Annotated in this window: 110 protein-coding genes and 1 pseudogene (1 of these 111 running past the window's edge); 96 read left to right on the top strand and 15 right to left on the bottom strand. The window is 58.3% G+C overall.

Annotated features, from left to right (window positions below):
* The 48 genes and pseudogenes from msbA to NITLEN_RS17895 form a co-directional block, all read left to right on the top strand.
* Positions 1-1,386: the 3' portion of a lipid A export permease/ATP-binding protein MsbA gene (msbA, locus tag NITLEN_RS12250; protein WP_121989908.1), read on the top strand. 360 nt of this gene lie to the left of the window's left edge; only the last 1,386 of its 1,746 coding nucleotides appear in the window; the start codon falls outside the window, past its left edge; it ends in the stop codon at positions 1,384-1,386.
* 190 nt (positions 1,387-1,576) lie between these two features.
* A complete protein-coding gene (locus NITLEN_RS12245) occupies positions 1,577-2,227 on the top strand; it encodes a lysophospholipid acyltransferase family protein (protein ID WP_121989907.1) in 651 nt (216 codons plus the stop codon).
* A gap of 48 nt (positions 2,228-2,275) precedes the next feature.
* A complete protein-coding gene (locus NITLEN_RS12240) occupies positions 2,276-3,616 on the top strand; it encodes a 3-deoxy-D-manno-octulosonic acid transferase (protein WP_121989906.1) in 1,341 nt (446 codons plus the stop codon).
* A gap of 2 nt (positions 3,617-3,618) precedes the next feature.
* On the top strand, positions 3,619-4,710 hold the full coding sequence (lpxK, locus tag NITLEN_RS12235; RefSeq protein WP_181416841.1) for a tetraacyldisaccharide 4'-kinase: 1,092 nt from the start codon (positions 3,619-3,621) through the stop codon (positions 4,708-4,710).
* A complete protein-coding gene (gene waaF / locus NITLEN_RS12230) occupies positions 4,703-6,394 on the top strand; it encodes a lipopolysaccharide heptosyltransferase II (protein WP_219999445.1) in 1,692 nt (563 codons plus the stop codon). Before lpxK ends, waaF begins: the two co-directional genes overlap by 8 nt.
* A 9-nt stretch (positions 6,395-6,403) precedes the next feature.
* Positions 6,404-7,438: a glycosyltransferase family 9 protein gene (locus NITLEN_RS12225; protein ID WP_181416840.1), complete on the top strand. Its 1,035-nt coding sequence runs from the start codon at positions 6,404-6,406 to the stop codon at positions 7,436-7,438.
* Positions 7,435-8,454 carry a glycosyltransferase family 9 protein gene (locus NITLEN_RS12220; RefSeq protein ID WP_181416839.1) on the top strand — a complete coding sequence of 340 codons (1,020 nt, stop codon included), beginning with the start codon at positions 7,435-7,437 and terminating at the stop codon, positions 8,452-8,454. The genes NITLEN_RS12225 and NITLEN_RS12220 overlap by 4 nt, the downstream gene beginning before the upstream one ends.
* A 131-nt stretch (positions 8,455-8,585) precedes the next feature.
* Entirely contained in the window at positions 8,586-9,173 is a 588-nt protein-coding gene (locus NITLEN_RS12215) for a winged helix-turn-helix transcriptional regulator (protein WP_121989901.1), read from the top strand.
* A gap of 56 nt (positions 9,174-9,229) precedes the next feature.
* Positions 9,230-9,736 carry a UpxY family transcription antiterminator gene (locus tag NITLEN_RS12210; protein WP_121989900.1) on the top strand — a complete coding sequence of 169 codons (507 nt, stop codon included), beginning with the start codon at positions 9,230-9,232 and terminating at the stop codon, positions 9,734-9,736.
* A 95-nt stretch (positions 9,737-9,831) separates the two neighbouring features.
* Entirely contained in the window at positions 9,832-10,740 is a 909-nt protein-coding gene (locus NITLEN_RS12205) for a glycosyltransferase family protein (RefSeq protein WP_146216176.1), read from the top strand.
* Positions 10,737-11,501 (top strand): glycosyltransferase family 2 protein, encoded by a 765-nt coding sequence (locus NITLEN_RS12200; protein WP_121989898.1) that lies wholly within the window; start codon positions 10,737-10,739, stop codon positions 11,499-11,501. The genes NITLEN_RS12205 and NITLEN_RS12200 overlap by 4 nt, the downstream gene beginning before the upstream one ends.
* On the top strand, positions 11,491-12,111 hold the full coding sequence (locus NITLEN_RS12195; RefSeq protein WP_121989897.1) for a methyltransferase domain-containing protein: 621 nt from the start codon (positions 11,491-11,493) through the stop codon (positions 12,109-12,111). Before NITLEN_RS12200 ends, NITLEN_RS12195 begins: the two co-directional genes overlap by 11 nt.
* Complete coding sequence (locus NITLEN_RS12190; RefSeq protein ID WP_181416838.1) at positions 12,108-12,770, top strand: class I SAM-dependent methyltransferase; 663 nt, start codon at positions 12,108-12,110, stop codon at positions 12,768-12,770. The genes NITLEN_RS12195 and NITLEN_RS12190 overlap by 4 nt, the downstream gene beginning before the upstream one ends.
* Positions 12,767-13,930 (top strand): CgeB family protein, encoded by a 1,164-nt coding sequence (locus NITLEN_RS12185; protein WP_121989895.1) that lies wholly within the window; start codon positions 12,767-12,769, stop codon positions 13,928-13,930. Before NITLEN_RS12190 ends, NITLEN_RS12185 begins: the two co-directional genes overlap by 4 nt.
* A 4-nt stretch (positions 13,931-13,934) precedes the next feature.
* Positions 13,935-15,284: a B12-binding domain-containing radical SAM protein gene (locus NITLEN_RS12180; protein ID WP_121989894.1), complete on the top strand. Its 1,350-nt coding sequence runs from the start codon at positions 13,935-13,937 to the stop codon at positions 15,282-15,284.
* A complete protein-coding gene (locus tag NITLEN_RS12175) occupies positions 15,285-16,721 on the top strand; it encodes an oligosaccharide flippase family protein (protein WP_121989893.1) in 1,437 nt (478 codons plus the stop codon).
* A complete protein-coding gene (locus NITLEN_RS12170; protein ID WP_121989892.1) occupies positions 16,711-17,586 on the top strand; it encodes a glycosyltransferase family 2 protein in 876 nt (291 codons plus the stop codon). Before NITLEN_RS12175 ends, NITLEN_RS12170 begins: the two co-directional genes overlap by 11 nt.
* A complete protein-coding gene (locus NITLEN_RS12165; protein ID WP_121989891.1) occupies positions 17,583-18,257 on the top strand; it encodes a class I SAM-dependent methyltransferase in 675 nt (224 codons plus the stop codon). Before NITLEN_RS12170 ends, NITLEN_RS12165 begins: the two co-directional genes overlap by 4 nt.
* On the top strand, positions 18,248-19,315 hold the full coding sequence (locus tag NITLEN_RS12160; protein ID WP_181416837.1) for an NAD-dependent epimerase/dehydratase family protein: 1,068 nt from the start codon (positions 18,248-18,250) through the stop codon (positions 19,313-19,315). Before NITLEN_RS12165 ends, NITLEN_RS12160 begins: the two co-directional genes overlap by 10 nt.
* 17 nt (positions 19,316-19,332) lie before the next feature.
* Positions 19,333-20,397, top strand: a complete 1,065-nt coding sequence (locus NITLEN_RS12155; RefSeq protein ID WP_121989890.1) for an NAD-dependent epimerase/dehydratase family protein — start codon at positions 19,333-19,335, stop codon at positions 20,395-20,397.
* An 83-nt stretch (positions 20,398-20,480) separates the two neighbouring features.
* Complete coding sequence (locus NITLEN_RS12150) at positions 20,481-21,602, top strand: glycosyltransferase family 4 protein (protein WP_121989889.1); 1,122 nt, start codon at positions 20,481-20,483, stop codon at positions 21,600-21,602.
* Positions 21,595-22,407, top strand: coding sequence for a glycosyltransferase family 2 protein (locus tag NITLEN_RS12145; protein WP_121989888.1), 813 nt, complete (start codon positions 21,595-21,597; stop codon positions 22,405-22,407). The genes NITLEN_RS12150 and NITLEN_RS12145 overlap by 8 nt, the downstream gene beginning before the upstream one ends.
* 20 nt (positions 22,408-22,427) lie before the next feature.
* Entirely contained in the window at positions 22,428-24,398 is a 1,971-nt protein-coding gene (gene asnB / locus NITLEN_RS12140; protein ID WP_121989887.1) for an asparagine synthase (glutamine-hydrolyzing), read from the top strand.
* Positions 24,399-24,402: 4 nt separating this feature from the next.
* Positions 24,403-25,569, top strand: a complete 1,167-nt coding sequence (locus NITLEN_RS12135) for a glycosyltransferase family 4 protein (protein ID WP_121989886.1) — start codon at positions 24,403-24,405, stop codon at positions 25,567-25,569.
* Positions 25,566-26,126: a sugar transferase gene (locus NITLEN_RS12130; RefSeq protein ID WP_121989885.1), complete on the top strand. Its 561-nt coding sequence runs from the start codon at positions 25,566-25,568 to the stop codon at positions 26,124-26,126. The genes NITLEN_RS12135 and NITLEN_RS12130 overlap by 4 nt, the downstream gene beginning before the upstream one ends.
* Positions 26,127-26,179: 53 nt before the next feature.
* Complete coding sequence (locus NITLEN_RS12125; RefSeq protein ID WP_121989884.1) at positions 26,180-26,884, top strand: glycosyltransferase family 25 protein; 705 nt, start codon at positions 26,180-26,182, stop codon at positions 26,882-26,884.
* Between the two features lie 35 nt (positions 26,885-26,919).
* Positions 26,920-28,152 (top strand): O-antigen ligase family protein, encoded by a 1,233-nt coding sequence (locus tag NITLEN_RS12120; protein WP_146216175.1) that lies wholly within the window; start codon positions 26,920-26,922, stop codon positions 28,150-28,152.
* Positions 28,153-28,161: 9 nt separating this feature from the next.
* The gene (locus tag NITLEN_RS12115; RefSeq protein WP_121989882.1) at positions 28,162-28,965 is read left to right on the top strand and encodes a glycosyltransferase family 2 protein; all 804 of its coding nucleotides are present in this window, start codon (positions 28,162-28,164) and stop codon (positions 28,963-28,965) included.
* Positions 28,962-29,783, top strand: coding sequence for a glycosyltransferase family 2 protein (locus NITLEN_RS12110; protein WP_121989881.1), 822 nt, complete (start codon positions 28,962-28,964; stop codon positions 29,781-29,783). The genes NITLEN_RS12115 and NITLEN_RS12110 overlap by 4 nt, the downstream gene beginning before the upstream one ends.
* Complete coding sequence (locus NITLEN_RS12105; protein ID WP_121989880.1) at positions 29,780-30,676, top strand: class I SAM-dependent methyltransferase; 897 nt, start codon at positions 29,780-29,782, stop codon at positions 30,674-30,676. Before NITLEN_RS12110 ends, NITLEN_RS12105 begins: the two co-directional genes overlap by 4 nt.
* A gap of 9 nt (positions 30,677-30,685) precedes the next feature.
* Entirely contained in the window at positions 30,686-31,909 is a 1,224-nt protein-coding gene (locus tag NITLEN_RS12100) for a glycosyltransferase family 4 protein (protein WP_146216174.1), read from the top strand.
* Positions 31,910-31,918: 9 nt separating this feature from the next.
* The gene (gene rfaQ / locus NITLEN_RS12095) at positions 31,919-33,046 is read left to right on the top strand and encodes a putative lipopolysaccharide heptosyltransferase III (protein WP_181416836.1); all 1,128 of its coding nucleotides are present in this window, start codon (positions 31,919-31,921) and stop codon (positions 33,044-33,046) included.
* An 8-nt stretch (positions 33,047-33,054) separates the two neighbouring features.
* Positions 33,055-34,947 carry a polysaccharide biosynthesis protein gene (locus tag NITLEN_RS12090; protein ID WP_121989877.1) on the top strand — a complete coding sequence of 631 codons (1,893 nt, stop codon included), beginning with the start codon at positions 33,055-33,057 and terminating at the stop codon, positions 34,945-34,947.
* A gap of 140 nt (positions 34,948-35,087) precedes the next feature.
* The gene (locus tag NITLEN_RS12085; RefSeq protein WP_121989876.1) at positions 35,088-35,822 is read left to right on the top strand and encodes a sugar phosphate nucleotidyltransferase; all 735 of its coding nucleotides are present in this window, start codon (positions 35,088-35,090) and stop codon (positions 35,820-35,822) included.
* The gene (rfbB, locus tag NITLEN_RS12080; RefSeq protein ID WP_121989875.1) at positions 35,823-36,851 is read left to right on the top strand and encodes a dTDP-glucose 4,6-dehydratase; all 1,029 of its coding nucleotides are present in this window, start codon (positions 35,823-35,825) and stop codon (positions 36,849-36,851) included.
* A complete protein-coding gene (gene rfbD, locus NITLEN_RS12075; protein ID WP_121989874.1) occupies positions 36,839-37,690 on the top strand; it encodes a dTDP-4-dehydrorhamnose reductase in 852 nt (283 codons plus the stop codon). Before rfbB ends, rfbD begins: the two co-directional genes overlap by 13 nt.
* A gap of 144 nt (positions 37,691-37,834) precedes the next feature.
* Complete coding sequence (locus tag NITLEN_RS12070) at positions 37,835-38,344, top strand: KdsC family phosphatase (protein ID WP_245924450.1); 510 nt, start codon at positions 37,835-37,837, stop codon at positions 38,342-38,344.
* A 31-nt stretch (positions 38,345-38,375) separates the two neighbouring features.
* On the top strand, positions 38,376-39,830 hold the full coding sequence (locus NITLEN_RS12065; protein WP_121989873.1) for a mannose-1-phosphate guanylyltransferase/mannose-6-phosphate isomerase: 1,455 nt from the start codon (positions 38,376-38,378) through the stop codon (positions 39,828-39,830).
* Between the two features lie 17 nt (positions 39,831-39,847).
* The gene (locus tag NITLEN_RS12060; protein WP_121989872.1) at positions 39,848-41,248 is read left to right on the top strand and encodes a phosphomannomutase/phosphoglucomutase; all 1,401 of its coding nucleotides are present in this window, start codon (positions 39,848-39,850) and stop codon (positions 41,246-41,248) included.
* Positions 41,249-41,322: 74 nt separating this feature from the next.
* On the top strand, positions 41,323-42,069 hold the full coding sequence (locus NITLEN_RS12055; protein ID WP_181416835.1) for a DUF3108 domain-containing protein: 747 nt from the start codon (positions 41,323-41,325) through the stop codon (positions 42,067-42,069).
* 53 nt (positions 42,070-42,122) lie between these two features.
* On the top strand, positions 42,123-43,127 hold the full coding sequence (fbp, locus tag NITLEN_RS12050; protein ID WP_121989870.1) for a class 1 fructose-bisphosphatase: 1,005 nt from the start codon (positions 42,123-42,125) through the stop codon (positions 43,125-43,127).
* Between the two features lie 38 nt (positions 43,128-43,165).
* Positions 43,166-44,088: pseudogene (locus tag NITLEN_RS12045) on the top strand (class I fructose-bisphosphate aldolase).
* A gap of 40 nt (positions 44,089-44,128) precedes the next feature.
* On the top strand, positions 44,129-45,667 hold the full coding sequence (locus NITLEN_RS12040; RefSeq protein ID WP_121989869.1) for a DegQ family serine endoprotease: 1,539 nt from the start codon (positions 44,129-44,131) through the stop codon (positions 45,665-45,667).
* A gap of 142 nt (positions 45,668-45,809) precedes the next feature.
* A complete protein-coding gene (locus NITLEN_RS12035; RefSeq protein WP_121989868.1) occupies positions 45,810-46,841 on the top strand; it encodes a PIN/TRAM domain-containing protein in 1,032 nt (343 codons plus the stop codon).
* Positions 46,834-47,550, top strand: a complete 717-nt coding sequence (ispD, locus tag NITLEN_RS12030) for a 2-C-methyl-D-erythritol 4-phosphate cytidylyltransferase (RefSeq protein ID WP_146216173.1) — start codon at positions 46,834-46,836, stop codon at positions 47,548-47,550. Before NITLEN_RS12035 ends, ispD begins: the two co-directional genes overlap by 8 nt.
* Entirely contained in the window at positions 47,550-48,035 is a 486-nt protein-coding gene (gene ispF / locus NITLEN_RS12025; protein WP_121989866.1) for a 2-C-methyl-D-erythritol 2,4-cyclodiphosphate synthase, read from the top strand. Before ispD ends, ispF begins: the two co-directional genes overlap by 1 nt.
* A gap of 20 nt (positions 48,036-48,055) precedes the next feature.
* Positions 48,056-48,706: a serine O-acetyltransferase gene (cysE, locus tag NITLEN_RS12020; protein WP_121989865.1), complete on the top strand. Its 651-nt coding sequence runs from the start codon at positions 48,056-48,058 to the stop codon at positions 48,704-48,706.
* A 241-nt stretch (positions 48,707-48,947) separates the two neighbouring features.
* A complete protein-coding gene (locus NITLEN_RS17895) occupies positions 48,948-49,262 on the top strand; it encodes a hypothetical protein (protein WP_146216172.1) in 315 nt (104 codons plus the stop codon).
* A 121-nt stretch (positions 49,263-49,383) separates the two neighbouring features.
* On the opposite strand, the gene NITLEN_RS12015 is transcribed toward NITLEN_RS17895, so the two are convergent.
* From NITLEN_RS12015 to NITLEN_RS12005, 3 genes are all read right to left on the bottom strand, one after another.
* Positions 49,384-49,695 carry a PsiF family protein gene (locus tag NITLEN_RS12015; protein WP_121989864.1) on the bottom strand — a complete coding sequence of 104 codons (312 nt, stop codon included), beginning with the start codon at positions 49,693-49,695 and terminating at the stop codon, positions 49,384-49,386.
* Between the two features lie 89 nt (positions 49,696-49,784).
* A complete protein-coding gene (gene truA, locus NITLEN_RS12010) occupies positions 49,785-50,519 on the bottom strand; it encodes a tRNA pseudouridine(38-40) synthase TruA (protein ID WP_121989863.1) in 735 nt (244 codons plus the stop codon).
* Positions 50,520-50,544: 25 nt separating this feature from the next.
* A complete protein-coding gene (locus NITLEN_RS12005; protein WP_121989862.1) occupies positions 50,545-51,825 on the bottom strand; it encodes an N-acetylmuramoyl-L-alanine amidase in 1,281 nt (426 codons plus the stop codon).
* A gap of 121 nt (positions 51,826-51,946) precedes the next feature.
* Between NITLEN_RS12005 and NITLEN_RS12000 the strand changes: the two genes are divergently transcribed.
* The 4 genes from NITLEN_RS12000 (at position 51,947) to NITLEN_RS11985 (ending at position 56,265) form a co-directional block, all read left to right on the top strand.
* Positions 51,947-52,462 (top strand): NYN domain-containing protein, encoded by a 516-nt coding sequence (locus NITLEN_RS12000; RefSeq protein WP_121989861.1) that lies wholly within the window; start codon positions 51,947-51,949, stop codon positions 52,460-52,462.
* Between the two features lie 344 nt (positions 52,463-52,806).
* Entirely contained in the window at positions 52,807-55,161 is a 2,355-nt protein-coding gene (locus tag NITLEN_RS11995) for a molybdopterin oxidoreductase family protein (protein WP_121989860.1), read from the top strand.
* Between the two features lie 4 nt (positions 55,162-55,165).
* A complete protein-coding gene (locus NITLEN_RS11990) occupies positions 55,166-55,639 on the top strand; it encodes a hypothetical protein (protein WP_121989859.1) in 474 nt (157 codons plus the stop codon).
* Positions 55,636-56,265, top strand: a complete 630-nt coding sequence (locus tag NITLEN_RS11985) for an HPP family protein (RefSeq protein ID WP_121989858.1) — start codon at positions 55,636-55,638, stop codon at positions 56,263-56,265. The genes NITLEN_RS11990 and NITLEN_RS11985 overlap by 4 nt, the downstream gene beginning before the upstream one ends.
* 189 nt (positions 56,266-56,454) lie before the next feature.
* On the opposite strand, the gene NITLEN_RS11980 is transcribed toward NITLEN_RS11985, so the two are convergent.
* Positions 56,455-57,234, bottom strand: a complete 780-nt coding sequence (locus tag NITLEN_RS11980; protein ID WP_121989857.1) for a TatD family hydrolase — start codon at positions 57,232-57,234, stop codon at positions 56,455-56,457.
* 322 nt (positions 57,235-57,556) lie between these two features.
* On the opposite strand from NITLEN_RS11980, the gene NITLEN_RS11975 reads away from it, so the two are divergent.
* The 22 genes from NITLEN_RS11975 to NITLEN_RS11875 all read left to right on the top strand — a co-directional run bounded on the left by NITLEN_RS11975 (position 57,557) and on the right by NITLEN_RS11875 (position 80,834).
* Positions 57,557-58,606 carry an energy transducer TonB gene (locus tag NITLEN_RS11975; protein WP_181416834.1) on the top strand — a complete coding sequence of 350 codons (1,050 nt, stop codon included), beginning with the start codon at positions 57,557-57,559 and terminating at the stop codon, positions 58,604-58,606.
* Positions 58,607-58,610: 4 nt separating this feature from the next.
* Positions 58,611-59,147, top strand: coding sequence for a sigma-70 family RNA polymerase sigma factor (locus NITLEN_RS11970; protein ID WP_121989855.1), 537 nt, complete (start codon positions 58,611-58,613; stop codon positions 59,145-59,147).
* A 104-nt stretch (positions 59,148-59,251) separates the two neighbouring features.
* Positions 59,252-60,298: a FecR family protein gene (locus NITLEN_RS11965; protein WP_121989854.1), complete on the top strand. Its 1,047-nt coding sequence runs from the start codon at positions 59,252-59,254 to the stop codon at positions 60,296-60,298.
* Between the two features lie 84 nt (positions 60,299-60,382).
* On the top strand, positions 60,383-60,808 hold the full coding sequence (gene exbB / locus NITLEN_RS11960) for a TonB-system energizer ExbB (protein WP_121989853.1): 426 nt from the start codon (positions 60,383-60,385) through the stop codon (positions 60,806-60,808).
* Positions 60,798-61,172, top strand: coding sequence for an ExbD/TolR family protein (locus NITLEN_RS11955; protein ID WP_121989852.1), 375 nt, complete (start codon positions 60,798-60,800; stop codon positions 61,170-61,172). The genes exbB and NITLEN_RS11955 overlap by 11 nt, the downstream gene beginning before the upstream one ends.
* Positions 61,169-62,095: an energy transducer TonB gene (locus NITLEN_RS11950; RefSeq protein WP_121989851.1), complete on the top strand. Its 927-nt coding sequence runs from the start codon at positions 61,169-61,171 to the stop codon at positions 62,093-62,095. The genes NITLEN_RS11955 and NITLEN_RS11950 overlap by 4 nt, the downstream gene beginning before the upstream one ends.
* A gap of 23 nt (positions 62,096-62,118) precedes the next feature.
* On the top strand, positions 62,119-62,577 hold the full coding sequence (locus NITLEN_RS11945; RefSeq protein WP_121989850.1) for a hypothetical protein: 459 nt from the start codon (positions 62,119-62,121) through the stop codon (positions 62,575-62,577).
* A gap of 132 nt (positions 62,578-62,709) precedes the next feature.
* The gene (locus NITLEN_RS17890) at positions 62,710-62,898 is read left to right on the top strand and encodes a hypothetical protein (protein WP_146216171.1); all 189 of its coding nucleotides are present in this window, start codon (positions 62,710-62,712) and stop codon (positions 62,896-62,898) included.
* 815 nt (positions 62,899-63,713) lie between these two features.
* Positions 63,714-66,209 carry a TonB-dependent siderophore receptor gene (locus NITLEN_RS11940; RefSeq protein WP_121989849.1) on the top strand — a complete coding sequence of 832 codons (2,496 nt, stop codon included), beginning with the start codon at positions 63,714-63,716 and terminating at the stop codon, positions 66,207-66,209.
* A 111-nt stretch (positions 66,210-66,320) separates the two neighbouring features.
* Positions 66,321-66,581 (top strand): hypothetical protein, encoded by a 261-nt coding sequence (locus NITLEN_RS11935; RefSeq protein ID WP_121989848.1) that lies wholly within the window; start codon positions 66,321-66,323, stop codon positions 66,579-66,581.
* 33 nt (positions 66,582-66,614) lie between these two features.
* Positions 66,615-67,802, top strand: a complete 1,188-nt coding sequence (locus NITLEN_RS11930) for a PepSY-associated TM helix domain-containing protein (RefSeq protein ID WP_219999444.1) — start codon at positions 66,615-66,617, stop codon at positions 67,800-67,802.
* Between the two features lie 301 nt (positions 67,803-68,103).
* Positions 68,104-68,856 carry a ZIP family metal transporter gene (locus NITLEN_RS11920; RefSeq protein ID WP_121989846.1) on the top strand — a complete coding sequence of 251 codons (753 nt, stop codon included), beginning with the start codon at positions 68,104-68,106 and terminating at the stop codon, positions 68,854-68,856.
* A gap of 647 nt (positions 68,857-69,503) precedes the next feature.
* Positions 69,504-70,016: a redoxin domain-containing protein gene (locus NITLEN_RS11910; protein WP_121989844.1), complete on the top strand. Its 513-nt coding sequence runs from the start codon at positions 69,504-69,506 to the stop codon at positions 70,014-70,016.
* A gap of 60 nt (positions 70,017-70,076) precedes the next feature.
* Positions 70,077-70,295 carry a hypothetical protein gene (locus NITLEN_RS11905; RefSeq protein ID WP_121989843.1) on the top strand — a complete coding sequence of 73 codons (219 nt, stop codon included), beginning with the start codon at positions 70,077-70,079 and terminating at the stop codon, positions 70,293-70,295.
* Between the two features lie 14 nt (positions 70,296-70,309).
* Entirely contained in the window at positions 70,310-70,474 is a 165-nt protein-coding gene (locus NITLEN_RS18160) for a hypothetical protein (protein ID WP_181416833.1), read from the top strand.
* Positions 70,475-70,497: 23 nt separating this feature from the next.
* Positions 70,498-70,644, top strand: coding sequence for a hypothetical protein (locus NITLEN_RS18155; RefSeq protein WP_181416832.1), 147 nt, complete (start codon positions 70,498-70,500; stop codon positions 70,642-70,644).
* Positions 70,645-70,982: 338 nt separating this feature from the next.
* Positions 70,983-71,501: an RNA polymerase sigma factor gene (locus tag NITLEN_RS11900; RefSeq protein WP_121989842.1), complete on the top strand. Its 519-nt coding sequence runs from the start codon at positions 70,983-70,985 to the stop codon at positions 71,499-71,501.
* Positions 71,502-71,608: 107 nt separating this feature from the next.
* On the top strand, positions 71,609-72,571 hold the full coding sequence (locus NITLEN_RS11895; RefSeq protein ID WP_121989841.1) for a FecR family protein: 963 nt from the start codon (positions 71,609-71,611) through the stop codon (positions 72,569-72,571).
* Between the two features lie 196 nt (positions 72,572-72,767).
* Entirely contained in the window at positions 72,768-75,257 is a 2,490-nt protein-coding gene (locus NITLEN_RS11890) for a TonB-dependent siderophore receptor (RefSeq protein WP_181416831.1), read from the top strand.
* A gap of 45 nt (positions 75,258-75,302) precedes the next feature.
* Positions 75,303-76,469 carry a PepSY-associated TM helix domain-containing protein gene (locus NITLEN_RS11885; RefSeq protein WP_121989839.1) on the top strand — a complete coding sequence of 389 codons (1,167 nt, stop codon included), beginning with the start codon at positions 75,303-75,305 and terminating at the stop codon, positions 76,467-76,469.
* A gap of 165 nt (positions 76,470-76,634) precedes the next feature.
* A complete protein-coding gene (locus tag NITLEN_RS11880; RefSeq protein ID WP_181416830.1) occupies positions 76,635-77,693 on the top strand; it encodes an efflux RND transporter periplasmic adaptor subunit in 1,059 nt (352 codons plus the stop codon).
* A gap of 72 nt (positions 77,694-77,765) precedes the next feature.
* On the top strand, positions 77,766-80,834 hold the full coding sequence (locus NITLEN_RS11875; protein ID WP_121989837.1) for an efflux RND transporter permease subunit: 3,069 nt from the start codon (positions 77,766-77,768) through the stop codon (positions 80,832-80,834).
* Between the two features lie 24 nt (positions 80,835-80,858).
* Here the strand turns inward: NITLEN_RS11875 and NITLEN_RS11870 are convergent, their stop codons facing one another.
* The gene (locus NITLEN_RS11870) at positions 80,859-81,917 is read right to left on the bottom strand and encodes a 3-deoxy-7-phosphoheptulonate synthase (RefSeq protein WP_121990164.1); all 1,059 of its coding nucleotides are present in this window, start codon (positions 81,915-81,917) and stop codon (positions 80,859-80,861) included.
* A 193-nt stretch (positions 81,918-82,110) separates the two neighbouring features.
* Between NITLEN_RS11870 and NITLEN_RS18150 the strand changes: the two genes are divergently transcribed.
* From NITLEN_RS18150 to NITLEN_RS11855, 4 genes are all read left to right on the top strand, one after another.
* On the top strand, positions 82,111-82,437 hold the full coding sequence (locus NITLEN_RS18150) for a hypothetical protein (RefSeq protein WP_181416829.1): 327 nt from the start codon (positions 82,111-82,113) through the stop codon (positions 82,435-82,437).
* 91 nt (positions 82,438-82,528) lie between these two features.
* A complete protein-coding gene (locus NITLEN_RS11865; protein ID WP_181416828.1) occupies positions 82,529-84,946 on the top strand; it encodes a TonB-dependent receptor in 2,418 nt (805 codons plus the stop codon).
* Between the two features lie 154 nt (positions 84,947-85,100).
* Positions 85,101-85,529, top strand: a complete 429-nt coding sequence (locus NITLEN_RS11860) for an energy transducer TonB family protein (RefSeq protein ID WP_245924448.1) — start codon at positions 85,101-85,103, stop codon at positions 85,527-85,529.
* Positions 85,530-85,573: 44 nt separating this feature from the next.
* Positions 85,574-86,140: a phosphatase PAP2 family protein gene (locus NITLEN_RS11855; protein ID WP_121989834.1), complete on the top strand. Its 567-nt coding sequence runs from the start codon at positions 85,574-85,576 to the stop codon at positions 86,138-86,140.
* Positions 86,141-86,166: 26 nt separating this feature from the next.
* On the opposite strand, the gene NITLEN_RS11850 is transcribed toward NITLEN_RS11855, so the two are convergent.
* The 3 genes from NITLEN_RS11850 to NITLEN_RS11835 all read right to left on the bottom strand — a co-directional run bounded on the left by NITLEN_RS11850 (position 86,167) and on the right by NITLEN_RS11835 (position 91,145).
* Positions 86,167-87,120: a CobW family GTP-binding protein gene (locus NITLEN_RS11850; RefSeq protein ID WP_121989833.1), complete on the bottom strand. Its 954-nt coding sequence runs from the start codon at positions 87,118-87,120 to the stop codon at positions 86,167-86,169.
* A gap of 595 nt (positions 87,121-87,715) precedes the next feature.
* Entirely contained in the window at positions 87,716-88,660 is a 945-nt protein-coding gene (locus tag NITLEN_RS11840) for a cation diffusion facilitator family transporter (RefSeq protein ID WP_121989831.1), read from the bottom strand.
* Between the two features lie 121 nt (positions 88,661-88,781).
* Positions 88,782-91,145, bottom strand: a complete 2,364-nt coding sequence (locus tag NITLEN_RS11835; RefSeq protein ID WP_121989830.1) for a fatty acid cis/trans isomerase — start codon at positions 91,143-91,145, stop codon at positions 88,782-88,784.
* A gap of 195 nt (positions 91,146-91,340) precedes the next feature.
* On the opposite strand from NITLEN_RS11835, the gene NITLEN_RS11830 reads away from it, so the two are divergent.
* Positions 91,341-92,216 (top strand): alkaline phosphatase family protein, encoded by an 876-nt coding sequence (locus NITLEN_RS11830; RefSeq protein WP_121989829.1) that lies wholly within the window; start codon positions 91,341-91,343, stop codon positions 92,214-92,216.
* 242 nt (positions 92,217-92,458) lie between these two features.
* On the opposite strand, the gene NITLEN_RS11825 is transcribed toward NITLEN_RS11830, so the two are convergent.
* From NITLEN_RS11825 to tmk, 6 genes are all read right to left on the bottom strand, one after another.
* Positions 92,459-93,082, bottom strand: a complete 624-nt coding sequence (locus NITLEN_RS11825) for a hypothetical protein (RefSeq protein ID WP_121989828.1) — start codon at positions 93,080-93,082, stop codon at positions 92,459-92,461.
* A 208-nt stretch (positions 93,083-93,290) separates the two neighbouring features.
* Positions 93,291-93,953 carry a class I SAM-dependent methyltransferase gene (locus NITLEN_RS11820; protein ID WP_121989827.1) on the bottom strand — a complete coding sequence of 221 codons (663 nt, stop codon included), beginning with the start codon at positions 93,951-93,953 and terminating at the stop codon, positions 93,291-93,293.
* Positions 93,950-94,816 carry a hypothetical protein gene (locus NITLEN_RS11815; RefSeq protein ID WP_121989826.1) on the bottom strand — a complete coding sequence of 289 codons (867 nt, stop codon included), beginning with the start codon at positions 94,814-94,816 and terminating at the stop codon, positions 93,950-93,952. Before NITLEN_RS11815 ends, NITLEN_RS11820 begins: the two co-directional genes overlap by 4 nt.
* The gene (metG, locus tag NITLEN_RS11810) at positions 94,813-96,882 is read right to left on the bottom strand and encodes a methionine--tRNA ligase (protein WP_121989825.1); all 2,070 of its coding nucleotides are present in this window, start codon (positions 96,880-96,882) and stop codon (positions 94,813-94,815) included. The genes NITLEN_RS11815 and metG overlap by 4 nt, the downstream gene beginning before the upstream one ends.
* A 37-nt stretch (positions 96,883-96,919) precedes the next feature.
* Positions 96,920-97,948: a DNA polymerase III subunit delta' gene (gene holB, locus NITLEN_RS11805; protein ID WP_181416826.1), complete on the bottom strand. Its 1,029-nt coding sequence runs from the start codon at positions 97,946-97,948 to the stop codon at positions 96,920-96,922.
* A 2-nt stretch (positions 97,949-97,950) separates the two neighbouring features.
* Complete coding sequence (gene tmk / locus NITLEN_RS11800; protein ID WP_121989823.1) at positions 97,951-98,625, bottom strand: dTMP kinase; 675 nt, start codon at positions 98,623-98,625, stop codon at positions 97,951-97,953.
* Between the two features lie 246 nt (positions 98,626-98,871).
* On the opposite strand from tmk, the gene NITLEN_RS11795 reads away from it, so the two are divergent.
* The 17 genes from NITLEN_RS11795 (at position 98,872) to glgA (ending at position 114,704) form a co-directional block, all read left to right on the top strand.
* Entirely contained in the window at positions 98,872-99,540 is a 669-nt protein-coding gene (locus NITLEN_RS11795) for a DUF502 domain-containing protein (protein ID WP_121989822.1), read from the top strand.
* Positions 99,541-99,563: 23 nt separating this feature from the next.
* Positions 99,564-101,090, top strand: coding sequence for a bifunctional UDP-N-acetylglucosamine diphosphorylase/glucosamine-1-phosphate N-acetyltransferase GlmU (gene glmU / locus NITLEN_RS11790; RefSeq protein ID WP_121989821.1), 1,527 nt, complete (start codon positions 99,564-99,566; stop codon positions 101,088-101,090).
* 7 nt (positions 101,091-101,097) lie between these two features.
* The gene (glmS, locus tag NITLEN_RS11785; protein WP_121989820.1) at positions 101,098-102,927 is read left to right on the top strand and encodes a glutamine--fructose-6-phosphate transaminase (isomerizing); all 1,830 of its coding nucleotides are present in this window, start codon (positions 101,098-101,100) and stop codon (positions 102,925-102,927) included.
* A gap of 155 nt (positions 102,928-103,082) precedes the next feature.
* The gene (gene gatC / locus NITLEN_RS11780; protein WP_121990163.1) at positions 103,083-103,370 is read left to right on the top strand and encodes an Asp-tRNA(Asn)/Glu-tRNA(Gln) amidotransferase subunit GatC; all 288 of its coding nucleotides are present in this window, start codon (positions 103,083-103,085) and stop codon (positions 103,368-103,370) included.
* 40 nt (positions 103,371-103,410) lie between these two features.
* Positions 103,411-103,779: an aspartate 1-decarboxylase gene (gene panD / locus NITLEN_RS11775; RefSeq protein ID WP_121989819.1), complete on the top strand. Its 369-nt coding sequence runs from the start codon at positions 103,411-103,413 to the stop codon at positions 103,777-103,779.
* Positions 103,776-105,242 carry an Asp-tRNA(Asn)/Glu-tRNA(Gln) amidotransferase subunit GatA gene (gatA, locus tag NITLEN_RS11770; protein ID WP_121989818.1) on the top strand — a complete coding sequence of 489 codons (1,467 nt, stop codon included), beginning with the start codon at positions 103,776-103,778 and terminating at the stop codon, positions 105,240-105,242. The genes panD and gatA overlap by 4 nt, the downstream gene beginning before the upstream one ends.
* Before the next feature lie 33 nt (positions 105,243-105,275).
* Positions 105,276-105,683, top strand: coding sequence for a DUF948 domain-containing protein (locus NITLEN_RS11765; RefSeq protein WP_121989817.1), 408 nt, complete (start codon positions 105,276-105,278; stop codon positions 105,681-105,683).
* Positions 105,673-105,990, top strand: coding sequence for a YtxH domain-containing protein (locus NITLEN_RS11760; protein ID WP_121989816.1), 318 nt, complete (start codon positions 105,673-105,675; stop codon positions 105,988-105,990). The genes NITLEN_RS11765 and NITLEN_RS11760 overlap by 11 nt, the downstream gene beginning before the upstream one ends.
* Before the next feature lie 2 nt (positions 105,991-105,992).
* Positions 105,993-107,423 (top strand): Asp-tRNA(Asn)/Glu-tRNA(Gln) amidotransferase subunit GatB, encoded by a 1,431-nt coding sequence (gene gatB, locus NITLEN_RS11755; RefSeq protein ID WP_121989815.1) that lies wholly within the window; start codon positions 105,993-105,995, stop codon positions 107,421-107,423.
* A 32-nt stretch (positions 107,424-107,455) separates the two neighbouring features.
* A complete protein-coding gene (gene eno, locus NITLEN_RS11750; RefSeq protein ID WP_121989814.1) occupies positions 107,456-108,742 on the top strand; it encodes a phosphopyruvate hydratase in 1,287 nt (428 codons plus the stop codon).
* Between the two features lie 17 nt (positions 108,743-108,759).
* On the top strand, positions 108,760-109,119 hold the full coding sequence (locus NITLEN_RS11745; RefSeq protein WP_121989813.1) for an FtsB family cell division protein: 360 nt from the start codon (positions 108,760-108,762) through the stop codon (positions 109,117-109,119).
* On the top strand, positions 109,116-110,000 hold the full coding sequence (gene era / locus NITLEN_RS11740) for a GTPase Era (RefSeq protein WP_121989812.1): 885 nt from the start codon (positions 109,116-109,118) through the stop codon (positions 109,998-110,000). The genes NITLEN_RS11745 and era overlap by 4 nt, the downstream gene beginning before the upstream one ends.
* Before the next feature lie 10 nt (positions 110,001-110,010).
* The gene (gene mgtE, locus NITLEN_RS11735) at positions 110,011-111,471 is read left to right on the top strand and encodes a magnesium transporter (protein ID WP_245924447.1); all 1,461 of its coding nucleotides are present in this window, start codon (positions 110,011-110,013) and stop codon (positions 111,469-111,471) included.
* A 55-nt stretch (positions 111,472-111,526) separates the two neighbouring features.
* Positions 111,527-112,285, top strand: a complete 759-nt coding sequence (gene recO / locus NITLEN_RS11730; RefSeq protein ID WP_121989811.1) for a DNA repair protein RecO — start codon at positions 111,527-111,529, stop codon at positions 112,283-112,285.
* A gap of 27 nt (positions 112,286-112,312) precedes the next feature.
* Positions 112,313-112,666 carry a gamma-butyrobetaine hydroxylase-like domain-containing protein gene (locus NITLEN_RS11725; protein WP_121989810.1) on the top strand — a complete coding sequence of 118 codons (354 nt, stop codon included), beginning with the start codon at positions 112,313-112,315 and terminating at the stop codon, positions 112,664-112,666.
* An 83-nt stretch (positions 112,667-112,749) separates the two neighbouring features.
* Entirely contained in the window at positions 112,750-113,172 is a 423-nt protein-coding gene (locus NITLEN_RS11720; protein WP_121989809.1) for a hypothetical protein, read from the top strand.
* 20 nt (positions 113,173-113,192) lie between these two features.
* Positions 113,193-114,704: a glycogen synthase GlgA gene (gene glgA / locus NITLEN_RS11715; protein ID WP_121989808.1), complete on the top strand. Its 1,512-nt coding sequence runs from the start codon at positions 113,193-113,195 to the stop codon at positions 114,702-114,704.
* Here the strand turns inward: glgA and NITLEN_RS11710 are convergent.
* Positions 114,701-115,343: hypothetical protein (locus tag NITLEN_RS11710; protein ID WP_219999443.1), on the bottom strand; the 643-nt coding region annotated here is incomplete at its 5' end. The genes glgA and NITLEN_RS11710 overlap by 4 nt on opposite strands.

Below are 115,343 nucleotides of genomic sequence, written 5' to 3'. Positions count from 1 at the left end.
CGCGTCGTCAACGACGTGGGGTTGATGGCGAATGCCGTCTCCAATGTCCTGAAAGATATGTTTCAGCATGCGCTGACGTTTATCGTCATGCTCGGCGTCATCGTCTACCAAAATTGGCAACTGGCGGGCTTGTCGATCATCGTCATCCCGCTCGCCGTGGTGACGATGTCCCGTATGGGCCGCCGCCTTCGCGCGCTGGCCACCAGCGGACAGGAACGGATGGGGGACATGTCGTCGACCGTGCAGGAGACATTGTCCGGGATTCGGATGGTCAAAGCCTTCCGTCGCGAAGAGGCAGAGGCCGCCCGATTCGAACTGAGCAACCGAGCCTTTTTGAGTACGACGCTGAAGGCCAATCAAGTGTGGTCGATTGGGTCGTCGCATATGGAAGTGATCGGAGTGGTCGGCGTGGCCGTGATCATCTGGTACGGCGGCTACCTGGTGCTCCATGGCAACATGACGCCGGGGGCCTTCTTTTCATTTCTGACGGCGATGTTCATGGCCTATACGCCGATTCGAAAATTAGCCGGGGTCAACAACCTGATTCAACAAGCTCTGGCTGCGTCGGAGCGGGTGTTTGAAGTGCTGGACCTGCCGACAGAGCAGTCGCAGGACCGGGGTACGCTCGTCTGCCAGGGGATTTCCGACCGGATCGAATTGCGCGGGGTGTCGCTGAGCTACAGCGGGCAGACGACGCCGGCCTTGACGGGAGTTGATCTGGCCATTCGTACCGGTGAAATGGTGGCGTTGGTCGGGAGCAGCGGCAGCGGGAAGTCTACGCTGGTGAGTTTGTTGCCGAGATTTTACCAGCCGACAAGCGGGCAGATTCTTCTCGACGGCGCGCCGCTGGAGTCCTATACCTTGGCATCGCTGCGCACGCAGATCGGCATCGTCTCGCAGGATGTGGTGTTGTTCGACGACACGGTTGCCAGCAATATCGCGTTCGGACGCCCGGGCGCGAGCGCGGCGGATATCGAGCAGGCCGCCAAGCAGGCCTACGCGCATGACTTTATTGCCCGGCTGCCTGAGGGCTACCAGACGACGATCGGCGAACGGGGTGTGAAGCTGTCGGGTGGCGAGCGCCAGCGCGTGGCCATTGCCCGGGCGATTTTGCGCGATCCTCCGTTGCTGATTCTGGATGAAGCGACATCCGCGCTCGATACGGAATCGGAGCGCATCGTGCAACTGGCGCTGGCCAATCTGATGAAGAACCGCACGACGGTGGTGATTGCTCATCGGCTCTCGACCGTGCAGAATGCCACCAGGATTGTGGTGCTGGACCGTGGCCGGGTGGCTGAGATCGGCACGCACGAAGAGCTCTTGCGGCACAACGGCCTGTATCAGCGGCTGCATGCCATGCAGTTCCAGGACGTGACAAATGTTTAACAGGATGCTGAAAGTATCCGCCAGCAGCGTTCTCGCATCGTTCAGACCCTCAACGTACCCCGAGGGTACGATTCGGCCCTTCACTCGCTGCGGCCTTGCCCGCGGAACGGCGCGTCTCGGCGCGCCGGGGGTGGGCGGGTGAGAACAGTGGCTATTTTGAGCATCCTGTCGATCGTATAGGTAATTGGCGATGAGTGAGAAAGATCTCATAAGACTTCCGATGAAGAAGCGGATCCAAAACTGGGTCAAGTTCTCTCTGCTCCCTCCGCTCGGAGCGCTGGTGATTCGTGGGATCAAGGGAAGTATGCGGCTGGAGCAGCGCGGCTATGAGCCGGTAGATGCGCTGTATCAAGAGAAACGATCCATTATCCTGGCCTTCTGGCATGCTCAGCAGTTGATGATTCCGTTTGGGTATCGCGGGCTCGGGTCGCATGTCTTGATCAGTCAGCACGGCGACGGAGAAATTATCGCCCGCATCATCGCCCGTTTCGGTCATGAGGCTGTGCGCGGGTCAAGCACGAGAGGCGGCGCTGGGGCCCTCCGCTCGCTCATTAAGCTGGGGCGGTCAGGGAAAGATGTGGTCGTGACTCCGGATGGTCCCAAAGGGCCGCGGCAGGTGGCGAAGTTAGGCGTTATTCAACTGGCGAAGGCTACGGGATTGCCGATTGTTCCGCTCGGCTTTGCCTGCTCAAAAAAAAACTCTTCTCGAGCTGGGATCGCTTCATGGTGCCGTACCCGTTTTCCCGCGGCGTCTTTCTCTGGGGCACCCCGATCTGGGTCTCGCGCGAGGCGGATGGCGCCGCGCTTGAAACCGCTCGTGTCGAATTGGAATCGACCTTAAACCGGCTGACGGCTGAGGCTGAAGCGGAGGTCGCATCCTAGCCAACCCATGTGGCGACTGCTCTACAACACTCTTCTCATTCTGGCTACGCCGATCGTCCTCTGTATTTTGCTCGCCAAGAAACGGTGCCGGAGGGGTTTGCTCGACCGGTTCGGGTTGCGCGTCAGGCCGGTCTTGGAACCGTCCGGAGAGCGGCGCCCCTTGATCTGGATTCACGCCGTCTCGCTCGGTGAAGTGGTGGCGGTCACGCCGTTGGTAAAAGAGCTGCATCGCCACCATCCCGATCATAAACTGATCGTCTCGACGGTGACGGAGACGGGGCGCGAGGCGGTTGAACAGCGACTGGCGGGGATTGCCGAGCATCGTTATGCTCCGCTCGATGTTCCCTGGGCTGTGTCCTGCGTGATCGCGCAGTGGCAGCCGGTGCTCTATGCATTTGTCGAGACCGAACTCTGGCCGAATCTCTTATGGACCTTGCGGGATCGGCAGGTGCCGACCGTCATGGTGAACGGACGGTTGTCGTCGCGGTCCTTTGCTCGGCAGCATATCGCCGGCCTCATCTCATTCTATCGTTCGGTGCTGCGGTCGCTCACGCTCTGTCTCATGCAGTCAGAGCGCGATGTGCAGAGAATCGTGGCGCTGGGAGCCGATCCTAGTCGGGTCCATAGGACCGGTAATATCAAGTTCGATCAGCCAATGCCTTCGATGGCGGCAGTGTCGTCGTTGCGTACTGAGTTGGGCCTGCAGGAGGGCGAATCGCTCCTGCTTGCCGGGAGCACGCATGCAGGCGAGGAGGAGATGCTGGTTGCGGCGTACCGACAGGTCATTGCCGCTCATCCGCATGCCGTTCTCATGCTGGCTCCACGCCATACTGAGCGAGCGGCCGATGTCGTGGCGCTGATCCAGGCGGCGGGATTGCCGGTGCAGCGCAAGAGCGAGCTTGATTCAGGCGGGGCCGGGCCGCGAGTCATCATTCTGGATACACGGGGTGAGTTGGCACGGGCCTATCATGAGGCGACCGTGGCATTTGTCGGCGGCACTCTGGTTCCTGTGGGTGGACACAATTTGTTGGAGCCTGCTGTCTGGAGTAAGCCGGTGTTGTTCGGTCCCTATACGGACCATTGCGCGGAAATCGCGACGCTCCTTTTAGAGTCCGGCGGTGCTGTTCGAGTGTCCGGTGCGGAGGATCTTGCTCGCACGGTCTGCGCATGGCTGGAGGATTCGGCCGCCCGTCGCCAAGTCGGGGAGGCCGCACGTCGGACCGTGGCGGACAATCAGGGGGCGTTGCGGCGGAGCATGGAGTTGATCGAATCCTGTTTGCCGAAGGACCCGTCTCCTTCTTTCCGGTCTGTCGGATCTGCGCCGCAGCCCATGACTGCGAGGCCGTGATCGTGGCCCTGTTGCGCCCCGGCGATCCGGTTCGTTCCTGGTTGAGCGGAGCGGCCTTTCTCTATGGGTTGGCGGTTCGCCCCAGAATGTGGGCCTATGACTGCGGATGGAAGAAGCCCATACGATTGCCCTGCCGAGTGGTGAGTGTCGGAAATCTGACCGTCGGTGGAACGGGAAAAACTCCGATGGTGATTCTATTGACGGAGTGGTTGCAGGCGCAGGGGCAGCGGGTCGCGGTGCTCAGCCGTGGCTATAAGCGGACATCGACGGCGGCGCAGGTGCTGGTCTCAGACGGGGAGCGGGTCCTGGTCGGTCCGGCAGAGGCCGGCGATGAGCCCTATCTCATTGCGAACCGCTGTCCCAAGGCCATTGTTGCAGTCGGAGCGGATCGCGCTACAGTCGGACGATGGCTGCTCGATCGATGGCCGGTGGACTGGATCGTGCTCGACGATGCCTTTCAGCATCGCGCGCTGTACCGCGACCTTGACGTGGTATTGATTGATGCAATGGATGCAACGGGATTGGATGGTCTGTTGCCGGCTGGACGTCTTCGTGAGCCGTTGGCCGGGCTCCGCCGTGCGGATGCGGTCGTCATTACCCGTGCGGATTCTGAGCGAGATGTCGCCGCCGTGCGTGCCCGATTGCAGGCCGTCATGACAGGACATCCCGTGCAGGCAGAGGTGGTCTTCAGGTCCGACGATGTGGTGTCGGTCACGACCGGCGAGCGGCGAGGTGTAGACTGGTGTGTGGGAAAGAAGGCCTGGCTGGTCAGCGGGATCGGCAACAGCGAGTCCTTCCGCCGGTTGGCCATGGAGAATGGGCTCCAGGTCTATGGTGAAACGGCGTTCGCGGATCATTACGTCTATCGGAGCGAGGATGTCGATCGGATGCGTGCTCAGGTCTCACGATCGAATGTCGAGATTGTGCTCACGACCGAAAAGGATGCCGGGAAGCTCGCGCCCTTGTTGAGGCCTGACGATTCCTGGTGGGCCTTGCGGCTACGGGCCGATGTGAGGCGCGGGCAGGATGCGCTCCAGCGCCTGTTGCACGGCGTCTCCCATACACTTCCGCCGCAGGGAGACGTGCGTGCGTAACGAATTGCCGTCGCGCATTCTGGTACGGGCGCCGAACTGGATCGGCGATGCCGTGATGTGCGAGCCGGCGCTACGCGGGCTGCGAGCGCTTTTCCCTAAGGCGGAAATTACCTTGCTCGCGAAGCCGGCCATTGCTGAGCTGTTTATTGCCTATCCGGGCATCGATCGCCGGTTGGTCTACGATGATCGCGGAATTCATGCGGGGCTGTCGGGGAAATGGACGCTGGCGGGTCTGCTGCGTCGGCAGCGGTTCGATCTGGCGGTGTTGTTCCAAAATGCGTTTGAGGCGGCGTTGATCGCGTGGCTCGCCGGTATCCGCCGCCGGTATGGCTATGGTACCGACGGGCGTGCGTTTCTGCTGACCGATCCCGTCGCGCGTCCCGATCGCGCCACGTTGGTGCATCAAGTACACTATTATTGGGACCTGTTGAAGCCGCTTGGCGTGACCGGCGCACCGACGGTTCCGGCACTGACGGTTTCTGCTGATGAAATTCGTGCGATGGATGAGCGTTTGACGGAGAGTGGAGTGGGGCGGGAGGATCTGATTGTCGGTGTGAATCCTGGTTCGACGTATGGAAGTGCCAAGCGATGGCTGCCGGAACGATATGCGGAGGCGGCGCTGCGGGTGTGCCGTCAGATTGAACAAGGACAGCGGCGGCCGGTCTCAGTCGTGATTCTCGGGGCCAAGGGCGAAGAAGCGTTGGGCCAATCAGTGGCAGATCGTCTCACTGTACGGTCAGCGGTTTTGTCGGGACGGACGAATATCCGTGAACTGATGGCCGCGACCAAGCGCTGCACCATATTACTGACCAACGATACTGGGCCGATGCACATGGCGGCGGCGTTTGCGGTGCCGGTGGTGGCTGTCTTCGGTCCCACCGATTGGAAAACCACGGCGCCATATGGGCAAGAGGCGTCGATTGTCCGACAGCCGGTGGACTGTGCGCCCTGTCTGTTACGGGAGTGCCCCATCGATCATCGCTGTATGACCGGCGTCACGGTAGACATGGTCACGCAGGCTGCGGCTGGGCAGCTGGCACAGACTATTCAACCGGCGGCTGCGGCGACGCCTGCGCCGACCGTCACCAGTTTCTCCCCCTTGCAAGGCGTGACGGTGTTTCTCGATCGTGACGGGACGTTGAATCCCGATCCCGGGTACATCGGTTCTCCAGATCGGTTCGAATTGTTTCCCGGTGTCGGCGCCGCGCTGGCCAGGCTGACGCACGCGGGAGCTCGACTGGTGGTGGTGACGAATCAATCGGGTGTCGGGCGTGGATTGTTTTCTGCCGCCGACCTCGATGCGATTCATGCGAAGCTCCGGCGATTGTTGCATGACGCGGGGGCTTCATTGGATGCGATCTATGTGTGTCCGCATCATCCGGACGAGCGGTGTCGCTGCCGGAAACCTGAGACGGGAATGATCGACCGGGCCGTGCGCGAGTTGGGAATCGACCTGTCCCGATCGTACCTCATCGGGGACCATGCCAAAGACATGGAGTTGGCCAAGCGGGTGGGTGCGAAGCGCGTGTGGGTCACCACCAGTGCGCATGGGGCACTAGCTAAGACGGAGTCCGGCGAGGCCGCGGCAGTCGTTGCGCCGTCACTCGATGAGGCGGTGACCTGGATTCTGGCCGATGCCGGGGCACAGGAGCAGAAACTACCAGTCGGCGAGGGGACGTCGTAAATGATATCGATGGCTGAGCCTCGACGAATTTTGCTGATCAAGCCGAGTTCGCTCGGCGACATTGTGCACACCATGCCGGTGGTTGCCGCGTTCAAGCAACGCTGGCCTTCCGCGCATTTGACCTGGCTGGTGAAGCGTCAATGGGCGGAGGTCGTGCAACGGATCGAAGGCGTCGATGCTGTGTGGCCGGTCGATCCCACTCTAGCATCATGGGTCGGTCAGGCTCTGGCGTTGCGGGCGCAGCGGTTCGATCTTGTTGTCGATCTGCAAGGACTCTTGCGCAGTGCGCTGGTGGCTCGGATCACCGGATGCACTCAACGAGTGGGGTTTGCTAACGGACGTGAAGGGAGTCCATGGTGGTACACGCATCGAGTGGCGGTATCGACTTCCGAGATGCATGCTGTGGAGCGATACCTGCTGATTGCGGCGGAGCTGGGCGTGCCGGTCAAGGATGCGCCGCAATTCCGATTCAGATTGCTGTCGCAGGATGTGACGACGTTGCGAGAGTTGTTCCGACGCAAAGGGATTGATCTGGATGCACCGTGGGTGGCCATGAACGTCTCCGCGCGTTGGCCGACTAAGCGCTGGCCTGCCGCATCGTTTGCCGCCGTGGCGACTCAATTGGCAGCCAGAGGCATTGGACCGCTGGTGGTGATCGGCGGACCGGACGAGCGGGAGACCAGCGGGCAGGTGCAGAGCCTGGCGGCTTGTCCTGTTATCGATCTGACCGGCGAGACGCCGATTGGATTGTTGCCGGCCCTGTTGTCGAAAGCCTGTGCGTTGATCACGAACGATTCAGGGCCGATGCATGTGGCTGCGGCAGTGGGGAGGCCGGTGGTGTCGATTTTCGGGCCGACCAGCGCGGTGCGTACCGGTCCGTACGGAGCGGGACATACCGTCTTGACTCATGACGTGCCATGCCGTCCCTGCTTCAGTCGTGTCTGCCGCCATGCGGTGCCGATGGAATGTCTCGAATCGATTACTCCCGAACAGGTCGTGGCGGCCGTGGTGTCCCAACAGTCCTGCCGTGCGGTGTCACGATGAATGTGCTGATCGTGCGTCCGGACGGGATCGGGGATTTGGTGCTCTCACTTCCTGTCGCGACGCAATTGCGACAATTGATACCAGGCGTTCGCATTGGCGTGCTGGCGAATCCCGTGGCGGCGCCGATTTTAGAGCACCATCCCGACATTGATTATGTGCGAACGGTGTCGTTGCAGGCAGCGATCCCAGACATGATGCAGGCTTTTTCAGGCGGAATCGATGCGGTCATTTTCCTCAAGCCGTTCCGGCGCTTGATGTGGGCGGCCTGGCGGGCCGGCGTTCCGCTTCGTGTAGCGACGGGCTTTCGGTGGCAGAGCGTGTTGTCGAATCGCTGGGTGTATGAACACCGCAGCAGTTTTCAGAAGCATGAGTCTGACTATAACGTGGAGATGCTCAAGGGGCTTCGGCTGACGCCGTTGTCTGTGGTCGCGCCGGTGCTCCGGCTCACCGATGCCGAGCGAGCTGGCGGGGAGCGGCACTGGAGTGGCACGGTCATGCCGCGAGTCGTGATTCACCCTGGCGGGGTGTCGGCCCGGCATTGGCGGCCGGTGCATTATCGGGACCTTGCCCAGATGTTGGCGCAACAAGGGTACGCGGTAGTGTTGACCGGTAGCCCGGTCGAACGCGATCAATTCCAACGCGAGGCGTTGGACGGCGCCGTCCTCCATCCGGGCATCAGCAATCTCATGGGACAGCTTACAGTTCGGGAATTGATGGCAGTGATTGGGGCCGCGCACGTGGTAGTGTCGGGTGCAACCGGGCCGGCCCATCTGGCTGCGGCTCTCAGTGTTCCGACGGTCAGCTTGTTTGATCCGCGCCGAAACAATCTGCCGACCCGTTGGAAACCCTTGGGACGCGGCGTGCTGCTTCGCCCAGATGTGCCGACCTGTGAGAAGTGCATCGGTGAGGCCTGTCCCTATTGGGATTGTTTGGATCGATTTACCGTTGCGGACGTTGCGGCTCGACTCGGCGCTGTGGTGCGGTCTGTCCAGCCGTTAACGATTCACCATGTCTAGTCGCCACTGACTCTCGGCCACTATCCCCCCTCACGTTGTTGATATATCTACCTATTGTGGAATTCTGCCTTGACTCCCTCTCCTAATTGTGTTCATATCATGAACGTTTTTTGGTGGAGCCTCTCAATGAGATGAATCTTCAGGGACAACGAGACCTTATTCTGCTCACGGAATTGGAGCGGGACGGTGCGATCACGCAACGGTCCCTCGCCATCAAATTAGGCGTGGCACTCGGTCTCACGAATCTATACGTGAAGCGTCTCGCGAGAAAGGGATACGTCAAGGTCACGACCATCCCATCACACCGGATTCGCTATCTGCTGACGCCGCAAGGATTTGCCGAAAAATCCCGTCTCACGTACCTCTACATGCAGTACTCCCTGTCGCACTATCGGGACATGCGCGCCCGGTTGCGTGATGTCCTGTCTCGGGTCACTGTGGTGGGAGGTCGGCGGATTGTGATTTTTGGAACGAGCGAATTTGCAGAAATGGCCTATCTTTCGTTGCGGGAAATGGATCTGGAGTTAGTCGGGTTTGTGAGTGACGGGACGGTTGAAACGTTTCTCTCGTATCCCGTCTCGCATCCGCGTGTCTTGCAAGAGTGGGCGTTCGACGCCGTGGTGCTCGCCGATCTCGATCGGTCGCGTGAACTAGGTGAAATGCTGGTGCAGTATCAGGTTCCGAACGGCAAGGTGCTCGCGCTCGGACCGACGGCCTGAGTGGGCTGTACGCTCGGGTAGTTTTTTGTGTTCACTGTAAGTGAGAGGGCGAAGCTGTGTGTGAGACCTCATCTCAATCTCAGTGGTATGCGCTTCGGACGAAGTCGCGTCACGAGAAGCTGGTGCGGGATCAGCTGGAAAAGCAGGGGATTGAACCGTTGCTGCCGACCGTGAAGCGGCTGAGTCAGTGGAAGGATCGCAAGAAGGAGATCGAAGTTCCGCTGTTTTCAGGCTATTGCTTCGTCAAATTTTCGCAGCAGGACCGGCTTCCCGTACAGAAGATTTCCGGCGTGGTCGAAGTGGTCGGGAGTGGGCACCGTCCCGAGCAGATTCCAGATGAAGAGATTGAAGCCTTGAAGACTCTCATGACCAGTGTCCTGCCGTATGATCCCCATCCATATCTCCATGAGGGCATGATGGTGGAAGTGGTGCGGGGGCCGTTGCGAGGTGTGCATGGCCTCCTCTTGCGGAAAGAGAAGCGGCATCGGTTGGTCATCGGAGTTCGGCTGATTCAGCAAGCCGCGGCCGTTGAGATCGATGTGGATGATATTGGCCCTGTCTAGGCAGAGAGCCCGGTCGGCTCGCCGGGTATAGTCACACAATGCGTGTCAATGTGATTTCTTTCCTTGATCCCCGCGTCTATAACGGCGGGGGGGAAATGATTAGCCGCCGCTTGCTGGAGGTTGGGGAGCGTCTCGGCTATGACATCCGATTATCCGCCGTGCGGCCAAGACGTCGGTCCTTGCACCATTCCCCTCATCTGAGTCTCTTCATCGACGTCTTCAATCATGCGCATAGTGTGAAGTCATTAGGTGCGTGGCGGGCATTCGGAATGGCGTTTCTTGAGGAGGCCATGGCTCGCGCTCCCTTCGTGCATTTGACTAATGCCTATGCGGATGTCTGCAACCTGCCGTACCTGCCCTGTTCCGGCGACAGGCCGGATGGCTGTCCGGTGAAGCCTGGGTTGAACGTGGTCCGGCAGTTCATGATGCGGGATTGGACTCATGAGTGCTTTGTCCAGCAGTCGATAGTGCGTCGCTTGTACGAACAGTCCGTGCTTAACGTGTATCTGTCGCCCTTGCATCGTCGGATTACAGAGTCGCTCTTGGGCAGCCATCGGTTGCCGCCGAGCTATATTCTGAAGCCAATGATCGATACCAGCCGGTTTGTCAACGAAGGCCGTGTGCGCGACATCGAGTATCTCTTCGTTGGAGTTGTCGGGGAGGCCAAGGGCTTGGCGGCCATGCGAGAACGGTATGGGCATACAGACATTCACTTGATCGGCCGTTGTGCTCCGGGCGTCAAGCCTGACTTTGGCCGGCATCTCGGTCATGTGTCCTATGATGAGGTACCGTGTTATATGAATCGTGCGAGGAATTTCGTGTTTCTTCCGCGCTGGCCGGAGCCGCAAGGCCGTGTCGTGGCGGAGGCGGCGTTGTGCGGGTGCCGGATTATTGGCAATGAGAATGTGGGCGCTTTGTCGTTCGACATGGATCTTGCCGATCCCGAATCCTACCGTGATGTCGAGGATGCCTTCTGGGTCAGACTTGAGGAGTTGGCACAGTGAACGAGAACAGGTGTGCGCCAGTTTTGAGTGTGATTATTCCGGTCCTCCATCTCAATCGTCCGGTCAATGCCAAGCGGTTCTTCATGCCGAAGTACACGATTCGCGAGGTGCTCCACGATTTGCGCAAGCATGTGACGATGTCCGTTGAGGTGATCGTGATCTGCAACGGCAACGACCCCGAGTTGATCGAGTTCGTGCGTACGCACGAGAGCATCGACAAATATTGCCTCAACAGTGTAAACGCCGGTGTGGCCCGCTCGTGGAACATGGGAGCGCAGATGGCCGAGGGGGCGGCGCTATGTTTTCTCAATGACGATGTAGCGGTGGGAGCGGGAGCGCTGGAAGCGCTGTATGACGCGTTGATGTCTGCGCCGGAGATTGGGCAGGTGGGCCCAACGGGCGCGCGCTGGAAAGGGGCCGAGCATGACCGTTTCGTCGGTGAAGATCGGGCGGAGGATGCCGACGCCATCGCCGGGTACTGCTTCATGGTGCGCGAAGACTTGTATCGAAGGCTCGGCGGTTTCGACGTGGCCTATTCGCCTGCGGGATTTGAGGAGATCGACTTGAGTTTCGCGATTCGCAGGGCTGGCTTCCGTTGCGTGGTCGTGCCGAAACTGGCGCTGCACCACTACCATCATCATGGAGTCAGTGCCTACCGTTCGGAGATCCGCTATTTGTCTCAGGTCATCGACACCGTGACGCTGCACGAACGGAATAAGGCCTATTTCAAGGCGAAATGGGGCATTGTCGATGTGGCATAGGCTTCTGCAAGCAGTGCTTGCTCGCCGTCCCGTGGTCTACGATGGGACATTTTTCCGTGAGGAGTGGTTCCAGGGATGGGAGGAGTTGCGTTATGTGCTGGAGCAGCTCGTTCGTGAATCAGGGCACTGGCGTCGGGTCCTTGATTTTGGCTGCGGGCCAGGAGTGATGATCGATCATATGAACACGTGCGGTTTCGACTATGTCGGTTGTGATTATTCTGACTCGGCGCATCGCCTGTATCTAAGCCGGTTTGGCGCGTATCCTCAGCAATATGTGTCGCAGCTCAGTGTGGTGAATATGGCGGACTTCGATGTGCTGCTCTCCTTCGATGTCTTTGAACATATGGCCGACGATGAGATTGCTCAGGTGTTGGAGGCCAGCAAGCCGATCCCGGAGCTGTTTCTGAATATCAGCCGTGATTGGCGTACGCCCGGCCATATCAACATCAGATCGGATCGGGCATGGACGGCGTTTTTCAAGCGCCACGGACTCCAGTTGCGCGAAGATCTCACCGTACGGCTGCGGCAGCGGTATCGGGAGTTGCGGCCGGGCTGCCAGGATCGGTGGGATCGGAATATATTCGTATTGTCGCGCGGGCGAGCGGTATGACGGCCAATTCGAAGAGTGCGGCATCCAATCCGGACGACCAGTATTTCCAGCTTGATCGTGGCGATGTGGCTGCTCTGGTTCCACGGGAGTGCCAAACGATCCTTGAGATCGGAAGTGGATTCGGTTCGCTGGGGCGTGCGCTGATGGCCCGGCAGTCCTGTACCGTGGACGGGGTCGAAATCAATCCGGCAGCGGCCGTGCATCTTGGCGGAGCCTATCGCCGATTCTGGATTGGGAACGTCGAGCAGGTCGAACTTGACGGGGCTGTTCAGGATTACGACTGCCTGTTATTCCCCGATGTCCTGGAGCACCTGGTTGATCCGTGGGCTGTCTTAGATCGATTCTGCCGAGTGCTTCGACCTGGAGGGATTGTCGTCGCCAGCATCCCTAATGTGCGCAATTTCGCCTTGCTCTATCGTCTGATCGTGCTCGGGACGTGGGCGTATGAAGCTTCCGGGTTATTAGATCGCGGCCATCTCCGCTTCTTTACCCGGCAGTCGATTGCCGAGATGTTTGCCCGCAGCGGCCTGGAAATTGAGCTCTGGCACTGCAATCGAGATCGTTATGCGGGAATTCGTCGTGTGGTGGCCTGGCCGGCCACACTGCTGGTGCCCGATATCGATGTGTGTCAGTACCTGGTGCGAGCCAGAAAGTTGTGACGACATCAGCCGGAAACAACGTACTGATCATTGCGTCGTTGACGCCGACATGTACGGCACACTACTTCATTCGTGCCTTCCGGCAGCTTGGTTGTGTGGTCAATGTCTGTTCCGATGTGCCCGACGAGTCGGCCGATCTGCGGGTGCATGGCACTGTGGATGTGCCTCGAGTCATCGCTCAACTCGGCGTTGCACCGGAGTATGTTCTTTTTATCGAAGGAGGGACCATGCAGGTTCTTCCAATGGGGCTGGAACGCGTGCCGTGCGTGACGGCCTGGTATGGCATCGATACCCATATGGATTACTCCAAGCATCTGCGGATCGGGCGGTTGTTCGATGTCACCTTCGTTGCCCAAAAGGAATATGTTGAGCGCCTACGCGCCGATGGGCTGCGACAGATCCATTGGCTTCCGCTTGGTTTTGCAGCAGAGTTGCTGCCGTCGCCGCTGCCTGAGCGAACCATCGATATTGCTTATGTAGGGTCGGACCGGGTTGCCGCCAATCAGGAGCGGCATGCGTTGCTGGGGGCGTTGCGCCGCGAATTTTCTTCGACGCATTTTGGGACGGCCACCCCTGAAGAAATGGGCCGCATCTATGCCAGTGCGCGGGTGGTGTTCAATAAGAGCGTGAAGAATGATGTGAACATGCGTTTCTTTGAAGCGGCCGGAGCCGGCGCGGTGCTTGTGACCGATGAGATTGTGGACAATGGCGTCGAAGATTTGTTCGAAGAGGGGACACACTACGTATCTTATCAGGATGAGGCGTCACTCATCCGTGCGACGCGCGACCTCCTTGCTGATCCACGACGTTGTACGGCGATAGGGGAGCGTGCTCGTCAGCATGTGCTGGAGCACCACACCTATCGGCACCGGGCAGCGTATATTAAGGGCGTATTATCAGGCTCCAGCAAAGCTGTTTCTCCACAGCCAGAAGATTACTTTGCCGCGTGTTTGTCACTTGGCTTATTAGGTGCGGCGTTAGGAGCTGTCGCTCAAGCCATGGCCGTATCGTCTGCGAGTATGTATCGGGCTAGCATGGGGGCTTTCGTATCCCCAATCTTGCGAGGGTTGGCGACCCTGGTCTGTTTTGTAGAGCGAGTGCGGGCCTATTGGACTACTAGACGACGTGTAATTTCGATATTCCCAGCCGTAAGGAGATGAGACTATGAAAGTGCTTTTTTCCAACCCGCCATGGTGGGAAGGCCAAGAAATACAATTCGCGAAGAAAATCATTCCGGTTCGTCGCTGGAGGCAAGGGGTGCGGGCTGGGAGCCGGTGGCCGTTTACTGCGGTCTCACGGTCTAGGCCTGGTAAATATTCTTTCGGAGACTATGTCCCATATCCGTTTTTTATGGGTTATGCAGCGACATATGTGGCGAAGATGGCAAAGGTTGAAGTAGCCCTGAGGGATAGTATCGCCATAAAGGAGTCCTACGAGGATTACTATAATTTTGTGACAGCGGGGCGATTTGATTTCATTTTTATTGAGTCGGCAACCCCAAGTTTTGAGCATGATGCGGCCGTGATTCGAAAAATTCGAAAAATTAGCCCCATGTCAAAAATAGTTCTTGCCGGGCCTATTGCCGCCCTTGGTGAGAAGTTGCTTGCCGAACACGATATCCATGCGGTTATTAAGGGTGAGTATGAAAAGGGATCGGTCAAAGTGTTAAACGGTGTTAACGGCGTTTTGGACTACGATCTTCTCACTGAGGAGGAGATGAACGCGGCTCCTTTTCCCTATTATGACAATACCATTGCCCACCAGTATTATGACTCGAATCCCACTGGCCATCTGTTCCCCCACGCGCAGGTATGGGCTAGCAGAGGGTGCCCTTTTAAATGCATTTTTTGTGTTTGGCCAGCGACGATGACGGGGGATGACCCTGATGGGAAGGGTGTTCGGCGGGTTCGATACTATACGCCGGAATATATGGAGCGGTTTCTCGGTCATCTGGTAAAGACCTATGGCTATCGATCTATATATTTCGATGACGATACATTTAATCTCGGAGATCGCCATACGAGAGAAATGTGTGACGTGATGAAGAAGATTGGATTGCCCTGGTCCGCGATGTGCCGGGCCGATACCATCCGTCAGGAAACGTGGCCGGTTATGAAGGAGTCTGGATGTTTCGGGGTCAAGCTTGGGTTTGAGAGTGGCAATCAGTACGTGGTTGATAAAATTGTGAATAAACACTTGGACCTGGCCGAGGCTCAGGCAACGACACGGTATATTCAATCTCTTGGGATGACCGTGCACGGGACATTTACAGTAGGGCTTCCCGGAGAAACCACGAAGCAGATGCAAGACACGCTCACGTTTATTGATGAAACCAAGTTTGATACCACTCAAGTATCCGGTACTGCCGAAATCGAAGGCACACCGCTCTCGAACTTACGGAAGGAAGGGGCGCTGAAGTCTTTTGAGGGTGCCAAGATGGATGACAACTATGATCGCCATGTCGATGGGGGAAAGAAATGGCAAATGCTTGTGCAGAAATTGCGAGACAACTGAATGGCTGAGGCGTTGCTCGGACGGCTAGTGTCAAGTACGGTATGGGACGCCTTCGAACGGCTCTCGCGTGGATTGAACGTTCTGGTTGGCTTGCTCTTTATTCGCTACGTTGGCCCGACTGATTTCGGCTCCTATTCATATCTTGCTTCGATGTACGCCATTCTTGCCGTGCTAACGAATGCCGGCATGGATGCGATTTTAGTGCGGGATCGGGCCCGTGCGAATATTCAGAATGACGAGTTGTTCCGTGCTGGACTTGCACTCAAAGTCGGAGCGTTTGTCATCGTGTGGGGGCTCGGTATTGCGGCAACGTGGGTGATGCGTCCGGCTCTTCTCGGTCTTGCGGTGCTCATCGGTCCAATGATGCTAAGCAGTGTATGGCCGTATCTGCACGGAGTATTTCGTGCGGTCTTAAATATGCGAGGGATTAGTCTCGCTTTATCTATCAATACGGCTACGTTTGCAGGGATCCAGTTGGTGGCGATGAGCGCAGGTGCATCGCTGCGTATGCTGGTACTGCTTTTGGCGCTGAAAGAAGTTCTGGCGACCGCGATCTTGCTGCTGGCAGTTCACAGAAAAGGAGTCGCTCCTATTGGAAGTTTTGCGTGGCGAGATGTTCAATACTTGCTCCAGGAATCCTGGCCCATCTTGATCTCCGGTGCACTGTGCATCGTCTATACGAGAGTCGACCAGATGTTGCTTATGCATTGGACCACTTCAGAGGCTGTTGGGACTTATGCCGCCGCTGTTCGGTTTATCGAATATTGGAATATTATTCCTAGCATCGTCTTGGGGTCGCTGCTATCAGGGCTTTCTCGATTAGTGGGTGAGAAGGAGCGATTCGAGCGAGCTGCCCGCATTGTTTTTCGGCTTCTGACTGTTGTGATCGTTCCGATTTGTGTGGTGACGGCGTGGTATTCGGACGCAATTGTATTGGTCTTATTCGGAGAGCGATTTCAAGCTAGTGGACAGGTGTTGGCGCTGTTGACGTGGTCGTCATTGTTCATTTTTTGGGGAACAGTGAATAACACCTTGCTCATTGTCCTCGGGCGTCAACGCCTAGACATCATCTTTACGTCGGCCTCGTTTGTCGTGAGCATCGGATTAAATGTTCTCTTGATTCCTATTTTCCACGAGCGCGGTGCGGCAGTCGCTGCAGTTGCGTGTTGCGCGACCGGCTCCCTGATCGGATTTTTCGTGAGGCAGACGAGGCGGTGGAGCTTTGAGATGTATCGTTCGCTTCTTCTTCCTGCTGCGTTGTCCGGTTGCATTATTCTCCTCGTATCCATGATGCCAGTTCTCTGGTATGGGCAAGTCGGGGTGTTTGTCGTGCTGTATGGAATGTTCTACATGGCGTGTGGAATTCGGTGGAAGTTGGAAGAATGGGATGTTCTCGCTCGGGCTCTCAGCAGCCGAGGTGTGCTAAATGCTTACTGAGCGGGTTACCCTATATATCCCTGTATATAATGCCGCGCGGTATCTGCACGAGGTACTGCCAGCTGTCATGGCACAAACGTATCCTCTCGCTGAGGTTCTTGTGGTCGACGATGGGTCGGTAGATGACTCGGCTCATATTGTTGAGCAGGCGACGGCGACGGCGCGCTATCCAATGCGGCTTATTCGGCACGATCGGAATCGGGGGTTGGGTGCTGCCAGAAACACAGCAATTGAGCACACTACAACGCCGATTATTGCGGCAATCGATTCGGATGTGGTGCTTGAGCCTGATTGGCTGGCGACTCTTCTGCCACTGCTCCGCGAGCCTGGTATAGCCGGCGCCGGAGGACGCCTGATTGAGCGGTATGTGATAGGGCCTGGTGATGTATGGCGGGACACGTTCATGCGCCAGTCGCATGGCGATGTAGCTCGTGAGGTGGGAGGGCTGTTCGGATCGAATACGGTATTCTGGACGGATATGCTGCGAAGTGTTGAAGGGTATGATCCTCGCTGTCGTACAAATGGCGAGGATGCCATCATGGCAGAACGGCTCAAGGCGATCGGCCTGCGTTTTCGGTATACGCCAGACGCACGCTGTTGGCATCTTCGTCAAGATACCGTCCCTAGCATAATGAATACATTTTGGCGATGGCTCTACTTTTCAAAACAGGACGAAAAGCTGGTTGTTTCGAAAGTATTGCGTTCATCCGTTCAAAATTTTCGTGATCTCTTCTGGACCATGTCGCGGTCAATTCGTGCAGGGAAACTATCCTGTGTATGGATTGCGCTTCTGCTCCCATTCTATCGATCCTGTAAGGATTGGCAATGCTATGTCGTGGCGCGTAAGAAAGGTGGATCCGTATGATTCTGAGTGATGTGAAGCGGCTGGTCTATGACTACACCCGCGTACGGACAATTAGCGCACGGGGACCAGGATATTCGGCGTTATCGCATTATCGGTTTTTCAGGCACATCATGGCCTCACTGGCTTCTGCCGTGGGAAAGCAGCCTCGTCGATGCTTAATTGTGGGCGTCTACTTTGGGCGAGATATCATGATGATGGCAGATGTGTTGGCCAGGGAGTTTCCCGCCTTGGCCACAACGGTCCATATCGTGGGTGTTGATAAGTTTGAAGATGCTCCGTGCGATGACTGGCCGGAAGAAGCGCGGAGGTTGAGTTGGGCTGAGGCAGGGTTTGGCGCCGCACCGTCATTGGAACAGACACAGCGTATTATTCAGCCGCATTTCGACTATCCTCAGGTTGAGCTCATCAGGAGCCGTGCGGAAGACTACCTTGAGTCAGCCCCATCGGCTGAATTTGATTGGATCTATATTGATACGGCGCACGACTATGAATCTACCTGTCGTATTATGCGGCTTGCAATGCCTGCGCTGAAAAAAAACGGAATCTTATCCGGAGATGACTATTCCAATGCCGGGACTTGGGGCGTGCAACGGGCTGTCCAAGAGGTTTGTCCGGACCATTTCGTTTGGGATAACTGGATTTGGTATAGTCGCGTCCCACAATGCCCATGAAGATACTTGTCACTGGAGGAGCTGGATTTGTTGGGGCATCGCTTTCGCTCCATATGAAGCGGGATTGGCCCAGTGCGACAGTCATCGCCTTTGACAATCTTCGTCGGCGCGGTAGCGAGCTCAATCTTGAGCGGTTGCGGCTTGCGGGGGTGAAATTTGTTCACGGTGACGTCCGGCATGCCGCGGATTTATCTGCCATTGGGCCGATAGATCTCCTGCTTGAATGCTCGGCGGAGCCTTCTGTGCTGGGGGGGCTTTCCGGGGATGCCCGGTACGTTATTGATACTAATCTGATTGGTACTGTGAATTGCCTTGAGTATGCGCGGACTCACGGAGCGTTGGTGATGTTTTTCTCGACGAGTCGAGTGTTTCCAATTGGTCGGTTGACCATGCTCCCAGTGACTGAGATAGGGGAGCGGCTGACATTGTTAGAGGGCTATCACGCGGCAGGCGTTTCATCCGCAGGCATTAGCGAGGAGTTTCCTCTGGGTGGTTCCCGCTCTTTATATGGTGCAACCAAGCTCGCATCCGAACTTCTGATCGAGGAGTACGGTGTAATGTTTGGGCTTCGCACAATTGTGAATCGGTGTGGGTTGCTTACCGGTCCCTGGCAGATGGGCAAGGTTGATCAAGGTGTTGTGGCACTGTGGGTGGCCTGTCATTATTTTGGGAAGCCGCTCAAATATATTGGTTTTGGCGGGGCCGGCAAGCAGGTTCGAGATTTCCTCCATGTGGATGACCTGTACCGGCTTGTGCGGGTTCAGATTCAATCTTCAGCTCAGCACGTTGGACATGTGTATAACGTGGGGGGAGGAAGTTTAAATAGTTTTTCTTTGGCCGAGCTCACAGATGTGTGCCGTAGCGTCGTCGGGAAAAGGGTCGAAATCGACTCGGTCGTTGAGGACCGGGTGTTGGACATCCCCTGGTTTATTACGGACAGCCGGAAGGTTCAGGCGGCGGCAGGATGGTCGCCAGAGATCGGTCTTCATGAAACTGTTCGTGGAATCACCAATTGGATTCAAGAAAATGAGAAGGTGCTTTCGCCGGTGTTTCTCTAGGCCCAAGGAGTAGATTTATGGCGGTTGCCATTGTGACGGGTTCAGCTGGTCTTGTTGGTTCAGAAACCGCTCGTTTTCTGGCGCGGCAAGGGTTTGAGGTTGTCGGGATTGATAACGATATGAGGAAAGTCCTGTTTGGAGAGGACGCGTCTACTCAGTGGAATCGTGAGCGGCTCTGCGCAGAGCTGCCGCTCTATAAACATCATGATATTGACGTGCGAGATGCTGCTGCGATCGGGAAGCTCTTTGGGGTTTATGGTTCTGCCATACAGTTCGTGCTCCATGCGGCGGCCCAGCCATCCCACGACTGGGCGGCGAGAGATCCTCAAGCTGATTTCGGGATTAACGCGAATGGGACGCTCAATCTACTTGAGGCGGCGCGACGGCATTGCCCTGACGCGACGTTTATTTTTACCTCCACTAATAAAGTGTATGGAGATACCCCGAATTATTTGCCGTTACGGGAGTTGTCTACACGGTGGGAAATCGCTTCTGGGCATCAGTTTGAGCCAGGCATCGATGAATCTATGTCCATAGATAATTCAACGCATAGCCTTTTTGGAGTTTCAAAGGCCGCTGCGGACTTAATGGTGCAGGAGTATGGACGGTACTTTGGAATGAAGACCGCTTGCTTCAGAGGGGGATGCCTTACAGGGCCCAATCATAGCGGCACCCAACTGCATGGATTTCTCGCCTACTTGATGAAGTGTGCTCACGAGGGAAGACCCTATACGGTGTTTGGTTATAAAGGTAAGCAAGTAAGAGACAATATTCATTCCGCTGATCTCGTGGATATGTTTTGGCAGTTCCATCTCGGGGGGCGGACGTCAGAAGTCTACAACGCTGGAGGTGGGCGGTTCTCAAATTGCTCGATGCTTGAGGCGATTGATATGTGTGAGCACATTGTCGGACGTCCGCTTCAGTATAATATTTCCACTGAAAACCGTATTGGCGATCATATTTGGTGGGTTTCTAATACTGAGAAGTTCGCGAAACATTTCCCAAGTTGGAAACAGCGGTATGATATTCGTACAACGCTGGTCGAAATTTATGATGGGTTGCGCGAGCGTCGTGTCGGGTGAATGCTCGAACCAACAGGAGTCGCGATCAGAGCGCAGGTAGGTGAGACGTATCCGTATTGGCCAATTCTTCAGTATGATTTCTTGTGCTTGTCTCCATTGATACCAAAAACTTAGCGCTCTACACTGGCGGAATAGCAGGCTTCATTAAGCCCTTGCTTCTCTCCTGGATCACCGCTTGTCCCAATATTGATTTCCTTCTCGTCGGTCCGGCTTGGGAGTCCCGTACGCTGACGGATTTTCCGAACTGCGAACACCATGTCGTGGATTGGCCTGAGGCGTTGCCACGGCAATTGCGGCATCCTTTTTACGATAATGTGCTGTTCCCCCGCGCGATTCGCCGTGTTCAACCGGATTTCATCTTCTCGCCCTATCACGATGTGCGGCTGCCCCAGGGGATTCCCTCGGCCATGATGATTCACGATACCTGTCTCTCGGACATGGGCTACCTGTACCCTTGGCAAGTGCGGGCTTATTTTCAAGCCATGTTGAACGTCAATCTTGGTCGTGCCAGGCATGTGTTGACCGTATCCGAAGCGAGTCGCGCCTGCATTCTTGCGCGCTTTCCATTCCCTCCCGAGCGCGTCAAAGTTGTTCCGAATACCTTGGAACCGGAATTCCTGGATTCGCCGGACGATCCCGTCCGCATCGCAGCGATCCGTGCGGGATGGGATTCGGGGGTGCACTTGCTTTACCCAAGCGGTGCAGAGTATCGCAAAAATGTGCCGCGCCTCATGAAAGCGCTGGAGATTTTGGTCGCACGAGGTCTGGAGCCCAGCCTCTGTGTGACGGGGGTGCGCGATGCCGGCTGGGAACGGGTTCTGACGAGCTGTTCGCAGTCGCTTCAAGCTCGTTTGCATTTTCTTGGGCGATTGAGCTTGAAAGACTTGCGTACGCACTATCTTTCCACGGATGCGGTGGTCTACCCCTCTCTCTGTGAAGGGTTCGGGCGTGTCTGTCTGGAAGCGATGGAGTTGGGAGTGCCGATTGCTTGTTCGGACCTTCCGGTGTTGCGGGAGGTTGCGGGGGATTACCCGGTCTATTTTAGTCCGCTCGACATCAATCAGATGGCGGACTGTATTGTGGCTAGTGCGGCACAAGGCCGCCGGGAACCACACCATGAGTCCCGCTTCCACCGCAAGGCCGTGACGGCCTTGTTTCTAAAAACTATGGACGGGATTTTATCTGCTGAATGTGAGCATGCCTGAGCCGGTTCCGGTCAGTGTTGTGGTCCCCTGCTGGCGATGCGGTGCCACGATTACGAGAGCCGTGGAGTCCATTGCCACTCAGACGCGATGGCCGCGCGAGGTGATTCTGGTCGATGATGCGAGTGGGGATGATACCGTCAGGGTGTTGCAAGCCCTCGTGAAGCAGTACCCCCGGGGCTGGATCAAGGTCATTGCGCAACCTGAAAATGGCGGACCTGGCGTGGCGCGCAATGCGGGATGGGATGCGGCTACGTCGCGCTATATCGCCTTTCTCGATGCGGACGATGCCTGGCATCCGAGAAAGCTCGAGATGCAGGTCGCCTGGATGGAGTCTCATCCAGAAGCGGTCCTTACCGGCACGCAAACTACTGTCAGAGATACCGCGGACAAACTTCCGGCATTGCCGGAATCCTTCGAGGTGCAAGAAATTACCTTTCGGCGCTTGCTGTTTGTCAGCCTGTTGCCGACGCGCTCGGTGATGATTCACAGGGGCGTGCCGAATCGGTTTGTTCCGGGGAAACGGTACAGCGAGGATTACTTGCTCTGGCTGTCTATCCTTGCAGAGGGATCTCGGGCATTTCTCCTCGGCCTCCCTCTGGCGTATTCATTTAAAGCTGATTTCGGTGCGGCCGGGCTCAGCTCCCATCTCTGGCGGATGCATTGCGAGGTGCTCGATACCTACCGCCGGTTGCATCGAGCCGGTTATCTCAGCGGGTCTCTTCGCGTGGTGCTCACTTTCTATGCTCTGCTGAAGTTCTGTCGCCGAGTGGTTTTGAGTCGCTCCTCCCTTCATTCGTTCTGCTGAATATAGGCTAGTTGCTGTCTATGTGCGGGATTGCCGGTGTATTGAATTCTCGGGCGGCCGACCCTGCGCCCCTCGTCTCCGAGATGATCGAGACGATGCGGTATCGTGGTCCGGATGACTCGGGCACTTGGGTTGAGGCCGCCGCCGGGTTGGGTCTTGGTCATGCCCGTCTGTCGATTCTCGATCTGTCCCCAGAGGGGCACCAGCCCATGGTGTCGGCCAGCGGGCGCTATGTGATGACGTTCAATGGCGAGGTCTACAACTTCGCTGAGGTCCGGCGTGCGTTGGAGGAGCAGGGCGCCCGTTTTCGCGGACATTCCGATACGGAAGTCATGCTGGCGGCTATCGAGCGCTGGGGACTGCAAGAAGCGGTGGCCCGATTCGTCGGCATGTTTGCCTTTGGATTGTGGGATCGTGAAACCCGGCAACTGAGTCTGGTTCGTGATCGGTTGGGCATCAAGCCGCTCTATTTCGGATGGGCGGGACGGACATTTGTCTTTGCGTCGGAGTTAAAAGGGATTCGGTGCGTCAAGGAGTTTGATCCTCAGTTGCATCGCGGGGCGCTGACGCTGTTTTTACGCCTGGCGTATGTGCCTGCCCCCTTTTCGATATTCCAGCATGCCTACAAGCTGATGCCCGGTTGTATTCTCACGGTGACGCCGGAGTTGGCGCGCACGAGGGAGGGGTTTTCTCCTTCGCCGGATGACGAGCAGGCCACCTGGAAGCCGGTGCGCTATTGGTCCGCACGGGAGGTGGCGGAACGCGGAGTGGCCTCGCCGTATCAGGGTACGGAGGCGGAGGCGGAAGAGCAGCTTGATGTACTGCTCCGCCAGGCAATCCGGCTGCGGATGATTGCGGACGTTTCGCTCGGCGCGTTCTTGTCGGGCGGGATTGATTCCTCCGTGGTCGTGGGATTGATGCAGGCCCAGAGTCCGGTGCCGGTGAAAACCTTCTCGATCGGTTTCCATGAAGCCGCCTATAATGAGGCGGGCTACGCCAAGGATGTTGCGGCGCATCTCGGGACCGATCACACTGAGTTCTATGTGGCTTCGGAAGAGGCTCGCGCAGTTATTCCTAAGCTGGCGGCGATGTATGATGAGCCGTTCGGCGATTCTTCTCAGATTCCCACCTTTTTGGTTTCGGAGTTGGCCCGGAAACATGTCACTGTAGCCCTTTCTGGCGATGGCGGAGATGAATTGTTCGGCGGCTACAATCGCTACTTTTGGAGCCGCCGATTGTGGCGCCGGCTCGCTCCGATTCCTCAGCCCGCGCGGGCCGGTCTCGGTGCACTGATTCAGGCTGTGTCTCCCGACCGATGGGAGGCTCTGTATCGCGGGTTCTCCTCTGTGCTGCCGTCCGTTCAGCGGCCCGGTGAGCAGATGCATAAGCTAGCGGGTCTGCTGGCGGCGAAAGATCCAGACGCGATGTATCTGCGCATGGTGTCGCTCTGGCAGCAGCCGATGGAAGCCGCTATCGGGGCGGTTGAACCGCGGACGACGCTGACCGACCGGTCCTCCTGGGCCAAGCTTCCCGAGTTTACGATGCGCATGATGTATCTGGATCTGGTGACGTATTTGCCTGACGATATTCTGACGAAGGTGGACCGGGCCAGTATGGCAGTCAGTCTTGAAGCGCGCGTGCCGCTCCTTGACCATCGCGTGGTGGAGTTTGCCTGGACCCTGCCGCTCTCGATGAAAATCAAGACCGCAGGCGAAGGGAAATGGCTGTTGCGCCGGGTGCTCGATCGCTATGTGCCACGGGAATTGATTGATCGGCCCAAGATGGGATTCGGGGTCCCGCTGGACTCCTGGCTTCGCGGTCCGCTGCGAGACTGGGCTGAGTCGTTGTTGGATGCGCAGCGGTTGAAGCGGGAGGGATATTTTCATCCCGGTCCCATTCGGCAGCGATGGGCTGAGCATTTGTCAGGCAAGCGGAATTGGCAATATGCACTGTGGAATGTGCTGATGTTCCAGGCTTGGAATGAGCGTTAGGGATATGCGGCCACGCCTGCTATTTCTGATTACGGAAGACTGGACGTTTTGGGAGATTCGCCGCGATCTCGCTCGTCTGGCGCGCGAAGCCGGGTATGACGTGACGGTTGCCACGCGCGTGACCGCCCATGCCGAGCGTATCCGGCAGGAAGGCTTCGAACTCATTCCGATCATGATGCTGCGGGAGGGGCGCAATCCGTTCAGGGAATTGAGAACGCTGTTTGAGCTCGTGCGGATCTATCGCCGAGTCCGCCCGCAGATCGTCCAGCATGTGGCCATGAAGCCGGTGCTCTACGGATCGTTGGCTGCCTGGGTGGCTCGCATCCCAGTGGTGATCAATGTTTTTGGCGGGTTGGGCTATGCATTTACCGACCGGCCGCAAGATACGTCCGTTCTCCGTTCCATCCTTCAACGGGGGCTCAGATGGGCTATTGCACTCAGCCGATCCGTCGTGGTGGTGCAAAACCAAGATGATCGGGATGTCCTGATACAGGAGCATATCGTCGATCCGTCGAGAATTCGTCTGATTGCAGGGTCGGGGGTCGATCTCCATCGATTTGTTCCAGTCGAGCCGCCCTCCGGCGATCCCATTGTGATGCTAGTAGGGCGCATGTTGTGGGATAAGGGAGTCGGAGAGTTTGTCGAGGCGGTGGCTCAGCTGAAGAAACAAGGGGTCTGCGCCCGCTTTGTATTGGTCGGGCGATGCGATCAGGGGAATCCGACTGCGATTCCTGAAGCGCAGCTTCAGCGGTGGATACGGGAGTATGGTGTTGAATGGTGGGGACATCGCGAGGATCTTCCAACGGTTTTTGGCCAGGCGACGCTGGTCGTCTTGCCGTCGTATCGGGAAGGACTCCCGAAGGTTTTGTTGGAAGCCGCCGCCTGCGGGAAAGCCGTCATTGCCACGGATGTGCCTGGTTGCCGGTCGGTCGTCCACCATCAGCAAACCGGATTGCTGGTTCCGGTGCATGATGCGGCCGCTTTGGCCGAAGCGATTGCGGGGCTTGTCGGGAATGCGGAGCAGCGGATGATATTGGGAGAGGCGGCCCGGCAATTTGTGATGCGTGAACACTCGTCGAAAAAAATCAGCGCAGCGTTCCTGTCGTTGTATCGTGAGTTGCTCGGGCCATCCGCGCCCGCTCCGGCAATGATTCAAGACGCTTGGCCATGAAACGACTGGGTGATCGTGCGTTGGCTCTGGTGGCGGCGCTGATCTGCGCGCTGCCGATCGGGGTGATCGCCCTGGCGGTGAAGCTGACCTCGCCGGGTCCGGTCTTGTATTGGAGTGACCGGGTGGGCCGACGGAATGGCGTGTTTCACATGCCGAAGTTTCGGAGTATGCGGGTTGGAGCTCCTGCGGTCGCGACGCATCTCCTGACGGATCCCGCGCAGTATCTCACGCCGATTGGGTCGTGGCTGCGTAAGACGAGCTTGGATGAATTGCCGCAACTCTGGAGCATTATCAGGGGAGACATGAGTTTTGTCGGGCCTCGTCCTGCCTTATTCAATCAGGATGATCTCATTGCCTTGCGGACCGAGCACGGCGTGCACGAGCTGATGCCGGGGTTAACCGGTTGGGCGCAGGTGAACGGACGTGATGAGCTGCCGATCCCTGAGAAAGTGAAGCTGGATGCGGAGTATTTGCGTCGACGGTCGTTTTGGTTCGATCTGCGAATCCTGTGGCTAACGCTCGTCAAGGTGCTTCGCCGTGATGGGGTGGCGCATTGAGCAGGACAGACACTAGAAACGCGGCGGCGCGGGAAGAGGAAGACGGGCGGGCGATGCGGACTAGGCTCGATGGCATTCTGATTATCAATCCAAGAAACTTCGTCGAGAGACGGCAGAGTATCGAGCGGCAACTGAAGCCGCTTGGTCTGGCTTACGAGTTTATCCATTCCTACGATGTCGCCGATTTGGACGCCGCGATTACGGCGCGATACTTTAAGAATGAACTGCTCAGTCCTGGGCAGCGGTCTTGCGCGCTCAAGCATCTTCAGGCGTTGCGCCTCGTCGTCGAGCGGAAATGGCAGCATGCGCTGATTCTAGAAGACGATGCGCTCCTCGCCACGCAATTTGTTCCTCAGCTTCAGGCGGCGCTCCAAGAATCTGCGTCCATCACATCTCCGCACGTGCTCTTCATCGGCAGCGGGGGAAATCTCTATACGCCTCGGCGGTTGAAGGTCCCAGGCCGGCGTTTGTACAAGTCTGATCGCGGGCGGTTGGGAGAGGCGTATGTGCTCGGAAGCCATGTGGCGAGTCAGCGAGTCGAATGGATTGAGGCCCATGGGATCCCCTTGCCGATCGATAATCTATTTGAGCAGATTGACCGAGAGCGTCGCATCGAGCTCTATTGGCTCGAACCTCCGATTGTCGAACAAGGGAGTAAAAATGGTCGCTTCCAATCGGTGTTGGAGCCTGCGCCTCCCAAATTTGTCCGGCGGATCACGGCGGCGCTGCAGAAACTTCGCCGGAAGTATCTCTACTGATTCGGTAGTGTCTTCCTCTCGCTGGTAAGGATCGAGTGAACATTGCCTCCCATAAGATGATCGATCTCGCCCGGGTGATGGCGATTATTGCCGGCGTCGGTCTGCTGTATTCACCGTCGGTCGCCACGGTTGCATTGATCGCAGCGTACGTTGCCTTTCTGTTCAGCGGAGAGGCGGTCGACCGGTTCCGGTCGGTGCTTGCGCGGCCGTTGGGCGTTTGGGGGATGATTTTTCTCGGGATGGTCGTGGTGGCGATGGCGTATGCCACCGTACCGTGGCGCGAGCGATGGATGGATTTCTATAAATGGCGTGTGATCCTATGGCTGTTTGTGGGGTTGGCGCTTTTTGACGATGCACGGTGGAAGAATCGGTTTCTCTATATGTTTCTCATCGGTACGGGTGTTGCCGTGGTGGCGTCGTGGTTTTCCACGCTGTCAGGGATTTCATTATGGCGCGGGCCGCAAGAATTACTGAGAAATTCCGGCACGCAAGGGATGGCCTTCGCCTGCGCCGCTCTCATCTGCGTCTGGCTGACGCGCGAACCGAAGCATCTGGATGTTCCGCCATGGGTGTGGCCGGTGCTGGCGGCGCTCTATATGGCCAATATTGTGTTCATCACGAATTCAAGAAGCGGATATGCCCTGCTGGGGTGCGGCCTTGCGGTCATGCTTTTCTCAAACGCGTCGCGGGCACAGGCGGTGTTGGGAGTGGTTGGATTGTGCCTTGTGGGAGGGCTTGCGTATCTGGCATCTCCACGCATGCAGACTATTGTCGATGCCGGGGTTGAACAATGGGTAACGGCTGAGCAGTCGGACCATCTGACGAATTTCGGAAGCCGCCGGGTATTTTATCAGAACAGTCTGGAGGTCCTCCGGGAGCATTGGCTTTTGGGCGTCGGGACCGGAGGGTTCGCGCAGGCCTATGGCGACCATGTGACGAAGAAATATGACGCTTCCGACTGGCGGGCGCTGCGCACGACGGATCCGCACAATCAGTATTTGGCGGTGTGGATTCAACAAGGCATTGCGGGGCTGGTGCTCTTTCTTGTATGGATTGCGGCGATTGTTCGCGAGCGAGAATCGCCGCGTCGCTATCATCAACTGGCCGTCGCCATCCTTATGGGCTGGTGCGTGACGAGCTTGTTTAGCTCGCATTTCAGAACGTTTGCCGAGGGACACTTGCTGGCCACATTTCTTGGCGTGCTGCTGGCCGTCGAATTGCCGTCAGTTGCCTCGCGGCGGGATGCCGAGATCTCACGGGATCTCTAGAAAGACGACATGCAAAAAGTTTCTGTTTACATCATTGCCTATAACGAAGCCGGCAAAATCGCGGCCACGATTAATAGTGTCCTATGGGCGGACGAAATTATTTTAGCGGATTCGGCCAGCACGGACGGAACGGATCGGATCGCGGCTGACATGGGGGCGCGGGTCGTCCAGATTCCGTTTGAAGGATTCGGTCATTTGCGCAATCGCGCTATCGCCGCTTGTACACATGAGTGGATTGTGAGTATCGACACTGATGAACAGTGTACGCCGGAAGTTCGGGATGAAATTGTGGCGTTGCTGGCCGGGTCACCCGCGCATGATGCCTACCTCGTGCCTCGGCGGAATTATTTCATGGGGCAATGGGTCACGCACTCCGGCTGGTATCCAAATTTCAGACAGCCGCAATTCTTTCGCAAGAGTGCGATGAAATATGTGGAGTCTCCGGTTCATGAAGGCTATGAATTGCTCACGTCAAAACCGGTGGGACGATTGCAGCATGCGATCTGGCAGGTTCCGTTCAGAAACTTCGAAGAAGTGCTCAAGAAGGCGAATCGCTATTCCACGCTCGGGGTGTTGAAGATCGCAGGCAAGCGCGTGTCGATGGGGCAAGCCTTGGCGCATGGCCTTTGGTCGTTCATCAAGCATTATATATTTAAGAAGGGGTTCCTGGACGGCTGGCCTGGTTTTGTGATTGCGCTTGGGAATTTCGAAGGCACGTTTTACCGCTATGCGAAGCGGTATGAGGAACAAGAATCCTGGCCGTTGCCCACGCAGGCTCCGCTGCGCCGGCCCGGCGGGTCTCCATCGGCATGAACACGGCGGTCATTGTCACGACCTATAATCGTCCCGATGCCTTGAGTGCGGTCTTGGCGGGATTTGAGGCGCAGACCGATCAGGACTTTGAGCTTGTAGTGGCCGATGACGGGTCGACATCCGAGACCGCTGCGGTCATTCAGGAGTATCAGCGTCGGAGCACGTATTCGGTTCGCCATGTGTGGCAGGAGGACCGAGGCTTTCGTGCCGCGGCCATTCGCAATCGAGCCGTCGCCGCGACGACCGCAGACTATCTTATCTTTACTGACGGGGATTGTATTCCGTCCCGGCAGTTTGTTCGGGCGCACAAGCGCTTGGCGGAGCCGGACTATTTTCTCGGCGCGAATCGGGTCCTGTTGTCCGCCGGTTATACGCAGCGAGTTCTGCGCGAGCCTCTTCCTGTTCATCAATGGTCATGGGTCCGGTGGGTTCAGGCCTGGGCCGGTCGCGATATCAATCGCCTCCTGCCGCTCTTGTCATTGCCGGATGGCGCGTTTCGCAAGTGGGCGCCTCGCCGATGGGAAGGGATGAAGACCTGCAATCTGTCGGTCTGGCGGAAGGATCTCTTGCGGGTGAACGGCCTGGATGAGTCGTATGAAGGCTGGGGGCTGGAGGATTCTGATTTGGTGATTCGGCTATTACGGATCGGCGTCAAACACAAGTCTGCGCGCTATGCCGCGCCGGTGTTTCATTTGTGGCATCAAGAGCAGGCGCGAAGCCGATTGGAGGAGAACCGGGCGCGATTGGATCAGGTCTTGCGAACGCAGGCGACAGAAGCGGTTGTCGGGCTCAGTCGGTATCTGATGGAGGTAAAATGAGCGATCGCGAAGGGGATGATGCCGGTCCGGTTGTCCGCGGGCGGTTGATCGAATACTGTCCGGTCGGGTGCTCGGAGGCATTGGTAGATACATCGATTGTCTTGCCGGAAGGGCCGTTGCGGCGCTGCCAGGCCTGTGGCCAGCTTGTCAGTCAAATTACAGCGGTAGCCTATACCGGTTCGATGAAAGAGTTCGATACGCCGAGAGGGACCCTTCCGCCTCTGCGCTCGCAGCGCAGGCACGACGCGCGGGCCGCCAAGTTGTTCGGGGTGCTGCGAACTCTAATTCGTTCCGAGCCGGGAACGGATGTCAGGCTTCTCGATATCGGGTGTTCCAGCGGGGCGTTGCTTCGAAGCGCGATGACGCACGGGTTTGGCGCCGAAGGGGTCGAGCCTGCGGCGCAAGCGGCGGAGTTTGCCCAGAGCACAGGGTTGAAAGTCTTTCATGGGTATCTTGAAGCGGCACGCTTTCCGGCATCGAGCTTCGATGCGGTGACCTTGATGGAGGTGATCGAGCATCTTCCGGATCCAGGCGCATTGTTGAAAGAGGTTGGGCGGATACTCAAGCCGAATGGCATGCTCGTCGTGGGAACGGGCAATGGCGTGAGTTGGACGGTCCGGTTAATTGGCGCCCGCTGGGGATATTTTCAGGTGGCGGCGCACGGCGGCCATATCAGCTTTTTCAATCCGTTGTCGCTGGCCATGCTGGCGGGGCGGTGTGGATTCGAAATCGAGCGGAGCGAAACGAGGCGTGTGTCGCTATCGGAGTCTCATGAAACCGGCAGGGTCATGTATCGATTGCTCAAAATTGCAGCAGAAATGCTGGCGATGCCGGCACGCCTGTTCGGCAAAGGGCATGACATGCTGGTGTTCCTTCGAAAGTGTCCGGTGTAGGAGGTGGCATTGGCAACTCTCTGCCCACGGCTCAAAGTTGCCGTACTGATCAAACGGTTTCTGCGCACCGGGGGCGCGGAAAAGTATGCGATGGAAGTCGTGCGACGCTTGGCGGTCAGCCATGAGGTGCATGTGTTCGCGCATGAGTGGGCGTTCGACGGGCCCGAGCCCATTACGTTCCACAAGATTCCCAGAGTGTGTCGCAAACCGGCTTGGTTGAATCAGCTGTTTTTCTCCTATGCGTGTCGCCGGGCGGTGGGGCACGGGTTTGATGTGGTGCATTCGTTCGAAAAGGTGTCGTCTTTTGATGTGATGACGGTGCAATCGCCGTGTTTCAAGTCCTCCGGTCTTGCCGCAGAGAAACCGTGGAAACGGATACTGGGCTGGCTAACGATGAGCCCTCGCAAGCTCGCGTGGTTATGGTTGGAACGGGAGCAGTTTTCTGATAATCCAGCGCGTGTCGTGATCGCCGTGTCGGAGCAGGTCAAACGAAATGTCCAGGCTCAGTATCCTCTTCCGGATGAGCGGTTCAGGCTCGCCTACACCGGAGTGGAGGTCCCTCCGGCAACTGGGATTGCGACGAAGCACGATCGAAATGAGAGGCGAGCTCAGTGGGATATTGGAGTCGATGACCTCGTGGTCTTGTTTGTCGGAACGGAGTTCAAGCGGAAGGGATTGGATGTGCTGCTGCAAGGACTCGCCAAGGTGCCGCGTGCGCGGTTCAAGTTGCTTATTGCCGGTGGAGGGGGGGAGCGAATCGCGTCGTACAGGAAGCTTGTCGATAGATTGCAGTTGGGTTCCGAGGTTCGGTTTTTGGGGTTGGTCGACGGGATTGAACGGATCTATTCGATCGCGGATGTGTACGTGCTGCCGACCTTAGCGGACCCCTGTCCGCTTGCCCCGCTAGAAGCCATGGCGGCTGGAGTGGCCACCGTGATGAGTTCATCGACATATAATGGGACTGCCGAATTGATTCGACAGGGAGAGGCGGTGATTCTCTCGAACCCTCAGGACCCGGAGGAGATTGCCTCAGCGTTGCTCACCCTTATGAACGGTCAGGTTCGGCAGCAGGTGGCGGAGAAGGGACAGCGCTTGATGCGGCAGCTCACCTGGGAGCAGACCGCAGCGGTGACTGCGGCAGCTTACCAAGACGTCATTCAGTTGAGGCGTGTGAATAGGCCAGTTGCGGGAACGGTCAAAGGAGCTTACGGTTGCTCGACAACGATTCAATAGCAGGTGGCGGTGAAAAAGCCGTATGAAAGTGTGCTGGTGGTGTGCACGAGGCGAATCGGTGATGTGTTACTAACCACACCGGTCGTCCGTTCGTTAAAGGCCGCGGCCCCTCATGCCGTGATCGATATGCTGGTGTTCAGCGGGACGGAGGACGTGGTCGCCGCCAATCCCGACATCCGCCGCGTGTGGACCCTATCCACTAGAGCTTCTGTATGGGCATCGTTGGGAGTGTTGGCGAAGATTTGGCGCCACTATGATCTTGGCTTGTCGGTTCTACCCGGTGATCGGCCGGTGTTTTATGCCTGGGCGGCCGGCCGTCATTCGGTGGCGGCCGTCACTCCTGAACGGAAGTCGTGGTGGAAGCGATTGTTGCTTGGCGGTCAGGAGTCGTTCGACAATCACGATACGCACACGGTGGTTATGAATCTGCGGTTACTCAAGTCGCTCGGAGTGTCTGCCATCCCAACTCCGATTGTTTCATGGGCACCTGAAGATGTGGCGGCTGCGCGAGCGGTATTTCCGAGTCTGGAGGTGAGCGAGCGCTATGCTGTTCTTCATGTGACTCCTAAGTTTGTCTATAAGGCTTGGACTCCATCCGGATGGGCGATGCTAGGCAGATGGCTCGGGGACCATGGGGTAAAAGTCGTTGTGGTGGGAGGGCCTTCGGCAGATGAGCGTGGTACGGTTGCCCGAATATTGGAAGGGCTCCCGTCCGATGTTATTGATCTAACCGGCCAGGTCACGGTGCGTGCGCTGGGGGTCATACTGAGTCGGGCGGCATTGTATGTCGGGACTGATACCGCCGTAACTCATATGGCCGCGGCGCTTGGAGTGCCGACTATTGCCTTGTTTGGCCCCTCGAATCCGGTCAAGTGGGGGCCTTGGCCGAAGGCGTGGCCTGCCGAGTCCCTAAGTCCTTGGAAGAAGGTGGGGTCGCAACGGCAAGGCAATGTCGCTGTATTGCAGGGCGAAGGCGCTTGTGTGCCATGCCTTCACGAAGGCTGCGGGCGCCACGTCGACAGTGTGAGCGATTGCCTGCAGCTGCTATCGATCCATCGAGTGATTGAGGCCGCAGCGCGTATGCTGGGCCACCAGGAAGCCCGTTCACCGCAGCCTGTCGAAAGTGAGAGGGTGTAGGGAGTAGCGTGAGACGCATTGCGACGCGGGTCTTTCATACAGTTGCGGGAAAGTATGGCCAACTGGTCATGCGGTTTCGCTCGCTTCTTGTTGTCGCCACTCATCTGGGGCTAATTGTGGCGGCGCATCTGACTGCGTTCGTATTGCGGTTCGAGGGCGATATTCATGCGCCATTTGACCAGATGATGTGGCGCTATCTGCCGGCTGTCTTGGTGATCTACTGGGGTGGGCTGCGGGTGTTCGGGATTCAGCGTGGATTGTGGCGCTATGTTGGGCTGCATGACTTGGGGCGGATATTTTGGGCGACGCTGACAGGATCTGTCGCCTTCTTTCTAATATTTCATGTGGGGTTGGGGTGGCCTGAGTATCCACGTTCGATCATCATTCTGACCGGGCTCCTAAGCGGATTCTATATTGCGGGGATTCGATTGGCGGTGCGCTGGTTTCGGGAGTGGCTTCAAATCGTGGCGCCGACGGTCCGCCGAGTGCTCATCGTCGGCGCCGGCCATGCCGGAGAACTGTTGGCCAGAGACATGTTGTCTGACCCCAGCTTCAACAGCCGTCCGGTAGGATTCATCGACGATGATCCCGTGAAGCGAAAGATGAAGATTCACGGGATTCCCGTGGTTGGAACCATCGAGGAGATCAAGTCCATTGCGGATCGTTTGGAGGCACACGAAATTATTGTGGCCCTGCCCTCTGCGTCAACCGCTTCGAAACAGCGAATCCTTGCCGCGTCAGAGGGCTGTACGGCGCCGATCAAGATTTTGCCCAATGTGAGGCAGTTGCTGGGAGATCCCGTGTCGTTGCAGCAGGTCAGGCCCATGCGTCTGGAGGATTTGCTGCAACGGGAACCGATTCAGACCGATCGACAGGAATTGCATCCGCTGATCGAAGGGAAGACGGTATTGGTTACGGGAGCAGGAGGATCGATCGGATCGGAGTTGTGCCGTCAGATCGCATCCTATCGGCCGGAGTCGCTGGTGCTGTTTGAACGCTATGAGAATTCCCTTCATGCCCTGTTGTTAGAGTTGCGCGCGACCTTTCCTACTGTTGGGGTCCTTCCAATCATCGGCGATGTCACGGTCCCTGAACGGGTGGCCGAAGTGTTTCGTCAGACGGGTCCTGAACTCGTGTTTCATGCGGCGGCGCACAAACACGTGCCGTTGATGGAGCTGAACCCTAAGGAGGCTGTCCGGAACAATGTATTGGGTACCCGTATCGTCGCTGAAGCGGCATTGACAGCAGGAGTCGATCGGTTCGTGTTGATTTCAACGGACAAAGCCGTCAATCCCACGAGTGTGATGGGCGTGACCAAGCGCATTGCGGAGCAAGTCATCCAAGGCTTCAATCATCGGGGCCGGACAAAATATACCGTGGTGCGCTTTGGGAATGTGTTGGGGAGTAACGGCAGTGTCGTCCCCTTGTTTGCGGAGCAGATTCTCAAAGGTGGCCCGATCACGGTGACAGATCCTGAGATCAAACGATTTTTCATGACGATTCCTGAAGCGGTGCAGCTGGTGTTGCAGGCGAGCGTGATCGGGCAAGGCGGAGATGTGTTTGTGCTTGATATGGGCGAACAGATCAAGATTGTGGATTTGGCTCGGAACATGATCGTGCTTTCCGGCTTGGTGCCGGGGAAGGACATTGATATTCAGTTCACCGGCCTGCGCCCGGGCGAGAAACTCTACGAAGAGTTGTTTGATGAAAGTGAACAGACTGAATCCACGGCACATGAGAAGATCAATCGTGCGGTCTGTCCGCTCGCGCAGGCCGATCTCGACCCCTGGTTGGATCAGCTTGGGGCGAATCTTCTGCAGTGGAATGAAGAAGATCTTTTACTGCAACTCCGGCAGCGGATTCCCAGCTTTACCCCGACCGCTCCTCAACGAGTGTCCTGACCGAGTGCCGTTCCTGCCGCCATCGTTGAATGCAAATCTGATATGAAAAGCAGTCTCTTCCCTCTATAGTTCTAACGGGTAGCAACCGATATAAACAAGGCGGAGGCGGCGAAGATGGCTCAGATTGGGAGGGGCTGATTGTGAAAGGTGTTGTGTTGGCTGGTGGGCTGGGAACCAGACTCCTGCCCCTCACGAAAGTGACGAATAAGCATCTGCTGCCGATTTACGATCGGCCCATGATCTATTATCCGATCCAGGCGTTGGTCAACGCAGGGATTCGAGACATTATGCTGGTCACTGGGGGAAACAATGCCGGTGATTTTCTCAAGCTTCTCGGGAATGGCAAGGAATTCGGGCTGAGGCACCTGAACTATACCTATCAAGAAGGGGAAGGCGGGATTGCCGACGCCCTCCGGTTGGCGGAACATTTTGCAGATGGTGAACCGATCTGTGTCATTTTGGGCGACAATATTATTGAAGGCCATGTCGCCTATGCGGCCGAGGCCTTTCGGCAGCAGAAGATCGGGGCGAAGATTCTCCTGAAAGAAGTGAAGGACCCGCAGCGATTCGGGGTGCCGGTGTTGGACGGCGAGCGCGTGGTGAAGATCGAAGAAAAGCCGGCCCATCCACGATCGGCCTATGCGGTGACGGGGTTGTATTTCTATGATGCGCAGGTCTTCGACATTATCAAAACGCTGAAACCGTCAGGGCGAGGTGAGTTGGAAATTACCGATGTCAATAACGCCTACATTGCTGCAGGCACGCTGACGTGGGATCTGCTCGATGGCTGGTGGACCGATGCCGGCACGATCGAGTCTCTTCATCTTGCCAATGAATTGGTCGGTCGGACTGGAGCGAATAAACGTGAGGGCTGAATGAATATTCTGCTCACCGGCGGCGCCGGGTTTATCGGATCGCACCTCGTTCGGCGATTGCTGACGCGGTCTGAGCATCAGGTCGTCAATCTCGATGCCTTACGGTATTCCGGGAATCTCACCAACCTTGAATCGGTGCAACAGCATCCCCGCTACCGATTTGTGCAAGGGGATATCTGCGATCAACCGCTGGTGGAATCCCTATTCCAGGCACACCGCATCGACGGTGTCATCAATTGTGCTGCGGAAACGCACGTCGATCGATCTATTCTCGATCCGGGCAGCTTTGCACGGACCGATGTGGTCGGGACAGGCGTGTTATTGGAAGCGGCCCGCCAGGCAGGGGTCCGCCGATTTCTTCAAGTCAGTACCGATGAAGTCTATGGCAGTGTCGAAACCGGGACATCGAGCGAAACTGATCGGCTGGCGCCGCGCAGCCCCTATTCCGCGAGCAAGGCGGGCGGAGAGTTGCTCGCGCTCAGCTATTGGACGACGTACAAGTTTCCCGTGGTTGTGACCAGGGGGAGCAACACTTACGGATCTCATCAGTATCCGGAGAAATTCATTCCCCTCTTTGTGACGAATGCGATCGATGGGCAGCTCCTTCCGCTCTATGGCGATGGCCGCCAATGCCGCGACTGGCTGGCTGTCGAGGATCACTGCGCGGGGATCGAGCACGCATTCCTGCACGGAGAGCCCGGGACAGCCTACAATATCGGCGGAGGGAATGAGCGCGAGAATCTCACGGTGGCGGAGGTGATTCTCGACTCTCTGGGGCAACCGAAGAGTTTATTGCGGTATGTCAGCGATCGTCCCGGCCACGACCGCCGGTATGCGGTCGATTGCAGTCGCTTGCGAGAATTGGGCTGGAAGCCGGCCGTGGCGTTTGCCGATGGGCTCCGTGAAACGGTTAGGTGGTATCAAGAGCACGAATCTTGGTGGCGGCCGATTAAGTCGGGTGAGTTCAAGCGCTATTATGAAGAGCAGTATCGTCGTCGATTGGAAGAAGGGACGGCATGCGGATCCTGATGACCGGTGCCAACGGGCAATTGGGGTGCGAGTTACGTCGGGTATTCGCCTCCGAGACGCTCATCCTGAAGGATCTTCCTGAGTTCGATCTCTCTGGATTGCGGATAGAAGAGGATGTTGTGGGGGCAAGGCCTGATCTCATCATTCACGCCGGGGCCTATACTGATGTCGATGGAGCCGAGCGCGAACCCGAGCGGGCGATGGCGATCAATGCGTCCGGAACCGCGCAGGTAGCACGGGCAGCCGCGCGAGTCGGCGCTCGGTTGCTGTATATCTCGACCGACTATGTCTTTCCCGGCACCCAGCGACATCCCTACAGCGAAGCCGATGCGCCGGCTCCCGTGAATGCGTACGGGCTGTCGAAATGGCGAGGTGAGCAAGCGGTGGCGGAGTCGGGGGCCGATGCATTGATCGTTCGCACGGCTTGGTTATATGGCGCGATGGGGAAAAATTTCGTCAAGTCGATCATGCGGGCTGCTCTGACACAGCCTTCCCTCCGGGTAGTTGACGATCAACGAGGATCTCCTACCTCCGTCGAAGATCTCGCCTCAGTCATCAAAGCGACGGCTACAGGATCCATGCAAGGCATTCTGCATGTGACCAATCGGGGCGATTGTACGTGGTGCGAATTTGCCCGGGCGATTGTAGAAGCAATGAATCTCGATATTTCGGTCCTTCCGATCTCAACGACGGAAGCTGGACGACTGGCTCCGCGCCCCGCCTATTCGGTGCTCGGGCAGCAGCGGTTAGCGCGGCTGGATCTGGCTCCTCGTGACTGGCGTGAGGCCTTGAACCAGTTCGTCAAGGCTGAGCAGGCGTTGGTGACGGTCCATCCGTAGCGTCGTGGGCTACGTCCTCGTTTTCTGTCCAATCCATTTTTCCTTTGTAACAAGCAGGTGAATCGGTAAAATGGTGCAGAAGGCGATGGTCATCCGTAGCTTTTGCTAGGTAAGGTGACGTTCATGTCTGGGAATGAGAATGTCATGAAAGAGAAGATTGTTGAGCGAAGCAGGCTGAGCAACGTTCGCCTGTTCGCGACCGATGTCGATGGAGTGCTGACTGATGCGGGCATGTACTATTCAGAATCGGGCGATGAGTGGAAGAAGTTCAACACGCGCGACGGGATGGGGATCAAGCTGCTGCAAAAGGCTGGCTATGTGACGGCGATCGTCACGCAGGAACGAACGAAGATCGTGGCACGACGGGCTGAAAAACTCGCGATCCCGGAGCTGCACCAGGGGGTGATGGATAAGCTCACAGTGATTCGCGAGATGGCCGGCCGTCATGGCTTGTCCTTGAGCCAGGTTGCCTATATTGGTGACGATGTGAATGATCTTGAGGCGCTGCGCGCGGTCGGGTTCTCGGCCGCTCCGGCCGATGGGATGCCCATCGTGCGCGATGCTGTGCACTATGTGTGTCAGAAAAAAGGTGGGGAAGGGGCTGTGCGGGAAATTGCCGAGATGCTGCTCAGTGTCCGTGCGGATATAGCGTAAATACGGTGTGTTGAGAAGAAGGGGATCGCTTATGACGGTGCGAACGAAGAATCTGTACCCGGTGATCATGGCCGGTGGAAGCGGGACCAGGTTTTGGCCATTGAGCCGGCAATTGTTTCCCAAACAATTGCTGAAAATCGGGGGAGAGCAGACGCTGATTCAACAGACGATGCAACGGGTGCTGGGGTGTGCGCCGTCGTCTCAGGTCCTCATCTCGACGAACGCGGCTCAGGCGGAGTTGATTCGTGGACAGCTGGGTGACTGGAAGCAGGATCTGAAAGACGGATTCGTTCTGGAGCCTGAAGGGCGAAACACCGCACCGGCGATTGCGTTGGCGGCGCTCGAAGTCGTGCGGCGCGATCCGAACGGACTGATGCTGGTGGTGCCGGCCGATCATGTAGTGTCTGGGCAAAGAGAGTTCTCAGCTGCGGTGGCGCTGGCGTCACAACTCGCGGATGAGGGCTATCTCGTCACATTCGGGATCAAGCCGATCAGGCCGGAAACGGGCTATGGCTATATCAAGCCGAATGGACGAAAACTATTGGGCACGCGGGGAACGCTCAAAGGGTATCGCGTGGATAAATTCGTGGAGAAGCCAAATGCGACCAAAGCCGCGCAGTATCTCAAGGCGGGACAGTACTATTGGAACAGCGGAATGTTCGTGTGGCGCGCCGCGACGATCCTCGATGAAATTCGGACGCACCAGCCTGCGCTCGGGAAAGTCGTGGATCGCATCGCCCAATTGCAGGCCTCAGGCGCTCCCAAGCAGACGATCGACGAAGTTTACCGATGGGCGACATCGGTTTCCATCGATAATGGTGTCATGGAGCTCTCGTCCAAGGCGGCAGTCGTTCCAGTAAAATTCCGCTGGTCTGATGTCGGCAGCTGGGGAAGTTTGGATGAAGTGGCCGAGAAGGACAAGTCTGGCAATGTGCTGGTCGGTCGGGTCATTGACCTCGAAAGCTCACGCTCGATCGTGTACGCCGATCGCCGGGTCGTGGCCACGATTGGGTTGGAGGACATGGTGGTAGTGGATACGCCTGATGCCACGCTGGTCTGTCCGAAGTCTCGCGCGCAGGATGTCAAAAAGGTGGTGGAGATTCTGAAGCAGCAGAAAGCGCCGGAACATCTCGAGCATCTGACGGTCCATCGCCCCTGGGGATCCTATACGATTCTTGAAGAGGGAGCCGGCTTCAAGGTGAAACGCGTGACGGTGAATCCCGGCGGGCGTCTCTCGCTTCAGCTGCACCACAAGCGGAGCGAGCATTGGGTCGTGATTGCGGGAACCGCACGGGTCACGAGAGGTGAAGAGGTGTTTGACCTCCAGGTCGGACAGAGCACCGCCATTCCCGTCGAGACCAAACATCGGTTGGAAAATCCCGGGAAAGAGACGGTCCATATTATCGAAGTCCAGAATGGTCCGTATCTTGGGGAAGATGACATCGTGCGATTCAAAGACGATTACGGACGAACTGCCAACGGGTAGGAGATAGAGGAGCGGCTATGGGATTGTTTCGCGAATACGACTTGCGCGGCATCGTTGGGAAAGAACTGACCGTGGACATTGCCGAGCGCGTAGGGCGTGCATATTGTACGCATGTACGAGGGCGCGGTGCGAAGACGGTCACCGTGGGACGAGATGGCCGGCTCAGTTCTCCCGAGTTATATCACGCGCTGGTTAAGGGGTTGCTTGCCGGCGGCCTCAATGTGATCGATATCGGGATCTGTCCCTCTCCGCTGGTCTATTTCTCGTTGCACACCTTGCCGGTTGACGGCGGCATCATGATTACCGGGAGTCATAACGCCGCCGAGTACAACGGGTTCAAGATTTGTGTCGGGAAAGAAGCGATTCACGGCGACGAGATTCAGGCACTGCGGCGGATCCTGGAGCAGGGGCAGTTTGTTTCCGGCCAGGGAACGCTGACCGCGCATCCCATCATTCCCGACTATCTAGCCTATATCAAGAAAAGTTTTGCTGGAGTGGATGCGAAGCGATTGCACGTGGTCATTGATTGCGGTAGCGGCGTGGCCGCGCTTATTGCGAAAGATGCTTTGGAATTATTGGGCTGCAAGGTGACGGGCTTGTATTGCGAGCTGGATGGCCGATTCCCGCATCATCACCCGGACCCCACGGTGTTGGAGAATCTTGCGGACCTCATGCACGCGGTCAAGGAGCACAAGGCGGATGTGGGTATTGGCTACGATGGCGATGCGGATCGGATCGGGGCCGTGGATGAACACGGGCAGGTATTGTGGGGCGATCGATTACTGGTGATCTATTCTCGCGATATTCTGGCGGTCAAGCCGGGCAGCACCATCATCTCCGAAGTGAAAGCGTCACAAAGCCTCTACGACGATATTGCCAAGCATGGCGGCCGTCCGGTGATGTGGAAGACGGGCCATTCTCTGATCAAGGCGAAGATGAAGGAAGAGAAGGCTGTGTTAGCGGGTGAGATGTCCGGGCACATGTTCTTTGCCGATCGGTATTTTGGCTACGACGATGCGGTCTATGCCTCGTGCCGGCTCGTGGAGATTCTCGCCAAGAGCGCGAAGCCGCTGTCTGCATTAGTCGCCGATCTCCCGGATACGACGGTGACGCCGGAAATTCGTGTGGATCTTCCCGATGCGATTAAATTTGATGTCGTCAAGCAGGTTCGCGATCGGTTCGAACGGTATGCCAAGACTAAGCAGGGGCTTGGTCCGGAGCAGCGCCGGGTGCGTGAGTTGGTGACGATCGATGGAGTGCGCGCGGTCTTCGAAGACGGCTGGGGGTTAATTCGCGCGTCGAATACACAGCCGGCATTGGTGCTCAGATTCGAAGCCACAACGCCTGCGAAACTTGATGCAATTCGTGCGATTGTGGAAGGCGAGTTGGCCGATGTGCGCAGGGAACTCGAAGGATAGTGCCACGGTTGCATGACGCCTCTCGACGGATGCTTCGTTCCAATACACTGTGCGTTCTAACGTGGGTACTCTGCTTGCTTTCAGCCGGGGTTCCCGGCCCGGTCCATGCCGATGAGGGTGCTCGTTCTCTTACCCGCCCGTTCAGAGTGGGTGAGCGGCTGACCTACGATATTTCCTTTCTCAATATCAGTGCAGGAACGGCCGTGATGGAGGTCGGTCCAGGCGATGCTGTCGGGAATCATCCGTCGGGAAGATTTATCACGACGGCGGTGTCGAGCCCAAAGGTCACGAGATTTTTCCCTGTCGACAATCGTGTCGAGTCCCTGACGGATCTGACGACGCTGTTGCCGGAACGCATGACTTTCCGGAGGCGAGAGGGGAAAAAGAAGGAGGATATCGAGTATGTCTTTCACCGGAATGACAACACCGTCTCGGCCACGCGAGGCGGGGTCACGGAAGTTCTTCCGATTCCAGCCGAGACCCAAGATCTGATTTCCTGCCTCTATTATGTGCGAAGCCTGTTGCCGCTGAAGCCGGGCGCATCCCAGGCCTTGACGGTCTACCATGATAAGAAGATTCGCCAGATTGAAGTGCGGGTTGAGAAGATTGAGTTGCTGGATGGGCCGTGGGGAAACCTTGAAGCAGCGCAGGTCCTTGTGATTATGCCGTTTCAAGGGATCTTTCTGAATCAGGGGAATATCCGCGTGTGGTTTACGACCGACGAGCGTCGGGTTCCGTTGCGCATGAAGGCCAAAGTGGTGATCGGTTCGATTGTGGCCGACTTGGTGGACGGAATTCCAGAGGTCACTCGCGTGAAGTAAGAGAGCGAACTTTCGTTGCCGGGATCGGACAAACCCGCTATACTGCCTGCACTATGGGCCAATTTCCCCTTACATTAAGCCGCTTTATCATTCGCAGTCAGGCCGAGCGCCCGAGTGCGACCGGTGAATGTTCCAGCCTGCTGAATCAGATCGGGCTCGTAGGGAAAATCATTGCTCATGATCTACGCCGAGCCGGCCTGATCAATATTCTTGGTACGACCGGAGAAACGAACGTCCAAGGCGAAACCGTCAAAAAGTTGGACGAGATTGCCAATGATACCTTTCTCCGCGCATTTCAGGGCGGGGGCCTGGTCTGTGCGTTAGGCTCTGAGGAAATGGAGCAGATGGTTTTGCTCCCTGAGAATTGTCCTCAGGGGACGTATATGCTGCTCTTCGACCCTCTCGATGGCTCGTCCAATACCGACTGCAATATGCCGCTGGGCTCAATTTTCTCTGTCTTGAAGCATACGCAGACCGATCGCCCACCGACGGAGAGTGATCTGCTGAAAAAAGGGATTGAGCAGGTCGCTGCCGGGTATCTGCTGTTTGGGTCCAGCACGATGCTGGTGTACACCACTGGGCATGGCGTACATGGGTTTACCCTGGATCCCGGCATCGGAGAGTACGTGCTCTCGCATGAGCGTATTCAGATTCCCCAGCGTGGGAAGGTCTATGCGGCAAATGAGGGCAACCGTCACAAGTGGCCTTCCGGGACGCAGCAGTATATCGAGTTTCTTAAGACCCCAGACAGCGCGGCCGGCCGGCCGTACAGCGGTCGATATTCGGGGTGCCTGGTCGCTGACGTCCATCGCATCCTGCTCGGCGGAGGTGTATATCTTTATCCGGGCGAAGTCGACAAGCCGGAAGGCAAGCTGAGACTTCTCTATGAAGCCAATCCTTTGGGCATGGTGGTGGAACAGGCCGGGGGGCGAGCCTCGACTGGTACGATGCGAATTCTCGATATCGAACCGAAGAAAATTCACCAGCGAGTTCCTCTGATTATCGGCAGTCAGGGCGATGTTGAGACCGCCGAAGCATTTATTCAGGGCCGGGCGTAACGCGCATTCTTCACGTCATTTTCTCCGGGAGGATTGTCATGGCAGATCGAGTACAGGAAATTCTCAGTTGGTATGAAAGTGATAATGCAGGCACGAAGACGAATCTGGCGCGCATGTTGCGCCACGGCAAGCTGGCCGGTACCGGCAAGCTGGTGATCCTGCCGGTCGATCAGGGATTCGAGCATGGGCCGGCCCGCAGCTTTGCCCCCAACCGGCCGGGTATAACCCCTACTATCACTTTCAGCTCGGCATCGACGCGGGATGTAATGCCTATGCCGCGCCGTTGGGATTTTTGGAAGCAGGCGCCAGCCACTTTGCTGGCCAGATTCCCTTGATCCTCAAGTTGAACAACCACGATGTGTTGCACGATGAGAAAGATCCGCTGCCGTCCGTGACGAGCAGTGTCAGGGATGCCTTGCGGTTGGGCTGTGTGGCCGTGGGATTTACGATTTATCCGGGATCCGCCCACTGCAATACCATGTATGAGCAATTGCGAGCCATTGCGGAAGAAGCCAAGGCTTCCGGTCTGGCGGTCGTGGTCTGGTCCTATCCGCGCGGGTCCTCGCTGAGTAAAGAAGGTGAAACGGCAATGGATGTCGGGGCCTATGCGGCGCAGATCGCCGCGCAGCTCGGGGCTCACATCATCAAGGTGAAGTTGCCGACCGCTCACCTCGAACAGGCGGCTGCTAAGAAGGTCTACGAAGCGACCCAAACCCCGATCAAAACTCTGGCAGAGCGTGTGAAGCATGTGGTGCAGAGTTCGTTCGACGGTCGCCGCATCGTGATTTTCTCCGGCGGCGCCAAGAGCGAAGACAAGAACGTATTCGACGAAGCGCGGGCCATTCGGGACGGCGGTGGGTTCGGCAGCATCATCGGGCGGAATTCCTTCCAGCGCCCGAAGGCAGAGGCGGTGAAGTTTCTCCATACGATCATGGGGATCTATTCCGGAGAAATTCAATAGCTGCGCCATCGGCGATTCATGAGACGAAGGTAAACGCACCATGGAAACTCCCAATCAGAAGCCCGCATCAAGCCGCAGCTGGATGGTCGCCGCAGTGTTGCTCACCGCGGGAATGATCATCGGATTTGTGGTGGCATCCGATCTCGGCTGGTTGTCCAACGGGCATGCCGTTCCGGATGGCGGGGGTGCTCCGCTGGTGAGGCCCGTCGCCACTGCTCCGCAGCCCGTGTTACCGGGGATGGGGAGCCAGACGTTTGTTGAGATCGCCAAAGCGGTTAAGCCGGCGGTGGTCAATATTTATGCGACCAAGACCGGCAAGGGTGACGGCGCTCATGCGACGCCCTTCGACGATCCGTTTTTTCGCAAGTTTTTCGGGGATGAATTTTTCCGCCGGTTTGAGCAGCAACAGCCCAAAGAAAAGAAAGAGCGTGGTTTAGGGTCAGGGGTCATTGTCGATTCGAACGGGTTGATCATCACGAACAACCACGTGGTTGGCAAGGCTGATGAAATCCGGGTGACGTTGTCGGATAAGCGCGAGTTCAAAGCCAAGCTGATCGGGACCGATCCCAAGACCGATATCGCGGTCGTCAAGATTGATGCGACCAACCTTCCGACAGTCGCCTGGGCCGATTCCGATCAGTTGGAAGTCGGCGAGTTTGTGCTGGCGGTGGGCAATCCGTTCGGCCTCACTCAGACCGTCACGCTGGGAATCGTCAGCGCGTTAGGGCGAGCGGCGGGGATCGCGGAGTACGAAGACTTTATTCAAACCGATGCGGCGATCAATCCCGGGAATTCCGGCGGGGCGCTCGTGAACGTGCGCGGTGAGTTAGCGGGAATCAATACCGCCATTTTTAGTCAGAGCGGCGGCAACATGGGGATCGGGTTTTCAGTGCCAAGCAATATGGCTCGCTCCATCATGGATCAGCTGGTGAAGACCGGGAAGGTCGTCCGTGGTTGGTTGGGTGTATCGATTCAGGAGTTGACCCCTGAGTTGGCGAAGCAGTTCGGCGTGCTCGATACCAAGGGCGTGCTGGTCAGCGATGTGATGGACGATAGTCCGGCAAAGAAAGCCGGGGTGGAACGCGCCGATGTGATCGTGGAATATGACGGGAAGCCGATGGATTCTCCCACGCATCTGCGGAACGCGGTGGCGCAGACGCCGGTGGGAAAGAAAGTTTCCGTCAAATTGATCCGCGAGAAGAAGCCGAAAACGATCGATCTGGCCATCGTCGAGCAGCCGAAATCCATGACGCAATCGGGGGAGGAGGAGTCGGCTGAAACAGTCGCGCCGACCGGGATCCTATCGGATCTGGACGTACGGGAGTTGACCGACGAAGTGGCCGGCCGGTATGGAATGAAGTCCACCGAGCGCGGCGTCGTGGTGGTGCGGGTGAAGCCTGGCAGCACGGCCGAGGAAACCGGTGTCCGTGAAGGCGACATGATTATCGAGATCAATCGGCAGCCGGTGACCTCGCTGAAGACGTACGAGCGCATTGCGGGCAAGTTGCCTGCGGACGAGGCTGTGCTCTTGCTGTTGAAACGGCAGGGGCGGACGATTTATCTGACGCTTCGTCCTTGAGGCGCGCACGGCGGATTCTATCTCGTCGCGGTCGTTGGGAAAATGGTTGAGAGGACAGGGGCGGCAATGCATCGTAGATTCCCGCCCATGACATGGTGAGAGGGTGCCCGGAAGGGCGCCATGAGGGAGAGGGGGTTCCGGTATGATATCGCGAGCCATATTTATCCTTCTCAGTGCGCTGGCGGGCATGGTCTTGTTCTTACGCGCGGAAAGTGCCAATGGCGCGTTCTGGCTCTATGGGTTCGGAATCGGGGCGGTCACCGGTGGGCTCATCGTCGCCGGCGAGTACGCGTTACGAACATTGTCTTTCGGTATCATTGTCGGTGCAACGGCCGGGTTGGCCGTCGGGCTTTTGATGACCGGGTTGGTCGAGTGGGTTGGCGGTGAAATATTTGATGTGCAAACGTTTCTGTTTCACATTGGTGGGCTGGTGTTTCTCCTCGGGTTTCCCTATCTGGGCTTGGTGATGGGCGCGAGATTCGGACAGGAGCAGTTTCCAGCGTCTCCGGCTCCGTCACGGTCAACCGAGCTCTCCAGTAGTTCGACGGGTCTCAAGGTGCTCGATACCAGTGTGATTATCGATGGCCGCGTCGCGGATCTTTGCGAGACGGGATTTCTGGAAGGCACATTTTTTGTGCCACAGTTCATCTTGCATGAGTTACAGCATATCGCAGACTCGTCGGATTCCCTGAAGCGCGCCCGCGGCCGCCGAGGCCTGGACATCTTGAATAAGATTCAGAAAATGGCCGATGTGGATGTGCGCATTGTGGATGAGGATTTTCCTGAGGTAAAGGAAGTGGATTCGAAGCTGGTCGTGCTCGCCAAAAAGATGGGCGCGCGCATCATGACGAATGATTTGAACTTGAATAAAGTCGCTGAGCTGCAGGGTGTTCGCGTCCTCAATATCAATGAGCTCTGTAACGCCCTGCGGCCTGTCGTGTTGCCGGGTGAGACCATCCGCGTCTTTGTCTTAAAAGAGGGCAAGGAAGCCGGTCAGGGTGTGGCCTATCTCGACGACGGGACCATGATCGTCGTGGACAATGCCCGACGGTGCATCGGCCGCAATGTCGATGTCGTCGTGACCAGCGTATTGCAGACGACCGCCGGCCGGATGATTTTCACTCGCCTGAAAGAAGAGGCCGAGCGAGAGGAGTTGCAAGTCGCTCGTGGATAGACGTGTGGTCGCCGTCGTTCCCGCAGCCGGCAAGGGGTTGCGGATGGGTGGCTCAGTACCGAAGCAGTTCCTTGCGCTGGGTGGAGAGCCGCTTGTCGTGCACTCTCTGCGCGTCCTCCAATCCTCTCCCTGTATCGATCAGATTATTCTGGCTGTCCCGCAAGCCGATCTCGACTACTGCCTGAACGATCTCGCCGTGCGGTACGGATTTTCGAAAATTACTAAAGTCGTCGCGGGTGGACGGGAACGGCAAGACTCCGTTCGGCATGCACTCGAACATGTTCCGGATGAAACGGACATCGTCGTCGTGCACGATGCGGTTCGGCCGTTTTTGACGGAGCACATGGTCGCGAACGTGGTGGCGGCGGCGCGACAGCACGGCGGGGCGATCATCGCGCTTCCCATGCGCGACACGGTCAAGCAGGTCGGAGCTGAGCAGCGGATTGAGCGCACCGTCGATCGTCAGCCGTTATGGCTGGCACAGACGCCGCAGGCATTCCGGTGTGACTGGTTGCAAGCGGCTCACCGCAAGGCCCATGCGGAAGCCGTTCATGCGACGGACGACGCCTTTCTCTTTGAATGGGTCGGCCATCCCGTGGTGGTGGTAGAGGGTAGCGGAGAAAACATCAAAGTGACGCGACCGGAAGATATGGTGATCGGGGAAGCGATTCTGGGTTCCCGCACCACCGCGCGTTCGGAAGGATCGTAATGGCAACGAAGATTCGCGTGGGATGCGGCTATGACGTGCATCCCCTCGGGGCGGGGAGGAAACTGATTCTTGGCGGGATCGAGGTGCCGCATTCCAAAGGACTGCTGGGCCATTCGGACTCCGATGTCCTGGTCCATGCCGTCTGCGATGCCTTGCTGGGAGCGATGGGTGAAGGGGATCTTGGCCGACATTATCCGAGCTCCGATCAGAAGTACAAAGGGATTTCCAGCCTCAAGCTCCTCGAAGATGTGATGGGGAAGTTGACGAAGAAGGGGTATCGGGTCGTCAATGTCGATACCATCATTGTGGCCCAGGCTCCGCGCTTGAGCACCTTCCTCGCGGCCATGCAGAAACAGATGGCGCAGGTGATGGGGATCGATGCCGAGCAAGTAAACGTGAAAGTGAAGAGCGGCGAAGGCCTCGATGCGGTGGGACGGGAAGAAGGCATGCATGCCCATGCGGTCTGTTTGATTGAGGCGGAGTGACTGCCGTAGGATAGCGTACGATGCTGAAAGCGATTCGACAGGATCTCAAAGCCGTCTTTGATCGGGACCCGGCAGCCACCAGCCGGCTGGAGGTCATTCTGACCTACGCCGGTTTCCACGCGTTGCTCATCTACCGAATCGCCCACTGGTTGAAATCATACAATGTACCGTTTGTGCCGAGAGCCTTGTCTCAACTGGCCCGCTGGCTGACCGGCATTGAAATTCATCCTTCTGCCAAGATCGGCACAGGGTTTTTCATCGATCATGGGATGGGCGTCGTGATCGGCGAAACGGCCGAGGTCGGCGACTATGTCACGCTGTTCCAAGGCGTCACGCTCGGCGGAACAGGCAAAGAGCGTGGCAAGCGCCATCCGACGCTCGGCAACCACGTGGTCGTCGGTGCCGGGGCCAAGATTCTCGGCGGTATCAAAATCGGCGACAATGTCAAAATCGGCGCGAATTCCGTGGTCATCAAAAACGTCCCGCCCAATTCCACCGTCATCGGTGTCCCGGCTCGCGTCATCAAGACGCAGGGCGAACGACTGCCCGATGTGACGATGGATCAAACCAACCTCCCTGATCCCATTAGCGACCGATTCGCGGCGCTTGAACAGGAGTTGATTGAACTCCGCAAGAAGCTTGAACAGCGCGACTCTCAGCTGCCGTTCTAGTTACTAAGACTGAGAGTGGTCTGAGTCCCCAATGGTTTGTTTCGTCTTTCTTGCCTGCAGGAGTTTATCCATGTGCACAGGGGCGTGTGTGAAACCTGCCACGAATCAGTTCTCGAGTTGGTGTGCGGAGAAACTAGCGCGCATATTAATAGGAACGGCCATATTCTGCACCGCGACAATATCGGTGTCACAAGCAGAGGCGCCTGATTCTGTATCGATTCGAGCTCTGCTCGAATCAGCGGTGGCTAAAAATACTCACACTGTAACGGTGAGTGGCATCGTCAAGCATATGAAGCCATTTCCTCCGTTTACGACCAAGCTATGTCGTGCGGTCTACGGCAGTTATACCTTTATGCTTGAAGATGAATCGGGGTCGATTCCCATTGAGGTGTATGGTGTCTGCGGGGCTTCGTCAGGTGTTCCGCAAGTGTCGGATGGGCAACGAGTGCAAGTTGTCGGGGAGTTTCTTGTGCAGCACCAGCGGGATCACAAGACGCCAATTATTTATACAATAAGCGCATCAGTTGCAGTGCTCGAAAGCCGACCAGCGCCTTAGGGCGGTCCGTGCGGTGGTGCGAGAGAATCAGATAGGTCAGCCGGTTTCTCTATAAGTGGTTCGTATATTATATATATCCGGCGCAGCGGGAGCCGCGCCGGAGTAATGCCGCTGGTTTGGGCTAGTTCGAGAGACAGGTGCTCATGAATTTCTTCCGCTCGTCGCCCTTCAAGGTTTTCTCGCCCGCCTCTTTATTGCACGCCTTCATCTTCTCCTGCTGAGCCGTTTTCGCGTTCTTGACCGGTTTCGCGGAGAGGCATTCCTTCATAAACGCCTTCCGTTCGTCGCCCTTCCCTTCGCCTAACCCCTTCTCATTTGCCTCCTTGTTGCACGTCGTCATCTTATTCTGCTGACCGGCGGCCTCGCTAGATACCGGGGCCAGTACGATCACGACACAAAAGAGTGAGAGGCTGAGCAGGCTGGCAATCTTCATGGTGATGCTCCTTGTGTGAGAGGGTGAAGGACCGACGGGGCACTATATCAAAACGTTGAGGGGTTGTCTGTACGGAACAGTCCTGATCTTCAGTAGTCCACGCGGATGAGAGAGAGCCCCTGTGGAGGCGCGGTCTTGCCGGCGATGCGGCGGTCTCGCGCGGCGAGAATGCCGGCAACACTTTCGGCGGTGCGTTTGCCGTGGCCGACTTCGACGAGCGTGCCCACGATGCTGCGGACCATCTGTTTCAGAAACCGGTCGGCATAGGCGTCGATGCGAAGTTCGTGACCTTCACGAAGCACGGTGAGGCGTTGGAGGTGGCAGATCGGATCTTCGTTTTCGGTCGGTTGTGTTTCGAACGAGGAAAAATCGTGTGAACCGATGAGATGTTGGGCGGCTTGGTTCATCGCTGCAGCATCCAGCGGTTTGTAAACATGCCAGATCAAGTGCCGGCCTAATGCCGGACGCGGAGAGCGGTTGAGGATCCGATATTGGTAGAGCTTGCCCTTTGCCTTGTAGCGGGCATGGAAATCAGGGAGAGGAAAGTCGACGGTGCAAACCGAAATATCGGGAGGGAGATGGGCGTTCAACGCCATCATCCATTGATAGGCCGTCATATCACGATCGATGCGAAAGCTCACGACTTGTCCCTGCGCGTGGACGCCGGCGTCGGTGCGTCCCGCAGCGACGACGGAGATCGTCTGTTGCGTTACGTGCGTGATTGCGGTTTCGACTGCCTCTTGAACCGTGGGTTGATTGAGTTGGCGCTGCCAACCGGCGTAGTGTGTCCCCTCATATTCGAGTGTGAGCTTGATAGTCGGCATAGTGTGCCGGGAGTGGATCAGCGCCTTACCGCGCGGTCGGCTTACCGGCGGCCAGGAATGATTTCACGCCGTTCAGCAACGAGTCGGCTACGTCGCGGATAAAGGCGTTCTTGCGCAGTAAGTCTTCTTCCGACGGATTGGAGATATAGGCAATTTCAGCCAATATGCTGGGCATGCTGGTGTAGCGGAGAACATAAAACGGCGCAGTTTTTACCCCGTGGTCGGTAACCGTATAGCGGGCGTTCATATGCGTCACCAGAGATTCCTTGGCAGTCCAGGCCAGTTCGAGTGATTCTTCAATCTTTTTTGCCGTGAGCAAATCGGCGACCAGATATTCCCAGCCCACGCCGGTACTGCTCAGAGGAGTTCCGTTTTCTCGGGCGGCGACTTCCAGCGCCCGCTGATCTTTCGCTTCTCCGAAGTGGTACACCTCGACGCCTTTGACGGATCGTGAGGGATGGGAGTTGACATGGATGGAGACGAAGAGGTCGGCCTCATGGCGGTTGGCGAATTTCGCCCGCTCTTCGAGTTCAACGAAGACATCCTGGTCGCGTGTCATCAACACCCGCACATCCGGCTGCCTACTGAGCAGGTCACGCAGCCGCAAGGCCACTTTCAGAGTGATGTCTTTTTCTTCCGTGCCGCGCAGGCCCCGCGCACCGGGATCTTTCCCGCCGTGCCCAGGGTCGAGCACGATGGTCTTGAACGACTTCGCCTGGGGAATGGTCGGTTGCGGCGGCGGTTCGAAGGTCGTTGCGGAGAGTGAGGCTGGCGGAGCCTGATTTGCTGCGGAAACGTCCGCAACGGCGATGCCCGGGATCACGTCCACGACCAGCCGCGCAGGATTGTCGAGCGAGAACTGTTTGTAGCGGCGGATGGCGTGCGCTGGCAAGGTCACGGTGACGGTGCCCGAGGTGGTTTGTGAAATCTGAAACGGAGCCGGAATGATTCCGCGATCAAGTCTGTCTTTGGCCGACCGGCTCATACTCGCATGGGGCAGGCCAATGATCACATCCTCCGAGTCCGCCGATCTGAGCTCGGTCACCTTCGTGTGTCGATCCAGATCGAGCACGAGCCTGGTTCGCTCAGGGGTGGAGAAGACGCGAAAATTCTGCACCGTGGCCGGCATCATCGAGGCGGGAGTGCCTTTGGCCTTATTTTTGTGAGGACGATGAGAGCGGGAGTCAGAAGCGGCGGCCAGCGCCCGGTCGACTCCTGCGGTCAAAAGGACGACGGTGAGTCCGAGCAGGCACAGGGATACGATGGAGAAAGGGAAAGAGAGTGCCTGCCAAGATCGTAATCGCATGTGCCTATATGAATTGTAGGGGATAAAAACTTTTCTCAGATGTTCTATCAGTTGTCAAGCACTTGCGCCCGTTCCACCGCGGCATTGACAGCGAGGAAAGCCGACCGGTAGCGTGATCGCTATGGCGACCCATCTTATCATCGATGGCTATAACCTGCTTGGGGCTCAGTCCGCAGCGAAGTCGGAGATGGCTCGGGAGTCGTTATTGCACGATCTGGCCGCCTACCGGCATCGTAAGGGGCATCCGCTGACTGTCGTATTCGACGGGTGGCAACAGGGGTATCCCGTCGAACATCGCGAGCATCGGGCCGGTGTTCAGGTGGTCTTCTCACGGCGCGGCGAGAAGGCCGATCAGGTTATTCAGCGGCTTGCACGCGAGTATGGATCGGCTTGCGCCGTGGTGAGCTCGGATCACGAGATCATGGCCACGGCTCGGGCGCATGGCGCGACGGTGATGACTGCGCAGTTATTCCTGAGCAAATTGGCAGCGAGCGGACTGTCATCAGGTCTGATCCAGGGCAAAGAATTAGATTCAGGTGAAGACGAACGGCCCCGCCGGGGACCGGACAAGAAGGGCAATCCGCGGAAGTTGCCGAAAGCGGTCCGTGAACGGAATCGTCAGCTCAAAAGGTTTTGATCCTCTCCAGCCATCACCGCGCGCCCAATTCCTTTCCAGGCGTAAATCCCCAAGGCAGGTACAGGCCCATTCATCAGCCAAGTGAATGACGCGCGCGTGGAGCGGACCTGGCGGCGCGAGGGGATCGAGCTGCCCACCCACTGCACACAGGTCTGCGGTTGCGTGCTGTGGTAATCCACTTCAAATAGTGACTGGTATAAGGGCGAAAACCTCGGGTACCATTGGCGTGTTGTTGAGAAGAGGTCTGCCGCGGGACACCGCGCGAAGACTAATAACAAACCCCGCGATCCGGACTGATCTGATCTTTTAACTCGAATGCCGGGGTAGGTAACAAGGACGCTACTATGACAGGATCTCGGATCACAGAAATTTGGGGAGAGCGGACACCTTACGGAGCGGGCATGTCTTGGCCGAAACGATCGGATAGTTTTCTGAAGCCGGGCATAGCCGTTGGCGACGTGGAGAAATGGGTGCGCAGCGCGTGTCTGATGTGCTCGAATGGCTGCGGAGTGGAGTTTGCCGTGAGCGGCGGCGAAATGGTTGGTATTCGCGGCCGTGCTGAGGACCGAATCAACCATGGGCGGCTGGGGCCGAAAGGACTCCATGCCTGGCAAGGAGAGGTCCGCGACCGGCTGACGCGGCCACTGATCCGTGAGGGCGGGAAGCTGATTGAGACCGACTGGGAGACGGCGATGACGCGGATCGCCACTTGCTCGAAGGCCTTGTTGGAGGCCGGAGGGCCGCTGACTCATGGATTCTATACCTCGGGCCAGTTGACGATCGAAGAATACTTTACCCTCGCCACCATCGGAAAGGCTGGGATCGGCACGCCGCATATGGACGGTAATACGCGACTATGCACGGCAACCGCCGCCGCAGCATTTCAGGAAAGTTTCGGCGTCGATGGGCAGCCTGGGTCGTACACGGATCTCGATCACTGTGACGCACTCTTTCTATTCGGGCATAACGTAGCCGAGACGCAGACCGTGCTGTGGGCGCGGATGCTCGACCGGCTTGAGGGGCCTGAGCCGCCGCGCTTGGTCTGCGTCGACCCTCGGCGCACGCTGGTGGCTGAGCGCGCTACGGTGCATCTAGCGGTTCGGAACGGGACCAATCTCGCGCTCATGCACGCTCTCGTACATGAAGTGATCGCGAAGGGGTATCTTGATAAGGAGTATGTCGCCGCGCATACCGTCGGGTTCGAGGAACTGCAGCGCATAACGGCTAAGACGACGCCGGAGTGGGCGGCTGGGATCTGTGGCGTATCCGCTGCCGACATTGCCCGCGCGGCGGAAATCTTCGGCACCAGCCGGCGCGTCGTGTCGACGGCTTCAATGGGCTTCTACCAGTCGCACCAGGCAACCGCCGCCGCCTGTCAGGTCAACAACCTGCATCTGATTCGCGGCATGTTGGGCAAGCCGGGCGCCGGCATCCTTCAGATGAACGGCCAGCCGTCTGCCCAGAATAATCGAGAAGCGGGCTGCGGCCCGGCGTTGCCGGGCTTCCGCAACTGGGCCAACGCCGAACATGTGCGCGAACTGGCTGCGCTGTGGAATGTCGATCCGGACATCATTCCGCATTGGTCGCCGCCGACTCATGCGATGCAGATGTTCCGGTATGCCGAAGAAGGCACAATCGGCTTTCTCTGGATTGCGGGGACGAATCCGATGGTATCGGCGCCTGAAACCGGCCGTATCCGCAAGATGCTCGAAAGCGGGCGCTGTTTCATCGTCGTCTCCGACGGCTATCTGAGCGAGACGGCGGAGCTGGCCGATGTCGTTCTTCCCTGCGCCCTCTGGGGCGAAAAGACGGGAACGGCGACCAACGTCGACCGCACCGTGCATCTGTTCGAACAGGCGGTGAAACCACCAGGAGAAGCGAGAAGCGATCTGGATATCTGGATCGATTACGCCCGCCGTTTGGGCCTGAAAGACAAAGACGGCAATCCCCTGCCGGCATGGAACAAGCCTGAGCAGGCGTTCGAGGCATGGAAGTGCGTAACCCGCGGCCGGCCTTGCGACTACACAGGGTTGAGCTATCAACTCCTCCACGATGTCGGAGGCATCCAGTGGCCCTGCAATGCCGAAAATCCGAACGGAACCGAGCGGCTGTACGGTGATGGCGTTTTTGCGACCGATCCAGCGATATGTGAGAACTTCGGGTCGGATCTGCAAACGGGAACACCAGTAGGTCCGGTCGAGTTCAGCGCGAGAAGGATTGATCGTCGGGCAGTCCTCAAGGCAATTCCCTATCAACCGGCCTACGAGGAGCCAGACAGCGAATACCCGTTCCGATTCACCACCGGACGCACCGTCTATCATTGGCACACTCGCACCAAAACTCGTCGTGTGCAGGCACTGCAGGATGCCGCTCCGGCGGTCTGGGTAGAAGTCTCGGTGAGCGATGCCGAACGGCTGGGCGTGACCGAAGGCGATATCCTGCGCGTCCGATCCCGTCGCGGTTTCCTCGATGCGCCGGCTCGCGTTTCGAACATTCGTACCGGTGTCCTGTTCGCGCCGTGGCATTATGGTGAGACGCCGGCCAACGCGCTCACGATCTCGGCCTGGGACCCGGTATCGAAACAACCAGAGTTCAAGGTCAGCGCGGTATCGGTAGAACGGTTGCGGGCGGGGAATGGGCCGTCGCCCGCTCCGGTGAACACGGCGTCTGCCCCTGCGACCCCATTGATTGCGGAGTAGAACGATGACGCTTCGAGCCTATATTGATTTTCTACACGACATCGAGCTGGCGTTGGCCGAATCCTTCCGAACAGTTTCGGATGGACACCGAATGGACGGAGATGTCCACTACACCTGCCGCGGCTTCGCGGCTGATTGCGAGGGCCGCGCCATAGGGCTCGGTAGTTTGCGCGTATCTCAGGCGGCACCGCAAGCGCCGACCGAGCGCATGGCGCTTCAGCCGCTCGTCGCGATCCGGAAGGGTCCATGCGGGCTTTTGCGCGACCTTCAGGAGCTGCATCAAATCGCGACTCTTGCACAGACAACCTGGGCGATGGTTGGGCAGGCCGCCGCCGGGGCCCGTAACAAGCCCTTGCAGTCGGCGGTTGCTGAAGCCTCCTCGGCAATTTCGCAACAGGCCGCGTGGCTGGTGATGCGGATGAAGGCCGAAGCGCCGCAGGTCTTGCTGGTGGGCACTGCGCCGGACGTGCAGACATGAGCCCCGCCCGTCCTCCTCTCCTCGCCGAGGTCGAGGTTCGGCTGGAGGAGGTTGCTGCCGGCCTTGCCCGTGCGTTGCATTTGCCGGGTGGGGAGGCGTTGCGCCGCTCGCGTGGGTTTGCCGGTCTATTTGCACTGGTCAACGGCGGCCTCTCCATAGGCCTGATGGCCTGTGTCGCTTATTTGACGCATGAACCTCTCGTATTCCCCTCACTCGGGCCGACCGCGTTCCTGATTTTTTTTACCCCGCTTGCCGCAAGCTCATCGCCCCGCAATGCAGTCTATGGGCATCTGATCGGTATTGTGATGGGGGTTTTGGCGTTGTTCGTCTTCGGCCTTCTCAACGCGGGACCCACGATCAGTGAAGGCGTCTCTGTCCCGAGGATCGGGGCTGCGGCGTTTTCGCTTGGTTTCACGTCGGCGCTGATGATCTGGTTGCGCGTTCCGCATCCGCCTGCCGGGGCGACCACGATGATCGTCAGTCTTGGCATGATTACGAGCATGACCGGTCTCGTCGCGATCATGTTCGGAGTGGTTCTGCTGCTGGCACAGGCAGTAGTTATCAACCGATTCGCAGGAATTGACTATCCTCTGTGGTCGCACCCGAAGGATCTTACGAATCGGTAGGGGGATGGGCGGCGCTAGCCAGTTGCTATGAATAGAATTCCGGTCGGCTTCTTTGTCGAAGGGGTTCCACTACGCGCAGGAGCTTCGCAGCGGCCTCTCTATCCTTCGATCTCGATGGTGCCTGACGGAAGATTGCGAAGCAGGTCGGAGACGGCCATCGAGCACCCACATTCTGAGATCAGGCACGGGTCACGCAAGTTTGAACAGGCGCTTGGCGTTGCGGGTCGTGGCGAGGGCGATCTTCTCGGGTGACATGCCGAGCTCATCGGCGCGAACGGTCGCCAACTGTTGCGCGACATGCGTGACATAGGCCGGTTCATTGCGTTTCCCGCGATAAGGGACTGGTGTGAGATAGGGACAGTCGGTTTCGATCAAGAGTCGATCCAGCGGAACGGTCTTCGCAATGTCCCGCAGTGCCGTGGCCTTGGGGAACGTGAGAATGCCTGAAAACGACAGGTAGAATCCCAGGTCGAGCGCATGCTTCGCCAGTGCCGCATCGCCGGAAAAGCAGTGAAACACCCCGCCGATTTCCGATGCGTGTTCTTCCTGTAAGATCGCGACGGTGTCCGTGTCGGCCTCTCTGGTGTGAATGATCACGGGCAGCCGGAGTTCGCGCGCGAGCTGAATCTGTTCGCGAAACCGGTCGCGCTGTTCTTTCGGCGATGAGTGGTTGTAGTGATAGTCCAGGCCGATCTCGCCATAAGCTACGACCTTTTTGCTCCTAGCGAGCTGGCGGAATTCGGCGTACCAGGTGTCCTGGATATGCTTGACCTCGTGCGGATGCACACCGATCGAGGCATAGATGAAATCGTGCTGATCGGCAAGAGCGACCGCGGATTGGCTTGTGGCAAGGTCGCAGCCGATCGTGATGAAGTTGTCCACGCCAGCCTCACGCGCTCGCGTGATCATTGCGTCGCGGTCATCGTTGTACCGGGCATCGTCGAGATGGGTGTGTGTATCGATGAGCATGGTGCGCCAATCCTAGCACGGTCCTTCCCTATTAAGAAGATGCTACGGTGATGTGGGAGTAGTGGGCTCATGGGCGTGCGTTCGATAGTTATTTCGCAAGATCGCAAAGGGGAGCGCTGTGCCAGTAGGCTGGTGGTCGGGCTGGTTGATGGGGAGTTGACAGGGGGGCGAGCGGGCGTGTATTGATATTAATTATCAAATTCAGATAATTAGCCGGTGCCACTCGTAACATAGGCAATCGGCAAGAGGCCAGAGTACTTCGAGTCCAGAGCCCATGGTCGCCAGCAGGCGGCCATGGGCTTTTTATTTCTGCGGAGCCGACGTGAATAGTTTTTTCAGAAATGCTCAGCTCTCGATTCCGGCGAAGCAGGGCTGGGAGCGGCGTAGCGTGGGGATACGGCTCCCCCAGCATCAGCCGTATCGATCTGCTCCACTCGCTGATCCTTGCGGGCAGACCTCGGTCGGATCTGCCGCAGGCAGATTGATTTTGCCACCGATGCTGCGGGGCGATGGGGATGACTCCGAGCAGACGGCGCTTTTGGGATGGAGCATTTCAGCGCTCGTCCATGGCTGCCTATTGGCCGTAGCCGCTGTCGTCAATCTTCACACCGCGCAGATCTCCGCGATACCACAGAAGGCTCCGTTTCGGTGGGACGTTTCGTTGATGGCCGCCCCCACGAATGAATTGATGGCGGCTCAGAGTCTCCAGCCCCAAGAGGTGTCGGCGCTGGCAGCGCCTGATCTTCAGCCTGCTGCCGATGCGCGGCCGTCGCCGGATGTTTCAGAGTCATCCGATCACTCGGAGGACTCGCGGGTTCCAGAGTCACTCTCATCTGAAGTTGCTCCCAGCCCGCGTCCGCCTCGCCGGCCGGCCGTGTCGGGTCGCTCCGCCTTGTCTGCGGAAGATACCGTGCCGGCGGCGGCCATGGCGGTGGCGAATCCGGCTACCGCTCTGCTTCCGCCCCCTCAGGTCGAGAGCCAGCGTGAATCGAGCAGTCTTGAAGTGGAGACGCAGCTGGAGCGGCCGAATGTGCTGCAGCGCCCGCAGGCTGTGACGAGATCCACGGTCACCCGAACGGCTTTTCCGGACTATGGGTGGCTCATGGAGGAACTGCGAACAAGGCTGGAGAGGGTGAAGGTCTATCCCGCATCGGCCAAGGCCGCTCACGCCCAAGGTCGAGTCGTCGTACAGATTCATGTACAGGGTGACGGTCGGCTGCTCGATCCCGTGATCGAAGAAAGCTCCGGCTATCCCATCCTCGATCAAGCGGCGTTAGCGGCGTTGGCGGCGGCTTCTCCGCTGAGACTTGACCATGTGTTGGGGGAAACCTCCGTCGTCATGTTGGTGCCCTTGAACTATCAACTTGAATAGCACCATGCACGATCAACGCGTGACACTCGAAGCGTCGCTCTTTCAGCAGTACTACGGTGAATTGCTGCGTTTCCTCACGGCCAAGCTGGGATGCCGCGAACAGGCCGCAGATGTGGTGCAGGATACCTTTCTCCGGGTGCGCGGGTTGAAAGATCTGGCCGAGGTTGCACAGCCAAGGGCCTTTCTCTACAAGACGGCGGTGAATCTCTCCATCGATCTGTTTCGGCGGCAACGGATTCGAGCGGAACGGATCACGCAACTAGAGACAGCCGAGGAACTTCCATCCCTGGCGACCCGTCCGGACGATGCGGTCGAGGCTAAGGAGCGCGTGCAGCTCCTGCATGCGGCCATCGCGGAGCTTCCGCCAAAGTGCCGGCAAGTGTTTCTGTTGCACAAGTTCTTGGAGCTTTCCCATGCGGATATCGCCGGTCGTCTCGGTATCTCCAAAAACATGGTGGAAAAACATGTGATGAAGGCGATGGCGCATTGTCGCCGCCGGGTTGAACTCGATGGAGGAGTTTCACGGGCGGATCGTTCGTAGGGGCCTGATTGAAAAATCGAGGAGCTGAGTCAGGTTGGCGCAAGGTGTTGCGTCTTATGGGGCATGGGTAGTGAGGTGAATCGGTCTGGATCGCAGGTTGTTGCATGAGTCAGATAGTCGGAGAGCAGGCGGAACCTCACGATGCTGCATCGATTGCCGAGCAGGCGCTTGAATGGTTTGTGCGGCTTCAGTCCGGGGGCGCCACGTATGCTGATCGGCGGGCGTGGCACGCGTGGGTTGATGCCGATCCGATGCATCGACGGGAGTTCGACCGGTGTTGTCGCTTGTGGGGCGAACTGGACTCGACCCGGCCGCTGTTACGCGAAGAGCTCGTACGCGCGGCGCGCGAATGGGAGTGTGCCGCGCAACGCCCTCGCACCGTTTCAATGTGGTCGTACCGTCCAGCCAGGCTCTCGGCCGTGTGTGCGCTGTTGTTGGCGGTTGTCATCGCGGGTGGATGGTGGTTCACGTCCGGCGTGGCAACAGCGGAGTATCGCACCGCCAAGGGTGAGCGGCGGATCGTGGTGCTTCCTGACGGATCCGCCGTCACGTTAAATACGAGCACGGTGATTGCCACGGCGTTCTCCCGTTCCAAGCGGACTGTCGTGCTGCAGGAGGGGGAAGCCTTATTTGCCGTATCGCACTCGGGCGGGGGACCGTTTGAGGTGGTGGCAGGGAACAGAGTTGTTCGGGATATCGGTACGCAGTTTGTGGTCCGACGGTTGGAGCAGCGTGTCATGGTGACCGTGGTAGAGGGGGCCGTCGAGGTGCAGCAATCCGAACCGGCGGCGTCAGAGCCATTGTGGCAGCGACTCACGGCCGGCGAGCAAATTGCCTATGAGCCGTCGGGTGCGATATCGCCGGTGAAAACGGTATCGCTAGCCGAAGCGACGGCGTGGCTTGAAGGAAAGGTTATGTTCGAGGATCGTCCATTGTCTGAAGTGATTCAGGAGGTGGGCCGCTATCAACGGGGAGAGATCAGGATTCTTGATCCGCGAATCGGTGCACTGAGGGTCAGTGGGGTCTTTGGGGCCGATGACCGGGCGGGATTGCTCAATGCGCTGGAACGGGCGGCCCCGATTGTCGTCTCCCATGTCAATGGAGAGGTCGTTGTCCTGGAAGAAAAGCGTGGCATTTCAGAAAAGCAGTGAGGTTTCGTCGGATTCATTCGTCTTCTATTGTGAGGCGGCTGAGGCGGCAGGGTCGTTGTTTATCTTCACTTGAGGAGACCGGACGTGGATGCGCTCAAGCACTTGGTGGATTTTGGAATTATCGGATTGCTTATAGCTCTTAGTCTGTGGGCCCTGGCCGTCGCCGTCGAGCGATGGCTGTACTATCGTCGCGTGTCGCCGACTCAATTCGACGACATTCAAACGATGGAAATGGCGCTGACGAAGCGACTCGTCGTTATCGGGACAGTGGCGGCCAACGCGCCCTATATCGGATTGCTGGGGACTGTGATGGGCATCATGCTCACGTTTCATACGATGGGCACGTCCGGCACCATGGCGGTCGGCGCCATCATGGTCGGTCTCAGTCTGGCGCTCAAAGCGACCGCGGTTGGATTGCTCGTGGCGATTCCCTGCGTCGTTCTGAATAACGTGTTGCGGCGTCGGGTGTCGGAGTTGCTGACACTGTATAAGGTGCAGCATGGATCGTGAGCTCAATCAAATCAACGTCATTCCGCTTGTGGATGTGATGCTAGTGTTGCTGGTGATTGTGTTGACCACGGCGACGTTCATCTCCACCGGCCAGGTTCCCGTGGAATTGGCGAAAGCGAAGGCGGCGAGCGAGCATAAGGACGTTCCCTTGGTCATTACGCTGACGGCCGAGGGGCAGCTGTTTTTGAACGATCAACCGGTTGTCGCGGATGGGTTGACCGCAAGTCTCACGTCTCATCCGCGGGAGTCGCTTGTAGTGGTGCGGGCCGACCGGGTCACTATTTTAGAGCGGTTCGTCGGTGTGGTGGACGAAGTCCGAGGGCTCGGGTTCAAGCAGGTGAGTCTTGAGGTGGTGCGGTCATGACAGCGGTCGAGCTCAATCGGTTAGTCGATGGCCCAGGACCTGCGCGCGCGCATGGCTGGATGGTGTCGCTGGTGTGTCACGCGCTGGGCGTTGGGTGCGCGGTACTCGTGATGGCTGAAATCGACAAGCCGGTTTTACCGACGCCGTTTCAATGGGAGGTGGCCGTGGTCGAGGCTCCCCCTCCCGCTTCTCCGGCACCGTTAGAACCGGCCAGGGTTCCTCCGGATCCTCAACCGGTCAAGCGGGTGGTGGAGCCTCAGCCGCTCGTGACGCCTCCCGTGCCGGTTCAGCAGACGGTTCGTGAAGTCACTCGGACGGTTGAAGCCGTGGAGTCTGTCCAGCAGGAGACTCCTGAGATGGTAACGCAGGCTGAGGCGTCGATCGAGCGCCCGATGGCGCAGCGCATCGAATCGCAGGCCGTCGCTACGAGTCAGGAGCCGGTTGTCGAGCAGCGGACCTCACAGGTCGCGGTCGCTGCGAGGGTCGCGCGCGCGCAGCCGGCGGAAACGCTGACGCCGATCGAGGCTGCGCCTCAAACCGTGGAGCGAGAATCACCGACCGTCGAAACGACGGCGTCGGCGATTGAGCACCGAGTGGTGCAACAGCGCCTGGTTCGGCATCGGGAGGTTCACGCCGACTATGGCTGGCTCAGCGAATCGGTGCAGCGCCGGATGGAAGAGCTGAAGCGGTATCCGGCGCAGGCGAAAATGAATCATTGGGAAGGCAAGGTGGTGGTGGAAGCCGTCATTCGCGATGACGGCGAGGTGATCGGAGTCAGCATTGCAGAGAGCTCGGGTCGCGCGGTTTTGGATCAAGAAGCGATGGCGGTGATGAAAAAGGCGTCGCCGTTGACGCTCAAGCATCCATTGGGCAAGTCTCAGCTCACGATTCTTGTCCCGATCAGTTATCGATTAGATGGGTAATGACAATAAGAAGGAGAATGCGTATGAATCGCCAGACGATCGTGCGAGTGACCAGTCAACGGTTCCACTTGGTGTGCGGCCTGATGCTGCTCTGTCTGATGGGCAGCCCGGCGTGGGCGGAGAGCAAGGCTGAGAAGGGCTTTCACGCCGTCGCCACCGATATCAAGGGCGTAGAGACGGACGTCAAGAACGTCATTTTCTATTGGGAAGAAAAAATTAGTGAAACGGCCTTTGTTCCGCATGAATTGAAAGAGGTGCCGGTCAAGCGCGGGACGGCAACCGTCAAGATCAAGTTCGAAGGAATCAAACAGATCGACCTCAAGCCCTCGGGAAGCAGTGCGCCTCCGAGCGTCACGATCACGCTCAACGATGGCAAGACGGGGGAGTTCGTGCTGGCTATCGCCGGCAGCTTCAAGGGGCAGTCCGATTTCGGCGAAGTTGAATTGCCGGCGGGTGAAATCAAAAAGTTGACCTTCAAATAGCCTGCTCGGTATCGAGTGCTCTGCGAGTTGGCCTCAGAATGAGGCGCGCGTGTGCGCCTATGGGACGGATATGCATCAACAGACATGCGGACATCAGTTCAGCAAGACACCTGGGAGTACAGGGGCATGGGAATGAGTGAGTTGCATACGCCGGTACCGTCTTCGTCGGATGTTCGGTGTCATTGTGGGAAATTGATTGCCCGCTGGCAAGGCACCAACCTCGTCATCAAGTGCGCCCGCTGTGCCCGCTTCATGACGATCCAGTATTCGGCCATCCGTGGCACCCCGCCGCCTGATCTGGCATTAGGCCGGCGGGAGTAAGTTCTATCGGCTGGGCAAGCGCCCGTACGGATTGCCCGGCAGCGTACGAGCAGGAGCCGACATTTCCATGGTCGGCAAGGAGTGCTCGCGCTCTACAGTGTGAATCCATCTAGTCTGCGAAGCTGATCCAGCCGACGTTCATCCTCATCGAAAAAAATCCGTCTAACCAAACTTGCCTCGCCGACCAGACGCGCGGCATCTCGCGCTCGAAGGGCCGGAGGTCCCGCAGCTGCAGTACCGGGTAGTGCATGCCGTGGAATCGTGCTGAGGCGGCGCGAGTAGAATTGAAACGTCGCTCGCACGAATGTGGCTGGACTGGAATGGAGCGGATGCACGATGGGCAGATCCTGTCATCGACTGTGAGCGGCGGAGTAAGGGAAATCGGAAACCGTTGGCCACGCAAGCCACTCGGTTTTTCTACAACCGCACGTCAGGTTTCTATTTGCCCATGCGTCTCATGGCCTGTGGACGGAAAGAGTTCGACGGAGTCCGGGGAAGGCGCGCTGCAGGTTCTGTCGGCATCGTTGGCGGATGTGTGTTGTCATTGCGGGAGAGTGATTGCCCGTCGGAAGCAGCGGCAGTCTCGTCATCGAGTGCGCGCGGTGCGGAGGCTTCGCCACCATTCGGCCAGGTGTGGCTTTCCGCATGACGCCCCGAACTAGAGGTATGACCGGACAATTTCTTCCTCCACAGTAATCGTCAATTATAACGAGGCCAACGGAACGTGAGTCCAGAGCCCATGACTGCACAGGCAGTCATGGGCTCTGCCGTTTATTGGAGAGAGAGACGACCCACTGAGTAAGAAAGGACGCGTCATGATGAGCTGGCGGGAAATCGGAGTCCGTGTGAGATTGATCGTGGGGGTGGCCCTGATCGCGATGGGATTGGCGTTGCCGGCCGTTGCGCAAAGCGACCAGGTGTCGCTGAATATTCCTCCGCAGGAGCTTGCGAGCGCATTGGCGGCATTGGCTGAACAGGCGAATGTGCAAGTGCTCTACGCTTCGGAGCTTGCGGGAAGCCGTCTGACAAAAGGAGTGGTCGGTACGATGTCGCCGGAGGAAGGCGTGCGGCAAGTGCTGGAGGGGACGGGGCTGGAGTACGTCTTTACGGATACTAGGACCGTCACGCTTCAGAAGGCGCCGGCCCCGGCGGCGCTTGCGGCCCAAGCGGAGGCTCCCGGGGTATCGATATCTCCCGTGAAACAGAAGCCGGTGAAAGTGCCGGAGATTGTGGTCAAAGAAGTTCGTGAGCGTGATGACGCCAAGACGTATGTGGCGGAAGAGTCCAGTGTCGCGACGCGAACCGACACGCCGATCAAGGACGTGCCGCAGTCGATTCAGGTCATCACCCGCAAGGTCATTGAAGAGCAACGCACGTTCCGGTTGCAAAATTCGCTGGAGAGCGTATCCGGGATCAATGCCGCAGACTCCAGTGCGTCACTGTACGAGAACCTTATCATCCGGGGATTCGCCGCCACCGACCGCAGCTATTTCCGCAACGGATTGATCGATCCGTTTGCGCAATTCACCGCGTCGGACACCTACAATATCCGGCGGATTGAAGTGCTGAAGGGGCCTGCCGCGGTGCTGTACGGACAGGGCGATCCTGGCGGCGTCATCAATCTGGTGACCACCAAGCCGTTGGCGGACGCGGCCTATTCCGCCAATACCACGATCGGCAATTTCAATTTCTACCGGTCAGAACTTGACGCCACCGGTCCGCTCAATGCCAGCAAGACCGTGCTCTATCGCCTCAATGTGGCCGGTCAACGAGCCAACAGTTTCATCGATTTTGCCAACCGCGATTTGGCGGCGATCGCGCCGAGCGTCACGTGGTTGTTGGGGACACGGACGACGCTGACGGTCGACGCCGATTACATGCGGCGATGGAGCAACGATCCGTACGGGCTCCCGGCGCAAGGCACCGTGTGGGGGAATATCAACGGCAACATTCCGCGCAATCGATCCGTCACGCTGGGCGATCATGGGTCGCTCAATCGTACGTCGTACCGTATCGGGTACGATCTGACGCATCAATTCAACGACCAATGGTCAATCCGCAATGTCTACAGGCATTCGATTGTGGAAGACGACCGCAACACTCTGTTTGTAACTCCCGACTCGCTGGATGCCGATCAACGAACGTTGAATCGAACCCAGTTGCTGCAGCCGGCGGTGGCGCGCCGGCATGCCCACTCGATGGTGACGAATGTGGTGGGGCATCTGCGCATGTTTGACATGGACCATACCCTGCTGACGGGTGTTGAGTTTCGGCAGGAAAAAACCGATCAGTTCGTGTTCACCGGAGATCTGGCGCCGACGCTCGACCTGTTTGCGCCGAATTATTCCCTGCTGCCTGTGCCGGCTGTCGGTGGAGTATTTCAAGGCCAGTTTCAGGGTGACAACAAGACGGCGGCGTTCTATCTGCAGGACCAGATCACGATCCTGCCGAGCCTTAAATTCATGGGCGGTTTGCGGTTTGACTATGTGCACCAGTCCACACAATCCGCCTTCGAAAGTCATTCATCGGACAACCATGCGGTCAGTCCCCGGTTGGGGCTCGTCTATCAGCCGATCGAGCCGCTCTCTCTCTATACGTCGTGGACGAAGGGGTTTCAGCCAAGTTCTCCGGCGACCCGTAACGGCAACGGTACCGGCGATTTATTCAAGCCGGAGCGATCGACCCAATATGAAATCGGCATGAAGACGTTTCTCATGGATAATCGTCTCTCGGCCACACTCGCCTGGTTTCACCTGACCAGGGAGAATCTGGTCACGCCCAATCCGGACCCCGCGCTCAGCGCATTGGGATTCTCGGTGCAGACAGGGGAGCAGCGCAGCCAGGGCATTGAATTGGATGTGACGGCACAGATGACGCCAGGCTGGAACGTCATCGCCGGCTATGCCTACACCGATGCCGAAGTGACGAAGGATACCGATACGGCATTGCTCAATAGGCGCCTGCCCAACGTGCCGTACAATAAATTCACGATCTGGTCCACCTATCATTTTCAAGAGGGCCCTCTGAAGGGATTCGGGGTCGGCGGAGGACTGTTTGCGTACAGCAGCCGGACGGCGTCGCTATCCGGAAATCCGATTGATATGCCCGCCTATGTCAGAGCTGATGCGGCGCTGTATTACAATCATGCGCTCGAACAGGGCAATTGGCTGGGAGCCAAAGGCTTTAATGTGGCGCTGAATATCAAAAATCTGCTGGATCAGCGGTACGTGGCCACCTCCTACAACGGTTCGCAGTTCTTCTTCTACGGAGAGCCGTTAACCGTGTTGGGTACGGTGGGGCTGCGGTTCTAACGTTCGGGCGTTCACGGCGAGGCAGAGGCGATTTGTTGTTTCAGGGATGGAGGCCTCTGTCTCATTCGCCTTTATAGAGAGAGGGGGTGTGATTATGTGCGAGGCCCAGACGTGAAGGTCTTTCTTCTCCTGATACCCCTGGTGCTGGCTGCTTGCGCCGAAGGCCGGTGGGTGCATGCCACCAAAACCGACGCGCAATCCCGAGAGGATTGGGAGGTCTGCAAGAGCGAAGTATTGTTGGGGCAGGAGCATGCGAAAGTCTCGCCGGCCGGAGGCATCAACTTGAGCGGGTGCATGCAGTCGAAGGGATATCGCTACGCTGAACAGCCGCCATCGCAGAATCCTCATGCAGATACCCGTGCTCCTCAGTAGCCTGCTCCTGCTTGTCCAGGCAAGAGGGCCGGAGTGACGATCGCGCCGCACATGCCGGCGGGCGTGACTCTGAAGCGGTGGTATGCCGTCCACAAGTGGACTAGCCTTGTCTGCACGCTATTTCTGCTGCTGCTCTGCGTAACCGGTCTGCCGTTGATCTTTGGAGAGGAGATCGGACTGTGGAGCGGGGCGAGTGTCGAGCCGCCGGCGCTGGCGGGTGACCTTCCACGTGTCGACCTCGATAGGCTGGTGGCGGATGCCCGGATGCGCCGGCCTCAGGACGCCGTGCTGTTTTTATCTCAGGATGACGATGCGCCAGTCTGGTTTCTGTCGATGGGGCACACCCCGGATGCCGACGAGGATTCTGCCGTCTACGTCTATGACGGCCGGACCGGCGCCTTACTGCTGGAGCCTCCGTTGCGCCAAGGGTTCATGCATGTGATGTTTGCGCTGCACGTCGAGCTGTTTGCCGGCTTGCCGGGCACGTTGTTTCTCGGCGGTATGGGCTGTCTGTTCGTCCTTTCCGTGCTGTCCGGCGTCGTCGTCTATGGACCCTTCATGCGAAAATTGCCGTTCGGCACCGTCCGCCATGAGGGCAGCCGTCGTCTGACCTGGCTCGATCTCCATAATCTCCTGGGTATCGCCACAGTGGTCTGGGCGCTCGTCGTCGGCGGAACTGGCGTGATCAATACGCTGGCCCGGCCGCTGTTCGCCTATTGGCAACAGACGGAATTGGCGGAGATGACGGCGCCTTGGCAGGGCAAACCGCGGATGACGGCCTTTAGCTCTCTCAATCGGGCTGTGGCGGCGGCGGAATCGACGGATGCAGGGAAAGAGATCGCCTTTGTGGCTTTTCCCGGTACCCCGTTTGCCGGTCCCCATCACTATGCGATATTTATGCGCGGCAAGACGCCATTGACGGCGCGGTTGATCGAGCCGGTTCTGATCGATGCTGAAACCGGAGAGGTTGCCGCGGTGCGGGCCATGCCCTGGTACATCACGGCGTTGTCGGTCTCTCAGCCTCTGCATTTCGGCGACTACGGGGGGCTGCCGCTAAAATCCGTATGGGCAGTGTTGGATGTCATCACGATTGTGGTGCTGTGCAGCGGGCTCTATCTTTGGTGGAAAAAGCGGAACATGTCGGCCGATCAATTCGCCGTCACGACGGAGGGGCAGATCTCTTCGTCGGGAGTTCCGTCGATTGTGGCGGGTGTGAGATGAATGTCCCTCTGACCGCCCGCCAAGTGTGGGGCATGCCGGCCTTGCTGGGGGTGATCAGTGGCATTGGTCTTTTTTCGGCCCTCCTTGGCGATGGAGTGTGGGATGGGGTTTCCTGGCTCGCGCTGGGCCTTCCTTGCGGAATCATCGCGTGGTATGTGATACGTTCTGGCTGGAACAAAACACTTCGTTGATGTGGCAGGAGGGGGACTCGTGGGTATCGGTCATCATGAACAGAGGCGATTCAGTGAGCGATTGAAGGCGAAGGGGTTGCCATCGTCGGCAGTTCTGGTATAACGCCATCATGCTAAATCTCATTGCATTAGGACTCGTGGCCGGCGTCATTCCGGTGTATCTCGGGATCGGTGCGGCGCTGTTACTGGGAAAAGTGCTGCCGCGCTCTTGGGAGAGCTTTCTGATCGGGATCGCGACGGGAGTGCTGACGTATCTCTTTTTTGATCTGATGCATGAAGCCGTTGAATTGACGGGCGCGCGTGACGGGCTGTCGTGGGTCGTGTTTCTGGGCAGTCTCGGCATCAGCTTGATCGGCCTAGTGGCGTTGGAGTCGAGCCAGCTGTTCGGGAACGGGCCTGGAAGCCGGGTGTTGCCGCTGCCGTATATGATTGCTATCGGAATGGGATTCCACAATCTCGGTGAAGGGCTGGCGATCGGCGCCAGCTACGCAAGCGGGGCGTGGGTGCTCAGCGCGTTGCTGGTGGCCGGGTTCGGGCTGCACAACGGCACCGAAGGGTTCGGCATTATCAGTGCGGCGGGAAAGACGCCTGTGCGTGGGAAAGACGTGCTGTGGCTCGGGTTTCTGGCCGGCGCGCCGACCTGCCTGGGAACCGTGCTGAGCGGACAAGGGCTCTCTTCTTATTTTTCAATCGGCTTCTACAGCCTCGCGGCAGGCTCTCTGCTGTACGTGGTGCTTTCTCTCACCGCCATGGCCTATACCGCCACGCGCCGCATGCAGATGGCGTCAGGTATTTTCTGCGGCATCGCTCTCATGTACCTGACGGCCATGGTGTTGACCTTGGTCAGCGGGATTCGAACCTAACTAAAAAATAGTTCTTAAAAGGTAACCGAAGAGGTTGACAGTGCGCCATCTAAATGATATTGAGAATACATATCAAATATGAAGTAGCAGAAAAATGAGTGCGCGTGAGGCCAGAGGTCGAGCAGACCGGAGCCCAAAGTATCGAACGATGCTTTGGGCTTTTTTATTGAGCCGCAGTTGTTGGAACTGGGCTCAGGGCCGAGACCGCTCGGCAGAGAGGAGTGTCTATGTATGTTTGTCTGTGTAAGGGAATCAGGGAAGCGGAGTTTTGTGCCCTGGCGTCATGCCATGGAACCTGTCCGAAATCGATGAAGCAAGCGATGGGGCTGGATGACGCGTGTTGCGGTCGGTGTGAAGCAAACTTGGAGACCCTGATTCAGAGCATCGCGGGATGTTCGGCGGTGTCTTCGGCGGGAACGCAATCATAACGGATGAAGCGAAAGGACGAATGATGAAAGGACCTTGTCAAAAGTGCGGAGGGCTGTTGGTCATTGAGCGGGTACTGGATTACTACGGGCCGCTGGCCGGAGTGAAATGTGTCAATTGTGGGTGGTCTTGCCGTGATCCGCTGCCGTTATTCGGGGCGCCCGGCGGTTCGGCTCGCCAGGTCGCGCACAAGTGACTCATTCACGTAAAGGAGACAGGCGATGAAACGAAATGGGATGCAGGCATTGGGTTTTCAAGGACCGGCGCTGGTTGGCGGACACCTCACCTATTTGCATGGCGCGTGCTACGCAAACAAGGTCGTCGCGTTGTGTTTCCTTCCTTATCCCGGACATGTGGCGTCCGGGTTAATCGACGACCAGGCCCGACGATTTGCTGACCTTGGCGCATCCCTCCTCATTGTCGCGTCCGGCGCCCGGCCGCTGCATCGCTTGTGGATTGAGCCAGGGGACCGACCGCTCACGCCGGTCTTGGCGGACCCCTGCGGACGGCTGCATCGATTCTTCGGCGTCGCCGTGACGGCGCCGGCTCAGCGGTGCCACACCTTTGTCATCGATCGCACCGGTGTCCTGCGCCTGCGGGTCAGTCATGACTTTATCGCGCATGACCTGACGGTTCTGCAGGAGCTCATCGGGGTATCGCAACGGGTGGCGACCCCCGACAGCGCCGAGGATGTCGATGGATGGGCTGCCAGGGCCTCGTGCCTCCTGGCGTAGAGAGAAGGGCTCGGAGACTTGAAGCGGATGTGTATTTTCACCGACAAGGAGATTGCTGACATGGAAAAGACCTTACGTGCTGATGGGCCGATGAAATTGGTGCTGTGTGGATGTGGACGGCTGCACGTGACCTGCGGGCCGATCACGCTGCATTTCAATCGTGAAGAGTTTCTCGCCTTTGCCGATACGGTCGGCCGCTTGGCGGGGCTCGTAACACAGCAACCGGCGGGACTGGCCTCGTCCGCCAGGCAGGGTGCGCATACGGAGGTCTGTCATTGAGTGGGAGTCGATTCATGAAATGCCGGTCATGTCCACGCTGCCATCGCGCGAGTCTGTACTCGAACGGGGCGTTCTGGGTCTGTGTCGAGTGCGGGTATGCCATTACGGAAAGCGCGTTGTCGATCGATGAAGGCCGGGGAAGAAGCCGTGCGGCCGCGTCAGGCGGCGCGTCCGATTAAGGAAGGGAGAGAGGCTGTTGCGTATGCCGCCGCGATCGAGTGGGCCTGGGGATGACGATCGTGGCGTGATCGTCAGTCTGGCTGTGGCGTTCGGCATGATCGTCGGCGCGCTGGCCGCCCTCTGGATTGCTGGCGGCGGAGCGGAGATGGTGGCCTGGTGGTCTCCATAAGGAGGCGTGCCGATTGCGGAACGTATGAGTCTGGATCTGGCTCAGCTCGTTGATCGATCTGCGGTGGATGTGGGGGCGGGATCATGAATCGCCTCATCCTTACGGTGCCGACCGTAATAGGGGATTGAGATGGACATTGACTTTACCACCGCTCCGCCTTCATTATCTGAGACCATTTCTCAATATCATGTAGTCCGCGTGTACTGAGGCCAGAGTCTTCGAGAACAGAGCCCACCGCATCTCACGATGCGCGTGGGCTTTTTCATGAAGGAGAAGGCACGCCGGGCCGTCCATCGAAGCAAGCCCGGTTCCCTTTTCCTCGAACAGATGGTCTACGTATGACGCTGACCTATTCACAGATCGCAGAGTTCTTCCATCAGTATCGCGACGAGCTCATGCGCCGTCTGGTGAGCATGGTACGCTGCCGGGACACCGCCGCCGATCTTGTGCAAGAAACCTATCTACGACTGCTTCGGCTGGACGACGGTCGGGGGGTCGAGCAGCCACGCGCGCTGTTGCATCGGATTGCCAGCAACCTGGCCATCGATCATTTGCGCAAGGAAAAGATCAGGCCCAACAGTTATGAGTCGTTGGAAGAGGCGCTGGAGGTGCCGTCTCATGCTCCCTCGCCGGAACGTGTCCTGGTCGGGAAACGGCGGTTCCGCACCTTCCTGCAGTCGATCGAATCCCTGCCGCCTCGAACCCGTGAAGCCTTTCTGCTGTGCCGTGTATACGGATATTCGTATCGCGAAATTGCCTCGCGCATGGACATTTCTGAGAGCGGGGTTGAGAAGCTGCTGATGCGCGCGCTCGATCACTGTTGTGAGGTGCTCGGTCCTCTCGACGCAGATGAGTGAGGGAATTGGTTCGTCATTTCGTCACCAGTTATACTAGCGTCTCATTGGCCCCGGTCGATATCCGGACCGCAGACGGGGCGAGGCCTCTTACCGACGAAGCACGAGCCATGATTTCATCCGCTGAAGAAGCCCGGTTGCGTCAGGAAGCCGTGGCCTGGGTCATCCGCTTGCAGGGCCAAGGCCTCTTGCCGGACGAGCGCCGGGCGTTCGATGACTGGCATGCCCAAAGTCCCGCGCATGCGCAGATGTTTCACCGGGTTTCCGCCCTGTGGGACGATCCGGACTTGCGCGCAGCGGCAGTGCATACCGCGGAGACAGCTTCGTCAAAGCTGTCCGGTTTCCGACTCTTCGCTATTCGTCGAGCGGTGTTCTCCGCCACGGCGCTCGCGGCGTCCGTGATCCTCCTCATCATGGCGGCGCTGTATTTTGATGTGGCGACTCGGTGGCAAGCCGACTATCGGACGGCGGTCGGAGAGCGCCGGACGATTGAGCTGCCCGATCATTCGCTCATGACGCTCAACACGCAATCGGCGGTGGCGGTAGCCTTCGATGGAACGGCGCGGCATATTCGTTTGCTGAAAGGAGAGGCGCTGTTTCACGTTCAGCACGATGCCGATCGGCCGTTCGTCGTTGCGACGGCTCAATCCGCCACCCGCGCCGTCGGCACGGCGTTTGTGGTCCGTGCAGAGGCCGGGCGTGACCAGGTGACGGTGTTGGAAGGCATTGTCGAAGTCGGCGCCGGTGCGGGTCCGCACGCGCGGGTGAGCGCCGGGTTGCAGATTGAAACGGAGGCCGGCCGGGTGGGCCGTCCCTACGCTGTCGATGTCTCGACGGCATCGGCGTGGGTTCGTGGACGACTGGTCGTTGATGACGTGCCGCTGGCGCAGGTCCTCAACGAAGTCCGGCGGTACTATCCCGGCACGATCACGCTGTGGAATCCACGCGCCGGGGAAATCCATGTGACCGGCACGTACGATATGGACAATCCTTCGAGCGTGCTGGCGCTTCTCGTCAAGACAGTTCCGGTCCACATGCTCAGTGTTTCCGATCGTCTCGCGATTCTTTTCTAAATCTTCTCTACATGGTGTTTTCGTATGGGTGAGGAAATATCGCCCGCCGTCCGTCTACGCAAGCATGGAATTGTGAAGGAGGCATCGCATGCAAGCAGACGATCAGGCGGCAATACGGATGGTACGGTGCGGGAATGGCACTGTACGGCGGAATGGATGTAAGGGAATCGGGAGGACGGCTGGAGTCCTTCTGGTCATGGCTTGTTTCGGACAAATGGTTTCTCCCGTTCAGGCGCAGGAGGGAGCCGCGCCGGTACAGCAGGCGCCCGCGATCACTTTCAATATCGGTGCTCAACCGCTGGGGGCGGCGCTGAACGCCTTCGCTGAGGCGACTGGGTGGCAGGTCAGCTTTCCGACGGAACTCGCCGCCGATGCGAAATCCTCCGGTGTCAGCGGCAGCCATACGCCGGAAGCGGCCTTGCAGGCGTTGTTAGAGGGGACGGGATTGACCTACCGGAGCACGAGCGCCAATGCCGTGACGCTGGTTCCTGGCCTGTCCGCAGTCCCCTCGGTATCTTCAGTTCCGCTCCTCGCTCAGCCCGCGGCGTCTGAGCTGCCCAGCGAGCCGGCCATGGTTCCGAAGAGCAAACCGGTGAAAGTTCCGGAGATTGTTGTGAAAGACGTGAAGGAGCGGGATGAACGCAGTTACACAGCGGATGAGTCGTCGAGCGCTACCAGGATTCCTGCGCCGATTCAGGATATTCCGCGTTCGATTCAAGTTGTCACGCGCCAGGTCATGGAAGATCAAAAAGTGATCCGTATGAGCGATGCGCTGCGCAACGTGAGCGGCACGTCTATGCCGAATACGCAAGGCGGCAGAGCCGGCGATTTTATGATTCGCGGTTTTCGTTCGGACTTGAATGTCTTCAAGAACGGGTTCAGGGATGACAGCACCTACGGCTCACGGGCGGCTCGCGATATTATTAATATCGAAAGTATCGAGGTCGTCAAGAGTCCCGCGTCGTTTCTCTACGGACGGACCGATCCCGGGGGTGTGATCAATCAGATTACCAAGGCCCCTTTGAAAGACCCGTATTATTCGGCTGAGATGATCGTCGGCAGTTACAATCTCTATCGGCCGACGGTGGATATCGGCGGACCGCTGAATGAAAGCAAGACCCTGACCTACCGGTTCAACGGAATGTATGAATCGGCGGAAAGTTACCGTGAGGGAGTCAAGACGGACCGGCTTTTCCTCACTCCGACATTCGGGTGGGAGATCGGACCGCGGACGACGTTCCGTTTTGAGGGGGAATATCTCTACGACCGGTCGCCTATCGATCGCGGCACCGTCGCGGTCGGCAATCGGCCTGCGTCGATTCCGATCGGCCGCTTTCTCGGCGATCCCAGCCGGCGTGGAGAAATCAATTCCGGCAAGGCGACGCTGACACTGATTCACGAGATCAGCGATGCGTGGAAGTGGCGTAGCGCATTTCGATCAGCGGCGTCACGCGAGCGGTACACCAGCCTTGAGTCCAACGTGATGGACGATGTGACCGGCATTCTCACTCTGGCGCGGTACGAGACTCCGCAAACGGTGCAGAGCCATTACTGGCAAAATGAATTGCACGGGCTGTTCTCGACCGGGTCGGTAAAGCATAAGGCGTTGTTGGGTATCGAGCTGGGCCGTGAGCATCAATCGTCAACGCTTTCCGGAGATTTCGGCGGGTTGGGCAGCTTTATCGATATTTATAATCCGGGCAATCGGTTGTTCGCTGACGGGCCGCTGTCCTTGTTCGGAAATTCTGCGCAGACGAATAATATTATGGGCGCCTATTTCGGTGATCAGATCGATCTGCTGGAGAACCTGCATGTGCATGCCGGAGGCCGGTTCGATGTCTTGGAGCAAAAACTCACCACCCGTCCACACGATTTCAACCCAACGACGACGAAGACCCACGAAACCGATACCGCGTTCAGTCCGTCCATCGGAGTGACCTATCAGCCGTGGAAATGGGTGGCTGTCTTTGCCAACTACACAGAATCGTTTGCCCCGCAAACGACCGGCTCTCGGAGTTTCGACGGGAGTGTGTTCAGTCCGGAGCGAGGGAAATCGTACGAAGGAGGGCTCAAATTCCAGGCGATGGAAGGAAGGGTGCGTTCGACAGTGGCCGTATTTGACATCAGAAAGAAAAACGTGTTGACCTCCGATCCTGCGAACGGAGTGTTCTTCTCTGTGGCCACGGGAGAGCAACATAGCCGGGGATTCGAGGTCGATGTCGCGGGTCAGGTGATGCCAGGCTGGGACATTATCGCCAACTACGCGTATGTCGATGCCCGGGTCAGTGAAGACAATAAGTTTGTCGTGGATAGCCGGCTCCCCAACGTACCGCTGCATCAGGGCAGTCTGTGGACGACGTATTTCTTCCAGGAAGGCGTGGTCAAAGGATTTGGAGCGGGAGTCGGTATGTACGCACAAGGGAAACGGCAGGGACTGCTCCAGTGTCAGGATCCTGTGGGGTCATCCTGTCAAAACGGGTTTGATATGCCGGGATTCGCCAGAATGGATGCGGCGCTGTATTACCGGAAGCCGGAGTTCTTTGCGAAAACGAATCTCATCGCGGCGATCAATTTTACCAATCTCCTCGATCAGCGGTATTTCACCGGAGCGCAGAACTTCAGAGAGATCGTGTACACCGGAGCCCCGTTCACGGTGATCGGCTCCGTCAAGCTGGAGTTCAACTAAATGTGTTGCGGCAGGGGCGCCGCGCGGCCGTGGTCGGACTAGGCTGTGAGCCGCAAGGCCCGGCAGAAGCTGTGGTGGGCGGTTCATGGGTGGCTCGGTCTGTGGGTCGGGTGTGTCTTTGCGCTGAGCGGACTGACCGGCAGCGCGCTGGTGTTCTACCAAACTATCGATGAGTGGCTGAATCCCGAGCAGCGCACGGTGGTAGACAGCGGTCCGTACCGGCCGTACACGGAGATGCTGGCCGCCGCGCGAGCGGCCCGGCCCGATCTTCCAGGGCCGTACGGGTTGTTTCTACCGCAGGCGCGTCCCGGCGTGGTGGAGGCCTGGTTCAAGGTGCCGGCCGGCGCGGCAGGCCATGTTCAGGACATCGAAGTCCCCATCGATCCGTATCGCGCGGCTGTGTTGAGTCGGGGGCGCATCTGGGGACAGACCGTCGTGTCCTTCATCTATGAGCTGCACAAAGCCTGGCTGCTGGATGAGGTCGGCGAGGCCGTTGTCGGTTGCGCGGGGCTGCTGCTGGTGCTGTCGATCGGCAGTGGTGTGTATCTGTGGTGGCCGAAGGCAGGGAGGTATCGGCAAGCGGTCACGTTCAATCCTGCTGGAAGCCGCATCCGCCGGTTGTATGACCTGCATAAGCTGAGCGGCATTGCCGGGTCGCTCGTGCTGCTCGTGCTCGCGTTCACCGGCCTCTATCTCGAATTCCCTCACTACGTCGTTCCTCTTGTGAAAGTCCTGTTGCCGGTTCCCGTGGAAACGGAGTGGTATTCGACCGTGATTCCGGACGCCCGGCCTATTCCTGTCGATCAAGCCGTGGCCATTGCCATGCAACGTCTTCCGGATGGTGAGCTGAAGTGGATCGGCTTGCCGCAGCAAGCAGGCGACGCATTTCAGATCGGCCTGCGCCGGCCTGAAGAGGTGCGGCGCACCAGCAGCGACAGCGTCGTCTGGCTTGATCAGTACAGCGGAGCGGTCTTGCATGTTCGTGATTGGCGGCAGTTCACTGCCGGCGAGACCGTTCTTGCCTGGCTCTTTCCCCTTCACACTGGTGAAGCCTTCGGTCTCACCGGCCGATGGATTGTCTTCGTGGCCGGATTCCTGCCCTTTATCCTGTATGTCACGGCGCTGCGTATGTGGCGGCTTAAACGAAAGGCCCAGCGGCGGCAGAAAATCACGGCGGATCCTCCTGCGTCAGTCCAGCTTCCAGCCCGGTAACGTCGTCTCCATCTCGTCGCTCGGTCATGATTTTTAGGCAGGCCTGATCTGCGGGTGCGGTTTTGCCTGGTTCATACGTCTTATAAAGATCCAGGGGGCGAGGTTTGTCCGGCGAGGACTTCTCCCTAGCGTCGGGATCGCTGATATAAACGGATGTTCTGTACTGTGAACCATAAAACAATTGCAGCCGTTCTCCTGTTGTGCGGAGTCGTCGCCATCGTGGCGCTCAGGCTATGGGATCGTTCCACGATCGAGTCGGCGGTGCCGAAAGAGGACAGCGACAGTTCGATACTGGTGGATGCCGCAGCGGTGACCGTCGGATCGATCACGGAATCGATTCAGGCGGTCGGGACGCTACAGGCGGTCGCGTCCATCACGGTGAGGCCGGAAATATCCGGGGTCATTCGCCGGATCGATTTTTCGGACGGGCAGTCCGTCGAGCGCGCGGCGCCCCTTATCGAGCTGGATCAAGAAGAGCTGCAAGCGCAAGCCAATCAAGCTGCCGCCCAGGAAAAAATCGCCCAGGTCACCTATGAACGGCTGAAGCGGCTGTCCGGCCAACAGACGACGATTGTTCCGGCGCAGCAAGTGGACGAAGCGAGGCTGGCTCTGCAAGCCGCCGCCGCCAACAACGTGCTCTATGCCGTCCGTCTGAAAAAATCCGTCATCCGCGCGCCGTTCGCCGGGACGCTGGGCCTGCGCCGCGTGTCGGTCGGGGATTATGTCCAGCCCGGACAGGATATCGTCAATCTTGAAGATCTGCGCATGCTCCATGTGGATTTCAAGGTTCCGGAAGTATGGCTCGGCCGGCTTGTGGCGGGTCAGAAGCTGGTCGTGACGACGGATGCGTTTCCCGATGTGCCGTTCGAAGGGCAGGTCTCCGCGATCGATCCGCGCGTCGAAGCCGTCAATCGGACGGTCGCCGTCCGGGCGGCGGTCCCGAATCCTGATGGCGCGCTCCGTCCCGGTTTGTTTGCCACGGTGCGGCTGACGTTGGGCCTAGAGACTCGGGCCCTGCTGATCCCAGAAGAAGCGCTGTTTCTGCAGCGCGAGAAGACGATGGTGTTTCGCGTGGAGAATCAGGTCGCCCGATTGACGGAGATCTCCGCGGGCGCGCGCGAGCGGGGCCTGGTCCAAGTCCGCGCTGGGTTGAATGAAGGCGATCGGGTGGTGCGGACGGGGACTCACAAACTTCATGACGGCTTGCACGTTGTACTCAAGTAACCCGATCCAGAGCGGTCGAACTCCTTCCATGCTGAATCAGATGCACACCCCTCCATTGCACCGGAGACCGGCATGACGCTGTCGGATATCTCGATTCGCCGGCCGGTTTTCGCGCTCGTGATGACGCTGCTGTTGGTGTTGTTCGGTGCGCTGAGCTTCTTGCGTCTGTCCGTCCGCGAGTATCCGGATATCAAGCCGCCCATTGTGTCGGTGCAGACGGTGTATCCGGGCGCCAGCGCCTCGGTCATCGAGACGGATGTCACGACGCCGCTCGAAGACTCGCTCAGCGGAATTCAAGGACTGCGAACGATCACGTCGTCCAGCCGTGAGGAAGTCTCGGCGGTGACCATTGAGTTTGAGCTGGGGCGCGATTTGGACGGCGCCACGAACGACGTGCGAGATCGGATCGCGATGATCCGTTCGTTGCTGCCGCTGAGCATCCAGGAGCCGATCGTGTCCAAAGCGGCGGCGGACAATTCGGAAGTGCTATGGGTGGCGCTGTCCAGCGACCGGCATTCCGCGCTGGAACTGTCGGATACCGCCGAACGGTTTATTAAGCCGCGATTGGTCATGGTGTCAGGCGTGTCGACGGCGTATCTCGACGGAGAGCGGCGATATGCGATGCGAATCTGGCTGGATCCCGATCAGCTCGCCGCGCGGCGGCTCACCGTTCAGGATGTCGAGGAAGCGATCCGCAACCAGAACGCCTCGATCCCATCGGGACGGATCGAAAGCGAGTTGATGGAGTTCGGCGTGTCGCTCAGGGGCACGCTGCATACGCCGGAAGAGTTCGAAGGGCTGATCGTGGCCTATCGCGAAGGCTATCCGGTTCGCTTGAAGGATGTCGCGCGCGTCGAACTCGGCGCTGAGGATACCCGCAAGCTTGGGCGGTTCAACGGCACGCCTTCGTTAGGCATTGCCGTGTCGCGGCAGTCCAAAGCGAACACGCTCGCCGTCGCGCGGGCGCTCAAGGCGCAGCTGCCCGCCATCAGCGCCAGTTTGCCGGAAGGCATGACGCTGACGATCGCCTTCGACAGTTCGGCGCCCATCGAAGCGTCGCTGCACGAAGTGTATGTGGCGTTGGGCCTCTCGCTGGTCCTTGTGGTGCTGGTCATTTTTGCCTTTCTGGGCAGCGCCCGGGCGACGCTGGTGCCGGCCGTCGCGATTCCGGTCTCGATCATCGGCACGTTCATTGTGATGCTGGTCACCGGTTGCTCGTTGAATGTGCTCACGCTGCTTGGCCTGGTCCTGGCGGTGGGCCTCGTGGTCGACGACGCGATCATTGTGCTCGAAAACATTCACCGGCGGATTATCGACGGCATGCCGCCGCTTCGCGCGGCGGCTGAGGGGACGAACGAAATCGCATTTGCCGTGCTGGCGACAACGATTTCGCTGGTGACGGTGTTTATCCCCATCGCGTTTCTTTCCGGCCTCGTCGGGCAGCTCTTCGCCGAGCTGGCCATCGCCGTGGCCTCTGCCGTGTTGATTTCCGGCTTCGTGGCGTTGACGCTGACGCCGATGATGTGCGGGCGGCTGTTGCGCCGGGATTCCGAGCAGTCGAGCTGGGACCGGTTCACGGCGCGGGCGTCCGACCGTGTCCTCGGGTGGTATCGCCGCGTGCTGACACGGGTTGTGGCGGCAAAGACTGTGGTGGTGATTCTCGGCTTGAGCGCAAGCGTGGGCAGTCTGGTGCTGTTGGAACGGCTGCCGTCAGAATTGGCGCCGCTCGAAGATGCCGGGTGGTTTTCCGCATTTCTGATCGCGCCTCAGGGCGCCACGATTCGCTATTCCGACACGTATGCCCGGGAGTTGGAAGCGTTGATCGATACGGTGCCTGAGGTGCTGTCGAACTATACGGTCGTGGCGCGCGGGCAGAGCCCCACCATTGTGAACCGAGCCGCCAGTTGGGTGACGTTGCGCGATTGGAATGAGCGGACGAGAAGCCAGCAGGAGATCATTGCGGCGCTAAATCGGAAGCTGGGTCAGTTGACCGGCGTAAAGGCTTATCTGATCAATCCGCCGTCCATCGCGGAATGGTCGGAGTATCCCCCGGTCCAGTTCGTCATCGGGGGCCTGGAGTATCAGGAGTTGCAGCAGGCCGCCGAACGGCTGATGGGAAAATTGGCCGGCCATCCAGGATTCCTCGCGCCGGATATGAATCTGGCCCTCAATACGCCGCATATCGCGGTCGAGGCGCATCGGGACAAAGCGGCCGACCTCGGCGTGTCGGTGGCGGCGGTGGGGCGGACGCTGGAAACGCTGCTCAGCGGCCGGCCGGTGACGACGTTTACCCAGAACGGGCGGCAGTACAAAGTGATCGTGAAGATCGACGATCGGCGCCGTGAGAAGCCGTCGGATATCAGCGGATTGTATGTCCGGGGCAACGAAGGGGAATTGGCGCAGCTCAGCAATGTCGTCACGGTCAGAGAGGAGCCTGCGCCGGAATCGTTGAATCATGTCGACCGCATGCGCGCCGTCACGATCAGCGCCGGGTTGGCGGAAGGCTTCACGCTGGGACAGGCGCTGGCCTATCTCGACGGCGCCGCGAAAGACGTCCTGCTGCCGACTATGCGCACGACGTATGCCGGGGAATCCAAAACGTTTATCGAGAGCAATACCAATCTCTATATGACGTTTGCCTTGGCGCTGGTGGTCATCTTTTTGGTGCTCTCGGCGCAGTTCGAGAGTTTTCGGCATCCCTTTACGATTCTCCTGGCGGTCCCGCCGGCGGTCTCCGGCGCATTGCTCGCGCTGGCCGTGAGCAAGGGCACGCTCACGATTTACAGCCAGATCGGCGTGATCATTTTAATCGGCCTGGTGACGAAGAACGCGATTCTGATCGTGGAGTTTGCCAATCAGCTTCGAGAGCGGGGCTTGGAATCGACCGAGGCGGTCATCGAGGCGGCGGCGAGGCGACTTCGCCCGATTATGATGACGACCATGGCCACGATTTTGGGCGCGCTGCCGCTTGTATTAGCGACCGGAGCGGGCGCCGCCGGCCGCCGGCAAATCGGCGCCGTGCTGATCGGCGGGCTGCTGGTTTCGACGATTGTGACGTTATTTCTTGTTCCCGCCGCCTATACGATTCTAGCGGGGCGCGGTCCGGCGCCTAAGGCGGCGCAAGACCTCTTGGATGCGTGATGGGGACGAACGGGCGAAGATCCCTTAGGCTGGTTTGGCCGCGATCGAGTCAGCCAGCTCGTTCAGGAGCGCGGCGGTTTCGTCCCAGCCGAGACAGGCGTCGGTGATCGAGACGCCGTGAGCGAGCGTGACGCCTTGTTTCCAGGACTGTTTGCCGGGGTTGAGATTGCTTTCGAGCATCAGGCCCATGATGGAGTGACGGCCTTCGCGGAACTGGCGGAGCACGTCGCGAGCGACGAGACTCTGGCGCTTATGGTCTTTGCTGGAGTTGTCGTGGGAGCAATCGATCATGATCGAGCGGGCGATCCCTTCGCCGGCGACCGCCGCTTCGGCTTTGGCGACATGCTCCGCTTCATAATTGGTTTTGCCGCCGCCGCCGCGGAGGACGATGTGCCGGTCCGGGTTGCCGGCGGTTCGGATGATCGAGCTCTGTCCCTCGGCGTTGATGCCGACAAAATGATGCGGGGCGCGCGCCGAGGTCATGGCATTCACGGCGACTTGCAAGCTGCCTTCGGTGCCGTTCTTGAACCCGACCGGCATCGACACGCCGCTGGCCAGTTCGCGATGGGTCTGGCTCTCGGTGGTGCGGGCTCCGATGGCGCTCCAGCTGATCAGGTCGGCGATATATTGCGGGCTGATCGGGTCGAGCAGTTCGGTTGCGCAGGGCATGCCGGATTGATTGATCTTCAAGAGGATGGTACGAGCCAGTTCCATGCCGGCGGCGATATCGTAGGTGCCGTCCAGATGGGGATCGTTGATGAGGCCCTTCCAGCCGACGGTCGTGCGGGGCTTTTCAAAGTAGGTGCGCATGACGATCAGCAGGCGGTCGCGCAGGGTTTCGGCTACCGGCTTGAGCTTGGCCGCATATTCGTAGGCGGCTTCGGGATCATGAATGGAGCAGGGACCGACGATGACGAGCAGTCGATCGCGATCCTGGCCATGGAGAATTCGGCGGATGGCCTCACGCGTTTCAACGACGAGCGCCGCGGCTTCATCCGTAATAGGGAGCTTCGTCTTGATGGCGCGGGGCGAGGGGAGCGCGTTGATATCTAAGACATGCTGATTGTCGATGGGTCTATTCATGGTGCTTGTCCGCGAGCGGATCGCGGCCTCTTCCACTCAGGTTAGTTGTCTGGGCTCAATTTGGGATGCGTTAGGATATGCGAAAATACCAGCAAAAGTCCATATGGCTTGACAAGAGCGGGGACCGCTCGATAGTTTGGCGCGGATTTTCCGTGTTCTTCGTGAGCAGCCTCTCGGGTCGCTGGGTGTACTGATGATGTTCCGTTCGCTCCATTCGCACGCGCTGCTCCGCCGGTGTCTGTCACTGGCGCTGCTCGCTATTCTGCTCGGACTGGCTCCGTTTGCCGTTGCGCAGGATGTCCACCATGAGCTGGCGGCGGCTGATCACGACGGCCACGAGCACTCCGATACCGACCTCTGCCAGTGGGTCCAGCACCATACGGCCGGATCGTTGGATGACGGTGCGCCGATTTTGGTCGCCGGTGAGTTGGTGCGCCTCGTCGAGCTTCCTGCCGAATCGATTCTGTTATCCGTTGAGCCGTCCTCGTTCGATCCCTCCCGCGCTCCTCCGCGTCGCTAAGGTCCCTTCAACGAATCGTGCAGGGTTCGGCGCAGTCTGCGCCGGGCGCTGTCGGCTATCTATGTTCGATGTTGAATGTGGAGGATCTTGTATGCGACGCGCATGGTTTCATCTTTGTGCCGGTCTGATTATCGGGAGCCTGGTCGAGAATGGTGGGATGCCGCCTGTCGCTCGGGCGGCAGAGGAGGACGCACGCAATACGATTCGCGGGACGGTTCAGAACCAGGACCTACGCCGGGTCGGGCAAGTGGTTATCGAGGTCAAGGATCAGGAGGGGAACACCGTCACGACGGCGGTGTCCGATGCGGCCGGCGAGTTCACCGCCGCCGTGCCTGCGGCCGGGACCTATTCGGTCAGCGCCGTGCAGGATACGTATCGCAGCGAGTATGTGGTGCTGCAGATCGGGGCCGAGGCGCCGCGACCGGTGGCGCTGACGTTGACGAACACCAGAGATGTCGCGTTGGAAGTGGTGTCCCCGCTGGCGCCGATCCAATACAAGGCGTCGAGTGAAACCTACTCGGTGAGCCGCAAGGATATCGAAGCGCTGCCGCGCGGCAATAACAACGAGCTGCACGATGTGCTGCTGACGATCCCTGGCGCCACCTACGGATCGCTCAAGCAGGTGCACATCCGGCAGGACCACGCGAACCTGCAATTGCGCATCGACGGCGTGCCGATTCCGGAAACCGTCTCGTCGACCTTCTCCGATGTCATCTCGCCGCGGGCGTGGGAACGGGCCGATATCGTCCTTGGCGGTATGGAGGCGAACGTCGGCAACAAGACGGCGGCGTTGATCGATGTGACGACCAAGAGCGGCACGAAGCCGGGGTTCGGCTCGCTGCAGATGTTCGGCGGATCGAATCGGACGGTGAACCCATCGTTCGAATACGGCGGGACGGTCGGCGAGAAGTTTCGGTACTACATCCTCAATAGTTATGTCTCGACGAATCGCGGCATCGAACCGCCGACGCTCGGCCACTCCATTTTTCATGGCCAGAGCGAGCGCAATCAGACGATGTTTCGCGGCGACTATCAGCACGATAATACGAACAACTTCACGCTGTTGTTTTTGAACTCGGTGGCGAAGTACCAGATTCCCACGCTGCCGGGCCAAACGCAGAACGCGACGATCACCGGCTTGCTGCCGGCGGGATTCTCGGCGGCGCCATCGGAGCGGGTGGATGAAAATCAGAAGGAGCAGAACCAGTACGCGCACCTGGTGTGGCGGCATGATGTAACGGCGAACCAGTTCTTCAGTCTGGCGGGGTACTTCCGGCACACCCGCGCGACGTTCAAGACCGATCCGCTGAATGTGCTGGCCTATGTGCCGGATGAAGCGGAACCGTTTTCCGCCGGGAGTCAGGATCGCACGGCCTATTCGGGCGGCCTTCGCCTGGACTACACCTACGTCCAGAGCAAGGAGCATTTGATCAAGGCGGGGTTCCAAGTCGATCGAACGCAGGCGATCAACAAGACCAGGCTGTCGACATTTCTAGATGACGGCGCGGGCAATCCGACGGGCGGGGTCATCGGCCTCAATGCCGACAACCGCTTGATCGGGTACCGGCAGGAATTCTGGATTCAGGATCAATGGACGCCCAATGACCAGTGGACGTTCAATCTCGGGCTGCGAGGGGATGTCATCCAGTACACCCGTGACGAAGCCCAACTCAGTCCGCGGCTCGGCGCGACCTATAAGGCCAATCAATCGAACGTGTTCCATGTATTCTACGGACGGATGTTCACCCCGCCGAATCTGGAAGCGATTTCCTTTGCCAAGTTGAACACAGCCGGTACGAAGGCCGCGCCGGAGGATACGACGAATATCGCGCCTCGGGCCGAACGGGCGCATTACTTTGAAGTGGGCAGCTATCACGCGCTGTCCAGTTGGGCGACGTTCGAGTTGACGGGATACTACAAGCTGGCCCGCAACCTGTCCGATGCCGGGCAGTTCGGCACGACGCCATTATTGAACTACTTTGCCTTCAACTATGGGTGGCAACGGGGCATCGACGGAGCGCTGAAGCTCCAGGTGATGGACAATCTCACGGCCCGGTTGAACGCGGCCTGGGGACAATGCAAAGGGTATGGCCTTCAGTCCGGCCATTTTCTGCTGGAAGCGAAAGAGATCGGGGATATCAATTCGCCGGGCGGCGTGTTCTGCGATCACACGCAAATGATCACCAGTTCGGCGCTCGTCAGCTACCGGCTGAAGGAGCGGACGACGTTCAGCGGACAGATGCTGTTCGGATCCGGCCTGCGAACCGCGGCGGATGATGATGCGAAGACGAACTCGACGCATAGCCAGTCCTATACGGTCTTCAATACGTCGATCACGCATGTGATTCCCTTGCCGTGGGAGGGACAGAAGTTCCTGATCGGCTTCGATGTGGTGAACCTGTTCGATCAGAAGTACTACATCAATCGGGGCGAGGGGAGCATCGGGCTCGGCGTCTCGCACGCGGGGATGCCGCGGTCGTTCTTCTTTCGCGGCCAGTGGTTCTTCTAGCCAGATGTCGAACAAGGCCACCAGCATCGTTCTCAGTCGCCCGTCTCCCTGCGACCTTTCGGAGAAACGCGCGTCTTGGCGCGCGGGGGTGGGCGGGTGAGAAGGTGTGGCCCGTTTGAGCATCTGTTATCGATAGGGTAGGATGCGAGTCACTATGAAAAAGATTCTGACCCTTTCAGTAATAGGTTTGTTGTGTCTCCCGGCGGCCGCTCATGCGGCCGCCGGCGATGAGGCGACGCATGAGACGGACCATCATGACGATGTGCTGGAGCTGCCGGAGGTGCATGTTCACGGGCTGTCGCTGAACAAGGACCAGCAGTTGGGGCCGGTGGCGAAATCGACTCCATGGCCGGGCATTCCCGCGTCACTCGACGGCAAGGAACTCGACGACTGGATGAAGGCCAGGGTGCTGGTGTCCAAAGATGCCAAGGTGACGGTGGTTGTGCTGGAGCCGGCCAGGCACCGCGAATTGACCACCGCTGGTATTGTGGCGCTTAGTAAATGGACCTTCGATCCGCAGATGAAGGGCGACGAGATGGTTGACGGTGAGCTGACGGTCCGCATCCATTTTAGGACCAGATGAAGATCGCTTGACGCCTGACGAATGACGCTTTATCGTCAGTCTCCATGAGCCTCGACGAATCACTCTTTCTTGCCATCAACGGCCTTGCCGGCCGTTCGGAATTCTTCGACCACCTCTTTCTCCGCCTCAGTTCGACGAGCACGCTCTATCTGCCGGTCGCCTGTGCTGCCGGGTATTGGATCATGCGCCGGCGGTGGGAAGCCTTGCTGGGCAGTCCGTTCTTGGCCGGGGCCGTCGGGCTATCGGATTTTCTCGGCGGTCAGCTGAAGTGGGTGGTGGCGCGCCCTCGTCCTTGTCATGCGATTCAGGAAGCCATCGTGGCCGGAGGCGGTGCCTGCGGGCGGTTATTCAGCTTTCCCTCCAACCATGCGATGAACACGGCGGCAGCAGCCGCGTTTCTGCACGTGCTCTATCCCAAGACCGGTTGGATCAGCTGGCCGATTGTCGCGCTGGTGGGACTCTCACGGATCTATATCGGGGCGCACTACGTGACCGATGTATTCGGCGGCTGGGTCTTGGGTGGGCTGATCGGCGGCGGCATCGCCTGGGTGTTGCTGCAGTGGCCGCGATTTCGGGCGGCTGAACAGGTCCCGGTCTCTTCTCCTCGGTAGGTCGGCCGCTCCTGCTTCTTCGGTTTCTACGACTCCATGCAACTCAGTAATGCTGCTCGCAAGGTCTCCACGTCATAGCCTCGCCCGATGAGGACGATGGCGGGGTTGGGCTCATCGAGCAGCATGATGGGGGCGATGGTGGGTGTGCCCGGCGGAGCGTACTGAAATTCCTGGAGTTCCGGCTCGCCTGCGAAGCGAAAGAAGCCTTTGGCCCGTTCGAGTTCTTTGGGCAGCGACTTGGTCCAAGCTTCGAAGCTGGTGCGATTCAGTGGCGCCGGAAGTTTCACGGTTGTCGCGATGGGGTGATAGTCCGCCCGTTTGTGTGAGCTTGATGGCCGAGGCTCGCCGAAGACCACGTTTGTCTGTTTGGCCGGCCTGGCCTGGTGCATCGGCGCCAGGAGCGCCGCCGCGTCGATGCGCGCCTGCGTGGTTTCCCAGATGCGGGCATAGGGGTTCTGTTTCACGATCCCGCTTTTGAATCCCTCCCAGTGGCCCGGCACATAGAGATCCTGTTTATTGAGGATGAGTTCGTCCGCACAGCGAATCGCCTGAGCGGTGACATACTGGCTGGAGTGGCTGGTCTCGCTGGCGATGGGGTGGAGCAGTGCGATCACCCGTTCCAATGTGGCGAGCCGGGCGGTGTAGAGATCGGTCACGGCGTCGATGACTTCAGCCGGATCGGCCAGCCCGGAACACTCGATGATTACGACATCGGAGGCGGCATCGTTGACGAGCTGCGCGATGCCCCAGGAGAGATCTTCTTTTGTGTCGCAGCAGACGCAGCCGCCCGCCAGATTCATCACCTGTTCGGCGATCGTGCCGGCGCGCGGACCGTCGATGCTCACCTCGCCGGCCTCGTTCATCAGGACCCCGGCACGAAGGCCCTGACTCTTCCAATATTCCAGCAGGCGCATCAAGAGCGTGGTTTTGCCGGCACCAAGGGAACCACAAAGGAGATAGAAGGGGACGGGAGAAGGCATGATCGGTATTCCAATAGTAAGAGTTCGTAAGCCGTGAAGGCATTCTACCTGGATCGAGCCTAGACATGAAGGGCGGAGAGGTGTGATGGCAGATGTCGGTTAATGGATGTGTCATATGGTCTTGATGAAGAAGAGGAAGCCTTGCACTCAGCGCTTATCGAGATACAATGTGCAATGAAAATGATGTCGAGAACGTTCAGGCCTGCGTGTGATGGCGAATGAAATATAGATTGAATCCATTCAGTTGGGGGCTCATTGCCGCGCTGGCCGTTTTCTTGTGGAATCTCTTTCTTTTCGTTGTTCTGATTCCAGCGGATATGACAGATGAGTACAAGCGACTGGGATATATCCCGACCTACTATGCCGGATGGCCATGGAGTGATCTGCTATTAACTAAGTTTGCATACGCGCATGCGTTGTTTCGCATCCAGGCAGTGTTGTTGATTGCTGTAGCCATTAATGGAGCAATACTCGGAGGCTGTCTGAGGTGGCTTCTTGGAAGAGAGAAGGGAGCCAGTTCCTGATCTTGCGGTACTTGCGTTTCCCGCCGTTTCCTACCCCTCTGAAACAGTTTTCAACCCGCTGATGTAACCACTCAATGGTGGTGGGTGAGGGCTTCGAGCTCGGGATGCTGTGCGGTGAGTTTAGTCAGGTCGCAATGAACGTCGGCGGGATCGCTGCAATGAGTCTCTAGTTGAACCGTCATGTGCTTGATGCCGAAGTCGGAGGTAATCCGCTCATGGATCGAGCGGAGGAGTGTATTGGTGAGGGCCGCGTCATCTCCATCGACCAGCACATGGGCGGTCAGCATGATGAGCCGGGGCTCCACGGCCCAGATGTGGAGATCGTGCACGTTCTTCACGCCGGGCATGGACTCGATGGTGGCGGCGACTTGTGACGCGCTGATCGTCGGCGGGGTAGATTCGAGCAGCACATCGAGGGATTCTTTGAACAGCGGCCAGGCGCCATGGAGAATCGCGATGACGACGAGGAGACTGATGAGCGGATCGAGTACCGTCCAGCCGGTCAGCATGATCGCCCCGCCGCTCAGTACGACGCCGAGTGAGACCCAGGCATCGCCCAGCATGTGCCAAAAGGCGCTGCGGATATTCAGGTCGTCTTTCGCGCCCTGCTGGAGCAGCAGGGCGATGCTGAGATTGGCCACAAAGCTCATGGCGGCGATGCCCATGATCCATCCGCCATCGACGGGGACGGGGTGCAACAACCGTTTGAGTCCCACGAGCGTAATGCCGGCGGCCGTCAGCACCAGGATGAACGAGTTGAGAAAGGCCGCAATGACGCCGGCGCGATGGTAGCCGAACGTGCGCGTTTCGCTGGCCGGCTGCCTGGTGAGGATGTGTGCATAGAGCGCCAGAAAGAGCGCGCCTTGATCGACGAGATTGTGCCCCGCGTCGCTCATGAGGCCGACGCTGTCGAGGAGGAAGCCGCCGATGAATTCGGCGGTGATGACGAGGGCATTCAGCCCCAGCGAAAGGTAGAGGCGGGAACGTAAATGCTCAAATGAGGCGAGGCCGGTCATATACGTAGTGTCGCACGGTCATCGGATCACGGCAAGCGTTGGCGGGATCGTAGATGCGGGCGTGAACGCGCCGGTGTTTCGGCCGACTCCGCCGCAACCTAATCGCGGGCAGAGTCGCAGGCTACCGATTCTCCAATCGGTTGTAGTCCAGCAATCCCCCGCCGATCGGATCGAGCTTCTGATAGGCGTTCTGCACGGCATCGCTGTGCGGCCAGAAATGCGGACTGGTACGGCGCACGGCGAAGCGCGAGGCGAATTGGCGATAGTCTGCCTCGCCGCCGAGACCGGCGACCGCTGCAATGAACGCCGGCAGTTCCGATTTCTGGACACGATAGAAGGCATTGGGGTAAGCCCCGATGATCCCTCGCGCGACGGTCAGGCTGTCCTCATCCGGAAGACGGTTGGAGAGGGGGTCGAAGAGCGCGGTGAGGTTGAGAAACCCGTTGTTGTGCAACAGGGTAAAGTGGCGATCCGGCGCGGCGCCGTCGCTGACGCTCAGCACGGCCATCTCGGGCAACCACTGCAGCGCTCGTCCCTTTACGTGCGCCAGTGCGTGGAGCGCCTGGGCGAGTTCGCTATCGGGTTCGTTGGCCGTATCGTAGGCCTGATTTACCGCCTGCCCCAGCCGGTTTCGCAGCAGGTCGAACAGCTCTCGTTTGGGCTCGTCGGTCTGGTACTGAATCTTGATTTTCTTCGGCGCGGCAATCGGCCGTCCGTAGACCTGCTCCTTGATCGACTGCGGTGCATCCCGGTACCAGAAGTCCCGCAGCCGCGCGCGTTCCTGTTCCGGCAGCATCATGAGAAAATGGGATTCCCCTTCCATGCGCAGAAAGTCCATGTACAGCCGCGTGTCGAGCTGATGCCCGGCAAAGCTATAGACGTCGAACCCGGCGACCAGCAGATAGTAAATCCGCTCCAACAGATCGTAGGACAATAACCAAGCCGTTTTGGGTTCATCCCCAACCAGGCCTTGCACGACCGAGCTGCTGTCGGCGTGACGAAAGACGGTGAGGGCGGCGTTCTGGTTCTGGCCGGATCCATCCCAGATAAAGGCGAGATTGGCCGCTTCGTCTTGGAGATCGAGGCTTTCGATGCGGGCCTTCTTTGCCTTGAGAAATTCATTCTGCATATGGGAGTACTTCAGCCAGGAGAACAGTCCCAGCGGGGTCGAACCCTCTGACGTCGGCATGTAGAGATGGCTGCTATTGTCCGCGAAGAACGCTTCACTACCATCGAGTGCTCCGCTGTTGGGATCCACGAAAAAGATCCAGAATTGGTCATCGATGACATCCAACGCCGTTTGGCCGCGACAGACCGGTCCCTTGATGAACTGCATGACGAACACGAGTGCATCGTCGAGAAGAAACCGGTAGCGGGAGCGAATGGGCAGGTCACGAAAGGCCACGAATGGGTTGGAGGCCACGCTGGTCTCATAGGAAGGCAGCGCGCGGACTTCATAGGCGGCATCGAGAAAGAGCTGTCTGTAGCGTTCCATCCGCGTGGAATTGAGCGCATAGGGCGTGTGCGTTTTGGCCAGCACGGTCTCTTGGACGGGCTGGAGACGGTAGTATGCGCGCGGCACGCCGGGATCGTCATACGGCCGGCGCGTGGCGATCAGATCGATCGGTTGTCCCGGCGCCGAGCGAGAACGGACTACGCGAAACCACAGCCGGTCTTGGCGCATATCGAAATACAAATGAGCCAGGTGGAGATGTTCATAGAGATACCGGCTCATCAATTGCTGCTTCGGGGAGTCGCCGTTGAGAAAGGTCTCCCATTCCACGATCTGGTCGAGCGGCGCGGACGCGCCCGGATCCGGTTCCCGGAGCGGCGCCCCTTGTTCAATCCATTGCATGAGAAGGCGGTGTTCTTCATCATTCAGCCCAGGCAGGCCGTAGGGCATGCCCCAGAGCGGGTGGGCTTGGGCAAACTTGCTGAACTGCGACTCAGTGGGACAGTACTGCTGGGCAGCCAAGCTCAGATCGAATGAATCCGGCAACAGCGGATCCGGAGGAAGGGGCGCGGCCTGCTTGAGCATCAGCGAACGCGCCAAGACGCTCGCGCGCCGCTCTTGCACCGTCGCGTGGGTCTGTTCCTGGATGACGGGAAAGAAATCCTTCTTGCGCCACTCTGCCACCGTCTGCGCGTCGTCGAACAGACGCGTCGGTTCGGCCATCAACAGACGCGTGCTATTGTAGACTGGATTTTTGTTCGCCCCGCGGGTGAGGCCTTCAGGCGCACTCAAATTGAGTTGGCAGGGGGAGTCGTAACAGCCGTGACAGACTACGCAGCGCCGCTCCAATACCGGGCGGATGTCGCGCCAATAGTCGATAGGTGCAATGCCCGCTGAACTCGGCGGCAGTGGCCTCGCTTCCGGCAGCCCGGCAGGTTTGGGGGCAACCGCCTGTGTGCAACCGGCCGACAGGCTGAGTAAAAGGGTCGCTCTACATCCGCTCCTCAGAAGCCTCCGATAGAATCCGATCATCGCGGCCGCTCCTTCGTCTGGTGTATCCGCGCCTACTGTAGCATAAGGCTAGCGGTTAAGCGCTGGAGCCTGCTAAGGACCGACTCCCATCTTTCTGTGGCCATTTCTAAACTGCGAAATGGTCGTAGTGGTAAATCAGCGGGCGGAGTGGTACACCATCTCATGCTCATACATGGGAGAGTGATTTTCGGTGCAATGGCGATTTCGTTGGCCATGGGTGCCTGTGTGCTGGCGGCATCTTCACCCGAAGTCGAACGCCCGACGCCTGTCACGTTGTCAAAACCCGATCACATTGTCATGGTGATCGAAGAGAACCATTCCTACAGCCAGATCATCGATTCGCCCCATGCGCCCTACCTCAATGAATTGGCCGCCAAGGGAGCGCTGCTGACGCAGTCATTTGGGATCACCCACCCGAGCCAGCCGAACTACCTCGCGTTGTTTTCTGGATCGACGCAGAACATCACCGACAATTCGTGCCCGCATACATTTACGACACCGAATCTTGGCCATGCATTGCTGGCAGCCGGGCTGACGTTTGCCGGATATTCAGAAGACCTGCCCGCAGCGGGCTCGTTGACCTGCAAAGACGGAAGCTATGCCCGCAAACATAATCCGTGGGCAAATTGGCAGAACAGCCCGACCAATGGCCTCCCGGCAGAGATCAATCTGCCTCTGACGAATTTCCCGGCCGATTATCGTGCGCTCCCCACGGTCAGCATCGTCGTGCCGAACCAGGTGAACGACATGCATCACGGCAAAGATCCAGAGGCGATTCAAACGGGGGATCGCTGGCTTCGAGATCATCTGGAAGCTTATGTTCAGTGGGCTCAGCAGCACAACAGTCTGCTGATTGTGACGTGGGATGAAGATAATGATCACGCCAAGGAGAACAACCGGATCGTGACGCTCTTCGTCGGCCCCATGGTGAAAGCGGGGCGCTACGACCAGCGGATCACCCACTACAACGTCCTGCGCACCATCGAAGATCTCTACGGCCTCTCCCACTCAGGCGCGAGCGCCGATGCCGAGCCGATCACTCAAATCTGGAAAGTCCCGACCAATCCGTAACGAGGCTGACCGGAGATGTCAGTATTAGACGCGAATCAACATTCTCTTCAAGGTCCATCAGGAAGCGCATAAGTATTGGAGGGAGGGCGAGTTGAAAGGGAATTTGGATGCTTTTCCTTTTCCTGGCAAGTGCGATCGCCATAAGATTCTTGAGCTTTTAACGGCTCAAGCTCAGCGGCCAGCCCCATGAGGACGTTCGATTGTAACCGGAGCGGAATGGCAGGGTTCGCTGCAGTGTACGGTTAGGCCCCCAATCTCTCGCCATCAAATGTCTCAGCAACAACATAGGAACTCTCGAGAATCAATGTGTGCAACGTGTGATTTGGAATCACCCACTGGCCGTCGTTCCAATACTTCAGTGATCGAGGTGGCAGCATGGACAATCTCACTCCGTGCGCGGTTAGGACATCCGCATACGCTTTCATCACAGACACCGGACCAGATGCAAGCTGGCCGCCCGATGTTGCCAACAGCTCAGACAATCCATTAGGCAACAGGTTTAGAAACCTCTCGAAAGGAAACCAACTGCCAACCAAACGCCGGTGGCACTCCCACAAGGCTCCAACCGTTGCCAGCGGATTCTGCGCTGGACCGGTGAAGAAGAGGCTGGTGACCTGCTCAACGAACGGCAATAGGATAGGATGCTCTGAGACCACTCGAATACTTTCGGTAAACTCAAAGTGGAGTCGGTAGTCGCGGACTCCACTGCATCGGATTCGCCACCGCTGCTCGCCAGTCTCGTCACCGGGATTGACACCAAAATCAAGCAAGAAACCATCTTGCGTGCCCTGCGCCGACTCAAACCGGATGGTTCCGTTGTCCTCGAACTCCCCGGTTTCCGTCAGTGAAATGAGCGTATTGAGCATGGTGTGCGCGTGACAGTCTAACTATGTTTAGGGCGATCCGCATAAGAGCCGGATCCACCAGTTCTGTCCGTATTAAGACGCTGCTACTGTTTGCGAACCATACGCCATATCTATTTACTGTTTCAATGAGTTGTGACTGTGGGACCATCTGCCTGGATTCTTATGCAGATCGGCCTAAGGGCCATCCTTGAATGGGCTCACATCCCATCTACTTCACCACGAATTCCAGAAAGTACTGTTTCGGCAGAAAGCTGTGCTCGCGTGCGAGCTGGTATCCGGCTGCGGTCATTTCCTGGACGATGGTGCCACGTGCAACGAGATGGTGTTTCGGGAATCCGAGGTCGCCGGACCGTTCGTCGGGGTAGAAGTCGATGATGGCGATGCGCGCTCCCGGCTTGAGGGACGATTTGAGGTCGCTGAAGTACTTTGACCGGTTCTCAAGATGATGGATGGTGTTGCAGACGAAGAGGAGATCGACGGATGCGAACGGCAGCTTGGGATTATCCGGCTGCGCGAGGATGAACTCGGCCGTATAGGCGGTGTGCATGTGGATGACGCTCTCTTTGGCATAGGCGAGCATTTCCGGCTCGACATCCACGGCATAGACCATTCCGGTCTCGGTGACAGCTTCGATGAAGCGGCGGGTGAAGTAGCCTGACCCGGAGCCGAGATCGGCGATTGCCATGCCCGGTTTCAATCTGAGCGCCTCGATCACCTCGGAAGGCTTTTGATAGCGATCCCGCTCCGTACTGTCGAGATGTTCCAGATATTGTTTGATGTCGTCAGGACGGCGATGCTGGTGCTGCTCTTCCGCGAGTGCGGAGCCGGCGAGGGTGATGCACAGGGCTGCGAGCAGGACGATTGTTTTCATGGCGAGGACCTCTTGGGGGGTAACCGTTCACTGAGCACCGGGAACTTGGCTTCGGCTACACCGAAGTTGCCGCTCGACGGATCGGCGGCGACGACGCGGAGGGTGATGCCGTCCGGTGCATCTTTGGGAAGCGGTACGAAGAAAGGCGCTTCGAAACTGGCGTTGTCGCCGCTGTAGAACATCTGCAAGCGCTCCATCACTTTTGTGCCGATGAGCAACTCGCCATAGATATGCACTTTGCGCGAGTCCCAATCGCCATGGGGGCGGACGAGCGCGCCGGAAAGAGTGAGGACGGAGGCGCGCAGGACGACGTCATCCTTCGCAATGAGGCCGCCGCCGACGGATTTCGGATGTTCGATCTGAACGATGTAGCCGTAGAGCGTGAGCACGATGCCGTCGCTGGTGAGGTCATGGCCGGGGATCAGCCAGGCGCGCGTGGACACTCGTTGCGTGGCTGCTGGAAAAGCCAGTGGTCCTTCGGCGGCAATATCGACGAGGGTCGGCGTGACTAAGTCGAGCGTGGCGGTGAAGACGGCAGCGGGGCGGCTGCTGTAGTGGGCTTCTTCCATGAGGCGCGGGGTGCGCATGATCTGATTCTGATCGCCGGCATCGCCCTGTTGAATGCCGGTGGCGAGAATCTGGCCGGTCGCAACGTCTGTGATGGTGACGCGCGCGCCGCCGACTTCTTTCCCCAGCACCATCGAGCCGTGGGCGACGACGCGCACGAGGACGGTCGTGGGTTTGGGATCGTTCAGGTGCAGGTCTGGCGGCGCCTCTTCCGGTGCGGGGAGGGCGAGGCAGGGCAGGGGCATCAGGAGGAACGAGAGGAGGAGAAGGCGGAGCCTGATACCCGCTCGGTTCATTTCACCTTGGTGCCCGGTTCCACTTCTTCCAGAATTGTGGCGAGGCCGCGTACTTCGCTGTCGCCGGCGGCCAGAACCATGCCCTGCGACTCGATGCCCATGAGCTTCGCCGGTTTCAGATTGGCGACGATGACGATCATCTTGCCAACGAGCGCGTCGGGCTCATACTTCTTGCCGATTCCCGCCACGATCTGCCGTTGCTCCGTGCCGAGTGAGACTTGGAGCTTCAGCAGCTTCTCCGACTTCGGTACGCGCTCCGCGCTAATGACTTTCGCCGTCTTCAGCTGAATCTTCATGAAGTCGTCGATACTGATCTGCGGCGGCGCGGCTGGTGCGGGCGCAGTTGCTGGTGCTGCCGGTGCCGCTGCTGTTGTTGCAGTGGCGGGTGTCGTGGCTGCGGCAGTAATTGGTTGCGGAGTTGTGGGTGTGTCGCTCACTGGTTTGGCTCCTTTTTTCGAGGATTCTTTCTGTGTCTTGGCCGCATCTTTTGGCGTTGCGGTCGGGGCAGTTGCGGGGATTTCAATACGCGGGAACAGCGGGGCTCCCTTGGCGATCGCAAGCTCGGCCACGGGACTGTCCCACTGGTAGGCGGTGGCCGGAATCGCGTTGGAGAAATCGAAGTGATAGCCGAGTTGCCGGGCTAGCTGCTCCGTCGTCTGCGGCATAAACGGATGGAGCGAGACAGCCAGCAGGCGCAAGGCGCGGGCGGCGTAGTTCAGGACGGTCTTGAGTTTCGGCGCGTCGTCGGGATTTTTGGCCAGTTTCCAGGGTGCGGCTTTGTCGATGTATTCGTCGCAGAGGCTGACCAGTTCGCCGATCGCATGCAGATTGTCGCGGAAGGTAAGGGCGCTGAAGCCGCGTTCCAATATGGCCGGCAATTGCGTGGCGGCTTGAGCGATCTTCTCTTCGAGTTCCGGGAGTGCGGGCGGGCCGCTGGCCGGAATCTTTCCGTCGGTGAAGCGCTCGATCATTGTGAGCGTGCGGCTGAGCAGATTGCCGATGCCGTTGGCCAGGTCGCTGTTAATGGTCGTGACCATGGCAGTCTGGGAGAAGTCTCCATCCTGCCCGAAGGGTACTTCGCGCAAGAGGAAGTACCGGAACGCGTCGATGCCGTAGGTCTCGACCATCTTGTTGGGATCGACGACGTTGCCGCGGCTCTTCGACATCTTCTCGCCGTCAACCGTCCACCAGCCGTGCGCGAAGATGGTTTCCGGCAGCGGCAGGTTCAACGCCATCAACATGGTCGACCAATAGACCGCGTGGGTCGTCAGAATGTCTTTGCCGACGAGATGGACCGAGGCGGGCCAGTACCGATCGACCGCGGGTGTTTCCAGCTTGTATTCCAATGCGGAGATGTAGTTCACCAGCGCATCGAACCAGACGTAGGTGACGTACTCGTGATCGAAGGGCAACTCGATCCCCCATGAGAGGCGCGACTTGGGCCTGGAGATCGACAGGTCGCCGAGCTTCTGCGTGGTCAGGAATCCCAGGACTTCGTTACGGCGGGACTCGGGCCGGATGAAGTGCGGGTGCTGTTTGATGTGGTGGATGAGCTGTTCCTGATACTGCCCCATCTTGAAGAAATAGTTGTGCTCGCTGAGCTGTTCGATGGGGCGTTTACAGTCGGGGCAGATGCCTCCCACGACGTCCTTTTCAGTCCAGAATCGCTCGTCGAACGTGCAGTACCATCCAGTGTACGAATCTTTATAAATCAGCTGTTTATCGTAGAGCTCTTGAAGGAAGTGTTGAACGACTTTTTGGTGCGGGGCATCGGTGGTGCGGATGAAGGCATTATTCGAAATGTTCAACCGCTTCCAGAGGTCTTGGAATTGTGGCGCCAGGTTGTCGCAATGGGCCTGCGGATCGATCCCGGCTTTGGCTGCCGCCTGCTGGACTTTCTGTCCGTGTTCGTCGAGGCCGGTCAGGAACATGACGTCGCGACCTCGCAGGCGCCAGTACCGCGCGAGCACGTCGGCGGCGACGGTGGTATAGGCGTGGCCGATGTGCGGCACATCGTTCACGTAGTAAATCGGGGTCGTGATGTAGAAGGTATTTTGATCGCGCATTGCGAGTAGGAAGATAGCAGGTTGCCCGACGGAATTTCTAGGCGGGCGTTCCTGCTGGCGCAAGGCCGAGGGCCTCACGAAGTTTGAGCAGGCAGGATTCCAGGGCCATGTGGAGATTCAAATTGCGCGTGGCGTTCTGCTGCGTGCGTTCGATCTCTTTAACCAGCTCGAGGAGCAAGGTGAGATCGGTGGTGCGGGCATATTCCTGGAGCTGGTCGATCTGTTCGAGGTGGAGAATCTGATCTTGGTCGCCGCCGACATGGACGAACAATAGGTCACGGACCCAGCGGCTGAGCCACGTGAGTGTCTCAATGCCTCGATCGGATTTTGCGAGGCTTTCTGACAGGGTCAGGATCGCGCTGATCGACCGGAGTGTAGTGGGAGCGACGATGGCCAGACAGTCCTTTTGCCATTCGCGCAATGCGGCAACGTCTTGTGTGAGAGCTTCGCCGATGCGGCCTTCTGTGACGAGCGCGAGGAGTCGCGCATCGGCCGGCGGAAGTTCCCGCGTGAGGATCACGGCGGCTTCGACTTGTGTGCGCGCCGGTGTGGAGAAGCGGAGTTGCTGGCAGCGTGAGCGGATGGTAATCGGGAGCGCGTTGGGTCTGCTGGTGATCAAGAGAAAGAGCGCGTGACCCGGTGGCTCCTCCAGCGTTTTGAGCAGCGCATTGGCTGCGCCGATGGTCATACGGTCGGCCTCGTCGATCAGGCAGATCTTCCGTTCGCCCATGAGCGGGCGATAGACGAATTGCTGTTCGATTTCTCTGACCTGCTCGATCTTGATGGCGGGGTTAGCCAACTCACGGTCAGGGTCGATCGAGATGAAATCCGGGTGTGTCCGCGCGACGATTTGCAGGCAGGCACGGCAGGCGCCACAGCTGTCCAGTACACCCGGTGACGGCGGTTGCTCGCAGTTCAGGGCCTGGACGAGATGGATCGCCGTCAGGCGTTTCCCGATCGCGTTTTCGCCGTGGAAGAGATAGGCGTGGCCCAGCCGGCCGTGCGCGACGGCGGCTTGCAGGACCGCGATCGGATGTTCGTGGCCGGTGATGTCTCGAAAGGGCATGGTTACTTTCTTTGGCCCGCTTGGGGTAGGCGTTTCTCCAGCCATTCGAACACGAGCGTGCGCACGTCGTTCGCAATTCTGTCGGGGAGTCTCGCTGCGTTGACTGGCTTGATACGCCGGGGTTCTTTGCGCGCAAGTTGTAAAAACCCGGCGCGCACGTTTTCGTGAAAGCGTTTGGTTTCCCGATCCAGACGGTTCTGTCCTGCGGTGTCGCGTTGTCGCCGGCGCAGGCCTGTGGTCACGGGAAGATCGAAGAGGAGGGTGAGATCCGGTGCGAGGTCTCCGGTAGCCCAGCGGTTCATCGTCCGCAAGGTTTTCAGGTTCAGCCCTCGCGCGTAGCCTTGATAGGCCAGGGTGGAATCGACAAACCTGTCGCAGATCACGATTGCTCCCTGCTGCAGGGCCGGCGCGATTACATGGTCAACGTGCTGGCGGCGCGCGGCGAGGATGACGAAGGCTTCCGTTTCTGCGGCCAGCGATTCTGAATTATTTTTGAGCAGCACCGCGCGGAGCTGCTCGGCTGCCGGCGTGCCGCCCGGCTCTCGTGTGAGGAGTACGGCATGGCCTTCGGCTCGAAGCGCCTGCGCCAGGCGAGCGGCTTGAGTCGACTTTCCGCTGCCCTCGGTGCCTTCCAGCGTGATGAAGATGCCGGCTGTGTGACTGCGTTGTCTTGCCAAAAGTGGCTCCTGTTACTGGTTCAGAATTCACCGCGATCGTAATGCCACGCTCATTGAATAGCAAGAATGGCCGGGTCGGCCAGCGTGCGGTTTGATCCGGATCGAGTCGAGACAATTTCATCTTGTTATTGCCAGTATCTTTTTCGTGTAACCCATTGAAAATAGCCCTAAATGGATTGCGGCACTGAGGGAATCTCTGTATGATGATCCACCACATTATAGGGCTCCCATTCAAGACCTGGTCGCATGCTGAAAACCTTATTGAAACGATACTTTCTGACGGGTCTGCTCGTCATCACCCCGATTTGGGGCACGATTCTTATTTTGAAAGCCCTCTTTGTCACGGTGGATGGCATCTTGGGTGAAGCGGTGGCCAGTTGGGTGCCGGAATACTACGTGCCGGGCTTGGGGATTGTGGCACTCATTGTGCTGATCTTTTCCGTCGGGCTGTTTGCCGCGAATTTTATCGGCCGGCAGATTGTGCGGACTTGGGAAGATTGGCTGAATCGTCTGCCGCTGGTTCGCGGGATTTATTCGACACTGAAATCGATGATGGATATTCTCTCGTTTTCTGATCGAGGCTCCTATCATCGAGTGGTGCTCATTCAGTTTCCCAAGAACGGCCATTATTGTTTTGCCTTTGTCACGGGGGTCACCAAATCCGAGACGGCTGCGTTGGCGCAGGAACCATTGATTCATGTGTATGTGCCGACCTCGCCGAATCCCACGTCCGGGTATTTTCTGTTGGTCCCGGAACGTGAAGTCATGTCGGTGGATATTTCGGTCGAGGAAGCGATGAAGCTCATCGTCTCAGGCGGGCTCTATACGCCGACTACCTCGATGGCTTCGGTGTTGAACGCGGATACAAAGTGGAGCGGGGTAAAGCAACCGGATGCGGGGGTGACCATCGGATGATACCGCATGAGCAGGAGATGACCATGGATGGGTTGGGTGTCGTGGTGATGGCGGCTGGGCGTGGCACACGTATGCGATCGGAGCAGGCCAAAGTGCTGCATCAGATCGTCGGACGTCCGATGATCCGATATGCGCTCGATGTCGCTCGCGCGGTTGCCGGGCATTCGGTCGCCGTCGTCGTGGGACATCAGGCTGCACAGGTACGCGCGGTGCTGGAGTCTGCGCTCGCGGAGGAGTCGGGCGGCGCGGCGGTACACATCGTTGAGCAAGTGCAGCAATTGGGGACGGGGCATGCGGTGTTGCAAACGCGCTCCGTATTTTTGTCCGGCAGGGGCTCAGCGCCTGCGGTCTACCTGATCCTCAACGGCGATACCCCGTTGTTGCAGGAAGCGACCGTGCGTGCGTTGTTGCAGACGCATCGGACTGCCGGTGCGGCGGTTACTCTTTTGACGGCGATTCTGGATAATCCCGGAGGCTATGGCCGGGTGGTCCGCCGGACGGAGAAGGGGGCATCCGGTGCTGTCCATGCCTCCGCCGACGTAGTGAAAATCGTCGAAGATCGCGATGCGTCTCCGGAGGAACGAGCGATTCGTGAAATCAATGTCGGCACCTATGTCGTTGACGGGCCCTTTCTCTTTGCGGCGCTGGATAAGGTGCAGCCGCACAATGCGCAGGGCGAGTACTACCTGACGGACATTGTCGATATGGCGGTAACGCAGGGGCATCGGGTCGCGGCGCTGCCGTTGACGAATCCGGATGAAGGGTTGGGAGTCAATACCAGGTTGCAGCTGGCGGAGGCTGAGCAGGTGATTCGCCAGCAGATTCGGCGGCGGTGGATGGAAGCCGGCGTGACGATGATCGACCCGGCCTCCACATGGATCGACGCTGAGGCCGTGATTGGGAAAGATACGACGTTGTATCCGAACGTGACCCTGGAAGGGAAGACGGTGATCGGCGAGGGCTGTGAAATCCGTTCCTTCACGCGGCTCACGAATTGTGCGGTCGGGGCCCAGGTGACGATTCTGGATCATTGCGTCTTCGCCGACTCGCAGATCGACGAGCAGGCCACGCTGGGTCCGTTCGTGCATTTGCGTCCCGGCGTGCGGGTGCGCAAGAAGGCGAAGGTCGGCAACTTTGTCGAGATGAAGAAGACGGATCTGGGCGAAGGAGCCAAGGCCAACCATCTGAGCTATCTTGGAGATGCCACGATCGGCAAGGGTGTGAATATCGGCGCTGGGACGATTACATGCAACTATGACGGAGTGCATAAGTATCAGACGGTTGTGGGCGATCATGTGTTCTTGGGGAGTGATACGCAGCTGATCGCGCCGGTGACGGTGGGAGCCGGTGCGGTCATTGCCGCTGGAACGACGGTCACGCAGGATGTGCCGGCGGATGCGTTAGCGATCGCCCGCGTGGAGCAGGTCAATCGGGCCGGATGGGCCGCCAGGCGGCGTGCGTTGTTGGCGACTGAGCAGCAGGTTCCGGTGAAGCCGGCCGGTAAGCGAACGGCGGCAAGCAAAGTGTCCACCAAGAAGAAGCGGAGGTAGATGATCCATGTGTGGAATTGTCGGATATGTGGGACATCAAGAGGCGGTTCCGATTCTGATCGGCGGGTTAGCCAAGTTAGAGTATCGCGGATACGACTCCGCGGGCGTGGCCATTCAGCAGGGGCAGAAAATTACCGTACGGCGTAGCGTCGGTAAGCTGGTGAATCTCCAAAAGTCGCTGCAAGAAAAAGAGCTGAGCGGCATGGTGGGTATCGGGCACACCCGCTGGGCCACGCACGGCAAGCCGTCCGAGCAGAATGCCCATCCGCATCGTTCGAAGGGCTGTGTGCTCGTGCACAACGGCATCATCGAAAATTATCAGCCGCTGAAGCAGCAGTTGGAAAAAGAGGGCTACAAGTTTCACTCGGAGACCGATACCGAGGTCGTGGCGCATTTGATCGACAAGTATCTTCAGGCAGGGCAGGGATTGGCGGATGCCGTTCGGTCGGCGACGAGGGATGTGCGCGGGAGCTATGCCTTGGCGGTGATTTCTGAGAAGGAGCCGGGGACCTTAGTTGCCGCGCGGTCCGGCTGTCCGTTGGTGGTCGGTCGAACGAAGCAGGCGTCGTTTGTCGCGTCTGACGTGATGGCCATGCTGGCGCACACGCGGGATGTGACCTACCTTGAAGAGGGCGACGTTGCGGTGGTGACCCAGCACGAGATGCATTTGACGAATGCGGATGGGCAGCCGGTCTCCCGGAAGGTGACGAAAATTACGTGGGATGCCTCAGCCGTGGAGAAAAGCGGGTATCCGCATTTCATGCTGAAAGAGATTCACGAGCAGCCCCAGACCATTCTCGATACCATGCGCGGGCGGTACTCCTACGAAACCGGAGAAGCCGATTTACCGGACATCGGCCTCACGCCTAAGGAGTTCGCAGCGGTGGAACGGATCTGGATCGTGGCCTGCGGAACGTCCTGGCATGCTGGGTTGGTCGGCAAGTATCTTTTCGAGGAGATGGTGCGGACGCCGGTGCAAGTCGATATCGGGAGCGAATTCCGCTATCGCGATCCGCTGGTCGGGAAGAACGACCTGTTCATTACGATTTCCCAATCGGGAGAAACGGCCGATACGCTGGCGGCGGCGCGGGAAGCGAAGGAGAAGGGCGCGCGCGTGGTGTCCATCGTGAACGTGGTCGGCAGCACGCTGGCGCGGGAGTCGGACGGCGTGCTCTATACCCATTGCGGGCCGGAGATCGGGGTGGCCTCGACCAAGGCCTTTACCGCACAGCTGACGGCGCTGTATCTGTTGTCGCTCCATCTGGCGCGCGTGCGCAAGGTGATGAATGTGGCTGACGGCAAGGCCTGGCTGGATCGGTTAGTGCAGTTGCCTTCTCTCGTTGAGCGGGTGCTGGTCCGGGAAGCTGAAGTGGTCGCCATTGCGAAACGCTACTACAAGAAGCGAAACTTTCTGTTCCTGGGGCGCGGGATTAACTATCCCATCGCGCTGGAAGGCTCTCTCAAGTTGAAAGAGATTTCCTATATCCATGCCGAAGGGTACCCGGCCGGCGAAATGAAGCACGGACCGATTGCGCTGATCGACAAGGACATGCCGGTGGTGGTGCTGGCGCCGCGCGATCGCCTGTATGAAAAGACGGTGAGCAATTTGATGGAAGTGAAGGCGCGGCATGCGCCGGTGATCGCGTTTGTGGCTGAAGGCGAGCGCGAGCTTGGGAAGATCGCGGATGCGGTGTTTACGATTCCGGACACACATCCGTTGCTCTCGCCTATCCTGTTCACGATCCCGTTGCAGTTGTTGGCGTACCATATTGCCGTGTTACGCGGGGCGGATGTGGATCAGCCACGGAATCTCGCTAAGAGCGTGACGGTGGAGTGATCGGATGTTGAAAATGGCTTCCAGCGGCGTTCTCGGTTGTCCGTCTCCCTGCGACGTACCCCGGAGGGTACGCCTCGGTTGACGGCCTCCCTGCGGCCTTGCTGGAAGACCATTTTGAACATCCTCTGAGAGATAAAGAGGAAGGAAAGAAAACAGTGGAGATTACCAAGCAGGAAGTTGAGAAGGTGGCGAAGCTGGCGCGGCTGCAGGTGACGGAGAGTGAGGTGGTTGTGTTTACCAAGCAGTTGAGCCAGATTCTGACGCATGTCGAGACGCTCAAGACATACAATACGGACGGGGTTCAGCCGACGGCGACGGTGTTGGGCCAGGTCAATGTATTTCGCGATGATGTGGTGCGGCCGTCGTTGTCGGTCGAGCAAGCGCTCGCCAATGCTCCGGAGCGTGAAGCAGACGGATTCTGCGTGCCGAAGATTATTGATTAAGATCCCCGCCTTGGCAGGGGGCCAGCCATAAAGGAGTCTCATGTTTCGACAGATGCTGCGATCAAAAATTCACCGTGCGACCGTGACCGGCGCACACCTGGAGTACGAAGGGAGTTTGACGGTCGATGAGGAGCTGCTCGAGGCGGCCGGCATTCTTCCGTATGAAGCCGTCGTCTGTTCGAACCTGAATAACGGCGAACGGTTCATGACCTACGCGATCACCGGAAAGCGGGGCGGCGGAGAAATCATCTTGAACGGGCCGACGGCGCGGAAGGGGGCCACGGGCGATCAAATCATCATCTTCTGTTACGAGTACTACAGCGAAGAAGAGATCAAACGGCACGCGCCCAAGATTGTGCGCGTGGATAACAAGAACCGCATCGTCGAGGCGGCGGCGAAACGCCCATGAGTCTGCACAAGCTGACACTCTGCGAATTGCAGCGGAAGTTTACGGCCGGCGAAGTCACGGCCAAGGAAATCGTGCGCGCCTATTTCCTGCGTATCGGGCAGGTTGAGCCGAAGGTGAAGGCCTACGTGACGACGCAGAAAGAGCAGGCGATGGTGGATGCAGCCGCGCTGGATGATTCGCTGAAGGGTTGGCGGAAAACGCAGCCGATGATGGGCATGCCCCTGGCGATCAAGGACAACCTCTGCACCGAGGGTGTTACGACCACGTGCAGTTCGCGGATGCTCCAGAACTTTGTGCCGCCCTATGATGCCACCGTGATCGCGAAGTTGCGGGCACAGGGGTATCTCCTGTTGGGGAAGACCAATCTCGATGAGTTTGCGATGGGCTCTTCCACGGAAAATTCGGCCTTCGGCCCCAGCCGGAACCCCTGGAATCTACAATGTGTGCCGGGCGGGTCGAGCGGCGGGTCGGCAGCGGCGGTGGCGGCGGATGAGTGCGCGGCGGCGCTGGGGTCGGATACCGGCGGATCGATTCGCCAGCCGGCGGCGTTCTGCGGTGTGGTCGGTTTGAAGCCGACCTATGGACGGGTGTCGCGCTACGGGCTGATCGCCTTTGCGTCGTCGCTCGATCAGATCGGGCCCATCACGAAGGATGTGGCGGATGCCGCCTTTCTTTTGGGTGTCATTGCCGGGCACGATCCGATGGACTCAACGTCGGCCGATGTGCCGGTGCCCGACTATACGAAGGCGCTCAAGAAAAAAGACCTGAAGAAGCTGAAGGTCGGGATCCCGACGGAGTTCTTTGCGGAAGGACTCGATCCGGAAGTCGAACAGGCCGTCCGTGCGGCGATTGAGGAATTGAAGAGTCTCGGCGGGGAGATCAAAGAGATTCAGCTGCCGCGCACCGATGCGGCGGTGGCGGTGTATTACGTCATTGCCACGGCGGAGGCGAGCTCGAATCTGGCCCGCTTCGACGGGGTGAAGTTCGGTCTGCGTTCGAAGGACACGAAAGATCTGCTGGATCTCTATACCAAGACCCGCCAGGAGGGGTTCGGCCCGGAGGTCAAGCGCCGGATCATGCTGGGCACCTATGCGCTGAGCTCCGGCTACTACGATGCGTACTACGGGAAAGCGCAGGCGGTACGGACGTTGATCCGGCAAGATTTTGATGCGGCCTTCAAAGAGGTCGATCTGATTGTGACGCCCGTGACGCCCACGCCGGCCTTTACGCTGGGCGAAAAAAGCGAAGATCCCTTGCAGATGTATCTCTCAGATATTTTCACAATCTCCGTCAATCTAGCCGGTTTGCCGGCCATTGCATTGCCCTGCGGATTCAGCAAGGCTGGACTGCCGATCGGTTTGCAACTCATTGGGCGGGCGTTTCAAGAAGACACCCTGTTGAGAGCCGCCCATGCCTATGAACAGGCGACGCAATGGCGTGCCAAGAAGCCAGCCATTCGATGAAGTGCCAGGCGTGAGCGGGAACGGGAGGGGATTATGACCATTGTGGAGATTTCGGCCATTCTGATGGCGGTGGCGTTTGTGGTGCTGGTGGGCTATCTCGTTCCGGTGTTGATTCAGCTTCGGAAGACGGCGGCGGAGTCTGAGCAACTATTGGCCAAAATGAATGCGGATATGCCGCCCCTTGTCGCCGACTTGCGCAGCATGAGTCAGAGCTTGAACGACCTGGCCGATCAGGCCCGTGGCGGTGTGGAGCATGCGGCGGTGTTGCTGCATGCCGTGGGCGAAGTCGGCGAATCAGTGCAGCAGGTCCATAACGTGGTGCGTGGGTCGAGCGGGGCGTTGCTCTCAAATGTGGCGAGTGTGGTGGCGGGGTTTAAGGCGGCGACGCAGGTGGTGCGTGAACGAATGAAACACGAAGGAGAACATCACAATGGCGGATGAACGAGGATCTTCTGCGGGCGTATTCTTGGCGTTTCTGAGTGGTGCGGCCTTGGGTGCCGTGGCGGCCTTACTGTTGGCGCCGCAGTCGGGGCGTGAGTCCCGCGAGCAGCTTCGGGGTTACGCGCGGCGGGCTGAAGACAATCTGCGGGATCTGGCCGGCCGGGCCAGTGAGTCGTTTGAAGAAGTGGTCGGTCAGGGGAAGGAATTCGTCGACGCGAAAAAATCGGTGCTGCGAGAGGCCTTTGAAGCTGGTCGTGAAGCGATGAAGCATGAGCGTGATCGCCTGCGTGGAGAGGAACAGGGCTGAGGATGATCTACGAAGTTGTGATTGGGGTCGAGGTCCATGCACAGTTGCGCACGAAGACGAAAATGTTCTGCGGGTGTGGAACGACCTTCGGGCGCTCGCCGAACAGCCAGACGTGCCCGGTCTGTTTGGGCCTGCCGGGCACCTTGCCGGTCATCAATCGCGCCGCCGTGGAAATGGCCGTGCGGGCTGGGCTGGCGCTGAATTGCACGATTGGCACGAACAATCAATTCGACCGGAAAAACTATTTCTACCCTGATCTTCCCAAGGGCTATCAAATCTCCCAGTACGAGTCGCCGATTTGCGAGCATGGCTGGATCGAGATCGCGGTCGGCGACGGCAAGAAGCGCGTGAAGATCCGGCGGGCCCACCTGGAGGAAGACGCCGGAAAGAACGTGCACGAGACCGGCACCAGCGGCAGCCGGGTCGATCTGAATCGTGCGGGGACGCCGCTGCTGGAAATCGTGACGGAGCCGGATATGCGGTCGGCCGACGAAGTCGTCGCCTACTTGAAGGGCTTGCGCGACATTCTGATGTATCTCGATGTGTGCGACGGCAACATGGATGAAGGCAGCTTCCGCTGCGAGCCGAATCTGTCGCTTCGTCCGCTGGGTCAGAAGGAATTCGGGACGAAGGTCGAGCTGAAGAACATCAACTCCTTCAAATTTGTGAAGGATGCAATCGAATACGAGATCAAGCGGCAGACCAAGGTATTGAGCGAGGGCGGGAAGATTTATCAGGAAACACGCCTCTGGAATCTTGATCGCGGTGAGACGGCGGTCATGCGGTCGAAAGAAGAAGCGCATGACTATCGGTATTTCCCCGACCCGGATCTGGTGCCGTTGAAACTCGATACGGAATGGATTGAGGGATTCCGCGGCAGCGTGCCCGAGCTCCCGGCCGCCCGAGTCAGTCGATTGGTGCGTGACTATGGATTGCCTGAGTATGATGCGGGCATCCTGACCGTCTCCAAGGGCATCGCGGATTACTTTGAAGCCTGCGTGAAACTGTTCAATCAACCCAAGACCATCAGTAATTGGGTGATGGGTGAGTTGACGAGGGAGTTGAACCTCTCGGGGATCGATATCACGGCATCACCGGTGACGCCTGAGCGGTTGGTCGATCTGTTGCAACTGGTCGAGAAAGGCACGATCAGTTTGAAAGTGGCCCGCGAGATTTTCCCTGAACTCTATAGCAGCGGAAAGACGCCGGAGCAGATCGTCCAAGAAAAGGGACTGACGCAAGTCTCCGATGAGGGTGCGCTCGACAAGATCATCGACGAAGTGCTGACGAACAATCCGACTCAGGTGGCACAGCTCAAGGAAGGGAAGCAGCAAGTGCTGGGTTTCCTGGTCGGGCAGGTGATGAAGGCCAGCGGAGGCAAAGCGAATCCGGGCAAGGTGAACGAATTGTTGAAGAAGAAGTTCAGCAGTTAGGACGTGAGACTAACCGAGGAGCGTAGAGACATATGAGCGCGATCAGAGAGATTAAGGGCAGGCAGATTGTCGATTCCCGTGGCAACCCCACGGTGGAAGCGGAAGTGATGCTGGAGAGCGGCGCGATCGGACGGGCAGCGGTGCCGTCGGGCGCCTCCACCGGCGAGAAGGAAGCGATCGAGCTGCGGGATGGTGATAAGAAGCGTTGGATGGGCAAGGGAGTCTCCAAGGCGGTGGCCAATATCACGAAAGTGATCGCGCCGGAACTGCTCGGCTGTGAGGCGCTTGATCAGGCCAACATCGACCACGCCATGATCGCGCTGGATGGGACAAAGACCAAAGGCAAGCTGGGGGCTAATGCGATTCTCGGTGTCTCGCTGGCTGTGGCGAAGGCGGCGGCGAATGAAACCGGGCAGCCGCTCTATCGCTATCTCGGCGGCACGAATGCGCGGGTTTTGCCGGTGCCATTGATGAATATCATTAACGGCGGTGCGCATGCCGACAACCGGCTAGACCTCCAAGAGTTTATGATTATGCCGGTGGGAGCCAAGACGTTCAGTGACGCGCTCCGCATGGCGACGGAAGTGTTTCACACGCTCAAAGCCCTGTTGAAGAAGAAGGGGCTCAATACGGCGGTCGGCGATGAAGGTGGATTTGCGCCGGATCTGCAATCGAATGAAGAGGCGCTCAGTCTTATTTCGCAAGCGATTGAAGATGCCGGCTACAAAACCGGCCGGGATATCGCGTTGGCGTTGGATTGCGCGGCGAGCGAACTCTATCACAAGGGCCGCTACATTCTTGAGGCAGAAAAGAACCCGGAGCGGTCGTCTGAAGAGATGGTGTCCTATTACGGCAAGTTGCTGGACCGGTATCCGATTCTCTCGATTGAAGACGGGTTGAGCGAGTTGGATTGGAAGGGCTGGAAGATGCTCACGGAGAAGCTGGGCAAGCGGGTCCAGCTGGTCGGCGATGATATTTTCGTGACCAACGTGGAAATCTTTGCCAAAGGAATCAAAGAAGGCATCGGCAACTCGATTCTGATCAAGTTGAATCAGATCGGGACGTTGACCGAGACGCTGGATGCGATTGAGTTGGCAAAACGGTCCGGCTATACGGCGATCATTTCGCACCGATCCGGTGAAACCGAAGATACAACGATTGCGGATGTGGCGGTGGCGATGAACACGGGCTTGATCAAGACCGGCTCGTTGTCGCGGACCGACCGGATTGCAAAATACAACCAGCTGTTGCGCATCGAGGAAGAGCTGGGAAGCGCAGCGGTGTATCTCGGCCGGGATGCAGTACCCGGTCGCGTGTAAAAAGTCGTTGGGATTGCATGATCATTAAGCAAAATCGTGGGCGGGTGTGGCTGGATTGGCAGCGCCGCATGGGCACTGTGGCCCAGGTGGCTGGTGCCGGGGCCTGCGTCTGGCTCTTGATCGCCTTTTGCTTTGGCAACATGGGGCTGCCTCGGTATCTGGCGATGCGTGAGCAGGTCGCTCAACTTGACCGAGATCTGCTCGCGTTGCGACGGGACAACGGCGGGTTGCGCGGAGAAATTACCCGGTTGCAACATGATCCTGCCAAGATCGAACAATTAGCTCGCGAACGATTGGGGTATGTGCGCAAGGGGGAAACGGTGTATCAGTTGTCTCCCGACCCGGTGAAGGATCGATCGCTTCAGGAGGCCCCATGAAATTCGGGACGGTAGCGATCATCGGCCGCTCCAATGTGGGGAAGTCCACATTGTTGAACCGATTGCTCGGAGAGAAAATCGCGATTGTATCGAATAAGCCGCAGACGACTCGGACGCGCATTCTCGGTGTGGCGCATGTGCCGGGCGCGCAGATTGCGTTTTTGGATACGCCGGGGTTGCACAAGCCGGATCACTTGCTGAACCGGCGGATGGTGCGGACGACGGTGGAAGCGCTGGATGATGCCGATCTGCTCTATGTGCTGATGGAGTCCCTACATTTGCCAGGGCCCGGCGATTTGGCCGCGATCACCCATGTGAAAACGGCGATGGTGAAACACCCTCGGCCGGTCATTCTGGTGGTGACGAAGGTCGATGCGGTGAACAAGATCAAGTTGCTGCCGGTGCTGGAGGCCTACGGAAGACTGTTTCCCTGGACCGAGGTTGTACCGGTGTCTGCGGAGGACGGGGACAACATCGATCGTCTGCTTGAGGTGACCGTCGCCCATTTGCCCGAGGGCGAAGGGGTGTATAACGAGGATATGCTCACAGACCAGTCCATGCGTACGCTGGCGGCCGAATTGATTCGAGAGAAAATTCTCGCGGCGACGGAGCAGGAAGTGCCCTATTCCGTGGCGGTTGAAATCGAAGAGTTTGTCGAAGAAAGTAAGATCACGCGGATCCGGGCCACGATTCTCGTCGAGCGGAACACTCAGAAGGGGATCGTCATCGGCAAGCATGGCGAACGGTTGAAACTGATCAGCACGCAGGCGCGGCAGGATATGGAGCGCGTGTTCGACATGAAAGTGTTTCTAGAGGTGTGGGTCAAGGTTCGGGAAGACTGGCGCGAAGACGAACGTACGCTCATGGAGCTCGGCTACTAGGGATCCAGCTATGCTGCCTACTGAACAACCAGTCGATCCGCAATCGCCCGACGCCCGCCTTCGGACGTCCGAACGGGACGTGTTGCGGGATGCGCTTCGGGATCAGTCGGAGCGGGGGCAGACGAAGTCGGATATCATTTTGCTTTCCGTGCAGCGTCTGCTGCGACGCGGGGCGATCACGAATCTGTCGAAGATGCTCGGCCGGATGCATCCAGCCGATGCCGCCAGAGTCATCACGCACCTGAGTTCCCCCAAAGAGAAGCGCGAGGTGTTTGAGCTGGTTCGAGGCGAAGCCAAGCGTGGGCAGGTCTTGAGCGAGCTGAACGGCGATAGTATTCAGCAAGTCTTGGCCGACCTGCTGCACTCCGATATCGCCTGGCTCTTGAAAGATCTGGGGCCCGACGACGTCGCCTATATTCTGGGGTTCCTCCCCGAAGAGCGGGGCAAAGACATTCTGGCCCTGATGAAGACGGAGGACTCGACGGAAGTCGCCGATATTCTCAAGTATCCCAAGGATACGGCCGGCGGCATCATGACCACGGAGTTCTTTTCGCTGCCGGAAGATGCGACGGCGCAAGAGGCTATTCGACGGTTGCAGCAAGCCACCGATGCCGAAATGGTGTTTTATATTTATGTGACCGACAAGGATGAACACCTGGTCGGAGTCCTCTCGCTGCGCCAGCTCTTGACGGTTCCCCCGGCTACGCCGCTGAAGAACATCATGATGCGCGACGTGATGAGCGTCGCGGTCGATATGGACCAGGAGGAAGTGGCGCGCCAGGTGGCCAGCTATAACTTATTGGCGATCCCTGTGGTGGAGAAAGACGGGAAACTCGCGGGGATCATCACGGTCGATGACGTGGTGGACGTCATCCGTGAAGAGGCTACGGAAGATATGTTGAAAATGGCCGGCGCGATCGAGGAGGACTCGGTCTCAAAGTCGTCCAGTTTTGGTGCGGCGAAGTTGCGGCTGCCGTGGCTGTTTACCAATTTGGTCGGCAGCCTCTTGTCCGGTGCGATCCTCTGGTACTTCCGGATGACGCTGCAAGAGGTGGTGGCGATCGTCAGCTTTATCCCGGTCATTGCGGCGATGGGCGGCAATGTGGGATTGCAGTCGTCCACACTAATCATTCGCGGACTGGCCACAGGGGTGGTCGAATTGTCGGACGTGCGCACGGTATTTTTTCGTGAGGTCAAGGTCGGGCTGTTGATGGGCCTGGCCTGCGGTGTGATGCTGACCTTGGTCGGATGGGCCTGGCATCAGGCCTTTTTGGGCATGGTGGTCGGGACGTCGCTGGTCATCGCATTCCTAGTCTCGACGAGTATGGCGACGATCATGCCGGTCGTGTTGAAACGTATGGGTGTTGATCCTGCCGTGGCGGCCGGTCCCTTTGTGACGACGGCCAACGATATTACGGGCATCACGATCTATCTCTCATTGGCCACGCTATTCTTAGACCATCTACGGTGATCAGCCTCGCCGCGGGGGGAGCCGGGTTATTGCCGGTGCGAAAAGGGCTTGGGCGATGCCGCTCGTAAAAACCTCTGCGATTATCCTCAAAAGCCGTCGGTGGGGTGAAGCCGACCGGATTGTGACTTTCTACTCGAAGGAGTTTGGGAAAATCCGTGGTGTGGCGCGCGGCGCCCGGCGATTTAAGAGCCACTTTGGCGCCACGCTTGAGCCCTTTACCCGTTGTCATCTGGATCTATTCGAGAAGCCGGGTGATTCGCTCTATCGGATTTCGCATGTTGATCTAGTCGAATCTTTTCAGCCGCTACGGGAAGAGTTGGTGTTGATGGCTTGTGCGGCCAGGATGGTCAATGTGGTGGGAGCGGTCACGCCGGACGGCGATCCGGATGCCAGACTTTTCGAAACCTTAGGTCAGGGGTTAAGATCACTGAAGGGGAGCCGAGATCCGGTCTTGATGGCGTTGCTGTTTCAGATTCGCTTGCTGGGGCTGACGGGATTTCGTCCGCAGACGGATTATTGTGCAACTTGTGGAAAGGCCGGTGTGACGGGGGATCCGCAGTTTTCCCCGCTGGCCGGAGGGTTTGTCTGCCTTCCTTGTGCGACGCGACAGTTGGTCCGGTGTGTGGTGATGTCTCGCGGGAGCCTATCGTTTCTGCAGCAGGCCATTCGGATGAATCCGGAGCTGGTCACACGGCTGACGGCAACCGGCCAAGTGCGAGCTGAAGTCGAGCAGGCAATTGAGGGCTATGTGACGGTTGTCGCCGGTCGCCGGTTGCCGCCAGTTGATTTCTTGGCGTCGATGTTTTCTGTCTGAGTGTATAGGGGAGAGAAGGGAGAGGCTATGGCTGCGGCATTGGTTCCTATCGACATGCAATGGCTAGAAAAAGGCGTCTTGGGCATCGAGTGGAGTGACGGCCACAAGGGGATCTATCCCGTTCGTGTGCTGAGACTGCATTGTCCTTGCGCCGCCTGCGTCGATGAGTGGACCGGTGTGCGCCGATTGAAGCCCGATGATGTGCCGATGTTTATGATGGCGCAGGACATTCAACCGGTTGGGCGATATGCGCTGCAATTTTCCTGGAGTGATGGGCATGACAGTGGCATTTATTCCTATGGGCTTCTGCGGCAGTTGTGCCAATGTGATGTCTGTGTGCCGGTGAAGCCGATTGAACAGAAGAGTCGGCGGCTGTTGTGACGGGTGAAAAGGGGGCCATTGTAATGGAACAGCCTGAGCGAGGCGGGGGGAGAGTTCGAGGGGTTCTGTCTGTTGTTGGGAGCGTGCTACTGTTGCTCGTGTTGGCGGGTTGCCAAAGCATGCCGCCGCTGGGCGAGCAGGAACGCCTGGTGGAAAGTAAGCAGCTCACCATCCAGCAGATTTCTCCCAAAGCGTTCGTGAATGTTTGGGGCAAGCCGATCTATCACCATAGTGAGTTCACGCAGTTTTTTGTTATGCCGGATAAGTCGATGATTCCGCGTTCGCGGGTGCCCATTGGCGAAGCGCCAGAGGGATGGGAAGCGAGTTTTGAGTCCGGGGAAGGGGTGTTTCTGGGCTATCCAGAACAAGGCTGGCTGTTGGTATTTGTTGATGATCGGCTTGTGTATCGGGAAGAGTTGAAGGCCGACAAAGTACACGCGCTTGGGAAGACGTGGCAGTTCGAAGATCGGTTTAAGACAAGCTTGGAAGGTGTGCCGCTCCGCTAGGATTATCGGATTGTTACACCATGGCAAGACCTCACCACATCGATCCACTGAACATTGTCATGGCCGCTTCAGAAGCGGTTCCTTACGTGAAGACTGGCGGACTCGCCGATGTGGCCGGCGCGCTTCCGGTGGAGCTTGCCAAGCTGGGGCATACGGTGACCTTGATTGTGCCACGCTATCGCGACTTTCAGGCGAATGGACGAACGTTGCGAGAGCTGGGGACGATTCGCATCAGGACTGCCCAGGGGCTTGTCGATGCGATGCTTGAGGAAGATCTGATTCCTGTCGGGACGGCCGGACGATCGGTTCGAGTGGTGGCGGTTCGCTATGATCCCTATTTTGATCGGACTGGGCTATATCAAGGCCCTGAGGGTGATTTCAGCGACAATCTTGCTCGATTTGCTTTTTTTAGCCGTGCAATCGTTGAAGTCATAGCATTTCTTGGGAGTCGTCGCGGTGAGCCGATCTCTGTTTTGCATTTGCACGATTGGCAGACGGCGCTCGCAGCGGTCTATCTGAAAACCACCGAGCGTGACAGGGCGATTCTTCGTGACATCAGAACGCTTTTGACCCTTCACAATGTCGGCTATCAAGGCATCTTTCCAGGTCCTCAGTTTTCTGAGACGGGTTTGTCCGCAGATCTCTTTACGCCTGCCGGATTGGAGTTCTACGGGTCGGTGAATCTGCTGAAGGGAGGAATTCTCTTTGCGGACAAGGTATCGACCGTGAGTCCGACCTACGCAAAAGAAATCATGAGCCCTGATGGTGGGTTTGGTTTGGAGGGCGTGCTGGCAGGTCGTCGGGATGGCGTGGCTGGAATTATCAATGGTATTGATACTGATTTCTGGGATCCCGAGACGGATCGCTATCTTGTGGCAAACTATTCCCGGACTGACCTGTCCGGCAAAGTTGTTTGCAAGAAGGCGCTTCAGCTCGAACTGGGCTTGCCGAATCGCGATGTGCCGCTCATTGGAGTGATCGGGCGACTGACGTCACAGAAAGGGTTTGATCTGCTGGCGGAGATTATCCCGGAGTTGGTGGCGGCAGATGTTCAGATCGTGATTCTGGGTACAGGAGATCGAATTCTTGAAGATCGGTTTCAATCATTGAAGGAACAGTACCCGAAGAAAATCGGTGTGTCTCTGGAATTCGATGAAGGGCGGGCGCATCGAATTGAGGCCGGGGCGGACATGCTGGTTATGCCGTCGCGGTATGAGCCTTGCGGGCTGACTCAGCTCTATAGCCTGCGGTACGGTACGGTTCCTGTTGTGAGAAAGACCGGAGGATTGGCAGATACGGTTATTCCATACCGACCATCGATGGTATTGACCGGAGACGCAACCGGTTTTCAGTTTGAAGGAGTTTCAGCGGATTCTCTCTTGACGACAATGCTGCTCGCGCTGAAGGTCTATGCGGATCGTGCGGTATGGGCGTCCATTCAGCAAGCTGGTATGAGGGCAGATTATTCTTGGGAATGTTCAGCGAAGCGCTATATCGAAGTGTATGAAACGCTAAGGGGGCAGAGAGCCTAGTGGGTTTGAAGAGAAATCTGAACTCCATTTTCCATTTCAGCCAGTAGCTTGTGGGCTTGTGCGAGGTAGTAGGTTGGTTCTTGATTTTCCTTGTGAAGTGTAATCACGCCAGCAAGTGCTTCCCTAGCCAAGTCTATTCTTCCAGAACTGAACGCAACTTGTCCGGCATGAAGCGAGCATGACGCTGCCATCGCGTGAACGTCTACGGCAAGGCGGTTTGCCGGTGTAGTAACGAATTGTTCCAGCTGTTGCGGCATCGGGAGCACAAAGCCATCATGTCCTTGTCCAGCCAAGGCGGCAGTGGTGAGTGTTCCCATGGCCTGTTGAGTTTCATCTAGATCGGAGGTGGACTTGCAGTGAGTATATGTTCCCCAAAGGTTCATGAATCCGGGATTGTCGAGGCCTGTTGTTTTAAGAGATGTACTGGTCTGGCATCCCGAAATGACTAGAGCCGTGCACAACAGGCTGCTAATGGACAGGTTGGAGAGGGGTTGTTTCAAGTCTATGCTCCTGATGAAAGATTTGTACGCATCAACTACAGGCGGTAGTGTGCAATCAATAGACCTGAGGCGCGAAAGCGTAACGAGTTGAATATATTGCTGAAAGTTTCGGTGCGTGCAGATTGAATGTTGTGAAGAT

It is taken from the genome of Nitrospira lenta, from assembly GCF_900403705.1.
GTDB lineage: Bacteria > Nitrospirota > Nitrospiria > Nitrospirales > Nitrospiraceae > Nitrospira_D > Nitrospira_D lenta.
Note: the sequence above shows the minus strand (reverse complement) of the source record. Positions and strands in the feature narration are given on the sequence as shown.

Coding starts and splice junctions, on each gene's coding strand:
- NITLEN_RS18155 (WP_181416832.1), top strand. CDS start 70,498: ATGCCGCCGCGATCGAGTGGGCCTGGGGATGACGATCGTGGCGTGATC.
- NITLEN_RS12065 (WP_121989873.1), top strand. CDS start 38,376: ATGACGGTGCGAACGAAGAATCTGTACCCGGTGATCATGGCCGGTGGA.
- NITLEN_RS12225 (WP_181416840.1), top strand. CDS start 6,404: ATGGCTGAGCCTCGACGAATTTTGCTGATCAAGCCGAGTTCGCTCGGC.
- NITLEN_RS11990 (WP_121989859.1), top strand. CDS start 55,166: ATGACGCTTCGAGCCTATATTGATTTTCTACACGACATCGAGCTGGCG.
- NITLEN_RS11980 (WP_121989857.1), bottom strand. CDS start 57,234: ATGCTCATCGATACACACACCCATCTCGACGATGCCCGGTACAACGAT.
- NITLEN_RS12015 (WP_121989864.1), bottom strand. CDS start 49,695: ATGAAGATTGCCAGCCTGCTCAGCCTCTCACTCTTTTGTGTCGTGATC.
- gatA (WP_121989818.1), top strand. CDS start 103,776: ATGAGTCTGCACAAGCTGACACTCTGCGAATTGCAGCGGAAGTTTACG.
- NITLEN_RS11875 (WP_121989837.1), top strand. CDS start 77,766: ATGACGCTGTCGGATATCTCGATTCGCCGGCCGGTTTTCGCGCTCGTG.
- fbp (WP_121989870.1), top strand. CDS start 42,123: ATGGGCCAATTTCCCCTTACATTAAGCCGCTTTATCATTCGCAGTCAG.
- NITLEN_RS12215 (WP_121989901.1), top strand. CDS start 8,586: ATGAATCTTCAGGGACAACGAGACCTTATTCTGCTCACGGAATTGGAG.
- NITLEN_RS12245 (WP_121989907.1), top strand. CDS start 1,577: ATGAGTGAGAAAGATCTCATAAGACTTCCGATGAAGAAGCGGATCCAA.
- NITLEN_RS12165 (WP_121989891.1), top strand. CDS start 17,583: ATGATTCTGAGTGATGTGAAGCGGCTGGTCTATGACTACACCCGCGTA.
- NITLEN_RS11995 (WP_121989860.1), top strand. CDS start 52,807: ATGACAGGATCTCGGATCACAGAAATTTGGGGAGAGCGGACACCTTAC.
- NITLEN_RS11760 (WP_121989816.1), top strand. CDS start 105,673: ATGGCGGATGAACGAGGATCTTCTGCGGGCGTATTCTTGGCGTTTCTG.
- NITLEN_RS11940 (WP_121989849.1), top strand. CDS start 63,714: ATGATGAGCTGGCGGGAAATCGGAGTCCGTGTGAGATTGATCGTGGGG.
- glmU (WP_121989821.1), top strand. CDS start 99,564: ATGGATGGGTTGGGTGTCGTGGTGATGGCGGCTGGGCGTGGCACACGT.
- NITLEN_RS12125 (WP_121989884.1), top strand. CDS start 26,180: ATGCGGACTAGGCTCGATGGCATTCTGATTATCAATCCAAGAAACTTC.
- recO (WP_121989811.1), top strand. CDS start 111,527: ATGCCGCTCGTAAAAACCTCTGCGATTATCCTCAAAAGCCGTCGGTGG.
- metG (WP_121989825.1), bottom strand. CDS start 96,882: ATGCGCGATCAAAATACCTTCTACATCACGACCCCGATTTACTACGTG.
- NITLEN_RS11765 (WP_121989817.1), top strand. CDS start 105,276: ATGACCATTGTGGAGATTTCGGCCATTCTGATGGCGGTGGCGTTTGTG.
- NITLEN_RS11835 (WP_121989830.1), bottom strand. CDS start 91,145: ATGATCGGATTCTATCGGAGGCTTCTGAGGAGCGGATGTAGAGCGACC.
- NITLEN_RS12130 (WP_121989885.1), top strand. CDS start 25,566: ATGAAACGACTGGGTGATCGTGCGTTGGCTCTGGTGGCGGCGCTGATC.
- NITLEN_RS12135 (WP_121989886.1), top strand. CDS start 24,403: ATGCGGCCACGCCTGCTATTTCTGATTACGGAAGACTGGACGTTTTGG.
- rfbD (WP_121989874.1), top strand. CDS start 36,839: ATGCGGATCCTGATGACCGGTGCCAACGGGCAATTGGGGTGCGAGTTA.
- panD (WP_121989819.1), top strand. CDS start 103,411: ATGTTTCGACAGATGCTGCGATCAAAAATTCACCGTGCGACCGTGACC.
- NITLEN_RS12145 (WP_121989888.1), top strand. CDS start 21,595: ATGCCTGAGCCGGTTCCGGTCAGTGTTGTGGTCCCCTGCTGGCGATGC.
- NITLEN_RS11970 (WP_121989855.1), top strand. CDS start 58,611: ATGCACGATCAACGCGTGACACTCGAAGCGTCGCTCTTTCAGCAGTAC.
- NITLEN_RS11860 (WP_245924448.1), top strand. CDS start 85,101: ATGAAAAAGATTCTGACCCTTTCAGTAATAGGTTTGTTGTGTCTCCCG.
- NITLEN_RS11910 (WP_121989844.1), top strand. CDS start 69,504: ATGAAACGAAATGGGATGCAGGCATTGGGTTTTCAAGGACCGGCGCTG.
- eno (WP_121989814.1), top strand. CDS start 107,456: ATGAGCGCGATCAGAGAGATTAAGGGCAGGCAGATTGTCGATTCCCGT.
- NITLEN_RS12220 (WP_181416839.1), top strand. CDS start 7,435: ATGAATGTGCTGATCGTGCGTCCGGACGGGATCGGGGATTTGGTGCTC.
- NITLEN_RS12110 (WP_121989881.1), top strand. CDS start 28,962: ATGAACACGGCGGTCATTGTCACGACCTATAATCGTCCCGATGCCTTG.
- asnB (WP_121989887.1), top strand. CDS start 22,428: ATGTGCGGGATTGCCGGTGTATTGAATTCTCGGGCGGCCGACCCTGCG.
- NITLEN_RS12070 (WP_245924450.1), top strand. CDS start 37,835: ATGAAAGAGAAGATTGTTGAGCGAAGCAGGCTGAGCAACGTTCGCCTG.
- NITLEN_RS12175 (WP_121989893.1), top strand. CDS start 15,285: ATGGCTGAGGCGTTGCTCGGACGGCTAGTGTCAAGTACGGTATGGGAC.
- NITLEN_RS11725 (WP_121989810.1), top strand. CDS start 112,313: ATGGCTGCGGCATTGGTTCCTATCGACATGCAATGGCTAGAAAAAGGC.
- NITLEN_RS12205 (WP_146216176.1), top strand. CDS start 9,832: ATGATTAGCCGCCGCTTGCTGGAGGTTGGGGAGCGTCTCGGCTATGAC.
- NITLEN_RS12190 (WP_181416838.1), top strand. CDS start 12,108: ATGACGGCCAATTCGAAGAGTGCGGCATCCAATCCGGACGACCAGTAT.
- glmS (WP_121989820.1), top strand. CDS start 101,098: ATGTGTGGAATTGTCGGATATGTGGGACATCAAGAGGCGGTTCCGATT.
- gatB (WP_121989815.1), top strand. CDS start 105,993: ATGATCTACGAAGTTGTGATTGGGGTCGAGGTCCATGCACAGTTGCGC.
- NITLEN_RS11745 (WP_121989813.1), top strand. CDS start 108,760: ATGATCATTAAGCAAAATCGTGGGCGGGTGTGGCTGGATTGGCAGCGC.
- NITLEN_RS12155 (WP_121989890.1), top strand. CDS start 19,333: ATGGCGGTTGCCATTGTGACGGGTTCAGCTGGTCTTGTTGGTTCAGAA.
- NITLEN_RS11795 (WP_121989822.1), top strand. CDS start 98,872: ATGCTGAAAACCTTATTGAAACGATACTTTCTGACGGGTCTGCTCGTC.
- NITLEN_RS11895 (WP_121989841.1), top strand. CDS start 71,609: ATGATTTCATCCGCTGAAGAAGCCCGGTTGCGTCAGGAAGCCGTGGCC.
- NITLEN_RS11950 (WP_121989851.1), top strand. CDS start 61,169: ATGACAGCGGTCGAGCTCAATCGGTTAGTCGATGGCCCAGGACCTGCG.
- NITLEN_RS12000 (WP_121989861.1), top strand. CDS start 51,947: ATGGCGACCCATCTTATCATCGATGGCTATAACCTGCTTGGGGCTCAG.
- NITLEN_RS12005 (WP_121989862.1), bottom strand. CDS start 51,825: ATGCGATTACGATCTTGGCAGGCACTCTCTTTCCCTTTCTCCATCGTA.
- NITLEN_RS18160 (WP_181416833.1), top strand. CDS start 70,310: ATGAAATGCCGGTCATGTCCACGCTGCCATCGCGCGAGTCTGTACTCG.
- NITLEN_RS12170 (WP_121989892.1), top strand. CDS start 16,711: ATGCTTACTGAGCGGGTTACCCTATATATCCCTGTATATAATGCCGCG.
- NITLEN_RS12180 (WP_121989894.1), top strand. CDS start 13,935: ATGAAAGTGCTTTTTTCCAACCCGCCATGGTGGGAAGGCCAAGAAATA.
- NITLEN_RS12240 (WP_121989906.1), top strand. CDS start 2,276: ATGTGGCGACTGCTCTACAACACTCTTCTCATTCTGGCTACGCCGATC.
- NITLEN_RS12035 (WP_121989868.1), top strand. CDS start 45,810: ATGATATCGCGAGCCATATTTATCCTTCTCAGTGCGCTGGCGGGCATG.
- NITLEN_RS11945 (WP_121989850.1), top strand. CDS start 62,119: ATGAATCGCCAGACGATCGTGCGAGTGACCAGTCAACGGTTCCACTTG.
- NITLEN_RS12160 (WP_181416837.1), top strand. CDS start 18,248: ATGCCCATGAAGATACTTGTCACTGGAGGAGCTGGATTTGTTGGGGCA.
- NITLEN_RS12115 (WP_121989882.1), top strand. CDS start 28,162: ATGCAAAAAGTTTCTGTTTACATCATTGCCTATAACGAAGCCGGCAAA.
- truA (WP_121989863.1), bottom strand. CDS start 50,519: ATGCCGACTATCAAGCTCACACTCGAATATGAGGGGACACACTACGCC.
- NITLEN_RS12195 (WP_121989897.1), top strand. CDS start 11,491: ATGTGGCATAGGCTTCTGCAAGCAGTGCTTGCTCGCCGTCCCGTGGTC.
- NITLEN_RS11830 (WP_121989829.1), top strand. CDS start 91,341: ATGGCGATTTCGTTGGCCATGGGTGCCTGTGTGCTGGCGGCATCTTCA.
- cysE (WP_121989865.1), top strand. CDS start 48,056: ATGCTGAAAGCGATTCGACAGGATCTCAAAGCCGTCTTTGATCGGGAC.
- NITLEN_RS11890 (WP_181416831.1), top strand. CDS start 72,768: ATGGCTTGTTTCGGACAAATGGTTTCTCCCGTTCAGGCGCAGGAGGGA.
- NITLEN_RS11985 (WP_121989858.1), top strand. CDS start 55,636: ATGAGCCCCGCCCGTCCTCCTCTCCTCGCCGAGGTCGAGGTTCGGCTG.
- NITLEN_RS12060 (WP_121989872.1), top strand. CDS start 39,848: ATGGGATTGTTTCGCGAATACGACTTGCGCGGCATCGTTGGGAAAGAA.
- NITLEN_RS11825 (WP_121989828.1), bottom strand. CDS start 93,082: ATGCTCAATACGCTCATTTCACTGACGGAAACCGGGGAGTTCGAGGAC.
- NITLEN_RS11955 (WP_121989852.1), top strand. CDS start 60,798: ATGGATCGTGAGCTCAATCAAATCAACGTCATTCCGCTTGTGGATGTG.
- NITLEN_RS11840 (WP_121989831.1), bottom strand. CDS start 88,660: ATGACCGGCCTCGCCTCATTTGAGCATTTACGTTCCCGCCTCTACCTT.
- NITLEN_RS11870 (WP_121990164.1), bottom strand. CDS start 81,917: ATGAATAGACCCATCGACAATCAGCATGTCTTAGATATCAACGCGCTC.
- rfbB (WP_121989875.1), top strand. CDS start 35,823: ATGAATATTCTGCTCACCGGCGGCGCCGGGTTTATCGGATCGCACCTC.
- mgtE (WP_245924447.1), top strand. CDS start 110,011: ATGCTGCCTACTGAACAACCAGTCGATCCGCAATCGCCCGACGCCCGC.
- glgA (WP_121989808.1), top strand. CDS start 113,193: ATGGCAAGACCTCACCACATCGATCCACTGAACATTGTCATGGCCGCT.
- NITLEN_RS11820 (WP_121989827.1), bottom strand. CDS start 93,953: ATGAAAACAATCGTCCTGCTCGCAGCCCTGTGCATCACCCTCGCCGGC.
- NITLEN_RS11850 (WP_121989833.1), bottom strand. CDS start 87,120: ATGCCTTCTCCCGTCCCCTTCTATCTCCTTTGTGGTTCCCTTGGTGCC.
- NITLEN_RS12105 (WP_121989880.1), top strand. CDS start 29,780: ATGAGCGATCGCGAAGGGGATGATGCCGGTCCGGTTGTCCGCGGGCGG.
- ispF (WP_121989866.1), top strand. CDS start 47,550: ATGGCAACGAAGATTCGCGTGGGATGCGGCTATGACGTGCATCCCCTC.
- NITLEN_RS11865 (WP_181416828.1), top strand. CDS start 82,529: ATGCGACGCGCATGGTTTCATCTTTGTGCCGGTCTGATTATCGGGAGC.
- NITLEN_RS11815 (WP_121989826.1), bottom strand. CDS start 94,816: ATGAACCGAGCGGGTATCAGGCTCCGCCTTCTCCTCCTCTCGTTCCTC.
- NITLEN_RS12040 (WP_121989869.1), top strand. CDS start 44,129: ATGGAAACTCCCAATCAGAAGCCCGCATCAAGCCGCAGCTGGATGGTC.
- NITLEN_RS17890 (WP_146216171.1), top strand. CDS start 62,710: ATGAGTGAGTTGCATACGCCGGTACCGTCTTCGTCGGATGTTCGGTGT.
- NITLEN_RS11900 (WP_121989842.1), top strand. CDS start 70,983: ATGACGCTGACCTATTCACAGATCGCAGAGTTCTTCCATCAGTATCGC.
- era (WP_121989812.1), top strand. CDS start 109,116: ATGAAATTCGGGACGGTAGCGATCATCGGCCGCTCCAATGTGGGGAAG.
- NITLEN_RS11855 (WP_121989834.1), top strand. CDS start 85,574: ATGAGCCTCGACGAATCACTCTTTCTTGCCATCAACGGCCTTGCCGGC.
- NITLEN_RS11965 (WP_121989854.1), top strand. CDS start 59,252: ATGAGTCAGATAGTCGGAGAGCAGGCGGAACCTCACGATGCTGCATCG.
- NITLEN_RS11920 (WP_121989846.1), top strand. CDS start 68,104: ATGCTAAATCTCATTGCATTAGGACTCGTGGCCGGCGTCATTCCGGTG.
- holB (WP_181416826.1), bottom strand. CDS start 97,948: ATGCCCTTTCGAGACATCACCGGCCACGAACATCCGATCGCGGTCCTG.
- NITLEN_RS11905 (WP_121989843.1), top strand. CDS start 70,077: ATGGAAAAGACCTTACGTGCTGATGGGCCGATGAAATTGGTGCTGTGT.
- NITLEN_RS18150 (WP_181416829.1), top strand. CDS start 82,111: ATGATGTTCCGTTCGCTCCATTCGCACGCGCTGCTCCGCCGGTGTCTG.